This window comes from Raskinella chloraquaticus (SeqCode) (assembly GCF_021731865.1).
GTDB classification, from domain to species: Bacteria; Pseudomonadota; Alphaproteobacteria; order Rhizobiales; family UBA4765; genus Raskinella; species Raskinella chloraquaticus.
On sequence record NZ_JAKFWN010000004.1, the window covers coordinates 113,617 to 206,367 of the forward strand.

General features: G+C 61.6%; 94 protein-coding genes, 1 tRNA gene and 1 pseudogene (1 of these 96 only partly in view). 41 read left to right on the forward strand and 55 right to left on the reverse strand.

The genetic code is table 11. The annotated features are described in order from the left end of the window. From ACINK1_RS02155 to ACINK1_RS02165, 3 genes are all read right to left on the reverse strand, one after another. Nucleotides 1-819: the 5' portion of a hypothetical protein gene (locus ACINK1_RS02155; RefSeq protein WP_376801710.1), read on the reverse strand. Its footprint begins 291 nt before the window's first position; 819 of the gene's 1,110 nt are visible here — the first part of the coding sequence; it begins with the start codon at nt 817-819; its stop codon lies off the left edge, out of view. An 80-nt stretch (nt 820-899) separates the two neighbouring features. Further along, nucleotides 900-1,502, reverse strand: a complete 603-nt coding sequence (leuD, locus tag ACINK1_RS02160) for a 3-isopropylmalate dehydratase small subunit (protein ID WP_376801709.1) — start codon at nt 1,500-1,502, stop codon at nt 900-902. 153 nt (nt 1,503-1,655) lie between these two features. Beyond that, nucleotides 1,656-1,922 carry a hypothetical protein gene (locus tag ACINK1_RS02165; RefSeq protein WP_376801707.1) on the reverse strand — a complete coding sequence of 89 codons (267 nt, stop codon included), beginning with the start codon at nt 1,920-1,922 and terminating at the stop codon, nt 1,656-1,658. A gap of 181 nt (nt 1,923-2,103) precedes the next feature. Between ACINK1_RS02165 and ACINK1_RS02170 the strand changes: the two genes are divergently transcribed. After that, nucleotides 2,104-2,775: a hypothetical protein gene (locus tag ACINK1_RS02170; protein WP_395759962.1), complete on the forward strand. Its 672-nt coding sequence runs from the start codon at nt 2,104-2,106 to the stop codon at nt 2,773-2,775. Nucleotides 2,776-2,838: 63 nt separating this feature from the next. Here the strand turns inward: ACINK1_RS02170 and leuC are convergent, their stop codons facing one another. From leuC to ACINK1_RS02205, 7 genes are all read right to left on the reverse strand, one after another. Beyond that, nucleotides 2,839-4,245 (reverse strand): 3-isopropylmalate dehydratase large subunit, encoded by a 1,407-nt coding sequence (gene leuC / locus ACINK1_RS02175; RefSeq protein ID WP_376801705.1) that lies wholly within the window; start codon nt 4,243-4,245, stop codon nt 2,839-2,841. Between the two features lie 171 nt (nt 4,246-4,416). Further along, nucleotides 4,417-4,830: a 50S ribosomal protein L19 gene (gene rplS / locus ACINK1_RS02180; RefSeq protein WP_376801704.1), complete on the reverse strand. Its 414-nt coding sequence runs from the start codon at nt 4,828-4,830 to the stop codon at nt 4,417-4,419. Between the two features lie 78 nt (nt 4,831-4,908). Continuing rightward, nucleotides 4,909-5,637, reverse strand: a complete 729-nt coding sequence (trmD, locus tag ACINK1_RS02185) for a tRNA (guanosine(37)-N1)-methyltransferase TrmD (protein ID WP_376801703.1) — start codon at nt 5,635-5,637, stop codon at nt 4,909-4,911. A 6-nt stretch (nt 5,638-5,643) separates the two neighbouring features. Further along, nucleotides 5,644-6,177, reverse strand: coding sequence for a ribosome maturation factor RimM (gene rimM / locus ACINK1_RS02190; RefSeq protein ID WP_376801702.1), 534 nt, complete (start codon nt 6,175-6,177; stop codon nt 5,644-5,646). Next, nucleotides 6,174-6,548 (reverse strand): 30S ribosomal protein S16, encoded by a 375-nt coding sequence (gene rpsP, locus ACINK1_RS02195; RefSeq protein ID WP_376801701.1) that lies wholly within the window; start codon nt 6,546-6,548, stop codon nt 6,174-6,176. Before rpsP ends, rimM begins: the two co-directional genes overlap by 4 nt. 33 nt (nt 6,549-6,581) lie before the next feature. Beyond that, entirely contained in the window at nt 6,582-8,129 is a 1,548-nt protein-coding gene (gene ffh / locus ACINK1_RS02200) for a signal recognition particle protein (RefSeq protein WP_376801811.1), read from the reverse strand. Nucleotides 8,130-8,392: 263 nt separating this feature from the next. Beyond that, entirely contained in the window at nt 8,393-8,986 is a 594-nt protein-coding gene (locus ACINK1_RS02205; protein WP_376801700.1) for a septation protein A, read from the reverse strand. A gap of 76 nt (nt 8,987-9,062) precedes the next feature. Here ACINK1_RS02205 and ACINK1_RS02210 point away from each other — a divergent pair, with 76 nt between their 5' ends. Next, nucleotides 9,063-9,758, forward strand: a complete 696-nt coding sequence (locus ACINK1_RS02210; RefSeq protein ID WP_376801698.1) for a fumarylacetoacetate hydrolase family protein — start codon at nt 9,063-9,065, stop codon at nt 9,756-9,758. Here ACINK1_RS02210 and ftsY read toward each other — a convergent pair. Genes ftsY through dapF form a run of 3 tightly spaced genes read right to left on the reverse strand, consistent with a single transcriptional unit; the run spans nt 9,755 to nt 12,873 of the window. Continuing rightward, complete coding sequence (gene ftsY, locus ACINK1_RS02215) at nt 9,755-10,693, reverse strand: signal recognition particle-docking protein FtsY (RefSeq protein WP_376801697.1); 939 nt, start codon at nt 10,691-10,693, stop codon at nt 9,755-9,757. The genes ACINK1_RS02210 and ftsY overlap by 4 nt on opposite strands. After that, on the reverse strand, nt 10,687-11,928 hold the full coding sequence (gene mtaB, locus ACINK1_RS02220; protein WP_376801696.1) for a tRNA (N(6)-L-threonylcarbamoyladenosine(37)-C(2))-methylthiotransferase MtaB: 1,242 nt from the start codon (nt 11,926-11,928) through the stop codon (nt 10,687-10,689). Before mtaB ends, ftsY begins: the two co-directional genes overlap by 7 nt. Before the next feature lie 3 nt (nt 11,929-11,931). Beyond that, complete coding sequence (gene dapF / locus ACINK1_RS02225; RefSeq protein WP_376801695.1) at nt 11,932-12,873, reverse strand: diaminopimelate epimerase; 942 nt, start codon at nt 12,871-12,873, stop codon at nt 11,932-11,934. Nucleotides 12,874-12,906: 33 nt separating this feature from the next. Between dapF and ACINK1_RS02230 the strand changes: the two genes are divergently transcribed. From ACINK1_RS02230 to ACINK1_RS02255, 6 genes are all read left to right on the forward strand, one after another. Further along, nucleotides 12,907-13,503 (forward strand): GyrI-like domain-containing protein, encoded by a 597-nt coding sequence (locus tag ACINK1_RS02230; protein WP_376801693.1) that lies wholly within the window; start codon nt 12,907-12,909, stop codon nt 13,501-13,503. Between the two features lie 176 nt (nt 13,504-13,679). Further along, nucleotides 13,680-15,632 carry an acetate--CoA ligase gene (gene acs, locus ACINK1_RS02235; RefSeq protein WP_376801692.1) on the forward strand — a complete coding sequence of 651 codons (1,953 nt, stop codon included), beginning with the start codon at nt 13,680-13,682 and terminating at the stop codon, nt 15,630-15,632. 128 nt (nt 15,633-15,760) lie between these two features. Beyond that, on the forward strand, nt 15,761-16,255 hold the full coding sequence (locus tag ACINK1_RS02240) for a prolyl-tRNA synthetase associated domain-containing protein (protein WP_376801691.1): 495 nt from the start codon (nt 15,761-15,763) through the stop codon (nt 16,253-16,255). 108 nt (nt 16,256-16,363) lie between these two features. After that, nucleotides 16,364-17,266, forward strand: a complete 903-nt coding sequence (gene trxA / locus ACINK1_RS02245) for a thioredoxin (RefSeq protein ID WP_376801690.1) — start codon at nt 16,364-16,366, stop codon at nt 17,264-17,266. 16 nt (nt 17,267-17,282) lie between these two features. Beyond that, nucleotides 17,283-17,954, forward strand: coding sequence for an LON peptidase substrate-binding domain-containing protein (locus tag ACINK1_RS02250; protein ID WP_376801689.1), 672 nt, complete (start codon nt 17,283-17,285; stop codon nt 17,952-17,954). Nucleotides 17,955-17,980: 26 nt separating this feature from the next. Next, a complete protein-coding gene (locus tag ACINK1_RS02255) occupies nt 17,981-18,175 on the forward strand; it encodes a Trm112 family protein (protein ID WP_376801688.1) in 195 nt (64 codons plus the stop codon). Here ACINK1_RS02255 and ACINK1_RS02260 read toward each other — a convergent pair. After that, entirely contained in the window at nt 18,172-19,491 is a 1,320-nt protein-coding gene (locus tag ACINK1_RS02260; protein WP_376801687.1) for a ubiquinone biosynthesis hydroxylase, read from the reverse strand. The genes ACINK1_RS02255 and ACINK1_RS02260 overlap by 4 nt on opposite strands. Between ACINK1_RS02260 and tesB the strand changes: the two genes are divergently transcribed. The 7 genes from tesB to xth all read left to right on the forward strand — a co-directional run bounded on the left by tesB (nt 19,490) and on the right by xth (nt 28,010). Then, a complete protein-coding gene (gene tesB / locus ACINK1_RS02265) occupies nt 19,490-20,377 on the forward strand; it encodes an acyl-CoA thioesterase II (RefSeq protein WP_376801686.1) in 888 nt (295 codons plus the stop codon). The two genes, ACINK1_RS02260 and tesB, sit on opposite strands and share 2 nt — an antisense overlap. A gap of 236 nt (nt 20,378-20,613) precedes the next feature. Then, nucleotides 20,614-20,952, forward strand: coding sequence for a P-II family nitrogen regulator (locus tag ACINK1_RS02270; protein ID WP_376801685.1), 339 nt, complete (start codon nt 20,614-20,616; stop codon nt 20,950-20,952). 50 nt (nt 20,953-21,002) lie between these two features. Continuing rightward, nucleotides 21,003-22,478, forward strand: coding sequence for an ammonium transporter (locus ACINK1_RS02275; RefSeq protein WP_376801810.1), 1,476 nt, complete (start codon nt 21,003-21,005; stop codon nt 22,476-22,478). Between the two features lie 158 nt (nt 22,479-22,636). Beyond that, nucleotides 22,637-23,827: an aminotransferase class I/II-fold pyridoxal phosphate-dependent enzyme gene (locus ACINK1_RS02280; RefSeq protein WP_376801684.1), complete on the forward strand. Its 1,191-nt coding sequence runs from the start codon at nt 22,637-22,639 to the stop codon at nt 23,825-23,827. A 10-nt stretch (nt 23,828-23,837) separates the two neighbouring features. Then, the gene (locus tag ACINK1_RS02285; protein ID WP_376801683.1) at nt 23,838-26,300 is read left to right on the forward strand and encodes a DNA translocase FtsK; all 2,463 of its coding nucleotides are present in this window, start codon (nt 23,838-23,840) and stop codon (nt 26,298-26,300) included. Between the two features lie 113 nt (nt 26,301-26,413). Next, nucleotides 26,414-27,124, forward strand: a complete 711-nt coding sequence (locus ACINK1_RS02290) for an outer membrane lipoprotein carrier protein LolA (protein ID WP_376801682.1) — start codon at nt 26,414-26,416, stop codon at nt 27,122-27,124. 76 nt (nt 27,125-27,200) lie between these two features. Continuing rightward, the gene (gene xth, locus ACINK1_RS02295) at nt 27,201-28,010 is read left to right on the forward strand and encodes an exodeoxyribonuclease III (protein WP_376801681.1); all 810 of its coding nucleotides are present in this window, start codon (nt 27,201-27,203) and stop codon (nt 28,008-28,010) included. A 268-nt stretch (nt 28,011-28,278) separates the two neighbouring features. Here xth and ACINK1_RS02300 read toward each other — a convergent pair whose 3' ends face one another. Both ACINK1_RS02300 and ACINK1_RS02305 read right to left on the reverse strand, forming a co-directional pair. Further along, nucleotides 28,279-28,734, reverse strand: coding sequence for a cyclic nucleotide-binding domain-containing protein (locus tag ACINK1_RS02300; RefSeq protein ID WP_376801680.1), 456 nt, complete (start codon nt 28,732-28,734; stop codon nt 28,279-28,281). A 4-nt stretch (nt 28,735-28,738) separates the two neighbouring features. After that, on the reverse strand, nt 28,739-29,419 hold the full coding sequence (locus ACINK1_RS02305) for a response regulator transcription factor (protein WP_376801679.1): 681 nt from the start codon (nt 29,417-29,419) through the stop codon (nt 28,739-28,741). A gap of 133 nt (nt 29,420-29,552) precedes the next feature. On the opposite strand from ACINK1_RS02305, the gene ACINK1_RS02310 reads away from it, so the two are divergent. Then, entirely contained in the window at nt 29,553-30,146 is a 594-nt protein-coding gene (locus ACINK1_RS02310; protein ID WP_376802930.1) for a L,D-transpeptidase, read from the forward strand. Here ACINK1_RS02310 and ACINK1_RS02315 read toward each other — a convergent pair. Next, complete coding sequence (locus ACINK1_RS02315) at nt 30,133-30,816, reverse strand: YggS family pyridoxal phosphate-dependent enzyme (RefSeq protein ID WP_376801677.1); 684 nt, start codon at nt 30,814-30,816, stop codon at nt 30,133-30,135. The genes ACINK1_RS02310 and ACINK1_RS02315 overlap by 14 nt on opposite strands. Before the next feature lie 123 nt (nt 30,817-30,939). On the opposite strand from ACINK1_RS02315, the gene leuS reads away from it, so the two are divergent. From leuS to holA, 3 genes are read left to right on the forward strand one after another with little or no spacing between them, the layout of a single operon-like run. Then, a complete protein-coding gene (leuS, locus tag ACINK1_RS02320; RefSeq protein WP_376801676.1) occupies nt 30,940-33,555 on the forward strand; it encodes a leucine--tRNA ligase in 2,616 nt (871 codons plus the stop codon). Beyond that, complete coding sequence (locus ACINK1_RS02325) at nt 33,542-34,105, forward strand: hypothetical protein (protein ID WP_376803768.1); 564 nt, start codon at nt 33,542-33,544, stop codon at nt 34,103-34,105. Before leuS ends, ACINK1_RS02325 begins: the two co-directional genes overlap by 14 nt. Before the next feature lie 32 nt (nt 34,106-34,137). Further along, a complete protein-coding gene (gene holA, locus ACINK1_RS02330; RefSeq protein ID WP_376802931.1) occupies nt 34,138-35,139 on the forward strand; it encodes a DNA polymerase III subunit delta in 1,002 nt (333 codons plus the stop codon). A gap of 51 nt (nt 35,140-35,190) precedes the next feature. Here the strand turns inward: holA and ACINK1_RS02335 are convergent, their stop codons facing one another. The 5 genes from ACINK1_RS02335 to mnmE all read right to left on the reverse strand — a co-directional run bounded on the left by ACINK1_RS02335 (nt 35,191) and on the right by mnmE (nt 40,911). Next, nucleotides 35,191-36,084 (reverse strand): ParB/RepB/Spo0J family partition protein, encoded by an 894-nt coding sequence (locus ACINK1_RS02335; RefSeq protein ID WP_376801673.1) that lies wholly within the window; start codon nt 36,082-36,084, stop codon nt 35,191-35,193. Nucleotides 36,085-36,106: 22 nt separating this feature from the next. After that, a complete protein-coding gene (locus tag ACINK1_RS02340; RefSeq protein ID WP_376801672.1) occupies nt 36,107-36,907 on the reverse strand; it encodes a ParA family protein in 801 nt (266 codons plus the stop codon). Then, complete coding sequence (locus ACINK1_RS02345; RefSeq protein WP_376801671.1) at nt 36,904-37,566, reverse strand: 16S rRNA (guanine(527)-N(7))-methyltransferase RsmG; 663 nt, start codon at nt 37,564-37,566, stop codon at nt 36,904-36,906. Before ACINK1_RS02345 ends, ACINK1_RS02340 begins: the two co-directional genes overlap by 4 nt. A 1-nt stretch (nt 37,567) precedes the next feature. Next, nucleotides 37,568-39,481: a tRNA uridine-5-carboxymethylaminomethyl(34) synthesis enzyme MnmG gene (mnmG, locus tag ACINK1_RS02350; protein WP_376801670.1), complete on the reverse strand. Its 1,914-nt coding sequence runs from the start codon at nt 39,479-39,481 to the stop codon at nt 37,568-37,570. Nucleotides 39,482-39,609: 128 nt separating this feature from the next. Continuing rightward, nucleotides 39,610-40,911, reverse strand: coding sequence for a tRNA uridine-5-carboxymethylaminomethyl(34) synthesis GTPase MnmE (gene mnmE / locus ACINK1_RS02355; protein WP_376801669.1), 1,302 nt, complete (start codon nt 40,909-40,911; stop codon nt 39,610-39,612). Between the two features lie 47 nt (nt 40,912-40,958). Between mnmE and ACINK1_RS02360 the strand changes: the two are divergent. Then, nucleotides 40,959-41,450 (forward strand): annotated as a pseudogene (locus tag ACINK1_RS02360) (thioredoxin domain-containing protein); the annotation flags it as partial. 1,656 nt (nt 41,451-43,106) lie between these two features. Here ACINK1_RS02360 and rho read toward each other — a convergent pair. From rho to hemE, 3 genes are all read right to left on the reverse strand, one after another. Next, complete coding sequence (rho, locus tag ACINK1_RS02365; RefSeq protein WP_376801668.1) at nt 43,107-44,372, reverse strand: transcription termination factor Rho; 1,266 nt, start codon at nt 44,370-44,372, stop codon at nt 43,107-43,109. Between the two features lie 212 nt (nt 44,373-44,584). Next, complete coding sequence (gene hemJ / locus ACINK1_RS02370) at nt 44,585-45,013, reverse strand: protoporphyrinogen oxidase HemJ (protein WP_376801667.1); 429 nt, start codon at nt 45,011-45,013, stop codon at nt 44,585-44,587. 1 nt (nt 45,014) lies between these two features. Beyond that, nucleotides 45,015-46,046, reverse strand: a complete 1,032-nt coding sequence (gene hemE, locus ACINK1_RS02375) for a uroporphyrinogen decarboxylase (RefSeq protein ID WP_376801666.1) — start codon at nt 46,044-46,046, stop codon at nt 45,015-45,017. Between the two features lie 397 nt (nt 46,047-46,443). Between hemE and ACINK1_RS02380 the strand changes: the two genes are divergently transcribed. The 4 genes from ACINK1_RS02380 to dnaQ are packed head-to-tail and all read left to right on the forward strand — an operon-like array spanning nt 46,444 to nt 49,205. After that, entirely contained in the window at nt 46,444-47,298 is an 855-nt protein-coding gene (locus ACINK1_RS02380; protein WP_376801665.1) for a pyruvate, water dikinase regulatory protein, read from the forward strand. Further along, a complete protein-coding gene (locus tag ACINK1_RS02385; RefSeq protein ID WP_376801664.1) occupies nt 47,295-47,900 on the forward strand; it encodes a Maf family protein in 606 nt (201 codons plus the stop codon). Before ACINK1_RS02380 ends, ACINK1_RS02385 begins: the two co-directional genes overlap by 4 nt. 10 nt (nt 47,901-47,910) lie before the next feature. Next, nucleotides 47,911-48,498: a dephospho-CoA kinase gene (coaE, locus tag ACINK1_RS02390; RefSeq protein WP_376801663.1), complete on the forward strand. Its 588-nt coding sequence runs from the start codon at nt 47,911-47,913 to the stop codon at nt 48,496-48,498. Between the two features lie 23 nt (nt 48,499-48,521). Continuing rightward, on the forward strand, nt 48,522-49,205 hold the full coding sequence (gene dnaQ, locus ACINK1_RS02395) for a DNA polymerase III subunit epsilon (RefSeq protein WP_376801662.1): 684 nt from the start codon (nt 48,522-48,524) through the stop codon (nt 49,203-49,205). A gap of 6 nt (nt 49,206-49,211) precedes the next feature. Here dnaQ and secB read toward each other — a convergent pair whose 3' ends face one another. Further along, on the reverse strand, nt 49,212-49,700 hold the full coding sequence (secB, locus tag ACINK1_RS02400) for a protein-export chaperone SecB (RefSeq protein WP_376801661.1): 489 nt from the start codon (nt 49,698-49,700) through the stop codon (nt 49,212-49,214). Nucleotides 49,701-49,862: 162 nt separating this feature from the next. Continuing rightward, a complete protein-coding gene (locus ACINK1_RS02405; RefSeq protein WP_376801660.1) occupies nt 49,863-50,294 on the reverse strand; it encodes an FxsA family protein in 432 nt (143 codons plus the stop codon). 222 nt (nt 50,295-50,516) lie between these two features. Between ACINK1_RS02405 and ACINK1_RS02410 the strand changes: the two genes are divergently transcribed. After that, on the forward strand, nt 50,517-51,224 hold the full coding sequence (locus tag ACINK1_RS02410; protein ID WP_376801659.1) for a Tim44/TimA family putative adaptor protein: 708 nt from the start codon (nt 50,517-50,519) through the stop codon (nt 51,222-51,224). Nucleotides 51,225-51,263: 39 nt separating this feature from the next. Beyond that, nucleotides 51,264-51,815 carry a Smr/MutS family protein gene (locus tag ACINK1_RS02415; RefSeq protein WP_376801658.1) on the forward strand — a complete coding sequence of 184 codons (552 nt, stop codon included), beginning with the start codon at nt 51,264-51,266 and terminating at the stop codon, nt 51,813-51,815. 33 nt (nt 51,816-51,848) lie between these two features. Here ACINK1_RS02415 and hslU read toward each other — a convergent pair whose 3' ends face one another. Together hslU and hslV are read right to left on the reverse strand one after the other, a co-directional pair. Then, nucleotides 51,849-53,153 carry an ATP-dependent protease ATPase subunit HslU gene (gene hslU / locus ACINK1_RS02420; protein ID WP_376801657.1) on the reverse strand — a complete coding sequence of 435 codons (1,305 nt, stop codon included), beginning with the start codon at nt 53,151-53,153 and terminating at the stop codon, nt 51,849-51,851. Continuing rightward, complete coding sequence (hslV, locus tag ACINK1_RS02425) at nt 53,150-53,695, reverse strand: ATP-dependent protease subunit HslV (RefSeq protein WP_376801656.1); 546 nt, start codon at nt 53,693-53,695, stop codon at nt 53,150-53,152. Before hslV ends, hslU begins: the two co-directional genes overlap by 4 nt. 122 nt (nt 53,696-53,817) lie before the next feature. Between hslV and ACINK1_RS02430 the strand changes: the two genes are divergently transcribed. Together ACINK1_RS02430 and ACINK1_RS02435 are read left to right on the forward strand one after the other, a co-directional pair. Then, the gene (locus ACINK1_RS02430) at nt 53,818-54,405 is read left to right on the forward strand and encodes a L,D-transpeptidase (RefSeq protein ID WP_376801655.1); all 588 of its coding nucleotides are present in this window, start codon (nt 53,818-53,820) and stop codon (nt 54,403-54,405) included. A gap of 130 nt (nt 54,406-54,535) precedes the next feature. After that, nucleotides 54,536-55,759, forward strand: coding sequence for a Zn-dependent hydrolase (locus tag ACINK1_RS02435; RefSeq protein WP_376801654.1), 1,224 nt, complete (start codon nt 54,536-54,538; stop codon nt 55,757-55,759). Here ACINK1_RS02435 and ACINK1_RS02440 read toward each other — a convergent pair. From ACINK1_RS02440 to ACINK1_RS02455, 4 genes are all read right to left on the reverse strand, one after another. Next, nucleotides 55,756-56,106 carry a RidA family protein gene (locus ACINK1_RS02440; RefSeq protein ID WP_376801653.1) on the reverse strand — a complete coding sequence of 117 codons (351 nt, stop codon included), beginning with the start codon at nt 56,104-56,106 and terminating at the stop codon, nt 55,756-55,758. The two genes, ACINK1_RS02435 and ACINK1_RS02440, sit on opposite strands and share 4 nt — an antisense overlap. 25 nt (nt 56,107-56,131) lie before the next feature. Beyond that, a complete protein-coding gene (locus ACINK1_RS02445) occupies nt 56,132-56,863 on the reverse strand; it encodes a hypothetical protein (protein WP_376801652.1) in 732 nt (243 codons plus the stop codon). Between the two features lie 89 nt (nt 56,864-56,952). Continuing rightward, nucleotides 56,953-57,702, reverse strand: coding sequence for a hypothetical protein (locus tag ACINK1_RS02450; protein WP_376803272.1), 750 nt, complete (start codon nt 57,700-57,702; stop codon nt 56,953-56,955). A 52-nt stretch (nt 57,703-57,754) separates the two neighbouring features. Next, the gene (locus tag ACINK1_RS02455) at nt 57,755-58,447 is read right to left on the reverse strand and encodes an RluA family pseudouridine synthase (RefSeq protein ID WP_376801650.1); all 693 of its coding nucleotides are present in this window, start codon (nt 58,445-58,447) and stop codon (nt 57,755-57,757) included. A gap of 96 nt (nt 58,448-58,543) precedes the next feature. On the opposite strand from ACINK1_RS02455, the gene mtnA reads away from it, so the two are divergent. The 3 genes from mtnA to ACINK1_RS02470 all read left to right on the forward strand — a co-directional run bounded on the left by mtnA (nt 58,544) and on the right by ACINK1_RS02470 (nt 61,089). Beyond that, entirely contained in the window at nt 58,544-59,641 is a 1,098-nt protein-coding gene (gene mtnA / locus ACINK1_RS02460; RefSeq protein ID WP_376801649.1) for an S-methyl-5-thioribose-1-phosphate isomerase, read from the forward strand. Further along, nucleotides 59,638-60,405, forward strand: a complete 768-nt coding sequence (locus ACINK1_RS02465) for an alpha/beta fold hydrolase (protein WP_376801648.1) — start codon at nt 59,638-59,640, stop codon at nt 60,403-60,405. Before mtnA ends, ACINK1_RS02465 begins: the two co-directional genes overlap by 4 nt. Before the next feature lie 69 nt (nt 60,406-60,474). After that, nucleotides 60,475-61,089, forward strand: a complete 615-nt coding sequence (locus ACINK1_RS02470; protein ID WP_395759963.1) for a class II aldolase/adducin family protein — start codon at nt 60,475-60,477, stop codon at nt 61,087-61,089. A gap of 7 nt (nt 61,090-61,096) precedes the next feature. Here ACINK1_RS02470 and ACINK1_RS02475 read toward each other — a convergent pair whose 3' ends face one another. The 7 genes from ACINK1_RS02475 to rsmI all read right to left on the reverse strand — a co-directional run bounded on the left by ACINK1_RS02475 (nt 61,097) and on the right by rsmI (nt 69,764). Further along, nucleotides 61,097-62,314, reverse strand: a complete 1,218-nt coding sequence (locus tag ACINK1_RS02475) for an acyl-CoA dehydrogenase (RefSeq protein WP_376801646.1) — start codon at nt 62,312-62,314, stop codon at nt 61,097-61,099. Between the two features lie 93 nt (nt 62,315-62,407). Further along, nucleotides 62,408-63,226, reverse strand: coding sequence for a GNAT family N-acetyltransferase (locus tag ACINK1_RS02480; RefSeq protein WP_376801809.1), 819 nt, complete (start codon nt 63,224-63,226; stop codon nt 62,408-62,410). 360 nt (nt 63,227-63,586) lie between these two features. Next, nucleotides 63,587-65,824, reverse strand: a complete 2,238-nt coding sequence (locus ACINK1_RS02485) for an ATP-binding protein (RefSeq protein ID WP_376803767.1) — start codon at nt 65,822-65,824, stop codon at nt 63,587-63,589. Nucleotides 65,825-65,893: 69 nt separating this feature from the next. Continuing rightward, nucleotides 65,894-67,426, reverse strand: a complete 1,533-nt coding sequence (locus tag ACINK1_RS02490) for a YifB family Mg chelatase-like AAA ATPase (protein ID WP_376801644.1) — start codon at nt 67,424-67,426, stop codon at nt 65,894-65,896. Nucleotides 67,427-67,503: 77 nt separating this feature from the next. Then, nucleotides 67,504-68,442 carry a glutathione synthase gene (gshB, locus tag ACINK1_RS02495; protein WP_376801643.1) on the reverse strand — a complete coding sequence of 313 codons (939 nt, stop codon included), beginning with the start codon at nt 68,440-68,442 and terminating at the stop codon, nt 67,504-67,506. Between the two features lie 31 nt (nt 68,443-68,473). Next, the gene (locus tag ACINK1_RS02500; RefSeq protein WP_376801642.1) at nt 68,474-68,845 is read right to left on the reverse strand and encodes a YraN family protein; all 372 of its coding nucleotides are present in this window, start codon (nt 68,843-68,845) and stop codon (nt 68,474-68,476) included. After that, the gene (gene rsmI, locus ACINK1_RS02505) at nt 68,832-69,764 is read right to left on the reverse strand and encodes a 16S rRNA (cytidine(1402)-2'-O)-methyltransferase (RefSeq protein WP_376801641.1); all 933 of its coding nucleotides are present in this window, start codon (nt 69,762-69,764) and stop codon (nt 68,832-68,834) included. The genes ACINK1_RS02500 and rsmI overlap by 14 nt, the downstream gene beginning before the upstream one ends. Nucleotides 69,765-69,951: 187 nt before the next feature. Between rsmI and ACINK1_RS02510 the strand changes: the two genes are divergently transcribed. Continuing rightward, a complete protein-coding gene (locus ACINK1_RS02510; protein WP_376801640.1) occupies nt 69,952-71,193 on the forward strand; it encodes a penicillin-binding protein activator in 1,242 nt (413 codons plus the stop codon). Nucleotides 71,194-71,351: 158 nt separating this feature from the next. Here ACINK1_RS02510 and ACINK1_RS02515 read toward each other — a convergent pair whose 3' ends face one another. Further along, nucleotides 71,352-71,588, reverse strand: a complete 237-nt coding sequence (locus ACINK1_RS02515) for an Lrp/AsnC ligand binding domain-containing protein (protein ID WP_376801639.1) — start codon at nt 71,586-71,588, stop codon at nt 71,352-71,354. 114 nt (nt 71,589-71,702) lie between these two features. Continuing rightward, the gene (locus ACINK1_RS02520; RefSeq protein ID WP_376801638.1) at nt 71,703-72,530 is read right to left on the reverse strand and encodes an alpha/beta hydrolase; all 828 of its coding nucleotides are present in this window, start codon (nt 72,528-72,530) and stop codon (nt 71,703-71,705) included. 137 nt (nt 72,531-72,667) lie between these two features. Between ACINK1_RS02520 and ACINK1_RS02525 the strand changes: the two genes are divergently transcribed. Further along, on the forward strand, nt 72,668-73,255 hold the full coding sequence (locus ACINK1_RS02525) for a malonic semialdehyde reductase (RefSeq protein ID WP_376801637.1): 588 nt from the start codon (nt 72,668-72,670) through the stop codon (nt 73,253-73,255). Here the strand turns inward: ACINK1_RS02525 and ACINK1_RS02530 are convergent, their stop codons facing one another. The 4 genes from ACINK1_RS02530 to ACINK1_RS02545 all read right to left on the reverse strand — a co-directional run bounded on the left by ACINK1_RS02530 (nt 73,256) and on the right by ACINK1_RS02545 (nt 76,720). Continuing rightward, nucleotides 73,256-74,251 carry a Gfo/Idh/MocA family protein gene (locus ACINK1_RS02530; RefSeq protein WP_376801636.1) on the reverse strand — a complete coding sequence of 332 codons (996 nt, stop codon included), beginning with the start codon at nt 74,249-74,251 and terminating at the stop codon, nt 73,256-73,258. Between the two features lie 72 nt (nt 74,252-74,323). Then, nucleotides 74,324-75,205 carry a bifunctional helix-turn-helix domain-containing protein/methylated-DNA--[protein]-cysteine S-methyltransferase gene (locus ACINK1_RS02535; protein WP_376801808.1) on the reverse strand — a complete coding sequence of 294 codons (882 nt, stop codon included), beginning with the start codon at nt 75,203-75,205 and terminating at the stop codon, nt 74,324-74,326. An 80-nt stretch (nt 75,206-75,285) separates the two neighbouring features. Further along, nucleotides 75,286-76,167 carry an MBL fold metallo-hydrolase gene (locus ACINK1_RS02540; protein WP_376801635.1) on the reverse strand — a complete coding sequence of 294 codons (882 nt, stop codon included), beginning with the start codon at nt 76,165-76,167 and terminating at the stop codon, nt 75,286-75,288. Between the two features lie 16 nt (nt 76,168-76,183). Then, entirely contained in the window at nt 76,184-76,720 is a 537-nt protein-coding gene (locus tag ACINK1_RS02545; protein ID WP_376801634.1) for a DUF2244 domain-containing protein, read from the reverse strand. 22 nt (nt 76,721-76,742) lie between these two features. On the opposite strand from ACINK1_RS02545, the gene nth reads away from it, so the two are divergent. Continuing rightward, nucleotides 76,743-77,447 carry an endonuclease III gene (nth, locus tag ACINK1_RS02550; protein WP_376801633.1) on the forward strand — a complete coding sequence of 235 codons (705 nt, stop codon included), beginning with the start codon at nt 76,743-76,745 and terminating at the stop codon, nt 77,445-77,447. Here the strand turns inward: nth and ACINK1_RS02555 are convergent. Beyond that, nucleotides 77,437-78,027: a formyltransferase family protein gene (locus tag ACINK1_RS02555; RefSeq protein WP_376801632.1), complete on the reverse strand. Its 591-nt coding sequence runs from the start codon at nt 78,025-78,027 to the stop codon at nt 77,437-77,439. The genes nth and ACINK1_RS02555 overlap by 11 nt on opposite strands. Nucleotides 78,028-78,180: 153 nt before the next feature. Here ACINK1_RS02555 and grpE point away from each other — a divergent pair, with 153 nt between their 5' ends. Together grpE and mutS are read left to right on the forward strand one after the other, a co-directional pair. Next, nucleotides 78,181-78,774: a nucleotide exchange factor GrpE gene (grpE, locus tag ACINK1_RS02560; RefSeq protein ID WP_376801631.1), complete on the forward strand. Its 594-nt coding sequence runs from the start codon at nt 78,181-78,183 to the stop codon at nt 78,772-78,774. 14 nt (nt 78,775-78,788) lie between these two features. Continuing rightward, on the forward strand, nt 78,789-81,530 hold the full coding sequence (gene mutS, locus ACINK1_RS02565; RefSeq protein WP_376801630.1) for a DNA mismatch repair protein MutS: 2,742 nt from the start codon (nt 78,789-78,791) through the stop codon (nt 81,528-81,530). Between the two features lie 3 nt (nt 81,531-81,533). Here the strand turns inward: mutS and ACINK1_RS02570 are convergent, their stop codons facing one another. The 5 genes from ACINK1_RS02570 to hrcA are packed head-to-tail and all read right to left on the reverse strand — an operon-like array spanning nt 81,534 to nt 87,203. Further along, a complete protein-coding gene (locus ACINK1_RS02570) occupies nt 81,534-82,349 on the reverse strand; it encodes an ABC transporter permease (protein ID WP_376801629.1) in 816 nt (271 codons plus the stop codon). Next, on the reverse strand, nt 82,346-83,314 hold the full coding sequence (locus tag ACINK1_RS02575) for an ABC transporter permease (RefSeq protein ID WP_376801628.1): 969 nt from the start codon (nt 83,312-83,314) through the stop codon (nt 82,346-82,348). Before ACINK1_RS02575 ends, ACINK1_RS02570 begins: the two co-directional genes overlap by 4 nt. Beyond that, a complete protein-coding gene (locus ACINK1_RS02580) occupies nt 83,305-84,783 on the reverse strand; it encodes an ABC transporter substrate-binding protein (protein ID WP_376801627.1) in 1,479 nt (492 codons plus the stop codon). The genes ACINK1_RS02575 and ACINK1_RS02580 overlap by 10 nt, the downstream gene beginning before the upstream one ends. Before the next feature lie 24 nt (nt 84,784-84,807). Beyond that, nucleotides 84,808-86,124: an acetylornithine deacetylase/succinyl-diaminopimelate desuccinylase family protein gene (locus ACINK1_RS02585; protein WP_395759964.1), complete on the reverse strand. Its 1,317-nt coding sequence runs from the start codon at nt 86,122-86,124 to the stop codon at nt 84,808-84,810. Then, nucleotides 86,121-87,203: a heat-inducible transcriptional repressor HrcA gene (gene hrcA / locus ACINK1_RS02590; RefSeq protein ID WP_376801625.1), complete on the reverse strand. Its 1,083-nt coding sequence runs from the start codon at nt 87,201-87,203 to the stop codon at nt 86,121-86,123. The genes ACINK1_RS02585 and hrcA overlap by 4 nt, the downstream gene beginning before the upstream one ends. Nucleotides 87,204-87,343: 140 nt before the next feature. On the opposite strand from hrcA, the gene rph reads away from it, so the two are divergent. Genes rph through hemW form a run of 3 tightly spaced genes read left to right on the forward strand, consistent with a single transcriptional unit; the run spans nt 87,344 to nt 89,880 of the window. Then, nucleotides 87,344-88,057, forward strand: a complete 714-nt coding sequence (rph, locus tag ACINK1_RS02595; protein WP_376801624.1) for a ribonuclease PH — start codon at nt 87,344-87,346, stop codon at nt 88,055-88,057. After that, nucleotides 88,054-88,686, forward strand: a complete 633-nt coding sequence (rdgB, locus tag ACINK1_RS02600) for an RdgB/HAM1 family non-canonical purine NTP pyrophosphatase (protein ID WP_376801623.1) — start codon at nt 88,054-88,056, stop codon at nt 88,684-88,686. Before rph ends, rdgB begins: the two co-directional genes overlap by 4 nt. A gap of 33 nt (nt 88,687-88,719) precedes the next feature. Then, the gene (hemW, locus tag ACINK1_RS02605; protein WP_376801622.1) at nt 88,720-89,880 is read left to right on the forward strand and encodes a radical SAM family heme chaperone HemW; all 1,161 of its coding nucleotides are present in this window, start codon (nt 88,720-88,722) and stop codon (nt 89,878-89,880) included. Between the two features lie 34 nt (nt 89,881-89,914). On the opposite strand, the gene ACINK1_RS02610 is transcribed toward hemW, so the two are convergent. Then, nucleotides 89,915-90,604, reverse strand: coding sequence for a superoxide dismutase (locus ACINK1_RS02610; RefSeq protein ID WP_376801621.1), 690 nt, complete (start codon nt 90,602-90,604; stop codon nt 89,915-89,917). Between the two features lie 149 nt (nt 90,605-90,753). Here ACINK1_RS02610 and ACINK1_RS02615 point away from each other — a divergent pair, with 149 nt between their 5' ends. Next, complete coding sequence (locus ACINK1_RS02615; protein ID WP_376801620.1) at nt 90,754-91,281, forward strand: D-glycero-alpha-D-manno-heptose-1,7-bisphosphate 7-phosphatase; 528 nt, start codon at nt 90,754-90,756, stop codon at nt 91,279-91,281. Nucleotides 91,282-91,286: 5 nt separating this feature from the next. On the opposite strand, the gene msrA is transcribed toward ACINK1_RS02615, so the two are convergent. Together msrA and ACINK1_RS02625 are read right to left on the reverse strand one after the other, a co-directional pair. Next, nucleotides 91,287-91,943, reverse strand: a complete 657-nt coding sequence (msrA, locus tag ACINK1_RS02620; RefSeq protein ID WP_376801619.1) for a peptide-methionine (S)-S-oxide reductase MsrA — start codon at nt 91,941-91,943, stop codon at nt 91,287-91,289. Nucleotides 91,944-92,021: 78 nt separating this feature from the next. Continuing rightward, nucleotides 92,022-92,330, reverse strand: coding sequence for a hypothetical protein (locus ACINK1_RS02625; RefSeq protein WP_376801618.1), 309 nt, complete (start codon nt 92,328-92,330; stop codon nt 92,022-92,024). 214 nt (nt 92,331-92,544) lie between these two features. Between ACINK1_RS02625 and ACINK1_RS02630 the strand changes: the two genes are divergently transcribed. Further along, nucleotides 92,545-92,634: transfer RNA gene (locus ACINK1_RS02630), tRNA-Ser, on the forward strand. Nucleotides 92,635-92,751: the final 117 nt, after the last annotated feature.

Below are 92,751 nucleotides of genomic sequence, written 5' to 3' on the forward strand. Positions count from 1 at the left end.
GGATGGCGCCATGGGGGGTGCCACTGGGGGGGAAATTGCTGCGGGCATCACCGTCGGCTCCGGCGTGGGCGGCAATGTCGGCAAGGCAGCCGGGGCCGATTTCAACGGAGCAAGAGGTGCAATAGGCGGGCGCGGCGTCAAAGGCGGCATTCCCGCGCGGGGCACCGGGTTCATCGGCGGTATGCCGACAGGCTTCGGCTGGTAATCATCATCAGCTGCGGGGGCCGGCAGCGAAACGTCGGGAAACCGCGAATCACGCTCTTTCCGCGCTTCGGGCTGAGCCCGTGGCAGATCGTCATCGCCATGAGGAGCGGCAGGTCTCACGACCGCTGGCGGCGCAGCGGACGTCAGCGGCGGCGGGTCTGATCGTTTATGGTCGGCTACGACAGCGGACGCAGTCAGGAAATCCCCCGCATCATCAGCCGTCACCATATCCATCTCGGGCGATTTTGGCGGATTGCGCCCGTTGCGCACCTTGTCCATCGCCCGGCCGAAGACATTCCCGCGGGGGCGTGGCTGCGCTTCCTCCTCATTGCCTGGAAAGGTGATCTTGACGGGCGGGCGATCAGCTCCCGCATCAGCGCCTCGGGCGGCCAGAAGAAGACGTAATTGTTCGCCTTGCGTCTCCAATCTCTGGATCGCGCCAACGACCGCACTGAAACCGAAGAGAATGAGGCTGCAGATCAGGGACGGGATGAGAAGGAGCAGGCGCGCATAGAACGCTTCCTGCGCGCCCATATTTCCCGTGGGCGCCAGAAAGGCCAGGAGCAGACCGAGGGCCACAAGTGCGACCGCAGCAATGAGAAGTGATTTCGACATGGTTTATTATCAGACGACTGACCGGGTAGCCGTCCAGCCTTTTGTTAAAAAAGGGTTAACGTCGATCCGTCCTGATCGGCCTAGAGCCAGGGCTGGCTCATGCTGGTGCGTTCCTCGAAAGCGTCGATTGCCGGCTTTTTCTGCATCGTCAATCCGACCGAATCGAGGCCGTTGAGCAGCCGCCATTTGCGATAGCTGTCGATGTCGAAGGACACATGTGAGCCGTCGGGCAGGGCGATATGCTGATGTTCCAGATCAACCGTAAACGTCGCATTCGCACCATTTTCCGCGTCCTTCATGAGGCGGTCAACCACGTCTTTGGGCAACTGGATCGGCAATATGCCGTTTTCAAAACAATTGTTGTAGAAAATATCAGCGAAGCTCGGCGCGATCACGCAGCGGATACCAAAATCGAGCAAGGCCCACGGCGCATGTTCGCGCGACGAGCCACAGCCGAAATTCTCTCCCGCAATCAGGATGCTGGCCTTGCGATACCCCTGCCTGTTGAGGACGAAATCAGGGTTTTCCTTGCCCTCGCGATAACGCATCTCGGCAAAAAGAGCGCTCCCCAGTCCGGTGCGCTTGATCGTCTTCAGGTATTGCTTGGGGATGATCATATCGGTGTCGATGTTGATCAGCGGCAAGGGTGCGGCAACCCCGGTCAATTCCGTAAACTTCTGCAAGGCATTACCTCTTGTGCAAACAATCTTCCAAGCATCGTCAGAGCACGGCGTCAAACCTGCTTGCGAAGCTTGTTTTAGCCGATCATGAACGCCTTGTCTTCTGTCCATCGATTATGGTGTGATCCGGCGCATTCATGAACAACAACCGTGCGCTCAGCCGGCGAGCCGCAGATCGTGCAGCAACGACCAGATCAGCCAGATAACGAATCCCAGCGCCGCGATGCGGGCAACCCGCTTGCCCCACACTTCAATCCGGTCGTCCTGGTCAGCGTCAGCCGCGCCAAAATGATCGCGCGTCCGGTTGGCGGCGTCCGCAAGCGAACTGCCAAGGGGCGATACGCCCGGGCGCGCCAGTTGCGCGAGCGTGTCTTTCGCCTTTGCCTGTTGTTCATCTTGGAAATTTTTGTCCCGCTCGCTCATGCGGCAAATTAGCAAGAGAAACAGCCCGTGTCACCGCCAAGCGTGCGTCCAGCCGTCTCTAGTGCCGACACTAAGCTGACCCTCGTCGATAAGGTAAATAGAAAGTGAATAAAATTCGCGCCGGCGGTTCAGCCATGAAGCCTATGCTCTGATCGTTCCTATCCATGTCCGGGAGGGCAAAATGCGAAAAAAACTGTTCATTCTTGTGTCAACGCTCACAGCGGCGTTCATGGCGCTGGTGATGACCAATTCAACCCTGCAGGCGGCCGTGCTGTCGTCTGTGGCTGGTAAAAATGTTCTGACTGATCAGGCGCGCTCTGCGCTGCCGCTGGTTCAGGCCCGTGCTGGCGGGCGTGGCGGCGGCGGTGGGTTTCGCGGCGCAGGCGGCTTTCGGCCAGCCTTCGGCGGCGGCGGGTTTCGGGGAGGCGGCGGAGGTCGCCCGGCTTTTGTTGGCGGCCAAGGCTTTCGCAGTGGCGGGTTCCGGCCAGCCTTCGCCGGCGGCGGGTTTCGCGATGGGCGCAGCTTTCGCCCGGCCTTTGCAGGTGGTGGTTTGCGTGGCGGCGGGTTTCGACGTGGCGGATATTACTCGCGCTACGGATATGGAGGGGGTTATTATGGCGCTTACGCCTCCCCCTATTATTATTACCCCAACGGCTACAAGCGCCGTTACGTGGCTTACAGCGGCGTGTGCCGGCAACGCGTCGTGGTCCGCCGCGGCCACGGACCTCATCGTCGTTTAGTTGTGCGCTATCTGCGCGTGCCTTGCGCCAGCCAATGCCATATCGTGCGCAAGACGAGGTACAGCAATTATTACGGTGGTTACGTCACAAAGCGTGTGCGCGTCTGCCGCTGACGACGAGGCTGATCCAGCAGCGATTGAAGCCTGGCCGGTGCGGACCGGCCGGGTCTTCATGCATTACAGGCTGTTGCGTATATCGACAAAATGGCCGGCAATCGCCGCAGCCGCCGCCATCGCGGGCGACACTAGATGGGTGCGGCCCTTGAAGCCCTGCCGGCCTTCGAAATTGCGATTGGAGGTCGAGGCGCAGCGCTCTTCAGGCTTGAGCTGGTCCGGGTTCATGCCAAGACACATCGAACAGCCGGGCTCCCGCCAGTCGAAACCGGCAGCCTTGAAGATGACGTCGAGGCCTTCGGCCTCGGCCTGCGCCTTGACCAGCCCCGAGCCCGGAACGATCATGGCGGAGACATTGGCGTGGACCTTCTTGCCGCTCACCATGCCGGCAACCACACGCAGATCCTCGATCCGGCCATTGGTGCAGGAACCGATGAAGATGCGATCAAGGCGCACATCGCTGATGCGCGTGCCGGGCGTCAGACCCATATAGGCAAGCGCCCGCTTCTTGGCGGCGCGTCGATTTTCATCAGCGATGAGATCGGGATCGGGAATGGTGCCGGTGATGGCAACGACATCCTCGGGGCTGGTGCCCCACGAGACGATCGGCGGCAGCTTCGAGGCGTCAAGCGTGACTTCCTGATCGAAAAACGCGCCCGGATCGCTTTTCAGCGTTTTCCAGTAGGCCAGCGCCGTTTCCCACGCCATCCCTTTCGGCGTCATCGGGCGACCCATGATATAGGCAAACGTCTTGTCGTCGGGAGCGATGAGGCCGGCGCGGGCCCCCCCTTCAATCGACATGTTGCACACCGTCATGCGCCCTTCCATCGACAGGGCCTCAATCGCACTGCCGGCATATTCGATGACATGCCCGGTGCCACCAGCCGTGCCGATGGTGCCGATGATCGACAGCACGATGTCCTTGGCCGAAACCCCCGCCGGCAGCACGCCGTCGACGGTTACCCGCATGTTGCGGGCTTTTTTCTGGATCAGCGTCTGGGTCGCAAGCACGTGCTCGACTTCAGAGGTGCCGATACCATGCGCCAGCGCGCCGAAGGCCCCATGGGTCGAGGTGTGACTGTCGCCGCACACAATCGTTGTGCCGGGAAGCGTGAAGCCCTGCTCGGGACCAACCACGTGGACGATGCCTTGGCGAACGTCCACCTCGTTGAAATAGTCGACGCCGAATTCCTGCGCGTTCTTCGCCAGCGTCTCGACCTGGATGCGCGATTCCTCATCGTCAATACCGAGGCGCCGATCCGAGGTCGGCACGTTATGATCGACCACAGCCAGGGTCTTTTTTGGCGCGTGCACTTTGCGCCCTGACAGCCGCAATCCCTCAAACGCCTGCGGGCTTGTCACTTCATGAACGAGATGACGATCAATGTAGAGAAGGCAGGTGCCGTCCTCGGCACGGTCAACCACATGATCATCGAAAATCTTGTCGTAAAGGGTTTTCGGCGCGCTCATCCTGGTATCCTGTAGTTCTGGTATCCTGTCATTGCTCAAACGTCGTGACCGCAATCGGTTTTTGAGCCCGATGCCCCTTCCTTGACGTCTTGCGCCTGAATACGCAAGAGGCGCGAAGGACTGACCCTGCGCGCCTCATCGATTTGTTCGCTACGCCGGTAGAACAGCGTGTCAGCTGGCCTGCGGCGCCGCGACCTTGGCCGCTGCCGCCCGCTCCGTCGTCGGACGGTCCTGGCGCTCGGCAATACGGGCCTTCTTGCCGCGTAGCGCCCGCAGATAATAAAGCTTGGCGCGCCGCACCTTGCCGCGCCGTACCACCTTGATGGCATCGATCATCGGCGAATGGATCGGGAAAACGCGCTCAACCCCTTCGCCATACGAAATCTTGCGAACCGTGAAGTTCTCGTTGACGCCATGACCCGAGCGGGCGATCACCAGGCCCTCATAGGCCTGAAGACGCGAACGCTCGCCTTCGACAACCTTGACACTGACGCTGACCGTATCGCCGGGAGAGAATTCGGGAACCGCACGCTGCGCCGACAGACGCGCCACTTCCTGCTGTTCGAGCTTCTGGATGATATTCATTTAAAATGCTCCAGCCTTGCGGGCACGGCCGCCGGCGAGAAAAGGGGAGGCGCCGTATAACTTAAAAGAAAAGCGCTGTCACGGGGATTCGCGTGGTTTTTTTGTGCGGCCAGCCGGCGGCGGGTGGCTCGCCGCATAGCTCGCCCACAGATCGGGGCGACGCAGGGCCGTCTGTTTCTCCGCCTGTTCCTGCCGCCACGCCGCAATTCGCGCGTGATCGCCATCAAGCAATACCTGCGGCACCGCCTGACCCTCAAACAGGCGGGGACGGGTGAATTGCGGATATTCAAGGAGGCCGTTTTCGAAACTTTCGCTGACCGCCGATTCTGTCTTGCCCATGACACCCTCAAGCAGGCGCACGCAAGCATCCATGATCACGAGTGCTGCAAGCTCCCCGCCCGAGAGCACGTAGTCGCCGATGGATACTTCCTCAAGGTGGCGTGACGCGATGACCCGCTCATCCACCCCCTCGAAGCGCCCGCACAACAAGACGACACCCGGTCCAGCCGACAGGGAGCGCACGCGGCGCTGGTCAAGCGGCGCGCCGCGTGGCGAGAGCACGAGGCGCGGGCGCCCGTCAGGCGACAGGCTGTCGAGCGCGCGCGCCACGACGTCGGCCCGCAGGACCATACCCGGGCCACCACCGGCCGGCGTATCGTCAACGGCGCGATGACGCCCGTGACCAAAATCGCGCAAAGGCACGGTGTCGAGCGCCCAGCTGTCGCCAAGCGCCCGCCCCGCCAGCGACTGGCCGAGCGGGCCAGGAAACATCTCCGGATAAAGGGTGATCACGCTTGCCCGCCACATCACCCTTCAGCCCTCTTCCGTGCCTGTCTCAGCTGGCGGAATGATCACCACCCTGCCCGCCGCGAGATCAAGGCTCGGTACAACCGCTTTGGTGAAAGGATAGTAGGCCTGACCCACCTCGCCGCGGATTTCCAGAATGTCGCCGGCGCCGAAATCATGAACGGCAACGATCCGGCCGAGCGTCAGGCCGTCACTCGTCACCGCGCTCAGGCCGATGAGATCGGTATGGTAAAAGGTGTCCTCATCATCGGGTGCGGGCAGTGCGGAACGCAGGATTGATAATTCAAGACCGTTGAGCGCTTCTGCGCCGCTGCGATCCTCAATACCGGCAAAACGCACCACCGCCATGCCATCGCGCAGGACGCGGATGGTCTGCGGCGTAAGCGAACGCCCGCGACCGGCTGACAGCGGGCCATAGGCGCCAAGATCAGCCGGATCGCCGACAAAACTGCGCACCCTGACCTCGCCACGCACCCCATGCGCCTTGCCAATCACAGCAAGAACGAGGCGCTTTTCGTGTGGCGCTGCGGATATGCTCAAGCACCAGCCGGCGCGTCGGCAGGGGCTTCACCCGCCGCCGATTTTTTTGCCTTGGCTTCCGCGCGCTCCTTGGCCTTGGTCCCGGGAACGGCGCGTTCGGGATTGTTGCGAGCCTCACGCTTCATCAGACCGGCAGCATCAAGAAAGCGCAGCACGCGGTCGGTCGGCTGGGCGCCCTTGGCCAGCCATTCCTTGGCCTTCTCAGCGTCAAGGGATACGCGCTTGTCGGATTCTTTCGGCAACATCGGATCATAGGTGCCGACGCGGTCGATATAGCGGCCATCGCGCGGTGAGCGGCTGTCGGCAACGATGATGCGGTAGAAGGGACGCTTCTTGGTGCCGCCACGGGCGAGACGAATTTTGAGAGACATGATTACTCCTGTTAGGTGTTTATAGGGTCGGAATTATTTCTTCTTCGGTGGAACGGGAAAGCCGCCGAGACCGGGAAGGCCGGGCCGGGCGAAAGGTGAGTTGTTGAGCGTGGACCCGCCCAGACCCGGCATGCCGCCGGGCGGTGAAAATCCCTTCGGCAGGCCGGCCTTGGCCTGCTTCTCGAACGCCGCGATGTCCTCGGGGCTCGGCATGGGCGGCGCACCGCCGCCGCCAATGCCAAACAGGCCGCCAAGCGCGCCAGCCATGCCGCCGCGCCCCTGCTTGCCCATCTGCTTCATCATGTCGGCCATGCCGCGGTGCATCTTGAGCACCTTGTTGATGTCCTCAAGCGATGCGCCGGCGCCGCGCGCAATGCGTTTTTTTCGCGAGAAATTGAGGATCTTGTCAGGGCGGCGGCGCTCCTCCGGCGTCATCGATGAAATGACGGCGATCTGGCGCTTCAGCACCTTGTCATCAAGCTGGGCAGCCGACAGCTGGTTCTTCATCTTGGCCATACCCGGCAGCATGCCCAGCACACCCGACATGCCGCCAATCTTCATCATCTGATGTAATTGCTGGCCGAGGTCGTCGAGCGAGAATTCACCTTTCTGCATGCGCCGGGCCATCGCGGCGGCTTTTTCAGCGTCGATATTTTCAGCCGCTTTTTCGACGAGACCGACAATATCGCCCATGCCGAGAATGCGATTGGCCACGCGGGAGGGATGGAAATCCTCCAGCTCGTCGAGCTTTTCGCCGACACCCAGCAGCTTGATCGGCTTGCCGGTGACAGCCCGCATGGAGAGCGCGGCGCCACCGCGCCCATCGCCGTCAGCGCGCGTCAGAACGATACCCGTCAGGCTGACGCGGGCGCTGAAGGCGCGTGCCGTATTGACCGCGTCCTGACCGGTCAGGCTGTCGGCAACCAGCAGGATTTCGTGCGGGTTAGCCGCCCGGGCGACGTTTGCGGCCTCCACCATCATCTCTTCATCAAGCGTGGTGCGCCCGGCGGTATCGAGCATGACGACATCATAGCCGCCGAGACGCGCGGCGGTGAGGGCGCGCTCAGTGATTGCCACCGGCAACTGGCCGGCAATGACGGGCAAGGTATCGATGCCGATCTGCGCGCCCAGAATGCGCAACTGCTCCTGCGCTGCCGGGCGACGCACATCGAGGGACGCCATGAGAATCTTTTTCTTCTGGCGCTCGGCAAGCCGCTTGGCGATCTTCGCCGTGGTCGTGGTTTTGCCCGAACCCTGAAGGCCGACCATCATGATGGCGACCGGCGGGGTTGCTTCCAGATCGATCACCGCGCCCTCGCCGCCCAGCGTGGCGACCAGCTCGTCATGGACGATCTTGACCACCATCTGGCCCGGCGTCACCGAGCGCAGCACGTCCTGGCCGACGGCGCGTGCGCTTGCCCGGTCAATGAAGGCGCGCACCACGTCAAGCGCCACATCGGCCTCAAGCAGCGCGCGGCGTACCTCGCGCATCGCCTCGTTGACATCGTTTGTCGAGAGCGCGCCGCGCCCCTTCAAACGATCCAATATGCCCGTGAGCTTCTGTGACAGCCCATCGAACATGCGCGGCACCTCCCCAACGCGGCGCATGGCCGCACAACGACAAACGCGCCCGAGGGCGCACACGCGCTGTCGGGCGTTGACCTCCGGGAGCGCACTCCCGGTCGGCGGCTTCAAGCAGAGCCGGCGAAGAAGGCTGGCTTATAGTGCGCGAGACGCGGGGGTGTCAAATAGCCGATGGTGGCAGGCGGCCGGTTTGCCGCGTCCGTACCCGGCAGGGTGCTTCGGCACGTGGCGAAATGGACATGTTTCGCTGGTGTTTTCCTTTAGTCGGGTTTTTCATCTGGCACCGCGATACCCGTGCGCGAGATCAACGGCAATTGCCCCAGGGCAAATATAAAAGTGAGCGGCATCACACCCCATACTTTGAACGCTACCCAAATGTCAGTCGTGAAGGAACGCCAGACCACTTCATTGAGACCCGCCAGCACCAGAAAGAAGAACGCCCAGCGCCAGGTGAGCTGGCGCCAGCCCTGTTCGCTCAACGACAACACCCCGTCAAAAACAATCGGCAGCAGGTTGTGGCGCAGGGCAAGCCCGGCAAACAGCGCACCCGAAAAGAGCAGATTGACGATGGTGGGTTTTAGCTTGATGAAGCCGTCATCGTTGAAATAGAGCGTCAGCCCGCCGAAGATCATCACCATCGCGCCGGAAATAAGCGGCATGAGCGGCACGCGCCGCGCCATGATCCACATCGTCAGCATGGACACCGCCATCGCTGCCATGAAGGACAGCGTCGCGGTGAAAATCCCTGCTCGCTGATTGGCAAAAAAGAAAACGACCAGCGGCCCAAGCTCCAGCACAAGGCGCATGACAGGCGCCAGCGGCGGGCGCTGGGCGGCTGGGGGAAGATCACTCATGGTTTCTTTTCCTCTAGCCGCCGCATAGCCTGCATGGCACAAGCTGCCAACCAAAACTTTGGCAAAGAGGCGTTTCATGACGGCCACCCTGTTTGATATTCCCGCCATCACCATCCCTGTTGAGGGCCGGCCCGAACATTTTCCGGTGCGCCGTGTCTATTGCGTCGGGCGCAATTATGCCGCCCATGCCCGGGAATTCGGCAATGATGATCGCGAGCCGCCGTTTTTCTTCAACAAGGCCGCCGATTGTCTGCAATATTGCCCGCCCGGCGTCACGGTTGATCATCCCTATCCGCCGCTGACCGCCAATTACCACTTCGAGATCGAAATCGTCGCCTGCCTGTCCAAGGGCGGCAGGAATATCGCCGTCGAAGCAGCGCTTGATCATGTGTTTGGCTATGCAGTTGGGCTTGATATGACGCGGCGCGATCTCCAGCGCCAGATGGGCGACGCCAAGAAGCCATGGGAAATCGGCAAGAGCGCTGATCATTCCGGCCCGATCGGTCTCATCCATCCAGCAGCCAGGATCGGTCATCCGCTCAAGGGCTTTATCCGCATATCGGTTGACGGCGTGATCAGGCAGAATTCCGATCTCTCGGCGATGACATGGAATGTCGCCGAACAGATCGCCCATCTGTCGCGCTATTACGAGCTGTTCCCCGGCGATATCATCTTCGCCGGCACGCCCGAGGGTGTTGGCCCGGTGGTTGCTGGCAATGTCATGCTGGGCGAGGTCGAGGGCCTGTCGGCGATCAGCCTGAAAGTGGTTTAACCCTCAGCCTCGTCGAGGCCGACGAGGGCGCGGGCGAACGCCTGCGCCTCGAAGGGTTCGAGATCCTCGATCTGTTCGCCAACGCCGATGAAATGCACGGGCAGGGCAAAGCGGGCGGCAAGTGCCACCAGAATGCCGCCGCGCGCCGTCCCGTCAAGCTTGGTCATAACGAGACCCGTGACACCCGCGACCTTGGTGAATAGCTCCACCTGAGACAGAGCATTCTGCCCGGTGGTCGCATCAAGCGTCAGCAGCACGCTGTGCGGCACGAGGGGGTCGAGCTTTTTCAGCACACGGACGATCTTTTCCAGCTCCGCCATCAACCCCGACTTGTTCTGAAGCCGTCCAGCGGTGTCGATCAGCAATACATCGGCTGCCTGCGCACGCGCTTTCGTATAGGCTTCATGCGCCAGCGCTGCGGGATCGCCGCCCTGCGAAAGCGCGATCACTTCCGCGCCAGTGCGCTGCCCCCAGACCTTGAGCTGCTCGACGGCAGCCGCCCGGAACGTATCGCCAGCTGCGATCACCACATGCCGCTTCTGACTGCGCAGCTGGGCGGCAAGCTTGCCGATCGTCGTTGTCTTGCCTGTGCCGTTGACGCCAACCATCAGCACCACATGCGGTTTCAGTGCGGGGTCAATAAGCAGCGGTCTGGCAACCGGCTCGAGCCTCGCGGCGATCTCGCGTACCAGCAGGCGCTTGGCAGCAAGCGGCGTCACCTCGCCTTCAAGGCGCTCGCGCTTCAACGCAGCCGTGATCGCCGCCGCCGTCTCGACCCCCATATCGGCTTCGATCAGCACGTCTTCCAGATCATCAAGGGTAGCCGCATCGATGCGTCGTCCGCCGAAGATGCGCTGGATGCCGTCGGTTAGCCGGCTTGAACTTTTAGACAGCCCCTGTTTGAGGCGCTGCCACCAGGAGCGCGGCGTCAGCATGTGGCGATGCCCCGCAGCTGGATGCCGTCATGACCGGTGATGCGCATGGTGGTGAGCGTGCCGGGTCCGGCCATTGACGCAACCGGTAGACCGCCTCTTGTGCGCGCGATGCCGCCGCGCTCAGCCAGGACGTGTTGCTCACTGCCGACATGGCGCGCAAGACAAGCCCGCCACGCCGCATCACCAGCCGATCTGAGGCGGGCCGCCCGCTCCTTGATGATGCCAGCGCTCACCTGCGGCATGCGCGCTGCCGGCGTGCCCGGGCGCGGCGAATAGGCAAAGGCATGCACCCGGTCAAGTACACACTCATCGATCAGCGCCAGCGATTGAGCGAAATGCTCATCTGTTTCTGTAGGAAAGCCAGCAATGATGTCAGCCGAGATCACCAGCTCCGGCCGGCGGTGCTTCAGAGTTTGACACAGGGCGATGGCATCATTGCGCCCATGCCGCCGCCTCATGCGCTTCAGGATAAGATCAGCGCCTGATTGCAGCGACAGATGCAGACTTGGCATCAGGCGTTCTTCCGCGCCGAAAAGGGCGATCAGCTGCGCGTCAATATCGATGCAGTCGAGCGAGGACAGGCGCAGGCGCGGCAGATCGGGGCAAGCCGCAAGAATGTGGCGGACGAGATCACCCAGCCGCATGCTGCCGCCATGTTCGCCGTAGGACGCAAGGTCTATGCCCGTCAGGACCACCTCGCGCGCGCCTGCCGCGACGAAACGGCGAACCGCGGCAACGACCGTGTCCGGCGCCAGCGACTGCGAGGCGCCGCGCCCGAAAGGGATGACACAGAATGTGCAACGATGGTCGCAACCTGATTGCACCTGCACGAAGCCGCGCGTATGGCCGGCGATGCGCGACAGCACCGGCGCCTTCATCTGGTGAGCGCCAAATACATCGCTGACACTCACCCGCTGCGTTGCAGCCGGGCGGTAGGTATCAGCCACAAGCTTGTCGCGGTTGCCGATCACCCGCGCCACTTCCGGCATGGCGGCGAATGTCGCCGGCTCGATCTGCGCCGCGCAGCCGGTGACGATGATCGGGCGGTGCGGATCGGCGCGGAAGGCCCGGCGGATGGACTGGCGGGCCTGACGGACGGCCTCGCCCGTCACCGCGCACGAATTGACGATATAGGCGGCCCCGAGCCCGCTTGCCGCTGCCTGCTGCCTGATGATTTCCGATTCAGCGATATTGACGCGACATCCGAAGGTCGCGACCTCGATTGTGTCACTCATCCCTCAGGCCGCCGCGCCCTGGAGGTGCCGGGCGCTGATCTCGCCTTCGAATTCGAGCGCACTCGGCCCGCTCATCAGCACGTGACTGTCATCCGCCCGCCATTCGATGGAGAGAGTGCCGCCGGGCAGATGGACATCGCACACCCGGTCGAGAAGGCGCCGCCTGACACCCGCAACCACCACAGCGCAGGCAGCCGTGCCGCAGGCCTTCGTCAGCCCGGCGCCACGCTCCCACACCACGAGCTCCACCTGATCGTGCGCCACGACATGCGCCAGTGAAATATTCGCGCGCTCGGGAAAGAGCGGATGATGCTCGAGCATCGGCCCGACCTTGGCGAGATCAACGATATTCAGATCATCAACGAAGAAAATAACATGCGGATTGCCCATGTTGACCGCGCTCGGTGAATGAATGAGCGGCGCATCGATCGGCCCCACCTGCAATTCGATGGTGCGCGTGTCGTGAAACATCTCGGAGAGCGGGATGTCGTTCCACGCCAGGCGCGGCACACCCATATCAACGGTCACGATATCCCCGCCGCCTGCGCTGGCGGTGAGGAGCCCGGCCTTGGTCTCGATCGCCACCTGAGGCTTGCCGCTTGCCTGGATGACTATACGGGCGACGCAGCGTGTGGCATTCCCGCAGGCGGCAACCTGCGACCCGTCAGCATTGTAAATGCGCATGAAGACATCAGCGCCCGCGGGTGAGGGCTCAAGCACGATCAATTGATCGCAGCCGATGCCGGTTGTCCGATCAGCAATGGCGCGCGCTTCGTCCGACGTCACCGTTATCGGGTGCGCGCGTCCGTCGAAAATAACGAAATCATTGCCAAGCCCGTTCATTTTTCGGAACGGCCTACCGTTGAGCGTGCTCATCGCGCCCATATAGGCCGAAAGCGTTCCGGCTGGAAGGGCCGTCTCGACATGTTCCCGCCACGGGCGCATGTAGAGTGGCGGATCATCATCGGGATAACAGGCATGCGCGTTGTTGTAGCTCTCGGATGTTTACTGGCGGCAGGCGTAGCGCTTGCCCAATCGGGCGTTGAAACGGTCCCGGTCGCACCACCCGCCTCGTCGACCATCATCGAACGCGCGCAACCCCTGGGAAACTCGCCCAATGATCTTGAGGTTGACGAAGTCACGCTCGCCGCAGTGCCGGCATTGTCAACCAGGCTCACCGGCGACACACGGCGCCTGCAGGATCTCGTCGCCAAACGCCTGCGCGAGATGGCAAAGTCATTGAACGAGGCGGGCATCGCCCCCGCCGGCCCGGCAATGGCGGTGTTCGACCAGCTGGCAACCACCAGCTTCAGCGTCGAGATTATGGTCCCCCTCAGTGAACGCCCCGCCACTATTCCCCCGGGTCTTGGCCTGACAACCACGCCGTACGGGCAAGCGGTGCGCATCATCCATCACGGCGATTATGATGATATCGATGCCACCTATGACGAATTGTCATCCTTCATCGAGGATCGCGATATCGCCATCGAGGATGTGGTGATCGAGCGCTACATGGGCGAGATTTCCGTCGGTGGCGGAGCAGGCACCGTCGAAATCATCGCCATGAAGCGATAGACCTTGCTGTGACCCTGCGGCGAACGCAAACCACCGCAACAACACCCTACGGGTCCCGACCCTAGACGATGGTAGTAGGTTGTTGCTGCGCCAAACCGCCTTTATGCTAATTTCCAGACGCTAGCCGGATCGTCCAAAGTCGCCTGATAAAATGCGGTAATAGGGTGGGAACAATCATGTCCGAAAAAATCTACGCGGTCAGCAAGGAGTGGGCGCAGCGCGCTTTCATCGACAACAAGTCATATCTCGAGATGTATCGCCGCTCGGTCGATGACCCCAACGGCTTCTGGGGCGAGCATGGCAAGCGGCTTGACTGGATCAAGCCTTACACCAAGGTCCGCAACGCCGATTACAATAGCGCTGACGTCATGGTGAAATGGTTTGAGGATGGAACCCTCAACGTTGCCGCCAACTGTATTGATCGCCATCTCGACAAGCGCGGCGATCAGATTGCCATCATCTGGGAGGGTGACGACCCGAAAGATTCACAAACCATCACCTACCGTGAACTTTACGCTCATGTGAACAAATTCGCCAACGTCCTGCTGGCGCTGGGCGCGCGCAAGGGCGACCGCGTCACGCTTTACCTGCCGATGATCCCGGAAGCGGCCTACGCGATGCTTGCCTGCGCCCGGATCGGGGCGATTCATTCCGTCGTCTTTGGTGGCTTCTCACCCGACAGCCTCGCAAACCGCATCGATGATGCAAGCTCGAAGCTGGTCATCACCGCCGATGAGGGCTTGCGTGGCGGGCGCAAGGTGCCGCTGAAGATCAATTGCGACGAGGCGGTCGCCAAGTGCCCGAGCGTCGAGAAGGTGCTGGTCGTGCGGCGCACCGGCGGCAAGGTTGCGATGCAGGAGGGCCGCGACGTCTGGTATCATGAAGCCGTCCACAGTGTCGCTGATCACTGCCCGCCAGCGGCGATGAACGCCGAGGATCCGCTGTTTATCCTCTATACATCCGGCTCCACCGGCAAGCCCAAGGGCGCCCTGCATACATCAGCGGGCTATCTCGCCTACGCCTCCATGACCCATCAATATGTCTTCGACTATCAGCCAGGCGATATCTACTGGTGCACGGCCGATGTCGGCTGGGTCACAGGCCATTCCTACATCGTCTACGGACCGCTCGCCAACGGCGCCACCACCCTGATGTTCGAGGGCATTCCCAACTATCCCGACGGCTCGCGCTTCTGGCAGGTCATCGACAAATGGAAGGTCAATATCTTCTATACCGCGCCTACCGCCATCCGCGCCCTGATGGCGCTCGGCGAAGACCTGGTAAAGACGACGTCACGCACCTCGCTGCGGCTGTTGGGTTCGGTGGGCGAGCCGATCAATCCGGAAGCCTGGGAGTGGTATTATCGCGTGGTCGGCAACGAAAAATGTCCGATTGTCGACACCTGGTGGCAGACGGAAACCGGCGGAATTCTCATCACCCCGCTGCCCGGCGCAACCGCCCTGAAGCCAGGCTCGGCCACCCGCCCCTTCTTCGGCGTCGTGCCACAGATCGTTGACGCCGCCGGCGTCGTGCAGGAGGGCGCCTGCGAGGGCAATCTGGTGATTGCCGAAAGCTGGCCGGGCCAGATGCGCACGGTTTATGGTGATCACCAGCGCTTCATTGACACTTATTTCAAGACCTATCCCGGCAAGTATTTCACCGGCGATGGCTGCAGGCGCGATGCTGATGGCTATTACTGGATCACGGGCCGCGTTGATGACGTCATCAACGTCTCCGGCCACCGCATGGGCACAGCGGAAGTAGAATCGGCCCTCGTCGCGCACCCCAAAGTGGCGGAAGCCGCCGTCGTCGGCTATCCGCACAACATCAAGGGGCAGGGCATCTACGCTTATGTCATGCTGAATGCGGGCGAAACGCCAACCGAGGAGTTGCGCAAGGAGCTGATCGGCTGGGTGCGCAAGGAAATCGGCCCCATCGCCTCGCCCGACCTCATCCAGTTCGCCCCCGGCCTGCCCAAGACGCGCTCGGGCAAGATCATGCGCCGCATCCTGCGCAAGATCGCCGAGGACGAGTTCGGCAGCCTGGGTGATACCTCGACGCTGGCCGATCCTGCCGTCGTCGATGACCTCATCGCCAATCGTCAGAACCGGCAGCAAAAGGCTGGTTGATACAAAACCGCATGCAGGAAGGCGGGGAAGCGCCGTGCGCGATATCGTGCGGCGTTTTCCATCATTGATCGTGAAAACGACGCTCGCTGGCTGCACACCATGCGACAACCGCGAGGATGAGGACCAGGGTGAAATCTTTTACTCCTGAAGACCTTCTGGCCGAACTTGCCCGCCAGGGCATAAAGACCACCACCGTCACCCATCCCGCGCTCTTTACCGTGGAGGACAGTCAGCGCCTGCGCGGCAACATCCCCGGCGGTCATTGCAAGAATCTCTTTCTGAAAGACGAGAAGGGCGCGTTGTTTCTGCTCGTCGCCCTCGAAGACGCGGTCATCACACTGAACCAGCTTCACAAGCGCGTGGGCTGCAAGCGGCTGTCCTTCGGCAAGCCGGATTTGCTGATGGCGGTGCTGGGCGTCACGCCAGGGTCGGTATCGCCCTTTGCCCTCATCAATGATCATGAGCGCCGCGTCACGGTGCTGCTCGACGCTGCCATGCTTACTCACGAGCAGCTGAGCTATCACCCGTTGACCAACACCATGACGACGACGCTGGCACGCGTTGACCTGATGGTGTTTCTGAACGGGCTTGGCTACCAGCCACGCACCATTGATCTTGTGTGAAGAACGGGGCAAACGAAGAGGGACAGAGCGGCGGCGCCAGTGCCGCCTCCTTGATTTTTCTGCTGCCATTCCCATGTCAGCACCGACCAACGAAAGCAAACCGCTGCCATGTTGACGCCAAGCCAGCCAGCTACCCCTGCAAACGCCATCAAAGACACGACGACGAAAACGTTCGCCGCTGATGTGATTGAGGAATCGCGGGCGCAACCGGTCCTAGTCGATTTCTGGGCGCCATGGTGCGGGCCGTGCAAGCAGCTGACGCCGGTGCTGGAAAAAGTCATTGCTGCTGCGCAGGGTAAGGTCAAACTCGTCAAAATGAACATCGACGAGCACCCGGCCATTCCCGGCCAGATGGGCATCAAATCCATTCCCGCTGTCATTGCCTTCAAGGATGGCCGTCCGGTGGATGGGTTCATGGGGGCGCTGCCGGAAAGTCAGATCAAGCAGTTCATCGAACAGGTGACGGGCACCACCATCGGCCCCTCCGAGATTGAACACACGCTGGAGGCGGGCGACGCGCTTCTGGCCGATGGTGAGGCGGCGGCAGCTGTCGAAGCCTTCACCGAGGCGCTTGCCATCGACGACAAGAATGTGCGCGCGCTTGCCGGCCTGGCGCAGGCCTATCTGCTGGTCGGTGACGTCGACAAGGCAAAAGGCATGCTTGCAACCATTCCCGAACCCGACCTCGACAAGCCACCGGTTGCCGCCGTTCGTGCCGCCATCGATCTTGCCGAGAAAACGGCGTCGCTTGGTGATCTTGGTCCGCTGTTTGCGCGCATCGAGGCCAATCCGCTTGACCATCAGGCGCGCTTTGACCTGGCGCTTGGTCTGGCTGCCGCCGGCAGGCGCGAGGAGGCCGTCGACCATCTCATCGATCTGGTGCGTCGCGACAAGGAGTGGAACGAAGAGGCCGCCCGCAAACAGCTTGTGCAGTTCTTTGCCGCCTGGGGTTTTGACGCTGACGCAACGCTTTACGGCAGGCGCCGCCTGTCGGCCATTCTCTTTTCCTGACACAAGGGGAGAGCAAATGCCGATCAATATACTTGCGCAGACGATTGACGAGCTTCCTCCTGTCATCCCGGTATTTCCCTTGAGCGGCGTGCTGCTGTTACCGCGCGGCGATCTGCCTTTGAATATTTTCGAGCAGCGCTACATCGCCATGGTGGATGCCGTTCTCGCCGGTCATCGCACGATCGGGATGATCCAGCCGGCCCTCGACAGCGACCGGCACGACACCAATCCATCGCTCTGCGCGGTTGGCTGCATCGGCCGGCTCACGGCCTTTCAGGAATCGGGCGATGGCCGCTATCTTCTGTCACTGACCGGCATATGCCGATTTGACGTCGCCGAGGAACTGGCTGCGCTGACTCCCTATCGCCAATGCCGCGTCAGTTATGAGCGGTTTGCCGACGATCTGCAGCCGCGACTTGGCGAGGAAAGCGTCAATCGCAAGCTCCTGCTGAGTACCTTCTCGCACTATCTTGAGGCAAACAATCTGCAAGCGGACTGGGAGGGCATCGACCAGGCGCCGAATGAGGCGTTGGTGACGGCTCTGTCGATGATGGCGCCCTATGGTCCGCGCGAAAAACAGGCTCTGCTTGAGGCGGTGACACTTGCCAACCGCGCCGAAATGCTGGTGGCGATGACCGAGATGTCACTGGCCCGCCAGGCCGGTGAGGAAAACCAGAACCTGAACTGAACATCAGCGCCCGACGCTGCGAGAGGATGACTGACATGGCTGCACCGAAAACCGAGATCGATCCTCGTCTCCTTGAACTGCTGGTCTGTCCGCTCACCAAGGACACTCTGCGCTACAATCGCGAGGCGCAGGAGCTGGTCTCGCTGTCCGCCAAACTTGCCTATCCGATCCGCGATGGCATTCCCATCATGCTGCCGGAAGAAGCACGCAAGCTGGATTAGATCGGCTGCCCCTGGAGCAGTCGGGGCACGTCACCAACAAGCCCCGAGGCATTGCCGATAAACACCGATTTGAGCCGTGGCAAACGATCGACAATACCAAGCCCTAGATCGCGAAGACCACGAATGACGCCAATATCGTTTGAAAAAAGCCGGTTGAGCCCGTCGGTCGCAAAACCCATGGCGAGCGTGTCGAATCGCCGCCAGCGCTCGTAGCGCTCGAGGATGGCGAGATTGCCGAAATCCTCTCCCAGCCGAAAAGCCTCGACCATCACCTGGGTCAGCGCCGCAGCGTCCCGAAATCCGAGATTGAGCCCCTGACCGGCGATCGGATGGATGATGTGGGCCGCATCGCCAACCAGCGCCAGCCGGTCGGCAACGAAGCGCCGCGCCACCTTCATCGCCAGCGGATAGGAAAAGCGCTGAGCGCCCGCGCGCACCCGTCCCAGATGATGGCCAAAGCGTTGGAGAAGCGCCTCATGAAAACCGTCATCATCGAGCGCCATGAGACGCGTCGCCTCCCGGCTTTTTTCTGTCCACACCAGCGATGAGCGATGGCGCCCTTGTGCGTCGTCATTGAGTGGCAGAATGGCAAAAGGCCCGGCGGGGAGAAAATGCTCTTCCGCTCGCCCGTGATGCGGCTCGTCATGAAGAAGCGTGGTGACGATGGCGGATTGGTCGTAATCCCAGCCAACCATGCGAATGCCGGCGTCAGTCCTCAGGCGCGAGCGCGCGCCATCGCAGGCAAGCACCACATCCGCCGCCAGACGCTCACCATCATCAAGCCGGATATCAACGTGCGAGGGGTGGCGCTCCAGAGAGGCAATACTGCCTGATTGCTGCACCACATCGGTTGCCGCGAGCGCGGCCGTGAGCCGTGCGGCGAGAACGGCGTTTTCGACCATGTGGGCAAACGGCTCGCCCTCGCTCGCTTCGCCGGCAAAAGTAAGCAGGGTTGGCCGCACCCCGTCATCCAGCCGGCTGTCGGTGACGATCATGTCGGTGATTGCCTGCGTGTCGGCAGCCTCAGGCCAGGCACCAAGCTCACAGAGCATGCGCCGCGCGCCAGCCGCGATCGCCGACGCCCGGCCATCGGTGCGCGGCGGCTTGCCAAACCCCGGATCAACCAGCCGCACCCTGAAAATGCCACCGCTTGCCTGATGAAGCGCCAGCGCCAGCGACAGGCCGACCATGCCCGCGCCGGCGATCACCACATGCGGGCGCGCCGCACTGACATGCGCAGGCCCCGCTTGACGTCGGGCGCGGCGCGGTGTCGTGTCACCCTGTGGCCCCGAAATATCCTTTGTGGTTTTGTCCATGTCCTCCGCCGTCGAACAGCTTCTCACAATCCTTGACCTAGAGCGCCTCGAACGCAACCTCTTCCGCGGTTTGAGCCCGCAAGTGGGATGGCAGCGCGTCTTCGGGGGCCAGGTGATCGGGCAGGCACTGGTCGCCTGCTGCCGGACCTTTGACGAAACCCCGCGCCAACCCCATTCCATGCACGCCTATTTCATGCTGCCCGGCGATCCTTCGGCGCCGATCATCTATGAAGTCGATCGCTTGCGGGACGGCAAGAGTTTCTCCACACGCCGCGTGCTGGCAATCCAGCACGGGCAGGCCATTTTCGCCATGACCACCTCGTTTCATATCGAGGAAGAGGGCTTTGATCATCAGGCGGTGATGCCCAACGTGCCTCATCCCGAAGATCTGCCCAATGAAAGCGAAATCCGCGCCACCGTCATGCCCCTGATGCCGGACCCGGTGCGCACATATTTCGAACGCGAGCGCCCGATCGAACTGAAACCGGTCGAATTCAACCGTTATGCGGGTGTCAAAAACCCCGAAGGGCGTTTCAACGTGTGGATCCGCACCACCGGCAGGCTCCCTGACGATCCGCACATCCATCAATGCGTCCTCGCCTATGCCTCGGATATGACGCTGCTTGATGCGGCACTCATCCCGCATGGCAAGACCGTTTTTCAGAAGGACATCCAGCCAGCCTCGCTTGATCATGCCCTGTGGTTTCATCGTCCCTTCCGCGCCGATGATTGGCTTCTTTATGCCCAGGACAGCCCGTCGGCACATGGCGCGCGCGGTTTTTCCCGCGGCCTCATTTTCCGCAAGGACGGGACACTGGTGGCCTCGGTTGCCCAGGAGGGGCTTATCCGCCGGCGCGACAATGGTTTTCAGATGCGCAATGCCTAATTAGTGACCAACTGGCGAAGCGTTTACGGCACTGCCGGGGCAGTTATGCCTGTTTTGACGCCATTTCACGTCGTCTTGCCTGATCGCACATCGTTCTTGTTTAAAAACAGCAATTAAAAACAACAGCTTAGCTGAAGGCTGGTCTTTTGGCATGACCCTTGAATGACGGGTGCGGAGTTGTCTGCGTCAGGGCGCTGATTTCTGCCGCAGACCCGCATCGCATAGGGAGAAAAATGATGAAGATCATCATGGCCATTATCAAACCTTTCAAGCTCGACGAAGTCCGCGATGCTTTGACGGCGATCGGTGTGCAGGGTCTCACCGTCACCGAAGTCAAAGGCTACGGGCGGCAGAAGGGACACACCGAGATTTATCGCGGCGCCGAATATGCCGTGAGCTTCCTGCCCAAGCTCAAAATCGAGATTGCAGCGCCAAGCGCCCTCGTCGCCAAAGCCGTCGAGGCGATCTCGTCAGCCGCCAAGACCGGCCAGATCGGCGATGGCAAGATTTTTGTCTTCAATCTCGAACAGGCAGTCCGCATCCGCACCGGTGAAACCGACAGCGACGCCCTTTGATTCGACGCCTTTTGCTTCATGGAGTTTCCGAAATGACAAAGAGTAAATGGATGCTGACGGCCGGAATTCTCTTTCCAGCCCTGACTGTCGCGGGAGAGGCGTTCGCCCAGGCCGCCAAAATCGTCCCCAACAAGGGTGACACCGCCTGGCTGCTCCTGTGCAGCGCGCTCGTGCTGATGATGTCGATCCCCGGCCTTGCTCTCTTTTATGGCGGCCTCGTGCGCACCAAGAATGCGCTGTCGGTATTGACGCAGGTCATGACCATCGTGGCGCTCGTCGGTGTCATCTGGGTTGTCTATGGCTATTCGCTGGCCCTGGGCGATTCAAGCGGCAGCCTGTCAAATTACATTGGCGGGTTCGGCAAGCTGTTTCTGGCCGGAATCACGCCTGATTCGGTGGTGCCGACCTTCTCGAACGGCGTCGTGGTTCCCGAATACGCCTACATGGTCTTCCAGATGACGTTCGCCATGATCACCCCGGCTCTCATCGTCGGTGCCTTTGCCGAGCGCATCAAATTCTCGGCTGTTCTGGTGTTTATCGGCCTGTGGGTCACCTTCATCTATCTCCCCATCGCTCATTGGGCGTGGGCGACCGTGACACCTGACGACATCGCTGCGGCCGCCAAGGCAGTCGCCGAGGCTGCGGGTGCCGAGGCAAAGAAGGTCGCCGAGGCCAAGCTGGCGGAAATGACCGGCAGCATCGGCTGGCTCAATGGTGGCCTTGCGCCATGGATGGGTGGTGTTGGCGCCCTTGATTTCGCCGGCGGCACCGTCGTCCATATCAATGCCGGGATTGCTGGCCTTGTGGGTGCCATCGTCATCGGCAAGCGGGTTGGTTACGGCCGCGATGCGTTGTCGCCGCACTCGCTCACCATGACCATGATCGGCACGTCGCTGCTGTGGGTCGGCTGGTTTGGTTTCAACGCCGGTTCGAACCTCGAAGCAAACGGCGCCACCGCACTGGCCTTCGTCAACACCATGGTCGCGACCTGCGGCGCGGCGCTGAGCTGGGTGCTGGTTGAATGGGCCAGCAAAGGCAAACCCTCCCTGCTGGGCCTTGCCTCCGGCGCGGTCGCCGGTCTTGTCGCCGTGACACCGGCATCGGGATATGCTGGGCCGATGGGGTCCCTCTTCCTCGGCCTCATCGTCTCGCCGATCTGTCTCTTCTTCGTCTCAACGGTGAAGAACAAGTTTGGCTATGACGATGCGCTTGATGTCTTCGGCATCCATTGCGTCGGCGGCATCGTTGGCGCCCTTGCAACCGGCATTCTGGTCAATCCGTCACTGGGCGGCGTTGGCATCACCGATTATACCAACTACGCCAACGCCAATGCGGGGACTTACGCCTTCGGCGCCCAGATGACCGCGCAGTTTACCGCCGTCATCGCCACCCTCCTGTGGTCGGGTATCGGATCCTACATCCTCTTCAAGATTACCGATGTGCTGGTTGGCCTGCGGGTCAGCGAGGACAAGGAGCGCGAAGGTCTCGACATCGTCGAGCATGGCGAACGTTCCTACAATTACTGATCGTTTCTCCCGGCGGATATCAGCAGATATCCGAACTTCAAGGGCTGCGGTTGACCCTGCAGCCCTTTTTTTGTCGCCGCGACAAGGCGTGGTTAAAGCCCGCTTAACCCTGGCCGTCTAGGGTTGCAAGGCGTGTCAAACCAAGCCGCCCGTGAGTGATGATGTCTGCTGCCGACAGCCCAACCGCCATCCGCTCGCCCTTCGTTCGGCTGGCCGATCTTCTGGCAGGCATCCCTCCCGGCAAGCCTCCGCTTGTCTTGTCGGTCGGCGAGCCGCGCCATGCCGTTCCGGATTTTGTAGGCCCGGTCCTGGCGCGCCACACCGCTGATTTCAATCGCTATCCAGGCGTGCGCGGCAGCGATGGTTTTCGTCAGGCCGTCGCGGATTGGGCGGCCCGGCGCTATCCCGGCGTCACACTCGACCCCGAACGACAAATCATCGTGCTCAACGGCTCGCGCGAGGGTCTGTTCTCGGCAACGCTTGCTGCCGCCTGCTGGCCACGTCTCAAAGGCCGGGATCATATTCTGCTTCCCAATCCCTACTACCCTCCCTACGCAGCGTCAGCTCAGGCCGCACGCATGAAGATCGGCCTGATGGACGCATCCGAAGCAAGCGGCTTCCTGCCCGATCTCGCCGCGCTCGAGCCGGCGATTCTCGATCGCACCGCTGCACTCTTCATCTGCTCACCCGCCAATCCTCAGGGCGTGATTGCCAGCAGCGATTATCTTGCACAGGCGCTCGCGCTCGCCCGCCGGCACGGCTTTTTGCTGTTCGTCGACGAATGCTATTCTGAAATCTATAGTTCTCTCGCTCCTGCCGGCGGCCTTGAGGTTGCCGCGCGCTCCGGCTCCTTCAGCAATCTCGTGGTCTTTAATTCGCTGTCGAAGCGCTCAAACCTGGCTGGTCTGCGGCTGGGATTTTGCGCTGGTGACGCTGACTTCCTTGATCATCTGACCGAGTTTCGTGTCGTGACCTGTCCGCAGGTTCCCTTGCCCGTTCAGGCCGTCGGCGAGGTTGCCTATGGTGATGAACGTCATGTGGATGAAAACCGTGGCCTGTACCGCGCGAAATTCGCCCTTGCCGAGCGTCTGCTGGGCAACCGCTTTGGCGTAACGCAGCCTGAGGGCGGTTTTTTTGTCTGGCTGGACGTCAAACGGTTCGGGGATGACGAGACGATCGCGGCCAACCTGTGGCGCGAGGCCGGATTACGTGTGGTTCCCGGCAGCTATCTCGCCAGCCCGGCTGGCGATGGAACGAACCCCGGCGCGGGATATCTGCGACTAGCCCTTGTCGACCATTTTGCCAGCGTCGAAACGGCCCTCGGGCGCCTTGCCGACTGCCTGCCATAAAGGAAATCTCATGCGCTACAGTCGAACCGTTGATGGAATGAACCGCCGCTATTCCAATGGCGTTCTTGATGTTGCCGGACGCTGGGCAGCGGAAATCGGCGGGCTGTCCCTGCTCATCATCACGGCTGGCTGTTTCCTGGCTCTTGCAACCTGGACGGTCGATGACCGCAGCTTCACCCATGCCACCACCGCTCCCATTCGCAACGCGCTCGGTTTTCCCGGCGCCGCACTTGCCGATCTCCTCATCCAGATCCTTGGATTTGGCGTCATCGTCATGTTGATACCCGTTGCCTGCTGGGGGTGGCGTCTGCTGACAAAACGCGGGCTTGATCAGGAAAAGACCCGCGTTGCTGCGTGGATTGCCGGCATCGCGGCATCCGCCACCATGGTGTCATGTCTGCCCGTGCCCGCCAGCTGGCCTTTGCCAGGCGGACTTGGCGGTATCGTGGGGGATGCGTTGCGCAATGCCCTGGCTGCGCCTCTGGCACCCCGTCTTGGCATTGCTTTCGATGCCGGACTGGCCTCGATCATGGCGCTTGCCGCTGGTTTTTCGCTTTTGCACGCAAGTGCGGTCATTGCCCCGGCGATCGACGATGTGGAGGACATGGATGACGGCGACGACAGCCATAACACCGGCTTCAGCCCGCTCGGCCTGATGACCCATTGGTTCCTGTCGGCAAAGGCGTTTGTCGCCCGCCGCCTGGACCAACGCCAGTCGACATCGCAACGCAGCGAGATTGACACTGCCCCGCAGCACCGTCGCGAACCTGCCCTGTTTGGGGCAAGCGCGCCGCCTGACGCCATCGAAGTCGAAGGGCTTGATATCCAGGCGCCCTTTCCTGAATCGCCCGCAACGCGCGTTGCTGCCAACAAGCGGTCGCTGAAACCTGGCAGACGTGCCGCCAAGGAGGCGCAACCTGATCTGCTGGCGGGCAATGAGTATGAACTCCCTCCGCTGGCGTTGCTCGCCGAACCCAAGCGTCACATGGCGGCTGCCCCTTCGGAAGAATCGCTGGAAGGCAATGCCCGTATTCTCGAAGGCGTGCTCGACGATTTCGGCGTGCGCGGCGAAGTCATGCAGGTGCGGCCAGGCCCGGTCGTGACATTGTATGAATTGCAGCCGGCGCCCGGCATCAAATCATCGCGCGTGGTGGGCCTTGCCGACGATATTGCCCGCTCGATGAGCGCGATCTCCGCCCGTGTCGCAGTGATCCCCGGCCGTAACGCCATCGGCATCGAGCTGCCGAATGCGCGGCGTGAAACCGTTTATCTGCGCGAACTGATGGCCTCACGCGATTTCGAGGATAACAAATCGCGGCTGGCACTCTGCCTAGGCAAGACGATCGGCGGCGAGCCGGTCATCGTCGATCTTGCCAAGATGCCGCACCTGCTTATCGCCGGGACCACGGGATCAGGCAAATCAGTCGGCATCAACACGATGATCCTGTCGCTGCTCTACCGCTTGCGGCCCGATCAGTGCCGTCTCATCATGGTTGACCCGAAGATGCTGGAATTGTCCGTCTATGACGGCATTCCCCATCTGCTGGCGCCGGTCGTCACGGATCCTAAAAAAGCGGTTGTTGCGCTTAAATGGGCGGTACGCGAAATGGAAGAGCGCTACCGTAAAATGTCGAAGCTCGGCGTGCGCAACATCGACGGCTATAATGCCCGTGTCGAGGAAGCCCGGGTGTCGGGCGAAACCATCACCCGCACCGTCCAGACCGGCTTTGACGCCGATAACGGTCAACCGACATTCGAAGAGCAGACCTTCGACCTTGAGGCGCTGCCCTACATTGTCGTCGTCGTCGACGAAATGGCGGACCTCATGCTGGTGGCCGGCAAGGATATCGAAGGCGCGATCCAGCGCCTGGCGCAGATGGCGCGTGCGGCCGGCATTCACCTGATCATGGCAACCCAGCGTCCCTCGGTTGACGTCATCACCGGAACCATCAAGGCCAATTTCCCCACTCGCGTGTCCTTCCAGGTCACGTCGAAGATCGACAGCCGCACCATTCTGGGTGAACAGGGCGCCGAACAGCTGCTTGGGCAGGGTGACATGCTTTACATGGCCGGCGGCGGCCGCATCTCGCGTGTTCACGGACCTTTCGTATCCGATGGCGAGGTGGAAAGCATTGTCACCCACCTGAAATCACAAGGTCAGCCATCCTATCTTGATGCCGTCACCCGCGAGGATGAACTGGTGCAGGAGGAAGCCGACAGCGCTGTCTTCGACAAGGGCGCGTTTGGCGAAAGCGAGAGCGCCGATCCTTACGATCAGGCCATCGCCATCGTCCTGCGCGACGGCAAGGCGTCAACCTCCTACATTCAGCGACGCCTCCAGATCGGTTACAACCGCGCCGCCTCGCTGATGGAACGCATGGAAAAGGAAGGCATCGTCTCACCCGCCAATCACACTGGAAAGCGCGAGATTCTGATCGAGCGCCCGAAGAACACGCCGATGGATGACGAATAGCCTCATCTTCGCCACGAAACCGGCCTATCGGTAATCGCCCGTAACGACTTCAATTGGACCAATGAATGCCCTTTTCGCTTGACGGTTTTCGCTGTGGTGTTGTGCTTCTGGCTGTGACGATCATTGCCGGTGCGGCACATGCTCAGGCACCCGTCCCGCTCGTTCCCCAGGCACGGCCGCAGCAATCTCAGCCTCAGGCGAAGCCGCCGAGCACGCCGGAGCGAAAAACAAACGATGTTACCCTGCGCTCGACGCCCGTCGTCAGCAGCGCCCAGCCGCTCAGCCCCCAGCAGACCGCCACGCTGCAAAAGGTATCAACGGCGTTCAACGCCATGCACGACATGCAGGCAACCTTTACCCAGGTCGAGTTCGACGGCGCCCGCGCCACCGGGCGGTTCTTCCTGACAAAGCCCGGCCGGGTGCGTTTCCAGTATGACCGCCCGAGCCCGCTTGAAATCGTCGCTGATGGCAGTGATCTCGTGGTACGCGACCGTAAACTCAACACGCAGGATTTCTATCCGCTGAAACAGACGCCGCTGCGCTATCTTCTCAACGAGCGCATCGACCTGACGAAGGACGCCAAGGTGCTGGCGGTGTTGCAGGACAATGATCTCGTCACCGTCGTCATCGAGGATCGCAATGATTTTTCTCAAGGACAGCTGACATTGTTCTTTGACGCCCATTCCTATGAACTGCGCCAGTGGAGCGTGATTGACAGCAATGGCCGGGAAACCGCAGTCGCGATTCATAACGTCGCGCTCAATCGGCCGAATAACCCCGAACTCTTCAAGATTTATGTTCTACCAGGAATCGGCCCGCAATAACGATTTTTCTGACAATGCTTGCGCCTTTCGGGCAGATCGCGCATGGCTTGGTGATTGCGTCTGATCCTGAGGCACGATGGCTTTCTCTCTCGCCACCTGGAACATCAATTCCGTCCGCTTGCGCCTGCCTCTCGTTACCCGCTTCTTGCGGGAGCAGGCGCCCGATGTCCTGTGCCTGCAGGAAATCAAGTGCCAGAGCGACCAGTTTCCCGCCGCAGAGCTGCGTCAGCTTGGCTATGTCCATCAGGCGGTTTACGGCTTCAAGGGTTATCATGGGGTGGCGATTGTCTCGCGACACCCCTTTGCCGGAGAAGAGCGTCATGTGTTCTGCGGCAAGGAGGATGGCCGCTCCCTAACGGTGCGCTTCGATGAAGGTCCGCTGGCCGGCATCGATATCGCCAATTTCTACGTGCCCGCCGGTGGCGACATTCCCGATCCCGATCTCAACGAGCGGTTTGCCCACAAACTGGCCTTCCTCGATGAATTCGCCCGGTGGTCGCAGGCGCGCGCGCGCCGTGGCGTCTCGTCCATTCTTGTCGGCGATCTGAACGTCGCCCCCCTTGAACAGGATGTGTGGAGCCACAAGCAGCTTCTGGACGTGGTGTCGCACACACCCATCGAGGTGGAAAAATTCAACGCCATCCTTGAGGCCGGCGGCTGGCAGGATGTGATGCGGGCGATCATCCCGCCGCCTGAAAAACTGTACACCTGGTGGAGCTACCGCGCCCAGGACTGGCGCGCCTCGAATCGCGGACGCCGCCTTGATCATGTCTGGACGTCGCGTGATCTCAAGGACAGCTGGACCGGCATGAGCATCGAAACAGACACGCGCGACTGGGAGCGGCCTTCCGACCATGTCCCGGTGATTACGCGCTTTGCACGGTGAATTCTAGGGTCAGGACCCATTAATTTGGGCGAAACGGTGGGAGGGACATGGCGCGAGGTTGAGGAGCAAGCCCGCAGGAAGTCGTCTGACTTTCAAAGGCTTGCGACATAAAGATCGCGTCATTTCACCCCATCCGAAGGACATGGCACGAATGGCAAACTGGTTCGTCGTAGCCCTCAACCATACCAAAGGGTATGCTTTTCGGGCTTCTCCTGCCATTTTATCCATTCGTGCCATGCCGTTTTGCCTAAATTAATGGGTCCTGACCCTAATCTTCCAGACTTTGCCTGACCGTGTCGAGGTCACCTACAGTTGCCAGCAGGCGCTCGGCGAGTTTCTGGCGCAGATCAACGGCGCTGCGCGGAAATTCCTCAAGGATACGTCGATAGGCGCTGCGCGGCAGTCGCAACAGCGTGGTCGCGGTCTCGGCGCGAACGGTTGCGGCGTGCTGTGTGGGCGTGATGAGGGCGGATTCTCCCAGCAGGGCGCCGGCCTGCGCCGTCTCGCGGCGTTTCGTCTGTCCGGCGCGCACGCTGGTGATCGACACCTGCCCCTCGAGGATCAGATAGGCCGCATCCGCCGCCTCGCCCTGATCAAACAGGATATTGCCCGCCGATAAGTCCTTTCGCTCCGCCGCAAACGCCAGCATGCGCAAGGCCTCGCGTTCAAGAACGGCGAAGACCAGATGTTCGGACAAGAGTTGAAGCGGAATGTCGAGAGCCATCAGTTCACGGAACGAGCTTGTAGCCGCCGCCCTCCGTCACCAGGATTTCCGCCCGCGATGGATCAATCTCAATTTTCTGCCGCAGGCGATAGATATGCGTTTCAAGCGTATGCGTCGTCACCCCGGAATTATATCCCCACACTTCGGCAAGCAATGTATCGCGCGTCACCGGTTTGTCGCCCGCGCGGTAAAGATATTTGAGGATTGCTGTTTCCTTTTCGGTGAGCCTGACCTTGGAGCCCTTGGGATCGATCATGAGCTTGCCTGCCGGACGAAATGTATAACCGCGCACCTGAAAGACTGCATCCTCGCTTGCTTCATGCTGGCGCAACTGCGCCCGCAGGCGCGCCAGCAGAACGGCAAACCGGAACGGCTTGGTGATGTAGTCGTTGGCGCCCGAATCAAGGCCGAGGATCTGATCAGCGTCCGAAATATGCCCCGTCAGCATGATGACCGGCCCCTTGAAGCCATTCTTGCGCATCAATTTGCAAGCTTCACGACCATCCATGTCAGGCAGTCCGACATCAAGCACCACGAGACTGATGTCCCCGGCCTTCATGGCCTGCACAGCCTTCGCGGCGGTATCGGCGGTGGTGACGAGAAATTCCTCGTGCAATGCCAATTGCTCGGCAAGCGCATCACGCAGATCGTTGTCGTCGTCGACCAGGAGAATCCGTGTCTGCATTGCTGATCCCGTTGCTAGCCGGCTCCGTCGAATCACTGACGGTGGACGGATGCCTCAATTTACCTAAACTGCCGTTGCATGTCTTTCCCGGTCGATCCCTTAGCATAACCGGACAAACACAGCAGGAAAATAGATGCAGGGAAAGCATCTCTTGACGCGCAGCGCGCCCCACGCGGGAAAGCACGGGACAAAGCCATCGCGCTGTTTGTCACTCATTCATGTTGCGGTGTCTCCTGGCGGGCGCCATCGCGGGATGGTGATCGCCGGCGCCATTCGGGTGCCGTGCGCGCTCGGGCGCGGCGGCGCCCAGATCAAATGGCGCGAGGGCGACGGGCGAACGCCGCTTGGCCTTTTTTCCCTTAGGGCCATCCATTACCGCGCCGATCGCGTGCCCGTTCCACGCAGCCGCCTGCCAAAACGGGCCGTGCGCGCGGGCGATTGGTGGTGCGACCTGGTATCTGATCGCCGCTATAATCGTCTGGTGCGGGATCGCCCACCACCACCGGCCAGCGAGGAGCGATTGCGCCGGCGCGACAATCTATATGATATCATTGTCGAAATCGGCTTTAATGACCGCCCGGTGGTACGCGGCAAGGGCAGCGGTATCTTCTGGCATGTGGCGCGGCCGGCCTTCTCGCCAACCGCCGGCTGCATTGCCACCAGCCTCGCGGCCCTGCAGCGCGTCCTGCCCTTCATCGGGCCTCATACCCGGATCAGGATTGGCTGACGGGCGCACGTGAGCCAAAAAGCGCGCTGCCGACGCGTACATGGGTGGCTCCGCACCAGATCGCCTGCTCGTAATCGCCGCTCATGCCCATCGATCGCACCGCCAGGCCCGCCTCATCCGCCATGCGGGTCAACAGTGCGAAATGGGGCCCGGGAGGCTGGGTGGCCGGCGGGATGCACATGAGGCCGGAAATGCTCAGCCCATGAACATCGCGGCAGCGAGCCAGAAATGACGGCGCCTCATGCGGGGGAATGCCGGCCTTTTGCGGCTCTTCGCCTGTGTTCACCTGAACGTAGAGGGCCGGGCGCCGGGTCGTCCTGGCCATCTCTTTGGCGATCTCGCCGGCGAGCCGGTCTCGGTCCACCGTCTGGATGACGTCAAACAAAGCGAGCGCCTCGCGCACCTTGTTGGTCTGCAACGGGCCGATCAGATGAAGTTCGATGTCAGTGAACGCTGTGCGCAGCTGCGGCCATTTGCCAGCCGCCTCCTGCACGCGATTTTCGCCAAAAATACGCTGGCCGGCACGAAGAAACGGCTCGATGGCCGCCTCGTCAAAGGTTTTCGATACCGCAATGAGCCGCACAGAACCTGAAGGGCGGGTGCAGAAGCGCTCCGCTTCGGCAATCTTGGCCATGATCCGCCGCAGATTGTCAGCTGCGCTGTCACCCATTTTGATCCCTCCGTTGCGGCGTTTTCTGCCCGACACAACGCTCAGACGTTGATCTTGTTGCCTGCCTGCGCCAAGGTCCGCCACCCGACACGGCAGTTTTTACGAATCACGGACCAACCTCGTATGGCAAGCGAACGATATAATGCCAAGGATGTCGAACCGCGCTGGCAGAAGCTGTGGGCGGAGCGCGAGATTTTTAACACGCGCAACGATGATCCACGGCCGAAATTCTATGTGCTTGAGATGTTCCCCTACCCCTCCGGGCGCATCCATATGGGTCACGTGCGCAACTATACGATGGGCGATGTGCTGGCGCGCTACAAGCGGGCGCGCGGCTTTGCCGTTCTGCACCCCATGGGATGGGACGCCTTCGGGCTGCCAGCCGAAAACGCGGCCATGCAGAACAAGGTTCATCCCCGGGAATGGACGTATGCCAACATCGCCACCATGCGCGATCAGCTCAAATCCATGGGGCTGTCGCTGGACTGGTCGCGCGAACTCGCAACCTGCGATCCGAGCTATTACCGCCACCAGCAGAAAATGTTTCTTGATTTCTGGAAGGCCGGCCTCGTCGACCGCAAGCAGTCGAAGGTAAACTGGGATCCTGTCGATCAGACAGTGCTGGCCAATGAACAGGTGATTGACGGGCGCGGCTGGCGCTCCGGCGCCGAGGTTGAACTGCGCGATCTCACCCAGTGGTTCTTCAGGATTGCCGAGCAGTCGGATGTTCTGCTCGAAGCGCTGGATAGTCTGGAGCGCTGGCCGGAAAAAGTCCGCACCATGCAGCGCAACTGGATCGGCAAGTCGGAAGGCATGCTGGTGCGCTTCGCGCTCGAGCCGGCAGGCGCGCCAGCGGGCGAGGGCGAACTGACCTGCTTTTCAACCCGCATCGACACGCTGTTTGGCGCCAGCTTCATGGCGATCGCCCCCGACCATCCCCTGGCCGCCAAGCTTGCCAGGGATAATCCTGCTCTCGCCGCCTTCATTGACGAGTGCCGGCGCATCGGCACCTCTGAATCGGCGATTGAAACCGCTGAAAAACAAGGGTTTGACACCGGTCTGCGGGTCCAGCACGCCGTCGACCCAGGCATAAGCTTGCCCGTCTTCGTCGCCAATTTCGTCCTCATGGGCTATGGCACCGGCGCCATCTTCGGCTGCCCGGCGCATGACCAGCGCGACCTTGATTTCGCGCTGAAATACAATCTGCCGGTGAGGCCCGTCGTGCTGCCGCGGGGGACAGACGAGAAGGCCTTCGCCATAACCGACACGGCCTATACAGGCCCCGGCACGATGATCCATTCGCGCTTCCTTGACGGGCTCGACACGGAACCGGCCTGGGACATGATGGCAAGGCGTCTTGAATCAACAACTCTGGGTGGCGAGCCGCAAGGCACGCGGCAGACCAATTTCCGGCTGCGTGACTGGGGTATTTCCCGCCAGCGCTATTGGGGCTGCCCGATCCCCGTCATCCATTGCGACGTCTGCGGTCCTGTGGCGGTGCCTGACAGCGATCTGCCCGTTGTTTTGCCTGACGACATCACCTTTGATCGTCCCGGCAATCCGCTCGATCATCATCCAACCTGGAAACACGTTGCCTGTCCACGCTGCGCCGCGCCAGCACGCCGCGAAACCGACACGATGGATACCTTCGTCGATTCATCCTGGTATTTCGCCCGCTTCACCAATCCCTGGCTGACAAGCGCGCCAACGGATGCAGGCGATGTCCGGCGCTGGCTTCCGGTTGACCAGTATATCGGCGGGATCGAGCACGCGATCCTGCATTTGCTCTATTCCCGCTTCTTTGCCCGCGCCATGACCCAGACCGGCCACATGGATATTGCCGAGCCTTTCGCCGGCCTCTTTACCCAGGGCATGGTGGTCCACGAAACCTACCGGCGCAGCGATGGTGGCTGGGTCGAGCCGGCGCAGGTGCTGATCACTGGCGATGGCGACGGGCGGCGTGCTCATTTGCGCGGCACCAATGAGGCGGTCGAGATTGGCGCCATCGAGAAAATGTCGAAATCGCGCAAAAATGTCGTCGATCCCGACGATATCATCGCGACCTACGGCGCCGACACTGCCCGCTGGTTCATGCTCTCCGACAGCCCGCCGGAGCGCGACGTCATCTGGACCGAACAGGGCGTCGAGGGCGCCTGGCGCTTCGTGCAACGCATCTGGCGGCTGATTGGCGAGATATCGGCTCTCTCACCTGCGAGTGAAGAGGAAGGAAGCGAGGCGCTGGCACTGCGCAAGACGGTTCACCGTTCCATCGTCGCGGTCGAGAACCAGATCGAGCGACTGCGCTTCAACGTGGCGGTTGCCCAACTCTATGAATTGACCAATGCCATGACCGCTGCTCTGGCCTCAAATCGCCTCGACACACCGCCCGCCGGCCTGACTGCGGCGCTGCGTGAAGCCGGGGATGTTTTGGTGCGCCTGGTGGCCCCGATGATGCCGCATCTGGGCGAGGAGTGCTGGCGTCTGCTTGGCCATGATGACATCGTGGCGCTGGCCGCCTGGCCGCTTGCCGACCCGGCTTTGCTCGACGATGACACGGTGACGATACCCGTTCAGCTCAACGGCAAGAAACGGACGGAGTTGACGATTGGCAAAACTGCCGACCATAAAGAGATTGAAGCGGCCGCTCTCGCTCTGGATATTATCGTTCAGTCGCTCGAGGGGCGTCCGGTCCGACGTGTCGTGGTTGTGCCGCAAAGGATCGTCAATGTCGTTGTCTAAGTGCGCCGCCCTGTTGCGCCCTGCCGGCCTGGTGATGCTGTCGCTGGCTTTGGCAGGTTGCGGATTTCGCCCGCTTTATCTTGAAAATGGCGCCCCTGCTGCTGGCGCCCCACAACAAAAGGCCAGTATCGGGCGCGAACTGGCTGGTATTTCTGTTCAGCTCGGAGCGACACGCGAAAGTATTTTACTGCGCAATAATCTTATCTTCGCCTTTACAGGCGGCGGCGATGACAGCGCCAACCCGGTGCACCGGCTGGATTACACCATCATCAAGTCCGCCTCACCCTTTACCGTCGAGGCGGGGTCCGGGCGCCAATCGGCTGCCTTCGTCACGATCCAGGTCACCTACCAGCTGCTGCGTATCGGCAGTCTTGATCCGGTGTTCAGGGGACGGGCCATCGGTCGTGCCTCGTTCGATAAGCCCGCGCAGCGCTTTGCCGCCATCCGCGCCGAGCGCGATGCCGAGGACCGGGCGGTCGGCGACGTGTCCGAAGCCATCCGTAACGCCCTGGCGAGCTACTTCGTGCAAAAGAGCCAGTCCGGTTCGTGACCGCGCTGAAGGGAGCCGCAATTGCGACTTTCATGCGCCAGCCCGACCTCAAGCGCCGGGCCTTTCTAGTATACGGACCTGATTCGGGCCTTGTGAGCGAATATGTCGGCCGGCTGGTCGAGGCCTGCCTCAAAGGCCGCAACGACCCCTTCGCCCTCGTCAGGCTCGATGCCGATATCCTTGTCGCCGATCCTGGCCGCGTCAGTGATGAATTGGCAACCATCGGCATGTTCGGCGGCGAGCGTGTCGTCTGGTTGCGTGCGGCTAACATGCGGATTGACGGCAAGGCGCTGGTCGCCAGCCTGCAGCCGGCCATAGCGGCAATATCAGGTGGTTATCTGGTGGTCGAGGCAGGTGAATTAAGCGATAAATCGCCATTGAGGCGCCTTTTCGACACATCCCCTGACGCACTGGCCCTGCCCTGCTACGCTGACGGGCCGGCTGAAATCCTCCGGCTGATTGACGATGAAATGCAGGAGGCTGGGCTGAGCATCAGCCCAACTGCGCGCGATGGTCTGGCAGCACAACTCGGAGGTGACAGGATCGCCTCGCGACAGGAGGTGCGCAAGCTGGCCCTTTACTGTCACGGTCAATCGCTCGTCAGCGATGATGACGTGCTGGCAATCTGTGGCGATGTCTCGTCACTTGCGGTCGATGCCGTCATTGACGCCATGGGGTTGGGGGACCGTCACGGGACAGCCTCCGCCTATGCGCGCCTGATTGCCGAGGATATCGACACCAACGCCATCCTGTCGCAGGCATTACGCCATATGCTGCAACTTTATCTGGGTACCCTCGACGTGGAACGCGGACGCTCGGCGCGCGATGTCCGCGAGGCGCAACGACCGCCGATTTTCTTCAAACGGGCCAACGTGTTCGAGCGACAATTGCGGTTGTGGTCAAGCCCGCGAGCGGGCGAGGCGCATCGTATCCTGACGCAAGCGCTGCTGGATATCCGCCGGAATTTCGTAATGGCCGAGACAATTGGCGAGCGCGCGCTGCTACGCGTCGCCTCGATGGTGCGGCCTGCCTGAGGTTCGAGGTACGGCAAAGATGGATCGCCCGCAAACCGCCTCTCGGTCGGTTTATGACCCGGGCGACTGCAACCGACGACAGAGATGATCGAGCTGTTCGAGGGTCTTGTACGCAATCTCGAGCTTGCCGCCCTTGTCACCACGATGTGAAATGACAACGTCAAGACCGAGCGCCTCGCTCAGCGACTTTTCCAGCACCCGCGTATCCGCATCCTTGCTGTCAGCCGGTTTGCGCGGCCGGCGGGCGACATTGCCGCGCTCCTGCTGCGCCAGCTCTTCTGCCGCCCTGACCGAAAGCTGGAGGTCAGCCACTTTGACAGCGAGTTCCTCCGCGTTTGGCGAGGTCATCACCGCGCGCGCGTGACCGGCCGTGAGCTTGCCATCGCGCAGCAGGGTCTGGATTTTGTCCGACGTGGTGAGCAGCCGCAGCGTGTTGGCAACGTGAGAACGGCTCTTGCCGATCACTTTCGCCAGATCGTCCTGCGCATAGCTGAATTCGCTGATGAGTTGCTGGTAGCCATTCGCTTCTTCGATCGGGTCAAGATCGGCTCGCTGGACGTTCTCGATAATCGCGATCTCGAGCGCGTCGCGATCATTCGCTTCAATGACCACAATCGGCACATCATGCAGACCTGCACGCTGCGCCGCCCGCCACCGCCGCTCGCCGGCGATGATCTCGAAATGGTCGCGCTCCTTGGGGGAGGTGCGCACCAGGATGGGTTGAAGGACACCCTTTTCCTTCACCGATTGCGTCAATTCGCCAAGGTCATCCTCGGCAAAATGCCTGCGCGGATTGCGCCCCGACGCGTGGAGAAAGGCTGTCGGCACCTTGCGTTGGCCGCCGACAGGCGGGCGGATGCGCTGAACGAGCGCCGTATCATCGCCCGCATCGCCAATAAGCGCGGCCAGTCCGCGACCAAGACGCGGACGATGTTCCTCAGCCATATGACTACTCCGTAATTCCGGCTCAGGCCGCGTGAAGGGCGCGCTCGCGAGCGATGATTTCCGATGCCAGACGGAGATAGGCCTGGCTGCCATTGCATTTCAGATCGTAAAGCAACACCGGCTTGCCATGAGAGGGGGCTTCCGAGACACGAACATTGCGTGGAATAATGGTGTTGTAGACTTTCTCTCCCATATGGCGGCGCACATCCTCGACCACCTGCGCGGCAAGATTGTTGCGGGCGTCATACATGGTGAGCACCACCCCATGGATCGACAGATCGGGATTAAGCGTCGCCCGCACCTGCTCGACCGTTTTGAGCAGCTGCGACAGCCCTTCAAGCGCAAAGAATTCGCATTGGAGCGGCACAAGAATGGCGTGTGAGGCGGTCATCGCGTTGATGGTGAGGAGATTGAGCGAGGGCGGGCAGTCGATGAGCACATAGCTGTAGCTCTGGTCGGCTGCTGCAAAATCCTCAATCGCCCGACGCAGCCGGAAGGCACGGTCACGCTCGCTTGAAATCTGCAACTCGACACCGAGGAGGTCGAGCGTCGAGGGCGCAATCGCCAGATTGGGCACCAGCGTTTCAACCGCCGCCGCCGCCAGGCCAGCCTCGCCGATCATCACGTCAAACGTCGAGACCGTACGCTGGCGACGATCAATACCCAGACCGGTTGACGCATTCCCCTGCGGGTCCAGATCGATGATCAGCACACGCTCGCCAATCGCCGCCAGCGCTGTGCCGAGATTGATAGCCGTGGTGGTTTTGCCAACACCGCCTTTTTGATTGGCGATCGTCAACACACGCGGCGCAGTGAGGGTCATGGGTGGTCCTCCGACGAGCTACTCTTACGGTTGAGCTTGTCGATTCGCACGATAACAGAATTCGCGGCGGTCCGACTGGGAAAGCTCTGGTACCCGATATTCCAACATCTAGTGGCTGCCGTCAATTCAACATCTATATCTTGTCCCTTAGGGAAGAGTGCAACCGCCCCTTTATCCACAAATGGTTGCGCCAGACCGCACAGCTTTTCGAGATTGGTGAAGGCGCGGGCCGTCACCACGCCAACCTCCATCCCGTGCAGGACGGCAGCATCCTCAATCGCGACAGCATGAACGCGGGCAGGCGCACCGGTGAGGCGGATGATCTCACGCAGGAAAGCGACTTTGCGTTGATTGGGTTCGACGAGTTCAACAACGCCATCCGCCCCCTTTTCCATCATCGCAAGCGCAATGACGAGGCCGGGAAAACCCGCGCCAGCCCCCATGTCAATCCACCGGCGCGACAACGGCGCCAGATCGCTGAGCTGCCAGCAATCAGCAAAATGCCGGCGCCAGAGATCAGGCAATGTGGTCGCCGACACAAGGTTGTGGACGGCCTGCCAGCGACGCAACGTAGCGTCATAGAGGCGAAGGCGTTCAAGCGTCTGGCTCGACACGTCGACCCCCAGAGCCTGCTCACCACCGCAGCGCGGCGCTGTCATATCACACCGCCCGGCTGCTCTTGGCGTTCGCTTTGACACGGCCCTTGCGGGCATGAACCAGCAGAAGCCCCAGTGCAGCGGGTGTCATGCCATAGATACGCGACGCCTGGCCTAGCGTTGCCGGGCGGGCAGCAACCAGCCGGTCACGAATTTCGTTCGATAATCCCGATATGTCCGCATAATCCATATCGGCGGGCAGAAGGGCGTTCTCTTCACGCTGCAGCGCTTGGATTTCCAGATGCTGGCGCACTGCATAAACATGGTATGTCGCCTCGATCTCGAGCTGCTGGGCAATCGGCGGTGGCAGCGCCAATAAGGCGGGCCACACCTGCCCGAGGCGCGCCAGATCAATATCCGGATAGGACAGGATGTCCCAGGCGCTGCGCCGGATGCCGTCCAGATTGAGCGCAAGCCCTGCCTTTGTCGCCTCCGAGGGCGTAATGACCAGCGATTTGGCAAGATCCATCGCTGCCGCAAGCCCCTCCGCTTTGCGCGCGAAGGCGCGTCGCCGCTCGGGTCCGACACAGCCTGTGTCGATACCAAGCGGCGTCAGCCTTGTATCCGCATTATCAGCGCGCAGCGTGAGACGATACTCGGCCCGCGAGGTGAACATGCGATAAGGCTCGGTGACGCCACGTGTCACCAGATCATCGACCAGAACGCCGATATAGCTGCGCGCCCGCGCAAAGGTCACCGCTGCGCCCCCGCCGGCCAGCCGTGCCGCGTTGAGCCCCGCCACCAGGCCCTGCGCGGCTGCCTCCTCATAGCCGGTGGTGCCGTTGATCTGGCCGGCGAGAAAAAGTCCCGGCAGCCGCTTCAGTTCGAGCGTGGCGCCAAGCTCCCTTGGATCGACATAATCATATTCGATCGCGTAACCCGGCTGCACGATACGCGCACGCTGCAGACCGGGAATGGTACGGATGAACGCCTCCTGCACGTCAGCGGGCAGCGACGTTGAAATCCCGTTGGGATAAACGGTTGGATCGTCAAGCCCTTCCGGTTCGAGAAAAATCTGATGCCCGTCCCGCTCACCAAATCGGACGATCTTGTCTTCTATCGACGGACAATAGCGCGGACCCACACCCGATATTTGCCCTGAATACATCGCCGAGCGATGAAGATTGGCTTCAATCAGCCGATGGGTCTCGGCAGTGGTGCGGGTGATATGGCACAGGACCTGCGGGGAGGGCAGTTTTGTTGTCATAAATGAGAACGCCGCCGGCTCCTCGTCACCCGGCTGCGCATCAAGTCCGGCATAATCGATGGTGCGGCCATCGAGCCTCGCGGGCGTGCCGGTTTTGAGACGCCCCAGCCTGAGGCCCAGCCGCTGCAGCCTCTCGGCAAGCGCGAGGGAGGGCGCTTCGCCGACACGGCCGGCAGGTGTCGTAACCTCCCCTAGATGGATCATGCCGCGCAGAAAAGTGCCTGTCGTGAGGACAACGGCGTCCGCCCGCACAACGCGGCCGTCAGCCAGCACGACCCCGCGGCAGCATCCTTGATCGACGACCAGATCGGCGACCTCACCTTCGAGCATCGCCACGCCGCCTTGCTCACGCAGCGCCGTCTGCATGGCGGCGGCGTAGAGCCGGCGATCCGCCTGGGCGCGCGGCCCGCGCACTGCCGGCCCTTTGCGCCGATTGAGCATGCGGAACTGAATCCCTGCGTCATCGGCCACGCGCCCCATGAGGCCGTCAAGCGCATCGATTTCGCGCACAAGATGGCCTTTTCCCAGCCCGCCAATGGCCGGATTGCACGACATGGCGCCGATACGGTCGAGACGGTGGGTGATCAGCACGCTCGCGGCACCGAGGCGCGCTGCTGCAGCGACGGCCTCACAACCAGCATGCCCGCCGCCTACCACGATGACGTCGTAGCGTGTCTCCGGACCACCCGCGGGATGAAAATCACTGCTCATCGCCGGCTCTTAGCAGCGAAAGGGTCATGCTGGCCAGCGCTTCGTTACAACGGCGCTCTGGGCGCGATGATTTCCGTGTCCGAATCGATCGGAAATCGTGAGTCGTATCAATTGTTTCACGTGAAACATTATTTACCAACGCAGAAGCGTGCAAAGATCTCGCCAAGCACATCCTCGACATCGATCCGCCCCGTCACCCGCCCAATTGCCATCGCCGCCAGACGCAGATCCTCGGCGGTGAATTCCAATGGATAGCTGATATCGGCCGCCAAAACACGTTGCAGATGATCTGCTGCTTCGAGAAATGACACGCGATGCCGCTCTCTGATCATGACCGGCGCGCCGTCCGCATCACCAACAAGATCGCGCCCGAATCGCTGCAGATCCTGCAATAACCGATCAAGTCCGAAACCTGTGACCGTCGACAGGCCGCTTGCAGCCGGGTCGTCCCCCTGATGCAAATCCTGCTTGCTGCGAAACGACCAGACCGGCACACGTCCCTCGGCGCCCGCTGCGCCATCCTCGCTGAGCCACAGCACCAGATCCGCATGTCCCATGCGCGCGCGCGTCCGCCGCATACCTTCGACCTCAACAGGATCGGCGGAAGTTCGCAGTCCAGCCGTGTCGCTGATCTGGAACGCAACCCCGCCGAGATCAAGGTGCACATCGATCACATCACGCGTCGTCCCGGGCTGTTCTGTGACGATCGCCACCTCTTTTTGCGCAAACCAGTTCAGCAGGCTGGATTTGCCGGCATTGGGCGGCCCGGCGATGACAACTTGCACCCCGTCACGTAATATCTGCCCTCGCGCGATAGACTGCAGATGCACGGCAATGTCAGCGTTGAGTTTTTCGACGACATCCAGCATTGCGCCCCGCGTTTCAGCCGGAACGTCGCCTTCGTCGGAAAAATCGATCGCTGCCTCGATCAGCGCCTGCGCCCAGGTAATCCGCCGCGTCCAGTTCTCATACAAGGCGCGGTGGACACCGATTGCCGCACGCAACGCTGCCCGGCGCTGCTGTTCGGTCTGCGCGTCCAGCAGATCGGACAAGCCTTCGATCTCGGTCAGATCGAGGCGCCCATTGGCAAAAGCCCGTCGCGTGAATTCTCCCGCTTCCGCTGCCCGCGTGCCATCAATCACGGCCAAAGCGCCAAGCGTCGCGGCAATCACCGCACGCCCCCCATGGATGTGAAGTTCGGCGACATCCTCTCCGGTAAAGCTGGCCGGGCCAGGAAACCACAGCACCAGGCCCTGATCGATCAGTTCCTGGCTGACCGGATGACGAATACGCGTCAGAACGGCGCGGCGCGGTGCGGGCAACACGCCGCACAGCGCGCGGACCGCTGCGGCACTCGCACCTCCCGACAGACGAATGATGGCCACGCCGGCCTTCCCGACACCGGAGCTGAGCGCGTAGATAGTGTCCATCGACCGATTCCCTGCCCGCGAGTTCTGCTACTGTCGAGGAGCACCCTTTGAGCGAGATCCTGTTCAAGAACCGCCTTGCTGAAACGTCAAGCCCCTATCTGCTCCAGCACCGCGACAACCCCGTCCACTGGTTCCCCTGGGGCCGGGAAGCACTCGATATCGCGCAACAACTCGATCGACCGATCCTGCTCTCGATCGGTTATGCCGCCTGTCACTGGTGCCACGTGATGGCGCATGAAAGTTTCGAAAACGAATCCATTGCAGCGGCAATGAACGCATCTTTCATCAACATCAAGGTCGACCGTGAGGAACGTCCCGATATCGACCATCTCTACATGTCAGCCCTCCACGCTCTGGGGGAACAGGGCGGATGGCCGTTGACGATGTTCCTCAGTCCAACAGGCATGCCGTTCTGGGGCGGCACCTACTTCCCACCCACGGCTCGTTACGGCCGGCCGGGCTTCCCCGATGTCCTGCGGGAAGTCAGCAAAGCCTGGCAGGAGCGCCGTTTCGCCATCGAATCAACCGGCCATAAACTGGTCGATTCGCTGCGCGGTCATGCCGAGGCGGCGGCGCCCGGACTCGATCGCGGAGTGCTCGACCTCGCAGCGGCCCGATTGCTCGGTGTCATGGATACGGTAAAGGGCGGCACGCGCGGCGCACCGAAATTTCCCAACGCTCCTCTCCTTGAACTATTTGAACGCGCCTGGGAGCGCACAGGCGACAAGACCTATATCGACATCCTCGATCTGACGCTGACGAAACTCTGTCTGGGCGGCATTTACGACCATTTCGGCGGTGGTCTTTGTCGCTATTCCACTGACGATGACTGGCTTGTACCTCATTTCGAAAAAATGCTGTACGACAATGCGCAGCTGATCGATTTGCTGGCGAGCGCCTTTCTGCGCACCGGAAACGCGCTGTTCCGTCAACGAATCGATGAGACCGTGTCGTGGATGATCCGTGATCTCAAGGCACTCCGGCCGGCATTCGCCGCGAGCATCGACGCTGATTCCGGTGAAGGCGAAGGCGCCTTTTATGTCTGGACGCCGACGCAGGTTACGAATGCGGTTGGGTCGATCGCGCCAGACGTCAACCGGCGCTACGAGATTACAGAGGGTGGCAATTGGGAGGGGGTTTCCATCCCGCATCTGCTGCACCCTGGCGCAGATAAAATCGTAGGCGAAACAATACCCGATTCTATCTTCCAGGCGCTCCGCGTTTCACGTGAAACACGGCCCCACCCAGCCACCGACGATAAATTGCTCGCTGATTGGAATGCGTTATCGGTCATCGCTCTGGCCCGAGCTGGCGATATTTGCGAACGACCTGACTGGCTGGCACTGGCAACCGACATCCATGGTTTCATCTGCGAATCAATGCTGTCCCCGCATCACCGTTTTCACAGTTACCGCGAAGGGCGTGGTAGTTCACCAGCCATGGCGGGTGATTACGCCAGCATGGCGCTCGCCAGCCTCACCCTCCATCAGGTGACCGGTGAGAACCATCTGATTGCGCAGGCGGTTGAATTCCTGACTGTTCTTGATCGCGATTATCTGAGCGCGACCGACGGGCTCTATACGATCGCAGCAACCACCGCCGCCGATCTGCCGCTCCATCTGCCATCAACCATGGACGAAGCCATACCCAACCTGCACGGACAGGCCCTCGCGGCCATGGTTCGCCTGGCCCATCTCACCGGTGACCACTCCTGGCTGGAGCGTGCCGATTGCCTGTTTGACTGTCTGGCGGCGCCCACACAGCGTAATGTTTACGGCCACGCCAGTATCCTGAACGCGCTCGATCTGCGCCTGTGCATGGTTCAGATCATCATCATCGGCGCCCTCGATGATCCGGGGAGTGCGGCGCTGGCCCGCACCGCCCGCTTGTTCTATCCCCGTAAAACCATCCTGTTCACCCTTGCCGACACCTCAGCGCTGCCAACGTCACATCCAGCCCATGGCAAGACGACGATCAGCAATCAGCCGACAATCTATGTCTGCGTCGGTGAACGCTGTTCCCGGCCGATGAGCGATACAACTCAGCTCGCGGCGATCATCAGCGAAATGATGCGGCTGTGAATGGCACCAAACCTAGAGCATCATCCCGCCAGGTGGATACCGGCTGGCGGAAAAAGATGATACGAAAGCAATAATCTAGAGCAAAAATCCGTTCCAACTTGATCGGACTTTGCTCTAGGTATTCATCGTATCGAAGAATTCCGAGTTTGTTTTTGTCTGTCGCAATTTATCGACGAGGAATTCGATGGCATCCATCGTTCCCATGGGGTTGAGGATGCGGCGCAGCACATACATCTTCTTTAAAATATCCGGCGGGGTCAGCAATTCTTCCTTGCGCGTGCCGGAGCGCAGGATATCCATGGCCGGGAAGACCCGCTTGTCGGCGACTTTCCGGTCAAGGATGATTTCCGAATTGCCGGTTCCCTTGAACTCCTCGAAAATCACCTCATCCATGCGGCTGCCAGTATCGATCAGCGCCGTGGCGATAATCGTCAGCGATCCGCCTTGTTCAATATTGCGTGCAGCGCCAAAAAAGCGCTTCGGGCGTTGCAAAGCATTAGCATCGACACCACCGGTCAAGACTTTTCCCGATGACGGTACGACCGTATTGTAGGCGCGCCCGAGCCGCGTGATCGAATCAAGCAGGATGACAACGTCGCGCCCATGCTCGACCAGGCGCTTTGCCTTTTCAATCACCATCTCGGCCACCTGGACATGGCGCACCGCCGGTTCGTCGAACGTCGATGATACCACCTCGCCCTTGACCGAGCGCTGCATGTCGGTGACTTCTTCCGGCCGCTCATCGATCAGCAGAACAATGAGGAAGCACTCGGGATGATTGGTGGTGATCGCCTGCGCGACATTTTGCAGCAGCACGGTCTTGCCGGTGCGCGGCGGCGCAACGATCAATGCCCGCTGCCCTTTGCCGATGGGGGCAACAATATCGATCACGCGTGGTGACAGATCCTTGCGCGTCGGATCCTCGACTTCCATACGCAGCCGCTTGTCAGGATAAAGGGGCGTCAGATTGTCGAAATGAACCTTGTGCTTGGCCTTCTCCGGATCCTCGAAATTGATCGTGCCGACCTTGAGGAGGGCGAAATATCGCTCGCCATCCTTGGGGGAGCGGATCTGCCCTTCGACTGTATCACCACTCCGCAGCGAGAACCGACGGATCTGCGCGGGGGATACATAGATATCATCTGGTCCAGCCAGGTAGTTGGCTTCTGGCGAGCGTAAAAAGGCAAAACCGTCTTGCAGAACTTCAACAACACCTTCGCCAATAATCTCCACGTCTTTTTCGGCGTATTTCTTCAATATTGCAAAAAGCAACTCCTGCTTGCGCAAGGTCGATGCATTTTCAACACCGACACTTTCAGCCGTTTCAAGAATTTCTGTCGGCGTCTTGCGCTTCAGGTCTTTAAGCTTGATTTCTTGCATGATGATGCTCCACGGCGTCCAACACTGCCCGGACGACGGCTATCGATGGGCTGCTGACCACAGGAAGGGCGCTGCCTTTAGGACCGTTAATTGTGAGAATGTGAGCATTACGGACAACATGCCGCCACGCCGCACTGAAAGGAGGGACCTATGCCATAGCCATAACTGCCCGATGACGCAAGTCGGGCGTGCGCGGTTCCGGTCTCACCACATCAGCTGAACGGCTTGATGACGACAAGGATGACGATAGCGATCATCAGAACGGTGGGTACTTCGTTCATCAGCCGCCAGTAACCCTCGCTTCCGGGCCGCTCATCGGTCGCAAAACCCCGCTGAGCCTTCGCCAGATAGACATGCATCGCCGTCATGGCGATAACCAGCAGCAATTTGCCATGAAGCCATGGCGCTTTCCACCATTGCCCCTCAACCGCGAGCCAGATGCCAAAGACCCATGTTGAAACCATCGCCGGCGTCATGATCGCCTTTAACAGGCGCCGCTCCATCACTTTCAGCGTGTCCGACAATTCGCCGCCAGACACAGCTTTGCAATGGTAGACGAAAAGGCGCGGCAGATAGAGCATTCCGGCCATCCAGGCAATCACCGAGATGATATGAGCTGCTTTCAACCAGACATATGTCATCTTACGACGTCCTCACGCAATCAACGAGATAGGCCACATCCTCAATCCGCGCTTCGGGTGTGATCCCGTGACCGAGGTTGAACACGAAAGGCCGCCCGCGCATCGCCGGCAACAAGCGCTCGAGGCCTTCATCGATAGCCGCTCGCCCGGCAACAAGACGCAACGGGTCGAGATTGCCCTGAACCGGCAGTCCTATCGTCGACGACACCCATTGTGGATCAAGCCCCCAGTCAAAGCCTATCGCATCAACACCGGTTACCTCGGCGTAAAAAGGCAACATCGGTCCGGCACCCCGCGGAAAACCAATGATTTTCGCATCAGGCACCGTCTCCCGCACGCCTTTGACGATCCGCGCCGTGGGTCGAACAACAAATCGCTCGAACGCGCTTGCATCAAGGGCTCCGCTCCAGGTTTCGAAAATCTGCACCGTATCGGCGCCCGCTTTGAGTTGCGCGATCAGATGCTGAATTGATACCACACACAGCCGATCAATCAGGCGATCAAGGCGCTGAGGCGACGCATACGCCCAGTGTTTCGCAGCGATCTGCTCATCTTTGCCACGCCCGGCGATCATATAGGTCGCAACCGTCCACGGACCTCCGCAAAAGCCGATCAGAGCCTTTTCCGCGCCTAGGCGCGAGCGGATCGCGGCAACAGCCTCGTAGACCGCATCAAGCCGGTCGATGGCGCTCTCAACGACCAGCCGGTCTATGTCATCATCCCCCTGCAACGGATCAAGACGCGGCCCTTCCCCGGCCATAAACCGCACATCGCGACCCATCGCATGGGGAATAACAAGAATGTCGGAAAAGAGAATCGCTGCGTCAAAATCAAAGCGCCTGATCGGCTGCAATGTGACTTCGCAGGCAAGCTCAGGTGAAAAACACAGATCGAGAAACGAGCCCGCCTGTGCCCTCACAGCGCGATATTCCGGCAGATAGCGTCCTGCCTGGCGCATCAGCCACAAAGGGGGCGGCCATAGCGCATGTCCTGACAGCGTTTGCTGAAAGCGTCCGGCCTTCGTCGCGTTCATTTCACTGCCTTACATAAAGAAAAGAATCTTTTTGATGTGATTCTTAGGTTGTGGACAAGACTCGCAGCAATCCCGTCCGCCCGCTTTGCGCCTGCCATCCCACAGCCAGACACACCGCAATGCACAATCGCAAGCGAATTGATGTGATCAGAACGGATTCAAAACAAATTCTCAAACCATTGATTCTTCGCCAAGAATCGTTATCACACGGACAATCACTAACAAATCGTTAACACCAGCGTCCCCCTCCACACAAATCGCGTCTCCTGGGATAGTACACGGTCGCGCGGACTGGATATGTTGATGTTCTGGCATCGACTGGCATAACCTTGCTGGCAGAGCCGTTTTTATCCCCGCAATCGACACCGCTCAACAACCCTGTGGACAGCACGCCCTCATGCCTCAGACGGGACGCAGCTTCTTCCATCTCCACCTCGTCTCCGATGCAACAGGAGAGACGCTGATGGCTGTCGCGCGCGCTGCAGCTGCTCAATATACCGACACGCGCGCCGTCGAGCATGTTTATCCGCTCGTGCGCAGCGACAAGCAGATGGACCGCGTGCTCAGTGAAATCGAAGCGGCGCCGGGGATCGTGCTCTACACCATGATTGACAATGACCTGTCGCAACGGCTTCAGGAATTCTGCCGCCAGCAGGCCTGTCCGTGCGTGTCCGTTCTCGACCCGGTGCTTGACATTTTCCGCTCCTATCTCGGTATGACGTCAACGCCGCGCGCCGGCGCCCAGCACGTGCTCAATGCCGAATATTTTCGTCGCATCGACGCTCTGAATTTTACCATGCTGCACGATGACGGCCAGTTGGCCGAAGACCTCAACCAGGCCGATGTCGTGCTCTTAGGCATTTCGCGGACGTCAAAAACGCCAACCTCGATCTATCTTGCCAATCGCGGCGTCAAAACGGCCAATATACCCCTGGTTCCGGATATTCCCCCTCCCCATCAGCTGTTTTCCCTGACGCACCCCCTGGTCGTCGGGCTTGTCGCCTCGCCTGATCGTATTGTGCAGATCCGCCAGAACCGCCTGGAGGCACTGAGTGCCGACACCGCCCAGACGGCTTATGTCGACCGCCTCTCGGTCGGTCAGGAGATCGCCCAGTCACGGAAACTCTGCGCTGATAATGGCTGGCCGTTGCTCGATGTGACACGCCGCTCCATCGAGGAAACCGCCGCCGCCATCATCTCTCTGCTGCAGGCGCATCAACAGGCAAATACGGCCCCGGATTATACGAGATGAATCCTGTCCCACCCTTTATACTGGCGTCAAAAAGCGCTATTCGCGCCAAAATGCTGAGTGACGCGGGTCTTGCGATCGAGCTTGTGCCAAGCACGATCGATGAGAGAGCAGTCGAGGCACCGGCCATGGAGCGCGGCGCTTCGCCGGCCGCTATCGCCGCTCTCCTGGCGTGTGAAAAGGCGCTTGATGTCAGCCGGCACAAGCCCGGGCGCGTTATTATTGGCGCAGACCAGACATTGGCGCTCGGGCAGCGCCGCTTTTCAAAGCCGCTTGATCGCGCCTCGGCGCGCGAGCAACTCTGCACGCTGAGGGGCGCCACCCATACCCTCGCCTCCGCCGCAGCCCTGGCGCGGGATGGCGAGATACTCTGGCAGGGGGTCGATGACGTTCGTTTGACAATGCGTCATTTCTCTGACGCCTATCTCGACGCCTATCTCGACGCGATGGGCGCGCGTGTCACGACTACAGTTGGCGGCTATGAGCTGGAAGGCCTGGGCATTCAGCTCTTCAGCGCCATTGACGGCGATTATTTCACCATTCTCGGCTTGCCCTTGCTGATGTTGCTGGCGGCTCTGCGCGATAACCGGCTTTTGCCGACATGAGACAGTAGATATGATTGTGCTTGGTCTGACCGGCTCGATCGGCATGGGAAAATCAACAACGGCCGGCTTTTTCCGTGAGGCGGGAATCGCCGTTCATGATGCTGATCAGACCGTTCACGATCTCTATCACAATGAAGCCGTGCCGGTGATCGCCAGCGCTTTCCCCGAGACGATTGTCAATCAGCGTGTCGACCGGGATCGCCTGCGTCAGGCCGTCATCGGCAAGCCGGAAGCCCTCGCTACCCTCGAATCACTCATCCATCCCCTGGTTCACGACAGGGAGCGGATGTTTCTTGCCCGCCAAACGGCTGGCGGGGCGCCGCTCGCGGTTCTCGATATACCACTCCTCTTCGAAACGCGCGGCGATCGGCGCTGCCACGCCGTCCTCGTCGTCACCGCGCCGCCAGACATCCAGCGCCAGCGCGTCATGGCCCGCCGCGACATGACGAGCGCGAATTTCGAAGCGCTTCTGGCCAAACAGATGCCGGATGCGGAAAAACGACAACGTGCTCATTTCGTCATCGATACCAGCCGTGGCCTTGAAGCGGCGCGGCGGGGTGTTCATGATCTTGTTCGTCTGTTCTGCGGCCGTTCCTGACAAGCCGCGCGCCCGGAGCCGTCATGCGTGAAATCGTCCTTGACACTGAAACGACCGGGCTATCGCCCGCCCAGGGTGACCGCCTGGTGGAAATCGGCTGTGTTGAGCTCGTTAACCGCTTCGTCACCGGGCGCCATTACCACACCTACATCAATCCGCATCGCGACATGCCACCCGGCGCCTTCGCCGTCCACGGCCTGTCCGCAGAATTCCTGGCCGACAAGCCGAGCTTTAGTGCTGTGACGGCTGATTTTCTGGCCTTTATTGGTGACGACCCGCTGGTCATCCATAACGCCGATTTCGATATGGGTTTCATCAACGCCGAACTCGAGCGCGCCGGTTTGACCGCACTGCCGTCTGACCGGGCCGTCAACACCCTCATTCTCGCCCGCCGCAAACATCCAGGCGTCTCCAATCGTCTGGACGATCTGTGCCAGCGCTATGGCATCGACAATTCACGCCGCACCAAACATGGCGCGCTGCTCGACGCCGAGCTTCTGGCCGAGGTCTACATCGAGCTGATCGGTGGGCGCCAGACCAGTATGAGCCTTGACAGCGGGCCGGTACCCGACCGCGAGCTGTCATCAACCCGCCAACCCCGCCCGGCTGCCGCCATCCGTCTGCTGACACAAGAGGAGCTCGCCGCCCACGCCACTTTCATCGCGACGCTGGGTGAAAAAGCCCTGTGGAAGAAATACACCGATTGATGAGCCTCACGCCGTGCCGACAGCCGGACCCACGCCATCATCGCTCATGCGGCGCTGGTAAAGCGCCACAAAATCGATCGGATCGATGAGGAGCGGCGGAAAACCGCCATTGCGTGTCGCATCGGCGATGATCTGGCGTGCGAACGGAAACAGTAACCGTGGGCATTCGATCAGAATGACGGCACGCAACTCTTCATCGACCAGGCCGGCAATACGAAAAATTCCCGCATAGAGCACTTCGGCCAGAAACATGACGTCCTGTCCCAGCATCGCCTTCACTTCAATAGCAAGCTCCACCTCGAAATTCTGGGCTTCGATCTGCCGGGCGTTGACATTGACCTGGACGTTGATCTGCGGCCCCCCCTGAGGCGGCGCGGTTGCAAGGATTTTTGGCGAATTCGGGCTTTCGAAGGACAGATCTTTCACATATTGCGCCAGAACATTCAGGGTGGCCTGACCTGCCGGCGGCGCGCCTGCGCCATGTTGATCGCTCATGTACGGGACTTTCCTGCGCCTTCTCCAGGCTTTCCAATGACAGCTTCTGTGTGCTGCGCGCCAAACCAGGCCGCGAGCGGTACCATGGACTGACGCCCACGGCCAAATCTCTCACACAGCGCGGCCGTTGAGGCAACCAAGGTCAACAAATTTACCAGCTTTTCAGCGCTGCCACTTATTGTCCTCTGGCGCGGCGTCGATGTGGCGGTAGGCGGTGCGGTCAAGGTCGATGGTTTTGTCGCGTGGCGCGTCATGCGCCCTGCCGGCCACCCAGCCGCGCGCGCCACCCAGCAGCATGGTCAGCGCCACGACATCGCTCAAAAACCCCGGAATGATCAACAACAGGCCAGCCAGGACCGGGCGCGACAATCCGCCTATCCGATGATTGAAAGGCTGGTTCCCCTGCGATTGCCGGCGCAAGCTTGCCAGGAGTTCGCGGCTGGAATGGCGGATAAGCCTCACCCCTAAAAATGCTCCCAGCATGAGCAAGCCAATCGTCATCAGCCAGCCGAGAATGGATGCGACAAAGGCAATCGACATGAGCTCGGCTACCGGGCTCGCCAGCGCAAGAAACAGAACTACTCGACCCGACATCGCGCCTTCTCCATCATCCATCTGCGCTCAACATAGTGACCGGGATAGGGCGCTGCGCCCCCGGCGTGGAAGAAACCACCATGTTTTCGCAATTGTGATCGCTGCGGGATGGTTTATGCTCGCGCAGCATGGATTGCCGGCGTGCTGACCACTTGGCCGCACCGCCCCGGCACCCTACATTGAAGAGGGCGATCAGCCCGACCCATCGCGATGTGAGACATCATGGATCTCTATACACTTCTTTTTCTGGTGATTGCGGTTTTCCTTATATTCCGCCTGCGCAGCGTCTTTGGCCGGCGCACCGGCCATGAACGACCGCCGGTCGAGCGCCGTGTGCGGCCCGATCCCACGGCTGAACCGGCGAACAACAAAGTTGTACCGCTGCCAACCCGCGCGCTCCCCCGTCACATCGAGCCACCACCACGAACCGAGCCAGCGGACGTCGCGGATGTCGTTCACAAATTGCCAAACACCACGCCGGCCATCGACGCTGCGCTTAACCAGCTGATGCGCGCGGATACTCATTTCACACCGGCCGGATTTGTCACAGGCGCGCGCGCTGCCTATGAAATGATCGTCGCAGCCTTTGCCAGCGGTGATCGCCAGACATTGAAGCCGCTTTTGTCGAAGGACGTCTATGATGGCTTTGACGCGGCGATCAGCGAGCGTGAAAAGGCCGGCCATACGGTCGAATCGAGCTTTATCGGACTTGACGCAGCCGATATCACCGAGGCGGCACTACGCGGCTCCAACGCCCAGATCACCGTCCGTTTTGTTGCAAAGATGACCCAGGCAACGCGTGATAATACGGGTGCGGTGGTAAGCGGCGAGCCGACCAAAGTGGCCGAGATCACCGATATCTGGACCTTTGCCCGCGATATCGCCGTTCGTGATCCCAATTGGCGGCTGATTGCGACCGGGCCGGCCTGAGACAGAGCCGCAGCCTGGCACATCATCGGGGAGCAACCCATGCCATCGCGCCCCCCACGGCCGCCGCCGAAAGATCACGCGGTGTGGGATGTCTATACTGAACAGGTGACGCCGCTTCACCCGCGGGTGAAGCGGATGCGCCAGCCGACACCGCCTAAAGTCGCTCCGGCGCCGCTTGACGGCCCTCCCGCAACGGCGCCTCCACCGCTCCCTGTCGGCAAGCCCATCGCCGCACCGCTGCCAACCGAACTTGATCGTCTGACGCGCCGTCGCGTTCGGCGCGGCGATCAGGCGATCGATGAGCGCATCGACCTTCACGGCCTGACACAGGTGCTGGCCCATCGCCAGCTGCTGACCTTCCTGCAATCTGCCCAGGCGCGCGGCGCCCGCCTTGTGATGGTCATCACCGGCAAGGGTCGGAGCGATGGCGATGGAGAAGGTCGCGGAACCGGCGTCCTGCGCCGCGCCGTGCCGCTATGGCTCGAAGAACCGGCGTTCCGCGTCCTTGTCGTTGCGGTCTCGTCGGCGGCGCGCCTTCATGGCGGCGAGGGTGCGCTTTATCTGCGCCTGAGACGCCCACGCCAGGGCTGACGCCGGCCAATGCACCCTGTTGCAGCACCAGATTCACAGAATATAGCGTGACAGATCGGCGTTTCCGGCAAGCATCGACAATTCTTTTTCGACCAGCGCCTCATCGATGATGATCGTCTCCCCGGCGCGATCGGTGGCAGTGAAGGAAATCTCGTCCAGTACCCGCTCCAGCACTGTGTGCAGGCGGCGGGCGCCGATATTTTCGATCGTTGAATTGATCGACACGGCGATGCGGGCGAGCGCCGAGATGGCGCTGGCGTGAAAATCAAGCCGCACCCCTTCTGTTGCCAGCAAGGCTGTCGCCTGTTTGATGAGGCTTGCTTCCGTGTCCGTCAGGATGCGCTCGAAATCGGCTGCCGTGAGCGGTTTCAGCTCCACCCGGATCGGCAATCGTCCCTGCAATTCCGGGAGTAAATCCGATGGTTTGGCGACATGGAAGGCGCCCGAGGCGATGAACAGGATATGGTCGGTTTTGACCGAGCCGTATTTTGTCGCAACAATTGTACCCTCGATCAGGGGCAGCAGATCGCGCTGCACGCCCTCGCGCGATACGTCAGGGCCACTTCGCCCGTCACGCCCGCAAATCTTGTCGATCTCATCAAGAAAAACGATGCCATTATCCTCAACCGCTTTTAAGGCATCGCGAATGATATGGTCATTGTCGAGAAGCTTGTCGGCCTCCTCCTCCACCAGGATCGGTTGCGCCTCCTTCACGCTCAGGCGGCGCGATTTCGGCTTGTGGGTAAAGAGCTTCCCCAGCGTCTCCTGAAAATTGGCGATGCCGATCTGTCCGCCCATGCCGGGAAGATCAAACGCGCCGATGGCCGGTGCACTCCCCTGCACCTCGATTTCGATCTCTTTATCCGCCATGTCGCCATCGCGCAGCCGGCGGCGGAAACTTTCGCGCGTCGCTGTCGAGGCATTGGCGCCGACGAGGACATCCAGCACTCTTTCTTCGGCGTGAACGGCAGCCTTTGCCGCGACAAAACGGCGGCGCTCGTCGCGCGTGAGGCCGATCGCCACCTCGACGAGATCGCGGATGATCTGCTCGACATCACGCCCGACATAACCGACTTCGGTGAATTTGGTTGCTTCGATCTTGAGGAAGGGCGCACCCGCAAGCCGGGCCAGCCGGCGGGCGATTTCGGTCTTGCCTACTCCCGTCGGGCCGATCATCAGGATGTTTTTCGGCATCACCTCCTGTTTCAGCGCCCCCGTCAGCTGCTGGCGGCGCCAGCGATTGCGCAGCGCGATTGCCACCGCCCGCTTGGCGTCATTCTGGCCGACGATATATCGGTCGAGTTCCGAGACGATCTCGCGCGGTGAAAAGGCGGTCATGTGTCGAGGCTCTCCACCGTCAGCTGGCCATTGGTATAAACGCAGATGTCAGCGGCAATCGCCATGGCCTTGCGCGCCACCGCCTCCGCATCCTCCGGCCCGTCGAGAAGCGCAAGGGCTGCGGCAAGCGCGAAATTTCCGCCTGAACCGATGCCCATGGCGGCTTTGTCGGGCTCCAGCACGTCGCCATTGCCCGAGAGCACCAAAGTAACCTGGGCGTCGCCAACGAGCATCATCGCCTCCAGCCGGCGCAGATAGCGATCACTGCGCCAATCCTTGGCGAGTTCGACGCAAGCGCGTGTCAATTGGCCGGGATATTGCTCCAATTGCTTTTCCAGCCGCTCAAACAGGGTGAAGGCGTCCGCCGTCGCGCCGGCAAAGCCGCCGATCACCCCCCCACCGGCGAGCCGCCTGACCTTGCGCGCATTGTGCTTGATTACCGTCTGGCCGAGGCTCACCTGACCGTCCCCGGCAATCACCAGCCGCCCGCTCTTGCGCACTGCCAGGATGGTCGTTCCGTGAAAGCTGCTTGCGTCGGCCATATACTCGTTCCATTCTGTCGATTACTTTGGACATAGATTATTAATCATAATTGTCCACGGCTTGGAGTCGAATGTCACGGTATGTAAATGCCAATCCAGGTTGCGTGCTGAAGGGGATGGGTATGAATTTGGTCAAATTCGGGTTTCTCGTACTGGTTTTCTCCATTCTCGGGCCGCATTTTTCAAAAGCAGCCGTTGATGTCCGCGTTGATCTGACGAACCAGCGCATGACCGTGACGAGCGATGATGGGGTTGTCCACCAATGGGTGATTTCATCAGGCCGCAGCACGCACCGCACACCCACCGGCCGCTACCGTGCCCAATGGCTCGACCGCACCCACCGCTCGTCGCGCTATCAGAACGCGCCGATGCCTTATTCGGTGTTCTTTCGCGGCAATTACGCCATTCATGGCACCAATCAGGTCCGCGCCCTGGGCCAGCCGGCATCCCATGGCTGCATCAGGCTGCATACGGCCAATGCCGCCAAGCTCTTTGCCCTCGTGCAGAAGCATGGCTTGAGGCAGACCTCGATCACCATCAGCGGTGGTGTGAAAGGCAAGGTAAGCAATAACCGCCTGGCATCGGCGAAAACCGTGCCCGGAAAAGCAAAAGTAACAAGCGGCGCCCCCCATGACGCGCCGGCGCAGAAGGCGCCGGGCTATGGATTGCGTCTTGATGGGGCAGGCGCCGGGCCGCCCTATGCCGGCTAGAGCAAAATCCGATCAAGTTGGAACGGATTTTTGCTCTAGATTATTGCTTTCGCATCATCTTTTTCCGCCAGCCGGTATCCACCTGGCGGGATGATGCTCTAGGGTCACGGCTTCGTACAAGGATTGAACCATGCCGCAGATTGATGCCGCGCGCCTGCTGTCAGATTTACGCCAGCTGGCAAGTTTCGGAGCCTACAAGACGGGCGTCCATCGCCCCAGCCTGTCGCCGGAGGATATGGCAGCCAGGCGGTTTGTCATGCGCCGCTTTGAAGAGGCCGGTTTGGCGGCGCAGATCGATGGTATCGGTTCCGTCTTCGGCTGGAGCAAGGCTGCCGGCCCGCGCCTCCTCACCGGCTCGCATATCGAGAGCCAGAACCATGCGGGTTGGCTCGATGGCGCGCTGGGCGTCATCTATGGGCTCGAAGCAGCGCGCGCGCTGTCAGCCGATGCCGCCACCCGCCATATCGCCGTTGATGTCGCCGCCTGGTTTGACGAGGAGGGACATTTCGGCTCCTTCCCCGGCTCGCGCTCAGGCATTGGCATCCTGAGCGAGGATCATATCGCCGCCATGAGCAATCGCTATGACGGAACCCCGCTCAGCGAGAAACTCAAAGAAGTGGGATTGGGCGGCGTGGCGCGCATTGTCATCGATGGCAGCCGCTATCGCGGTTATTGCGAGGCCCATATCGAGCAGGGCGACAATCTGGAATCGACCGGTCAGCGTATCGGCATTGTCACCGCCATCGTCGGCAATTGGCAGTATCGCATCCTCTTCGATGGGGCCCAGAACCATGCCGGCACCACTCGCATGGCAATCCGTCGTGATGCCGGCGTCGCACTGACCGAACTGTGCCATGCGATCACGCAGGCCTTCCCCAGGATCGCCGGACCGCGCACGGTATGGACCACCGGGCGCATCACTCTTGATCCGGGCGCGCCCTCGATCATTCCCGGCAAGGCTGAAATGCTCTTCCAGATCCGCGATGCGGATGCGGGAATTCTCGACAGTCTCGACAAGGAACTGCGCCGGCTGATCACCACGGCTGACGCTGAGGGTCCCTGCCGGGTAACGCTTGAGGTCCTGTCTCAGTCAGTTCCGGCGCTGATGGATGACAAATTGCAGCTTGCGCTGGAGGCGGCAGCCGAAAAACGCGCCCCCGGCAAGCATATGCGCCTGCCTTCGGGGGCGGGTCATGACGCGCAATATCTTGCCCGCATCATGCCCTCTTCGATGCTGTTTGTGCCGTCAATCGGCGGCATCAGCCATCACTGGAGCGAAAACACCAGTGATGAGGACATCGTTCTCGGCTGCGAGGTTTATGTCGATGCGCTTGTCCGGATGGCGGCAGGTTAAACGGCGGCGCTGACCTGAATTTCAACCAGCATTGCCGGGTCGGCGAGCTTGGCTTCAACAGTGGCGCGCGTCGGCAGCGCTGCCTGATCGACCCATTCAAGCCATGCCTCATTGACGCCGGCGCGATGGCGGATATCGCTGACCCACAGCGATGCGGTCAGCAACCGGCCCTTCGAGGTACCGAAATGGCTGAGCACCTTGTCGATGGTCTTCAGGATCTGCGTTGCCTGGCCTCTGGCATCCGCTTTGAGGTCTTCAGCGACGATGCCGGCCGTCGTCACCACGCCATTATAGCGCACGCCCAGTGAAAAAATCTTGTTGCCTGCGTCGAGACGATCGATCGCCATGAGCTAACTCCCTGATGAATTGCAATTATTCGTCGCCGCGCACGAGCGCCCGCTTGAGGCAGTCGAGTTTTGAGAATTCACTGAAAATCTCGCCCAGCCATTTGCGGCAATAGCCACGCAGGACCAGCGAGTAATTCCCCTCGCGCCCTTCGGCGTTCTTGTTGGCGATGAAGCTGCGGAAGGGCACGGAATTGGTGTCGACCGTTTCGTAGACGAGCTCGTCAAGGCGCGGAATGCCAAGTTCGATCCCGCCGGCTTTGAGGAATTTCGCCCGGATATCGGAGCCGTGCCAGAACACGAAATCAGGGTCGGTTGCGTGCGATTTCACCACGATATGACGCTGGATCGGCAATTGCGCCATCGCATCCGCCACCTCGCCGAGCGCTTCATAATTGCCGCCGATGACATGGAAGAAGAAGAGCTGGAGCTTGCCTTCGCGCATCTGTTCGAGGATCGAGATGTCCTCGAACGTCTTCAGGACGGATGAAAAGGTTCCTGCCCGCAGATCAAGCACATGCGGGGCCGGCGAACTCGCGATCGAATCAAACAGCTCGATCTGGCTCTTCACCGTCGTAATGTCGATCAGCCGCGTCGTGGAGGGCGCAAAGCGTGCCAGCGATCCGCGCGGGAATTCCGTGTCGAAGGGTCGCGCCGGGCGCTTCATCTCGTCAAAATATTCAACCAGCAGGCGTGACACCGTCGTCTTGCCAACGCCGCCCTTGTCCCCGCCAACGATAAAAAGACGTCCGCCGCTCATCTTGCTGTTCCCCTGATTCGTCGCAGATTTTGCGCTCGATGCGCCTTTGCTGACCGCTTTCACTTTTTTCACCCGACCATCCCCTGCTCTTATTGAAACATCGGACCGCTGAGCCGGCCCAGATCCCTCGACAGGAGAAGCTGGGCAACCTGCGGCTGGAATACCTGAAACAGTTTCGCGAGCTGGGCCCGCGCGAACACGTCCTTGCCGCTGCCTCCTCCCTTTGCCAGAAACTCAGACAGCGGGAGGCGCTGCGACAGGTAATGCTGAATAGCCCCTTCATCCATACGGGGAAGGACAAACTCGGGTACGCGGCGTTCTGTCAATTCTGTGCGAATCGGGCTTGAACGCCAATCGCGCAGATGAGCAGGCGACGAATTGTTAACAACGAGAATTTCGCGCGCGTCAACCAGGCAATCAGGCCAGAAGCTGGCGCGGACATCGCGCAGGGGCTGGGAATAGACGCGCATCGACCAGGTCTCGACACCATTTTCGGCCAGATCGGCGATGATGCCGGTATAGTCACAGAAGTCGAGAAACGCACGATAATCCGACTGCGCGAGGTCCAGCAGCGTCCAGGCGTCAGGTGCGCGCATGATGGTATCGACAAAACGCACCTGCTCGGCGGTTTCGTGGATATTGACGGCGGCGAATCGTTGCTTGTTCTGGCTGCGCTGGGGAATTTCGCGGGCGGCCGAGGAAAAGACATACCAGTCGACGCCGCGATCCATGAGGAACGCGGTCAGGAGATGCGCAATGAGCGTACGGCCTTCGCCGCCACGTTCGCTGCGGATGATCACCAGATGCCCCATTCTGCCCGCCGCAGGATCGCGCGACAAGGTGGTTGTCGCGCGTCGTTCACGTCCCCAGGTCAATACCTTGCGATCTTGGTTAGCCTATCTCTCGTCCTGAGGCGAGGGCGATCAGCGCCTTCATGTGCGCGGGCACGGCCGCAACCGCACTGATCACCGGTTTTTTGGCATGGTAGGGGATCACCACCTGCCTCGCGTGGAGATGCATGTGCCGGTCAACACCGCGCGCGCGATCCCCGCCATAAACGCCGTCCCCGACGATCGGACAGCCAAGATGGGCAAGATGGACCCTCAGCTGATGCGTCCGCCCGGTCTGCGGCTGAAGCTCGACGAAGCTCACCCCGCCGCCGCGCCCCAGCACCGTCCACGCGGTTTGCGACGGTTGACCGGCTGCGTCGACCTTCATCCACCATGATCGCCGATCATGGCTGCGCCTGGACAGCGGCACGTCGATCACGCCCGAATCCTGCGGCGGCCCGCCGACGACGACAGCCCAGTAGGTCTTGCGCACCTCTCCCCCCGCAAAGAGTGCACCCAGCCGGGCGGTCGCCTGGCGGTGACGACCAAGAACCAGACAACCGGACGTATCCTTGTCGAGACGGTGCGCGAGAGCAGGGGCTGCCGGCAGACCAAAGCGCAAGCCGTCGAGGAATTGTTCAAGGTGGGCTCCGCCCTTCGGCCCGGCATGCACCGGCAATCCTGCCGGCTTGTCGATGATGAGCATCAACGCATCGCGGTAGAGAAGGCGGGCGGCAAGATCCTCAGGGCTCATGGCGGCGGTCTGCCGGCTTGCACCGCATCTGTCAAACGTTAGACACTTGCAGCCGCGCTGGTGTCATGGCAGGCCAGCAGCAGGAGAACGGCGATCATGCGTGTTGATGGCAGGCAATGGCGGACCATCTGGGTCGAAAATGAGGCGGGCGACGTCGGCGTCATCGATCAGACCCTGCTGCCCCATCGCTTCACCTGTCGGGTCGTCGGCGACGCGGCCGAGATGGCCGCCGCCATACGCGACATGGTGGTGCGCGGTGCGCCGCTCATCGGCGCGAGTGCTGCCTATGGCATGGCACTCGCCATGCGCTCGAACCCGGCGGATGACAATCTTGATGCGGCAGCGACCATGTTGGCAGCCGCCCGCCCGACGGCGGTCAATCTGCGCTGGGCGCTTGACCGCCTGGTTGGGCATCTGCGCCCGCTGCCAGCGCACCTGCGTCGGGCCGCTGCCTACAAGCACGCGGCCGCGATTGCCGACGAGGATGTGGCGATCAATCAGGCGATCGGTTGCCACGGCCTTGATCTTGTCCGTAAAGTCGCAGACGGCAAGGCGGGCAAACCGGTGAATATTCTGACCCATTGCAATGCCGGTTGGCTTGCGACCGTGGACTGGGGCACCGCCACCGCGCCCATCTACATGGCCCATGATATGGGCATTCCCGTCCATGTCTGGGTGGAGGAAACCCGGCCACGCAATCAGGGTGCGGCCCTCACCGCCTGGGAATTGTCGAAACATGGCGTGGCGATGAGCCTGATTGCCGACAATGCGGGTGGCCATATCATGCAGCATGGTGAGGTCGATATGGTCATCGTCGGCACTGACCGCACGACGGCAAACGGTGATGTCGCCAACAAGATCGGTACCTATTTGAAAGCACTCGCGGCTCGCGACAATGGCGTTCCCTTCTACGTGGCGCTCCCCTCGCCGACGATCGATTTTTCGCTCCACGACGGCATCGCCGATATTCCCATCGAGGAACGCAGCCCGCGCGAAGTGACGCATATCCAGGGTGCTACCGAGAGCGGCACCATTGTTGAGGTCAATCTCGCACCCGTCGGGATCACCGCCCGCAATTATGCCTTCGATGTGACGCCCGCCCGGCTGGTGACCGGCCTCATCACCGAGCGTGGTATAGCGCCAGCCAGCAGTGAGGGTCTCGCGGCTCTTTTTCCCGAACAGGTGACACCATGACCAGCTCGCTACTGCATGTCGTCGAGCAGGGCAACGGCACATCCACGCCGCTCATTCTGCTGCATGGCTTTGGCGGCGATGCCGGCAGCTGGCTCTCTGTCCAGACCGCCCTTGCCGGCACCCGGCGCGTGCTCGCGCTCGACCTGCCGGGCCACGGCAGGAGCCGTGCCCATCCGGCGAATGATTATGCCGGCATGGCGCAAGCCGTCCTTGCCACCCTCGATCATCTGGCGATCACCCGTTTCCACCTGGCTGCTCATTCCATGGGCGGGGCGGTGGCGAGCGTTCTGGCGCTGGCCCATCAAGAGCGTATCGCCTCGCTCACGCTGGTGTGTCCTGGTGGCTTCGGCGGGCTTGTGAACGAGCGGCTGATGCGCCGCTTTGCCAGCGCCACCACTGCCGATGAATTGCAGGAAGTTGTCAGCGCCTTTTTTGCCGCGTCCAGCCTTGTGCCACGCCATGTCGGGGCGCATCTGGCCATCGAGCGCGCTGATCCGGCCGTCAATGAGCGCCTTGGCGCACTCCTCACGGCTATGCTTGATGGCCCACACCAGGTACCGGCCGGCAAAGAACGGCTGGGAGAGCTCACCTGCCCGGTGCGGGTGATCTGGGGCGAACAGGACGAGGTGCAGAGCGCGCATACCATCGCCGGCCTGCCGCCGCTGGTTGGCGTTCACCGCTTTGCCGCTGCAGGGCACATGGTCCATGTCGAGGCGGCGCGTGAAATCGCGCAGATCCTGCGCTTCCAGCTGCGGGAGGAGTGATCATTGGCTGCCCGGACAACAAAGCCACAAGCAAAACGATCGGTTCATGGCGGCCTTCGTCGCGAATTGGTGGCAACTGCCCAACGCATGCATGCCGAAGGCCTGTCGCAGGGGACCAGCGGCAATGTATCGGTCCGCACGCCCGAAGGCTTTCTGATTACGCCCTCAGGTGTTCCCTATGATCGCATCACCCCGGCGATGATGGTGCCAGTCGACGTTGAGGGCGGCTGGCAGGGAGCTTGGAAGCCCTCGTCCGAATGGCGCATGCACGCAGATATCTACCGCTTCAAGCCGCAGGCTGGCGCCGTCGTTCACACCCATTCGCCCTATGCCACCGCCTTTTCCACCCTGCGTGAGGATATTCCGGCCTTCCACTACATGGTGGCGATGGCCGGCGGCACGACGCTGCGCTGCGCCAGCTACGCCACCTTCGGGTCGCAGGAATTGTCGGATGCGATGCTGGTGGCGCTTGATGAGCGCAAGGCCTGCCTTCTCGCCAATCATGGCATGATCTGCTTCGAGCACAATCTCGACCGGGCGCTGTGGCTCGCCGGCGAGGTGGAAATGCTCGCGCGCCAATATGGTCTGGCCCGTCAGGCCGGCACGCCTGTCATTCTGGGCGAGGATGAAATGGCCGACGTGCTGGAGCGTTTCAAGACCTATGGCAAGCAGGGGAAGGCCTGAGCGGCTTTTAAAAAAAAGCCTGAATGCCGGTGATGGCCCGCCCGAGGATGAGGGCGTGCACGTCATGCGTCCCCTCATAGGTGTTGACCGTCTCGAGGTTGGCGGCATGGCGCATCACGTGATAGTCGGCCTGAATGCCGTTGCCGCCATGCATGTCGCGGGCGATACGGGCGATATCGAGCGCCTTGCCGCAATTATTGCGCTTGACGATGGAGATCGCTTCCGGTGCGAGCTCGCCGGAATCATAGAGACGTCCGACGCGCAAGGAAGCCTGCAGGCCAAGACTGATCTCGGTCAGCATGTCGGCAAGCTTCTTTTGCACCAGCTGGGTTGCCGCCAGCGGCCGCCCGAACTGCTTGCGCTCGAGCGTGTACTGGCGGGCGCGATGGAAACAGTCCTCTGCCGCCCCCATCACCCCCCAGGAAATGCCATAGCGGGCGCGGTTGAGGCAGCCGAAGGGGCCTTTGAGGCCGGAGACGTTTGGCAGAAGGTTCTCCTCGGGCACGATCACGCCATCCATGACGATCTCGCCAGTGATCGAGGCGCGCAGCGACAGCTTGCCGCCGATCTTCGGCGCCGACAGGCCTTTCATGCCTTTTTCCAGGATGAAACCGCGGATCTGGTTATCATGCGCGGCTGATTTCGCCCAGACGATGAACACATCGGCGATGGGCGAATTGGAAATCCACATCTTGGCGCCGCTGAGGCGATAGCCGTCCGCGACTTTTTCCGCCCGCGTCGTCATGCCGCCCGGGTCCGAGCCGGCATCAGGCTCGGTGAGACCGAAACAGCCGACCCATTCGCCGCTGGCGAGCTTGGGGAGGTATTTACGCCGCTGGCTTTCATCGCCATACGCATAGATCGGATACATGACGAGCGAGGACTGGACGCTCATCATCGAGCGATAGCCTGAATCAACCCGCTCGACTTCGCGCGCCACGAGCCCATAGGCGACATAACCGGCATCCGCGCAGCCATAGGTTTCGGGAAACGTCACGCCAAGCAGGCCAAGCTCGCCCATCTCGCTGAAAATCGCCCGGTCGGTGGTTTCATTAAGATAGGCCTCGCTGATGCGTGGCATGAGCTTTGACTGCGCATAGCCGCGCGCGCTGTCGCGGATGAGGCGCTCATCTTCGCTCAGCTGCGCCTCAAGATGAAAGGCATCATCCCATTGAAACGACGCCGGAGCTGACGGGGTGGGGGCGATGCGTTGCGGCTTTGCCATTCTGTCCTCTCGCGGGTGACGGTGCCGGCAAGTTTAGAACCGGATGGCAGGCCACGCAAAGGCAAAGTTCAGCTTGCGCGCGCGCCAGCCCGTTCAGGCGGCGTGACGTTCCGCATCCGCCCCGAAATAGCCGATATAGCGCTCGGCAATGCGGCTCGTCGGCAGGATGACGAACACGTCGGTGGTGCCGAACTGATAATCGACCACCGCCCCGTCGCCGATCATGGCGCCGACGCGCAAATAGCCTTTGAGAAGCGGCGGCAGCGCGTGAAGGGCTGTTTTGGGGTTGATCGCCTCCGGTGCCAGCCGGTTCATTGCCACATAGCGGTTTGCCAGCGCCTTGACCCGCCATTCATCGGGTGCCTGCGCCTGCTGGCTGAGAAAGGAGAGCGGCAGGGCAAGCCGTGACGGGTCGGTCCCTTCAAGACTGGCGCAACCGAACATCGCGTCGATGCCATGGGCCCGGATATAGGTCCACACGCCGTGCCACAGCAATTCTATGGTGCGTTTGTTGCGGTAGGGCTTGAGGACGCAGGAGCGCCCGAGTTCCAGAAAGCGCAGCGTGCTGTGGCGCTCGAGAAGCGGCGCGATGTCAAATTCGCTCGCCGAGTAAAAACCGCCGATGAGATCGGCCATCTCCTGGCGCAGCAGACGATAGGTTGCCACCACTTTGGGTTTTGGGGCGCGGAAGGGTTTGTGCTCGAGCGCTGCATGGTCGACCACCAGAACGTGATCGCAGAAGGCGTCATAGACATCAGCATCGCGCCTCAGCATGGCAGCCGTTGGTGTCGGCACTGCCGACATTTCCTCGTAAAACACCTTGTAGCGCAGCCTTTGCGCGCGCTTGATGTCCTTCGGCTTGGTCGCGAGGCGGACTTCCAGCGAGCCGAGGCGGCCGAGCGTCGGCGCCATTGGCCGCTCGCTCTGGCGCAGCTTGGTAAAACCCGGAAGCAGCCCCGGAACCCAGGCAAGCGGGGTGTGCGGCATGCGGCGGCTGGCTTTGGCCGGCGCCGTCAGCGCGCGCATCAGCATGGCCGCCTCGCTTCGTGGCCACAGCTCTGACTTGAGGACGCTATCGACGGCGCCTGGCGTGATCATCTGCTGGAATTTCTGACTGAACGTCATGTGATCCACCGCTCGCCTGCACCAGCCCGCGCCCGATCCGGCGCAGGACTGCAATCTGCCCGGGCCGGATTTGGCCCGCCACACTGGCGTTGATCATTTTAACTTGACGTGATTATGACACTCACGTGGCGGTTTGGATCGTCGCGATCAGACGCGGCTGCGCTGCGCCAGGCGGCGCTTCAGCGGCTGGGTAGTCGCGGCCAGATGCAGCAGGATCGCCTCAAAGCGCTCGCGGTCGATCGGTTTGGCCATGTGCTCGCCCATGCCCGCCGCCAGGACCGCGTCGCGATCCTCGGCGAAAGCGTTGGCGGTGAGCGCAATGATCGGGCAGCGCGGCAGGCCTGCCTCCTCCTCCTCGGTGCGGATGATCCGGGCGGCGGCGGCCCCGTCAAGTTCCGGCATCTGCACATCCATCAGCACCAGATCGAAGCGTTTGTTGCCATCGCCGTGTGGACCGACGCGCCACGCCTCGACAGCCCCGCGTCCGTCGCTGACATGGACGACATGGTGACCGAGCTTTTCGATGAGGGCCTGCGCCAGCAAGGCGTTGATGGCGTTATCTTCGGCCAGCAGGATGGATAGAGGGGCGTGTTCATCAGGCGCGCGCGGCGTTTCGTCAAGCGGCATGCGCGGGTCGCTGGCTAGCGCGCTGTCGGGCAAAAGCTGGGCGATGAGCGATACCCGGCGGACCGGGCGCACCAGATAGGCATCGCATCCTTCGCTGCGTAGCGCAGCGATTTCACCGCGATCCGCGGGTGTAAGGAGCACAACGATGCGGGGGCGGGCGCTGCAGCCGGCGCTCGACGCGATTATTTCACGCAAAGCGCTTCGGCCAAGCCGGCGATCCGCCAAAACCACGTGCGGCCAGCCCTCGCGGAGTGCTGTCACCGCCTCTGCCGCGCTCCTTGCCAAACGCGCCTCTCCGCCGGCGCGTTGAATGTCTGCGGCTACCGTCCCTCCCTCGAAGACGCCCGCCGAGACGATGAGAACATGGCGGCCGGCGAGTGTGTCCGGCGGTTTGAGGATCGACGCTTCATCGAAGAGTGGCAGATCGACGGAGAAAATAGACCCCGCTCCGGGCTCGCTTTCGACCGCCACCCCACCGCCCATCGCCTCGACCAGGCGTTTGGTGATTGCCAGACCAAGACCGGTTCCGGCCGGACGTTTGAGATTGTGCTGATCCACCTGTTCAAATTCGTTGAAGATACGCGACAACGCGCTTGCCGGAATGCCAACGCCCGTATCCTCGACGCGCAGCGCCAGATTACCCCCGAACCGCCTGGCGCGGACCACGACGCCGCCCCTGTCGGTAAACTTGACCGCGTTCGACACGAGATTCATCAGGATCTGCCTGATGCGCGTCGCATCACCCCGCACCTCGCATGGAATGTCGGGGTCGATCGAGGCCACCATCTCGATCCCTTTGGCATGGGCGCGCGGCGCCATGAGTTCAACGACCTCCTCGATGAGCGCCGGCAGATCGACGGGAAGACGGCGCAATTCAAGGTGGCCGGCTTCGATCTTGGAGAAATCGAGCAGATCATCGATGAGCGCAAGCAGGCTTTCACCCGATGTCTTCACCGCCCGGGCATAGGTCGTCTGTTCCGGGCTCAGATGTGTATCGATGAGCAGTGCCGCCATGCCCAGAATACCGTTGAGGGGCGTGCGCATCTCATGGCTCATGGTTGCCAGAAATCGCGATTTTGAATGGCTGGCGCTTTCGGCCTTTTCGCGTGCTTCGCGCAAAGCGCGCTCGCTCACCTTGCGCTCGGTGATGTCGCGCCCGACACTTTGCCACGCCACCACCGCACCTGACCGGTCGCGCACGGGGATTTCCACAAGCGAAAACCAGCGCGGACCGGCGATGGTCATCAGGCAACAATCATTGCTGGCGTTGTTTTCCGTGTGGTCGGTGATGTCAAGGCGCTGGGGCTCGAAATGCGTCCCCAGCAGAGAGCCGCGCGGTTTGCCGAAGAGAAGGGAATAGGCATCGTTCACATAGCTGATGCGCCGATCAAGATCGCGACGGATGATCAGATCATCCTGGGCGTCGACCAGACCGCGATAGGATCGCTCGCTGGCCTGCAGGATGGCGATGCGCCGATCACGTTCCTCCACCAAGAGCTGAGCGGTCCGCGCGCTGTTGCGCACCTTCCTGAGGGCGATCATGAGCCGCCAGCCGATGGGAAGAAGGACGCAGGCAGCCGCGATCATGCCGATGGCGAGTGCAAAGACAATGGCAACCATCGGCTGCAGGCGCGCCATGAACACGGCAGCACCCGCCAGCGAACCCAGAGCCAGCGATAAATAAATCGCCGGCACAAGGACACGCGGCAGACCGCTCAATGCCCCCGACAGGCGAATTTCACGAAAAAGCCAACGCATTGCCACAACGCTCCACCCTGAAACTAGCGCCGAAACCTTGCTTTTCCGTTTGCAAAGCCGTGTCGTGCGTCAGGCGGCGTGGGAGTTGCGGTCAACCAGCAGGCGGTAGGAGAGCGCTTCGGCGATGTGCGGGCGCGTGACCGCGCCTTTTCCTTCAAGGTCAGCCAGCGTGCGCGCCACCCGCAAGACCCGCGTCAGACCGCGGGCTGACAGGCGCATTTTCTGTGCGGCTTCATTCAGGAGTGTCAGACCCGATCCTTCGGGTTTGACGGCGGCCTCGATCAGGCTGTGCGGGGCGCGTGCATTGACACCGATTTCTGCAATATTCATCCGCGCATAACGCTCGCCTTGCATGTCCCGCGCCGTCCTCACCCGCGCTGCCACGGCGGCCGAATTTTCGCTTGCCCCCGGTGTCAGCAGATCGCGCGCCGACACGGCCGGGACATCGACCATCAGGTCGACGCGGTCGAGGAAGGGCGCGCTGATCCGCCCCTGATAATCGTGAACGCAGGCCATGCCGCGCCGGCAGGTATGGCCGGGCTCGCCGTAGCGCCCGCAGCGGCACGGATTCATCGCCGCGATGAGCTGGAAGCGGGCAGGATAAGTGACACGGTAATTGGCTCGCGTCACCGAGACCTCGCCATTTTCCAGCGGCTGGCGCAGGGCATCAAGGACGCCGGGGACAAATTCCGGCAATTCATCGAGAAACAGCACACCGTGATGGGCAAGCGACACCTCGCCCGGGCGCGCTCTTAAGCCACCCCCCACCAGCGAGGCCATGCTGGCCGAGTGGTGCGGGCTGCGAAAAGGCCGGCGATCGGTCAGCGCCCCCTCTGCAAGTTCGCCGGCAATCGAATGCACCATCGACACGTCGAGCAGCTCGCGCGGGCCAAGCGGCGGCAGGATGGACGGCAGCCGCTGCGCCAGCATTGATTTTCCGGCCCCCGGCGGCCCGACCATCAGCAGATTGTGGCCACCGGCTGCCGCCACCTCAAGGGCGCGCCGCGCGCTTTCCTGCCCGCGCACATCCGCCAGATCGAAGCCATTGCCTTCATTTGGCGCCATGGCCGGCTTGGGGCGGGCAAGCAATTGCGTGCCGCGCAGATGGTTGATGAGGGCAATCAGATTGGGCGCCGCCAGGATTTCGACGTCATCGCCCGCCCATGCCGCTTCCGGGCCGCTTTTGGCCGGACAGATGAGGCGATGGCCCTGGGCACTGGCGGCGATCGCTGCCGGCAGCACGCCGGTCACCGGGCTGATCGCCCCGTCGAGCGCCAGCTCGCCCAGCACCGTCGCGCCGTCAATCGCATCGCTTGGCACGGCGCCAAGGGCTGCCATCAGCGCCAGCGCGATAGGCAGATCGTAATGGCTGCCTTCTTTGGGCAGGTCGGCTGGCGCCAGATTGATGGTGATGCGCCGCGCCGGCAGCGACAGGCCGGAGGCAATCAGCGCCGAGCGCACCCGCTCCCGGCTCTCCGCCACCGCCTTGTCGGGCAGGCCGACGATGTTGAAGGCGTTAAGCCCCGGCGCCACATGGACCTGAACGTCCACAGGCCGGGCTTCAATCCCGATAAAGGCAACTGTCGAAACGCGCGAAACCATGACACTTAAGCCCCGAATAAAAGCAGGCTAGCAGAGGGTTCATCAAAAGAAAAGAACGAAGTAAGAACGAATGCGTCTTACCGGTAAGCCTCTATCGCGTCCCACACTTTCGGTGCCAGATCCGGCCCGCCGATGCGCTTGATGGCGCGGATGCCCGTCGGCGCCGTGACGTTGATCTCGGTGAGATTGCCGGCAATGACGTCGATGCCAACCAGGATCAGTCCCATCTCCTTCAGCGACGGGCCGATGGTCTCGCAGATTTCCCGTTCGCGCTCCGTCAGATAGGTGGCGGTGGCGGCCCCCCCGCGCACCATGTTCGAGCGCAGATCGTTTTCAGCCGGCACCCGGTTGACGGCCCCGGCAAAGACGCCGTCGATGAGGATGATGCGCTTGTCGCCATCCTTCACCTCTTTGAGGAAGCGCTGCACCACCCAGGGCTCGCGGTAGGAGGTTGAAAAAATATCGTAGAGCGAGCCGAAATTGAGATCATCGCGGGTGATCCGCACCACCGCCGCCCCGCCATGGCCGTAAAGCGGCTTCATCACGATATCCCCGAATTCACGGCGGAAGGCCTCGATATCGCTTTTGTCGCGGGTGATGAGGGTTGGCGGCATCAATTGCGGGAATTGCGTGACGAAGATTTTTTCCGGCGCGTTGCGCACCTGGCGCGGATTGTTGACCACCAGCGTTTTCGGATGGACGCGCTCCAGAAGGTGGGTCGCGGTGATGTAGTGAAGATCAAAGGGCGGGTCCTGGCGCATCAGCACCACGTCGAACTCGTCCATGTCGCGCAACTGCGCCGGCCCGGCGGTGAAATGATCGCCTTCAATGTCGCGCACGCTGAGCGGCTGGACATGGGCAAACACCCGGCCATCGCGCATCGACAATTGGTCGGGCGTGTAGAAGGACAGTTCGTGGCCGCGCTGCTGCGCTTCGAGCAGCAGGGCAAATCCGCTATCCCCGGCAATCCGGATCCGCTCGATCGGGTCCATCTGCATGGCGACGTTCAAAGCCATCCGGCTCTCCTTGATTTATCGTCAGACCTGTTCACGATCCAAAGACCCCGGCATCGTGACGCGGGAAGCCAAGCGGCGTGACGGATACCACGTCAAAGCGCATCTCCTCTTGGGCGAAAGCAGCGTGGCGCGCAAGCCACCAGCCGGCGGCCCCGATGATGCGCTGCTGCTGGCGTGGCGTCACCGCGTCAAGGGCTGCCTCTCGCTGCCCTCGTTGTTTGACCTCGATGAAAGCGATAATGCCGCCCCGTTTGACAATGAGATCGATCTCTCCCAAGGGGGTCCGCGCCCGCTGGGCAAGCACGCGATACCCCTTGCAGACGAGCAGCGCCGTTGCTGCCCATTCCGCCAGCCGGCCGCGTCGTTCCGCCTTTTGACGGCGACGCGTCTCAGGGTTCGTCATGACGCCCGAGCGCCAGTGCGCGCGCATAAATCTCGCGCCGTGATATCCCGAAAGCACCGGCGATTTCCGCCGTGGCATCCTTGAGGCTGAGGCGTTTCAGCGCGGCTTTCAGCGCTTCCTCAACGTCTTCCGGTGATACTTTTTCAACGAGTGGCGGGCCGACGACAAGGACAATCTCGCCCTTGGGCTCGATCCCGGCAAAACGCTCCGCCAGCTCGGGAAGCGTTCCGCGTTCGACCGTTTCATGAAGCTTCGTCAGTTCGCGGCACATGGCGACCGGCCGCGCGCCAAGGCAGGTCGCCAGATCGGCCAGACTGTCAGCGAGCCGCGGGCCGGTTTCAAAGAAAACCAGCGAACTGGGCACGCGCGCCAGCTCATCAATCCGTCCGCGACGCGACGCGCCTTTGGCTGGCAGAAAGCCGGCAAAGAAAAAGCAATCCGTCGGCAGTCCCGCGACCATCAGCGCCGTGAGCGCGGCGGATGGTCCGGGTACGGGAATGAGCACGTGGCCGGCTGCGGCTGATTCGCGCACCAGGCGAAAGCCCGGATCGGACACCAGCGGTGTCCCGGCATCCGAAACCAGGGCGATGGCCGCGCCTTCCGCCAGTCGCGCCAGGATTTTCGGGCGCTGGGCGGCGGCGTTATGTTCGTGATAGGGCGTCATGGCAACGTCGATGCCGTAATGGGTGAGAAGCCGCCCGGTGACGCGTGTATCCTCGCAGGCAACGAGATCAACGCCTGCCAGCGTCTTCAACGCTCTGAGCGTGATGTCGTCGAGATGGCCGATCGGTGTTGCCACCACATGCAACCCCGGCGCCGTGCGCCCGACGATCAGACGCTGGCCGGCGACAAGGACACTGCGCTGGCTGACGGCAAGAGCGGATGGTTCGGCATCTGCCCACTGACGCTCTCTTGGCATTTGCGCGGACCTCCCCTAGATTGATCACCTCATCGTGACCGGGCCAGCCGCAGGCGCTGTGGCGGCTTTCCCTGAAGGCACATGCGTTACCGGCACATGTGCAGCATTGCCGCCGGAGTGATGTCATTCAAATGGTATTCTGTCCACGCGCTTGAGCAGATATGAGACGATCGTGAAGAAAACGAGCATGAAGCGCACGAAACCACCGGCATCCTCAGCTGAGCATCAAAGCGGTCAGATTGACCGGCGGGTGGCGCTTCTGGGTGTTTCTGCCGGAACCCTGACGCTTGCCGGCTGCCTGTCGGCTCCCAATCCGTTTTCCAGCGGTCAATCGGCGGCGCCGACACCGCCCCCGCCCATCGCCCAGCCGCCAGCCCAGACCATTGGCGAGGGCACCGTCCCAGGCGCCCTCATCCTGCCGTTGAGCGCCAGTGGCAATGCCGGGCGTGCCGCTCAATCGATGCGGGGCGCCGCCGAGCTGGCGATTGCCGAATTCCAGTCGCCGGATGTGAAGATTTATGTCTTCGATGATCAGGGAACCCCGCAGGGTGCCCAGGAAGCAGCGCAGCGGGCGATGCAGATCAACCCGCAATTCATTCTGGGCCCCCTCTTCGCGCCAGCCGTTCAGGCGGTGGCCCAGGTGGTGCGCCCGACAGGCGTCCCCGTCATCGCCTTTTCAACCGATGAAGCTGTCGCGACGCGCGGCGTCTATCTGTTGTCGTTTCTGCCCTCAACCGACGTTGCCCGCATCATCGGCTACGCTTCGTCGCAAGGGCGCAAGAACATCGCCGCCCTGTTGCCAGACGATGCCTATGGCTCGGTCGTTGACGGCGAACTGCGCACGCGAGCGACCGCGGCCGGTGCCCGTATCGTCGCCCTTGAGCGCTATCCGCTTGATCGGGCCAAGATGCAGGAGCCGATCCGTCGCCTCATTCCCGCGTTGAAGGATGCCGATGCGCTGTTCATCCCCGACGGAGCGGATGCGGTCGCGCTGGTGCTGGATTCGCTGCGCATCGCCCAGGCGCCGCTGGCCAATCTGAAATTGCTGGGCACGGGCCGCTGGGATGATCCGCGCCTGTTTCAGAATCCGCTCGCCAATGGCGGTTGGTTTGCTGCTCCTGACGGCGCCGGCTTTCAGCAATTCGGCACCCGCTACCGCAGCCGTTTCACCAGCGGCGGCGATCCCGCGCGCACCGCGTCGCTGGCCTATGATGCGACATTGCTGATGGCCGCCCTGTCGCGCCAGCCAGGTGATGGGCAGCGCTTCGGCGAGGCGGCATTGACCAACCCGAATGGTTTTGCCGGCATTGATGGTATTTTCCGCTTCAACGCCCGTGGCCTCAACGAGCGGGGCATCGCCGTGCTTGAAGTGCGGCGCGGCACATCGGTGGCGATCAGTCCGGCACCGCGCAGCTTTGCCGCTGGCTGAGGCCCGGTTTGGTCCCGTAGCCGGGCATCCGTCGTGCAGCGGCTGGGGTTGCGACCCTAGAGCATCATCCCGCCAGGTGGATACCGGCTGGCGGAAAAAGATGATGAGAAAGCAATAATCTAGAGCAAAAATCCGTTCCAACTTGATCGGATTTTGCTCTAGAACGCCTTGAAACAGATAATCGTCCGCGTGTCCTTGATGCCGGTAAAGCGCTGCACATGATCGGCGACGAACTGGCCGATATCGACGTCGACAGGAACATAGAATTTTACCAGAAGGTCGAAATCTCCGGCTGTCGAATAGATTTCCGAAGCAATTTCCGCGTCCGCGATCGCCGTCGCGACGTCGTAAGTGCGACCCAGTTCGCATTTGATCTGCATGAAAAACGGACGCATGGACAATCCTCCGGATGCCGGGATGGCAGATTATACGAGCGGTTTTGTGCCAGACCCTGGCGCAACGCAAGTACCGACCAGACCTGGCGCTGGCCGGCCCTGCAGCATCTCGCCCTAGATCACGGCGAGGCTGACGATGGCCTTGGTCATGTCGCTGTCCGGGTCTGACAGCGGGTCGACCACGGTAAAGTGATCGGCGCCTTCAAGCTCAACCCCGCGTATGGCGCTCCCCCGCTGGCCCCAATTGTCGACAAATACCCGTTGCTGGCGCAGGAATTCGGGCGATTCCTTCCCGCCGACCACACACACGACACGTTTTCCCCTTGGCGCTGGCATGAACAGGGGGGATACGGCTTCAGCCTCGCGCGCATCAAGGCCGAGCTTGGCGTTGATGCTGGTTGGAATGAGTGGCTCAAGGTCAAACACACCGGAGATCGGCACGGCTGCAGCCACGGGATCAAAGCCCAGATCGGGCGCGATAACCGTCCAGTCGCACGCAGCCATAACGGCTGCCAGATGGCCTCCCGCCGAATGCCCCGCCACCACCAGAGGCTGGCTGCTGCGCTTTGCAAGATGAGCAATAAGCATTTGTATTTCTTTGATAATACCAGCAATTGTGTTGTCCGGGCATAGTGTATAGCCGGCGATCGCCACATCGATTCCATGGCTGCCGGCGCCATGGGCTACCTGGCTGAAGGTGGATTTGCCGAGCGACTGCCAATAGCCGCCATGAATGAAGAGCAGCGTTGCGCCCGCGCTTCTCCCGGCCGCTGCCAGATAATCATAGCGCTGTCGCTCGCCGCTGCCATAGGCGATGTCGAGGGCCCACTCACTCTGCCGCTGTGACCGGATATGCGCCGCCTCGCGCACCCAGCGCGCGAATATCTGCGGATGCTCCGGCACCCGCGCCCGATTGTTATATTCGACTTCAAGATCGATCATGGCGCCATCTCAATTCATGACAGCAGAAGAACGCACCCTGCAGGCGCTGAGACGGCACAGTGAGTGAATTCAACAATTGCGTCCAGCATCATGACAAGGCATGGACATGATCGAGCCAGCGAGATGAAAGGCCTGCCATGTCCACCATTTCCGATTCGTCACTCGATCAGATCTTTCGGCAAGCGCGAACCCATAGCGCCTGGCTCGACAAGCCGGTCACCGACGTCCAGCTGCAGGCGCTCTACGACCTGTCAAAATGGGGCCCGACATCGGCCAATACCCAGCCCCAGCGCGTCCTTTTTCTACGCTCGAGCGAGGCCAAGGAACGCCTGAAACCGCATCTGGCACCAACCAATGTCGATAAATCCATGACGGCGTCCGTCGTCGCGATTATCGCTTATGATCTCGAATTCTATACCGAGATGGGCCGCATGTTTCCTCATAATCCTACCGCCCGCTCGTGGTTTGAAGGAACGCCTGCGGCTTTTCCGACCGCCTTTCGCAATGGTACCCTGCAGGGCGCCTATCTGATGCTGGCGGCCCGCGCGCTTGGGCTTGATTGTGGGCCGATGTCGGGTTTCGAGCATGAAGGGGTCGACCAGGAATTTTTCGCCGGTACGCAGTGGAAGTCAAACTTTCTGTGCAATATCGGTTACGGCGACAAGTCCAGGCTGTTTCCGCGCGGTCCGCGCCTGACTTTCAACGAGGCGTGCAAAATTCTCTGATCATCGCGCCGCGCCGTTAGCCTGCAGCGAAGCCTGGGCGCGTTCGATCACCGAAATGACCGCATGACTTTCCTTGCCGTCGGTGAGCGGGGTGGCGCCTGAGCGTGTGGCATTGAGAAAATGGCGGCATTCAGCCTTGAGAGGCTCGCTTTCAGCCACCATCACTGCCTGAGGTTGGCCCGGCGCCGGCTGCACCGCCGCGTCATCCCAGTCGAGGGCCGGCCGGTGTAGCGTCAGTTTCTCGCTCCACCCGCGCGTATCGTCAAAGACAATGACGCCCGCTTCGCCGGTCACGGTCAACCGGTGCTGCTTGACCGGCGACATCCACGACAGACGCACCTGAGCGCTGCGATGTCCCGAAAAGACCAGCCGAAGCGTCGCCATGTCGCTGACGCCTGTCCGCAGAAACGCGTCGCCATGGCAGATCACGGCGTCAGGCTCCGTCTTCATTACTGCCAGGATCATCGACAGATCATGGGGCGCCAGGCTCCAGATCACGTCTTCATCGATCAGGATTTTACCGAGATTGAGCCGCTCCGATACGATATGGCGGACCGGCCCGACTTCGCCCGCCTCTGTCATCGCCAGCAGCGTTTCGAAAGCCGAATGGTAGCGCAGGATATGCCCGCCCATCAGGGTGCGGCGCTGACGCTTGGCAAGATCATCGAGAATTCTGACCTCGGCCGATGACATCGCCAGAGGCTTTTCGACGTAAACATGCTTGCCCGCCTCAAGCCCCTGTCTGGCAAGCTCGAAATGGCTGGGGCCCGGCGTGACGACAGCCAGCGCCTCGATCTGCGGGTTGGCGAGCACATCGGCGAAATCCATCGCTGTGCCGCCATGGCGTTGCGACAATGAACGCGTCAGCTCGGGGCGATGGTCGACAAGGCCGGCAAGCACGCCCAATTCGGCGAAATTGCGCACCAGATTCTTGCCCCAGTAACCGCAACCGATCACCGCCACACGGGGCCAATGGTCTGGCGACATTTCCGCCATATAGTCCTCCCGACGCTCGATGGCGGCTGGTGTTTATCGGAAGGAAGCGGCTTTGAGAAGCTTTGAATGCTCTCAGGCGACCTGCCCTGCTTCCCAGCCGAGGATCGCCTGCTTGCGCGTCAGACCCCAATGATAGCCGCACAGCGATCCACCGCGCCCAAGGACGCGGTGACAGGGAACGACAAACGACACCGGATTGCGCCCCACCGCCGTGCCGACAGCGCGCGAGGCCGAGGGCTTGCCGATCGCCGAGGCAATATCGGAATACGAGATCGCACGCCCCAGCGGAATGCGCAGCAGCGTCTCCCACACCCGGATTTCAAAATCGCTGCCGATGAGATGAACGCGAAGCGGGATATCGCGGGACCATTGCGACGGGTTGAAGATGCGATTGGCGAAGGGCTGTGTCCCGGGATGATCTTCGACGAGCTTTGCCCGTGGCCAACGCCTGACCATGTCAGCATAGGCGCTTGCCTCCTCGCCCGCGTCGGCAAATGCCAGTCCTGCCAGTCCGCGCTGGGTCGTCATGATGAGCGCCCTGCCGAAGGGCGAGGCGTGCCAGCCCCAGCGGATGTCGACGCCCTCGCCTCGCGATTTGTACTCGCCTGGCGACATCGCAACATGATTGACGAAGAGATCGTGAAGCCGCCCCGGCCCTGACAATCCAACGTCGAGCGCGGCATCAAGAACACTTGCCGAGCCATCAAGCAGCGCCTTGGCATGATCAAGTGTCAGCGCCTGCAGGAAAGCTTTCGGCGACAGCCCGGCCCAGCGGCTGAAGAGCTTGTGAAAATGGGTAGGGGACAGGCCGGTTCGTGCCGCAATATCATCAAGTGTCGGCTGCTCGCGCCAGTTCTCCGTACAATAAGCAATGGCAGCCTTCACCCGCTCGTAATCGGCCAGGCGCTGGCGATCATCACTGAGTTGGTGGTCGGGACGGACATCAAGCGGCATGGGGCTGGCTCCTTCGATCATCATCCCAATCCTAGCCGCTGGTTTTGCTGGTCGACACCCGATTCTTGCGTTGTCTGATCCTAGTCGCAGATGAAGCGGAACGCACTTCCCTGCTGTTGCACACGCCCTATCGGATTGCCGGGAAAATGCGCTGTGCACAACAAGATGTCGTCATCGCAGCAGCGCGTGAAAATCGCCCGCCGCGTGCGCCCGGCCTCGGCTGAATCATAATCTGATATCATGCCGATCTCGGGATATTTGATCTGCAGCGGCGAATGCACCATGTCGCCTGTGATCAGCGCCTGCTCGCCGGAGCGCTCGCCGACCTCGACGGAAAAATGGTCGATGGTATGGCCGGGTGTCGGGATCATCCGCACGGCCTCGGTGATGGAATGCGTGCTGGTGACGATCTCGGCCCGCTTTGCTGCAACGATCGGCAGGACGCTGTCCTCCATCCACGGACAGCTTGCGGGATCGCTTTCGTGTTTTGCCGACCAGAAGTCGAGTTCACGGTCAGCGAAGAGATAGCGCGCTTTTGGAAAAGTCGGCACCCAGCGCCCGTTTTCCAGCCTGGTATTCCAGCCGACATGATCGCCGTGGAGATGGCTGCACAGCACGACATCGATATCCTCGACCGACAGACCGAGCGCGGCAAGATTAGCCGGCCAGGCATCGCTTGCCATCATGTGCCAGAGGGGGCGCGCCGGCCGCGCCTTGTGGTTGCCAACGCAGCTGTCGACGAGAATGATGAGGCCGTTGGCGCGCACCACATAGCTCTGGATGGTCAACACCACCTTGCCACTCGCCGGATCAAGATAGTCCGGCTCCAGCCAATGACGGTTCTCGGCGATCAGCTCGGGCGTCACCGCTGGAAAGAACTGCGCAAAGGGCATGAATGGCAAGCGGTCCTGCTCGATGATGCGCTCGATGGTGATCGACCCAAGGGACAGCGGTGTCGGCATCGCAGGCTCCAGGAGGCTAGAACTGTGATGCCGGCAGGGCGACGTCGCCCGTCCGCGCCCGTCTCAGCGCGGCATCAAGTGCATCGGCGAAATCGGCGCGCTCGGGTGGCGACAGGGCCGCGGCGATCCGCAGGCTGCGTCCGTGTGAGGTCAGGTCGAGCGCCACCACGCCTTCATCCACGATGACATGGCGCCTGAGCCGCGTCCAATAGGGGTTGAAGCGCATTTCCTGTGGCGTACCCGAAACAGGAACATCGCGGATGATGAGCTCGGACATGGTGAGCGATAATTCCTCACGCCGGCATGCCGCCCGTCGGCATAAAAAAAATGCCAGCGCGATTGCCGCGACATCAAGTCCGAGGAAGCCCACCACCGGCCAGGCGCCGAGAAGCAGAAAGGCGCCGCTGGTGATGGCGTTGAGCGCGCCGACTGATCCGATCACGAGCACCACCCCGCGCCGGCTGAGCGACAGGTGTGGCGTGATCACCGCCTGGAACAGAAACGCCTCCGGCTTGTCCGGCGCCGATGACAAGGAATGGGTGGCGAGGCTCATGGTCGGCGACTATAACCGCTCCATGAGCAAAGCGAAGCCAAAAGCGACCAGTCAGCCTGCCTCTGCGACAAAAAGCGCACGACGCCCGGGCGCGGACGCGATTGCGGCGATGTTCCGCCGCTGGCAGGAGCGCGAACCGCATCCCAAAAGCGAGCTCGAATCAGTCAATGCCTATACGTTGCTGGTGGCGGTCGTTCTCTCGGCGCAGGCGACGGATGCCGGCGTGAACAAGGCGACACGTGCCCTTTTCGCTTGCGCCGACAGTCCGCAAAAGATGGTGGCGCTCGGCGAGGACGCGGTGCGCGAGCATATCAAGACCATCGGCCTCTTCCGCAATAAGGCGAAGAATGTGATCGCCCTGTCGCAAGCCCTGATCGCTGATCATGGCGGCGAGGTGCCGCAGCAGCGCGAGGCGCTGGAAGCCCTGCCGGGGGTTGGCCGCAAGACCGCCAATGTCATTCTCAACTCAGCCTTTGGCCAGCCGACGATGGCCGTCGATACCCACATCTTCCGGCTCGCGAACCGGCTGGGGCTGGCGCCGGGCAAAACCCCGCTTGCCGTCGAGACCGGGCTTGAAAAAGTGATCCCGCGCGAATTCATGCTGCACGCCCATCACTGGCTCATTCTGCATGGGCGTTATGTGTGCAAGGCCCGCGCGCCTGAATGCGGCACCTGCATCATCGCTGATCTGTGTACCAGCCCCGAGAAACGCGTGGTCAGCCTTTGATAAGCGGCGCTTTGGTGGCGAATTGTTCGTCTTGCGGGTGCGCTGGAATCGTTCCGTGATCGAGCGCGTGGCGCACTACGCGGCGCATCAGCGCGATGCCCATCGGCGCCAGAGCCCGCTCCCACAACTCCCGTGCCGTCTCGCCTTTTTTGACAAAGCACCACTCCTGCATGGCCACCGGCCCGGCATCCATGCGCTCGGCCAGGTGATAAATCGAACCACCGGCAATCGCATCGCCCTCCTTCACCGTCCATTCCACCGCCGCCATGCCGCGATGGCGCGGCAGCAGCGAGGGATGATAGCCGATGCCGCCAAGCCGCGCCTTGGCCAGAGCGTCATTGGCTACGCGCGCATGAGAATGCGCCGTGATCAGAAGGTCGACACCGGCGGGGATCATGTCGGCTGGAAGCTTCAGCGGGTCGGCCTGGACCTCAAGCGGTATCGCCGCGCTTGAGGCCGCATCCTGCAAACGATCCGGCACTTGCGGCACGATCACCTTGGCGATCTCGACGGCTTCGGCCTGCAGCATCTTGAAAATTTCAAGGCCAAAATACCGTGATCCGATGAGCACAATTCTCATGAATTTTTCCTTATCCTCCCGCTCACTGCCAGAATTGGCGCGACGACGCCAGCCATAAGGCGACTTGATTTTCACGTCATCCAACGCGATATGCAGGTTACGCAAGGGCGTTGCCCTGTTTCCATTCTGCCAAGTGAGCCAAAGAGCACAGCCATGTCCGACGAAATACCTCCCGAATCCGTACAGCCGGGCCAATCTTTGAACGAGCCGGCGGCACCCAGCGAGGCGGAGCGTCTGGCCGGTGAGGTTGCTGATCTCAAGGACCGCCTGCTGCGCGCCCTTGCGGAGACCGAAAATCTGCGTCGGCGCAATGAGCGCGAGGTCAAGGATGCGGGGGTCTATGCCATCAGCAAATTCGCGCGCGACATGCTGGCCGTTGTTGACAATCTGCGCAGCGCGCTTGCCACCGCTCCGCCAGAGGCACGGGCCGAAGGCTCGCTTGCCGCCACCGTCCTCCACGGGATCGAATTGACCGAGCGCAGCCTCGTGCAGGCTCTGGAGCGCCATGGCGTGAAGGAGATCGTTGCCCTGGGCGCCAAGTTTGACCCCAATCTCCATCAGGCCATGGTCGAAATTCCGCACCCGACCGCACTGCCCGGGACCGTGGCTGAAGTCATGCAGCAGGGCTTTGTTATCGGCGAGCGGGTGCTGCGTCCAGCACTCGTCGGCGTCGCCAGGGCGATGCCAAAGCCGGTGGTCAGTGACGCTGGCCCTGTGGCGGGCAGCGGTATCGATAAAGTTGTGTGATCGCCAGATCACCTGTGACCCGGCACCCCGGCTCGGCTAATCTGCCGCCGATGCCAGCCTGCGAACCCAGCGACAGCGCCCCGCTCACCCCGGTGATGGCGCGCTACATCGAGTTGAAGACCGCCAATCCCGGTTTTCTTCTTTTCTATCGCATGGGGGATTTCTATGAGCTGTTTTTTGACGATGCGGTGATGGCAGCCGGTGCTCTGGGTATCGCCCTCACCAAGCGCGGCCAGTATCGTGGCCAGGATATACCCATGGCAGGCGTGCCGGCGCACGCTGCGGATGACTACCTCCATCGCCTCATCGACAAGGGCTACCGGGTTGCCATCTGCGAGCAGATGGAAGATCCGGCGGAGGCAAAAAAACGGGGCTCGAAAGCCATCGTCCATCGTGATGTGGTGCGCCTTGTCACCGCCGGTACTCTCACCGAAGACCGGCTGCTGGTCGCCAGCGAAGCAAATTATCTCCTCGCCCTGGCACGAACATTTGAAGGCGGCAGCCAGGCCCCGGCGCGGCTTGGCCTGGCGTGGATCGACATGTCGACGGGAGAATTCCGCGTCGGCATGTGTGAACTGAACGTGCTCCAGGGCGAAATCGCCCGCATCGCTCCGCGCGAGATCATCGCTCCGCCGGCGCTGATCGAGGATCTGACGTTACGTCGCCTGTTGAGCGAAAGCGGCGCGGTGGTTACGGCGTTGTCGAAGTCGATCGACGATACGACGCCGTCGGGCGAGCGCCTCGCGGCCTTTTTTGGCACGGCAGCCGCTGCTGATTTCGACAATCTGTCGCGCGCCGAAACGGCGGCGGCGGCCAATATCCTCGCTTATCTTGACGCAACGCAGCTTGGCGTTCGCCCGCGTCTCTCGCTGCCGCAGCGCGAGGGGCCGGGAACCTTTCTTGATATCGATGCCAGCGCGCGTGTTAATCTCGAATTGACGCGGACCCTGGCGGGTGAGCGTGCGGGCTCCCTGCTCTCGGCCATCGATTGCACCGTCACCGCCGCCGGCTCGCGCGAGCTGGCACGCCGCCTCTCGGCCCCGCTGACTGATCCGCAGATGATTATCGAGCGCCAGGAAGCGGTGGCGTATTTGTGCCGCGACCCGATCATTCGTGAACGCCTGCGCCAGGCATTGGCGCCGCTATCCGATCTGCTGCGGGCGCTGGGGCGCCTCGCGCTGGGGCGCGGCGGCCCACGCGATCTGGCAGCGCTGCGTGACGGGTTGACGAAGGCACGGGACATCGCGGCGCTCATTCACCACGCGACCCTGCCGTCGCTTCTGGCACAGTCGATCCGCGATCTTGGAGCGCCCTCGCCAGCGCTTGCCGAGAAACTGACCGCCATGTTGGCCGATGAGTTGCCCCTGTCGCGCCGCGATGGCGGCTTTGTGCGCGCGGCCTTCGATCCGGCGCTGGATGAGGAGCGGCGCCTGCGCGATGACGCGCGCGGGCTGATGCTGGGCCTGCAGGCGACCTATGCCGAGGCGACCGGCATCAGGAATTTGCGGATCAAGCACAATAATGTGTTGGGTTATTTCATCGAGATCAGCGCGGCTGCGGCCGATCGCATGTTTGCGCCGCCGCTCAACGCCGATTTCTTTCATCGCCAGACGCTGGCAAGCCAGGCCCGCTTCACCACCACCGCTTTGAGTGACCTGGAAAGCCGCATCGCGCGGGCAGCCGAGCGCGCGCTGGCGCTGGAACAGCAGGCATTCGAGGCGATGAGCGCCGAGATCGCCGGCGCCGACGATGCCATCCGCAAAGTGGCGATCGCTCTTGCCGCCCTTGATGTCGAGAGTGCCCTTGCCGAGCTTGCCGCCATCCACGGCTGGACCCGCCCCGTTGTCGATCACTCGCTGGCCTTCGCTATTCGCGGCGGACGCCATCCGGTGGTCGAGGCAGCGTTGAAAAAGACTTCAGGCGGCGCGTTCATCGCCAATGATTGCACCCTTGGGCCGGCAGATGAGGCGGGAGACGCCGGCGCCGTATGGCTCCTCACCGGCCCCAACATGGCGGGCAAATCGACGTTCCTGCGCCAGAACGCGCTTATCGCCATTCTTGCCCAGATGGGATCATTCGTGCCCGCCACCATGGCGCATATCGGTATCGTTGATCGCCTTTACAGCCGCGTCGGGGCCGCCGATGATCTGGCGCGCGGACGTTCTACCTTCATGGTCGAGATGGTGGAAACAGCAGTCATCCTCAATCAGGCAACCAATCGCTCGCTGGTCATCCTCGATGAAATCGGCCGCGGCACCGCCACCTTCGACGGTTTGTCGATTGCCTGGGCGACCATCGAGCACATTCATGAGGCTAATCGCTGCCGCACCCTGTTTGCGACCCATTTCCATGAGCTGACCGCCCTCGGCGCCCGCCTGGCGCGCCTCACGCCTGTCACCATGAAGGTCAAGGAATGGAAAGGTGATGTGGTCTTTCTCCACGAGGTCGGGCGCGGCACTGCCGATCGCTCCTATGGCATTCAGGTGGCGAAACTTGCCGGCCTGCCGGCAAGCGTCATCGCCCGTGCCCGGACCGTTTTGTCGAAGCTGGAGGAGGGCGAGCGGGCGCCGAAAGTCGAGACGCTGATCGACGATCTGCCCCTGTTCTCGGTCAGCCGGCAGGCGCCGGTTGAAGCGGCGCGCCATCAGCCGCTTCTTGAGGCGATGATTGGGCTTGATCCCGACGCCATGACGCCGCGCGAGGCCCATGAGGCCCTCTACCGGCTCATGGAATTGCTGCGCTCGGCGCAGGCGTAGTGCTCAGCGTTCCCTCGCAAGTCGCGCCGCCAGCCCTTCGCCAAGAAGATTGAAACCCATGACCGTCAGCGCGATCGCTACTCCCGGCAGAATGGCAAGCAGCGGCTGCGTACCGAGATATGTCTGCGCTTCATTCAGCATACGCCCCCACGAGGGATGAGGCGGTGGCGTACCAAGCCCGAGATAGCTCAGACCTGCCTCAGCCAGGAGCGCCAGCGCCAGCTGGGTTGAGGCCTGAACCGCCAGGCGCGGCAGCAGAAGCGGCAGGATGTGGCGCACCGCGATGCGCAGCCAGCTTGCACCCATGGCGCGTGCCGCCAGCACGAATTCGCGCTCGCGGAGCTGGGCGGCGCTGTCGCGGGTGAGGCGGATGAAGACCGGCATGGTGAAGATGGCGATCGCCATCGCCGCACTGGCAGCCCCCGGGCCAAGGATGAGCCCGGTCATGATCGCCAGCAGGACGACTGGAAAGGCGAAGACGAGATCGCTTGTCCGCGCGATCATCTGGTCGCCAATGCCGTCGGGCTGCATGGCTGCAATCAGCCCGAGGCCGCCCCCAACAACCAGCGACAGCCCGACCGCCCCCACCGACACCAGAAGAGCGTTGCGGGCGCCGATCATCAGGATCGCGGCGATATCGCGCCCCAGCTGGTCGGTACCCAGAAGATGCAGTGAGGAGGGGCCCTGAAGGCGCGAGGCGATCGCCAGCCGGTAAGGGTCACCCGGCGTCCAAACCAGCGAGACGAGTGCGGCAATAAGCATGACCGCCAGCACAGCGCTGCCGATTCCCAGCCGGATCTTTGTGGCGGAGTTTGTCACAAGCCTGACGCCCGGCGCAGGCGCGGATCGATGCTGGCCTGCACGATCCCGACGCCGCTGTGAACGATGAGGATCGTTGCCGCGAAGAGAAAAATGAGGGCGCGCAGCGTGATGATATCGTGCTGGGCGATGGCCTGTGCCATCAGCCGCCCGAGGCCGGGCAGGGCAAAGACGTTCTCGACAATGATCGAGCCGCCGAGCAGGAACGACAGTTGCAGGCCCATGAGCGCCAGCAGCGGCACCATCGCATTGGGCAGGGCATGGCGCACCAGAACGCCGGCGCGCGACAGGCCTTTGGCCTCGGCGGTGCGGATGTAAACTTCCGCGAGCGTCTCGTTGAGCAGCGCGAGCGCCAGCCGGGCGATGATGGCACCTTGGGGCAGGGCAAGCGCAATCGCCGGCAGGATCAGTGCCCTGAGTGCTCCCCAACCGGCCTCCCAGCCGGGAAAACCACCGGATGGAAGCATACCGAGCCCGACGGCGAATGTCAGAATAAGCAGCAGGCCCAGCCAGAAATTGGGAATGGCAAGACCGACCTCGCCAAACGCAGTCACCACCACGGAGAACCTTGGCTGCCAGGCCGCCAGCAGGGCAAGTCCAAGCCCCCATGACAGCGACAGCCCCATCGCCAGGCAGGCAAGCGGCACGCTGACGGCAAGGCGCTCGCCGATCAAACCCGCGACCGCCACCCGGTAGGTCGTGGAGATACCGAAATCACCACGGGCAAGCGCACCGATCCATGCCATGAAGCGCCATGGCGCCGGCTGGTCGAAGCCATGCTCGCTCCTGAGCGCGGCGAGCGCGTCAGGTGTCGCGTTGAGGCCGAGCACCACGGCGGCCGGATCGCCAGGCAGGACATCGATGGCCACAAAAATCACAACAGCAGCGGCAAGGAGGCTTGCCGCGAGCCCCGCAAGACGCACAAGCCCGCTGCGCAGACGCGCCGTGAGGCCGTCTATTTCCACGACAGCTCGGCCAGCGGATTGGCTGGCAGGGGCCAGTTGGTCCACATGCCGGTGAGTGAGCCCTTGGTCACGGTGACCTTGGGCAGCAGAAACAGGAAGACGTTGACCGCATCATCCGCCAGCCGCTTCTGCGCCCGCCCATAGGCGGCATTGCGCGCCTCGTCGCTGGTGGCGGTTTCAGCATCGTTCAATGCCGCGTTGAAGGCCAGCGAACGATACTGGAAATAATAGTCAGGGCGCGCATAGATGTTGATGTCGAGCGGCTCGGTATGGGCAATCAGCGTCAGATCGTAATCCTTGCCGCGAAAGACCCGTTCCAGCCATTGCGGAAATTCCAGCGGCTCGATGGTGATCTTGACGCCGATCTGCTGCAGCATGGCGGCGATGATCTCGCCTGAGCGCCTTGCATAGGCCGGCGGCGGGAGTTTCAATGTCGCCGAAAACCCGTTGGGAAACCCGGCCTCCGCCAGCATCGCCTTCGCCTTCTCCGGATCATAGGCGTTGGTGGCGGTCAAATCGACATAGGCCGGATGGCTGGGCGAGAAATGGCTGCCGATGGGAATGCCAAGGCCCGACATGGCGCCCTCGATCACCTGCTGGCGATCAATCGCCATGGCGATGGCGCGGCGCACGCGGACATCGTCGAAAGGCGCCTTGCCATTGTTCATCGCCAGGATCGTCTTGCCTTCGGTGTAGCCGGTCGTGACCGCCAGACGAGGATCGCGCTTGAGGGCGGGAATGGCCTCAGGCGCGGCAAGATTGCTCAGCGCGTCGCAATCTCCCGCCTTGATGGCGGCAACCTGAACGGCTGGATCGGAGATGAAGCGGAAAATGGCTTTGGCGAATGTTGGTTTCGCGCCCCACCACCTGTCGTTAACGACCAGTTCCACCCGCTCGCCGCGAACCCAGCGGGAGAATTTGTAAGGACCTGTGCCGATCGGGACGGTGGCGTTTTCCGCCGCGCTTCCCTTGGCCACCATCACCGCATCACCCCAGGCGAGCCCGTAAAGAAAATTGGCGGTTGGCCGCGACAGGACAATACGGGCGGAGAGAGGATCGGGCGTATCAACGCGCAAGATGGGATCAAATATCCATTTTTGCGCATTGCGGCTTTCCGGCCGCTTGGCCCGCTCGACCGAATAGGCAACGTTGAACGATGTAAAGGGCGTGCCGTCATGGAAACTCGCGCCCGACCTCAATTTGAAGTCATAGACCAGCCCATCGGCTGATACCTTCCAGCTCTCAGCCAGACCAGGCTGGAGCCTGCCGTCACGATCAATCGCCACCAGGGTTTCGAAGATGTTGCCGTAGGTCAGCTCGCGGATCGCCTGGGCTGGTCCGCGTGTCGGGTCAAGCAATGGCGGCTCAAGTGGCATGCACAGCGTCACCTGCTCGGGCACCTGCGCGGCAAGCGGGGTGGAAAAAGCAGAGGCCAGCATGATGATCCGCAGGCCGTTATGAACACGCATGGCTGTCTCCCGGCTCTTTCGCCCTTACTCGCCCGCTGCCCCCAGCAGCGTCAAGCAGCTTGCCGCCATCACCTTGGCGCTGCCGACCATATCATCAATGCCGACCCATTCATCGGGCTGATGCGCCAGATCGAGATAACCCGGACCATAGGCGACACAGCCCTTGACCGCGCCGAAGCGCGTGACGTGCTTCTGGTCATAGGTTCCAGGCGACGCTATATGGCGCGGTGCCCTGTCAAACACCTCATGGATGAAATGACCAAGCGTCGTCACAACCGCCGCCCCGGGATCGGTCATGGTTGGTGGAAAATGCATGATGTCGCGCAGCTCATAGCCAAGGCCGGGTGTTTCATCGCAGGTTTCATCAAGTAGGGCGATAATTTCAGCCCTCACCTCGCCGAGGTCTTCCTCGATCAGATAGCGCCGGTCGAGCACAAGCCGGCACGAATCAGCCACCACCGGCGCAGGATTGGCGCCGTGCGGTTCGCCCTGTCCGCCATGGATGGAATTGAAGTTAAGCGTGGCCGCGCGCGCCCCCGGCGGCTCGCACGGCATGGCGGTCAGGCGATGGGCGAGGCGCGGATAAAGCTTGTCTTCGACGCGGCCGAGAAACTGCCCCATGCCGCGAATGGCGCTGAGGCCGAGAAACGGCATCGAACCATGGCCGATGCGCCCGCGCATGTCGATTTCAGCCCACCACACGCCGCGATGACCCAGGCACACGCAGTCCGGGTTGAGCGGCTCGGGGATAATCACATGGTCAACGCGATCGGCGGCGAAATAGCCGTTGCGCGCCAGATAACCGACGCCGCCATACCCTCCCGTTTCCTCGTCGACAGTTGCCGAAATCTCTATGGCGCCGCTGTAGGCGATATTTTCAGCGATGATCGCCTCGATCGCCACCATTGCTGCGGCAAGGCCGCCTTTCATGTCACAGGCGCCGCGCCCGTAGACGCGCCCGTCCTTGACCGCGCCGGCAAACGGATCAACCGTCCAGCCATAGCCTGCCTCGACGACGTCGATATGGCCGTTGAAATGAACCGTCGGCCCGGGTGTGGCGCCTTCACGACGGGCCAGCAGATTGAGCCGCGGATAGGCGTCGCTGTCGCCGGGCGTGCCATGAGCGCGGATGTAATCAAGCGAAAAACCGAGTTTTTTCAGCCGCGCGCCGATAAAATGCAGGCAGGGCTCATAGGCGTCCCCGGGCGGATTGATGGTTGGGAAGCGGATAAGCGCCTGCGTCAGTGCCACGAGGTCGGATCGCAAGCCCTCGATGCGCGCAAACAGCCGCTCATGCCGCGTTTTGTCCATCGACCGCTGCGCCGTGGCCCCCTCGCTCATGTCAGCAAACGGCTGACCATGCGTGCCGTGTAATCCACCATGGGCACGATACGCGCGTAATTGAGCCGGGTTGGTCCGATGACGCCGATGACACCGACGATGTTGCGCTTGCTGTCGCGAAAGGGAGCGGTGACCAGCGAGGAGCCCGACAGGGAGAATAATTTGTTCTCTGAACCGATGAAAATGCGCACCCCGTCCGCCTGTTCGGTGGCGCTCAGCAATTGGACGATGTCCTTCTTGCGCTCAAGATCCTCAAACAGCAGGCGCACGCGCTCCAGCTCTTCGACCGCCTTGAGATTTTCAAGCAGATTGGCATGACCATGAACGATGAGAAGCGGCGCCTGCCCTTCCTGCGGTTCGGTCAGGCTGGCAAGGCCGGCCTCCACCACCTTCTTCGTCAGCTCATCGACTTCACGCTGCCGTAATTCCTGGAGCGATTCGAGATCATGGCGTACTTCATCGAGGCTTCGGCCGCGAATATGGGCATTGAGCCAGTTGGTGGCCTCGATCAACGCCGAGGCGGGCAATCCCGTCGGTATCGCCACCACGCGGTTTTCAACCGACCCATCATCGCTCACCAGCACCACCAGCGCCTTATCGGCTTCCAGACGGACGAATTCGACGTGACGGAACCGCGGGTTGGTCTTCGACGTCACCACCAGGCCGGCGCCACGCGTGAGGCCCGACAGCATCGAGGTCGCATCCGACAGAACGCCTTCCAGATTCTTGCTCGCCCCGGAGGTCTTGACCTGTGTCTCGATGCGCTCGCGCTCCTCGGGCCCAAGCTCGCCAAATTGCAGGATGCCATCAACGAATAACCGCAAGCCGAGATCGGTGGGCAGACGCCCTGCCGATGTATGCGGCGCATAGATGAGGCCGAGCGCCTCAAGATCCGACATGACGTTGCGCACCGATGCTGCCGACAAGGTGATCGCCAGGCTACGCGAAATATTGCGCGAGCCCACCGGATCACCCGTCGCCAGATAATCCTCCACCACACGGCGGAAGATTTCCCGCGCCCGCTCATCAAGGCGCGAAAGTTCAGCTATTGGTGGTGGCTTAACGATATCGGACGCCATGTCTGCCTGTCTGGCCTTCCCGTCGATGAAGGTATGGAGCGAGACCAAGTGTGGGCTCTTCCGCCATGAGTATCAAGCCGCGCTTGTTGTTGGTTGATGTCCAGTCTACACCGCAGCGATCATCACTGAAAGGATACGCCATGCGCCCGTCAAAACGCGCCCGCGATGAAATGCGCCTGGTCAGCCTGACGCGCGGCGTCGTTAAATATGCTGAAGGCTCGTGCCTTACCAAATTTGGTGACACGCATGTGCTGGTGACGGCCTCGCTGGAAGAGCGCGTTCCAGGCTGGCTCAAGGGGCGTGGCGGCGGCTGGGTCACGGCCGAGTATGGCATGCTGCCGCGGGCAACGGCGGAACGCAACCGGCGCGAGGCGGCGCAGGGCAAACAGGGTGGACGCACCCTTGAAATCCAGCGCCTCGTTGGCCGCGCCCTGCGCACCGTGGTTGACCTCCAGGCGCTGGGCGAGCGCCAGATTCTCATTGACTGCGACGTTCTGCAGGCTGATGGCGGCACCCGGACAGCGGCGATCACCGGGGCCTATGTGGCGCTGCGCGAATGCTTTGACTGGATGAAGGCGCGCAAGATGCTGCAGGCTGATCCCCTGCGCGATCAGGTGGCGGCGGTGTCCTGCGGCATTGTTGCTGGCGCGGCGGTGCTTGACCTTGATTATGCGGAGGATTCAACCGCTCATACCGACGCCAATTTCGTGTTGACGGGCAGCGGTGGCATCATCGAAGTTCAAGGCACGGCCGAGCGCGAGCCCTTCAGCGAAGCCGAGCTGATGGAACTTCTGCGTCTTGCCCGCCATGGCTGCACCGACCTCTTGCGTCTCCAGCGCGAGGCGTTTGCGTGAGCCGGCGCCTGATATCTGGCGATACGCTGATCATTGCGACGCATAATGCCGGCAAACTTGCCGAGATGGCGGAATTGCTTGCCCCTTTTGGCATCCTCACCCGTTCAGCCGGCGCCCTGCAATTGCCGGTGCCGGCAGAAACCGGCCATACCTTTGCCGAGAATGCCGGCATCAAGGCGCATGCGGCGGCCTCGGTTGCCGGCCTGCCGGCGCTTGCCGATGATTCGGGGCTGTGTGTCGAGGCGCTCGACGGCGCACCCGGTCTCTTTTCAGCCGATTGGGCGGGCCCCGACAAGAATTTCGCGACGGCCATTGCCCGGGTCGAATATGAGTTGCACCGGCGCAACGCGCGTAATCTGCGCGCCCATTTCGTCTCCGCGCTGGTTCTCGCCTGGCCGGATGGCAGCGAGGCATTGTTCGAGGGCCGTGTTCACGGAACGCTGGTCTTTCCGCCGCGCGGCGCGCTTGGTTTTGGCTATGATCCGATATTCCAGCCTGATGAGGACAACCGCACCTTTGCTGAAATGACCTCGCTCGAGAAGCACGGGCTGGAGGTGGCCCTGTCGCACCGCGCGCGCGCCTTCCGGCTTTTGGCCGCTGCCTGTCTCCACCAGCCCGAGGCAGTTTGAATTAGGCGGCGAAGCAGTTTAGGGCTTGACGCCATGAGCGCTGCTGATCCTGGCTTCGGTGTGTACGTCCATTGGCCGTTTTGCGCTGCCAAATGCCCTTATTGCGATTTCAACAGCCATGTCCGTCATCGCGCCATCGACCAGCCACGCTATGCACGAGCCTTGGCAAGCGATATCGCCGCCATGGCAGCCCTTGCGCCCGGCAGGGTCGTCACCTCGATCTTCCTGGGTGGCGGCACCCCATCGCTGATGGAGCCGGCAACGGTTGGCGCCATCCTTGAGGCTGTCGCTGCCCATTGGGCGGTTGATGGAAATGCCGAGATCACGCTTGAGGCCAATCCCTCATCGGTCGAGGCGGAGCGTTTTCGCGGCTATCGCGCGGCTGGCGTCAATCGCCTCTCACTTGGCGTGCAATCACTGGATGACAAAGCCCTGCAACGTCTTGGGCGCCTTCACAATGCGGCGCAGGCCATTGCAGCACTTGAGACCGCGCAGAGCGTTTTCAATCGCGTATCGTGTGATCTGATCTACGCCCGGCCCGAACAGACGGTGAGTGAATGGCGGGGCGAGCTGGCGCGCGCGCTGAAAATCGCAGGCGAGCATATTTCGCTCTATCAGCTCACCATTGAACCCGAGACGCCGTTTGCCGATCTCCATGAGCGCGGTCAGATCAAAATCCCGCTCGGTGAAGAGGCCCGCGCCTTTTATCAGGCAACGCAGGAGCTGACCGAAACCGCGGGCCTGCCAGCCTATGAAATTTCAAATCACGCCCGGCCCGGCGCCGAATCACGGCACAATCTGCTGTACTGGCGTTATGGGGATTATGCCGGCATCGGCCCCGGCGCCCATGCCCGCCTGCCGCTGGCAGGCACAGAAGAACGCGCCGTCTACGTCGGCGAGCGCCAGCCGGAAACCTGGCTCAACAAGGTCGAAACAGCCGGGCAGGGCTTCAGCGAATATGAGCGCCTCGATGGCGAGGCGCAGGCCGATGAAATGCTGCTGATGGGCCTCAGGCTGCGCGAGGGCATCGACCCGGCCCGCTACGAGCGCCTGGGCGGGCGCCCGCTCGACCCCGCCCGCATTGCCGGGCTGGTGGGACAAGGTCTGCTGCAGCGCGCCGATGACGGCAGGTTGATGGCAAGCGAGGACGGATTCATCGTCCTCGATGCCCTCATCGCCGATCTCGCTGTGTAGCGCACATGGCGATGTCGTTTAAACGCAATCTGCCCTAGGCCTTGAAGCGCGCGGCCACGACATCCCAGTTGACGAGCGTGTCCAGGACGGCCTTCACATGATCGGCGCGCCGGTTCTGGAAATCGAGGTAATAGGCGTGTTCCCACACATCGATGCCAAGAAGAGGTGTCATGCCGCGTCCGACCGGATTATTGCCGCCCGGCGTCGTGGTGATCGCCAGTTTGCCATCGCCATTTTGCACCAGCCACGCCCATCCTGAACCGAAGACGGTATTGCCGGCGGCGATCAGCGCTTCCTTCGTCTTGGCTAGGCCTTCGAGATCGCTGTCAATTTTTGCTGCCAGCGCGCCGGCGGGTGCCCTGGCGCCGCCCGGCTTGAACTGGTCCCAGTACAGTTCGTGATTGTAGCATTGGCCTGCCTGGTTGAGGATCGCCTGGTCGGCTGGAATGGTCGACGCCTTCTTCACCACATCGATGAGCGACATGTCGTTATAGTCCTTGCCCTGGGCAAGGCGATTGAGGTTGGCGTAATAGGCGGCGTGATGCTTGCCGTAATGAAGCTGCACCGTCTGCTGCCCGATCGCAGGGCTGAGCGCCGTGTCACTATAGGGCAGCGGTGGCTGGATGAATTTAGGCGTGCCCTGTGCCCGCACGAGACGCGGCATTGCAAGAGTGGCGGCGCTGGCCGCAAAAACGGCCAGCATGGCGCGGCGATGAATGGTCATTGGAACGTCCCCCGGGAAAAAACTTATGTTTGGTGGCCGACTGGTGTCGATTTGGCGCCAGGTCGCGCAAACCCTATTGCGCGACGGGCAAGCCTAGCCGATCTATTGATCCAGTGGAACGACGCAGGTGCAGGCATGGGTGAGGCACGATGAAGCAAGGGGCAGGCGGCAAGGGTGCCTTCCTTGATCGCGACGGCGTCCTCAATGTCGATCACGGCTATGTCAGCCGGACGGAGGATTTCGTCTGGGTTGAAGGCGCGGTGGCGGCCCTTCGCCGGCTCAAACAGGCAGGCTATGTCGTCATCGTCGTCACCAACCAGTCAGGGATTGGCCGGGGCTATTACAGCGAGGCGGATATGAACGCGCTGCACGCATTCATGAACGCCGAGCTCGCGCGTGCCGGCGCCAGGATTGATGCCTTTTATCATTGCCCGTTTCATCCCGAGGCCGAGATCGCCGCCTGGCGCGCCGCCGATCACCCCGACCGCAAGCCCAATCCCGGCATGATCCTGCGCGGGTTGGCTGATTTTTCACTCGATCCGCGGAAATGCTTCCTCATCGGCGATCGCGAGAGCGATATCGAGGCAGCGCAGCGCGCCGGGATTGCCGCCTGCCAGTTCACAGGCGGCAATCTCGATGATGTCGTCGCAACGATCCTGTCAGATCAGCCTTCCTGAAGGCGTCAGGCCGCCGCACCGGTGCCGATCGGGCAGGAAACGCCGGTGCCGCCGAGGCCGCAATAACCCTGCGGATTCTTGGCGAGATATTGCTGATGATATTCTTCGGCGAAATAGAATGTCGGCGCCGCGCCGAGTTCGGTGGTGATCGGACCATAACGCTTGGCCGCAAGAGCCGCCTCGAAAGCCCGCTTGCTGCTCTCGACAGCCTCGCGTTGCGCCGGCGTCGTCCAGTAGAGCGCCGAGCGATACTGCGTCCCCATATCATTGCCCTGACGCATGCCCTGTGTCGGGTCATGATTTTCCCAGAAGCATTTCAGCAGGGCCTCGAAGCTGATTTTTGACGGGTCATAGACCACCAGGACGGCCTCCGTATGCCCCGTCTGCCCCGAACACGCTTCGTGATAGGTGGGGTTCGGCGTCGAGCCGCCCGCATAGCCAACAGCGGTGACATAGACGCCCTCGCCAAGCTGCCAGAATTTGCGCTCGGCCCCCCAGAAGCAGCCCATGCCGAAAATCACCGTCTCGCACCCCTCGGGATAAGGCCCTTTCAGCGGGTGACCGTTGACAAAATGACGCTCGGCGGTGGCCAGAGCCGCCGCACGCCCGGGCAGAGCTTCGGAAGCGGTGGGAATCGACACTTTTTTGCGCAGGCTGAACATCGAACTCTCCAAAGTTTGCGACAGAAGGGGTATCGGAACGGATAATGATCGGACAACGCGGCGCCGGCTGCAACCGGCCTATTCGAGAACATCGCGGCGCGGGCGCCCGATCCGCAGGAAAAGAAAGGCAAAAATCGCCAGGATCATGACGGTGGGCATCCTCAGGATTGTCGTCATGGCGGGGTTCCACAGCAGAGGATGGACATTTTTTTCCATCACCACCTGGAGCGCTGTCAAGGAACCGGCATGGATCTGGAACCAGGTTTTGGCAAGCGACGTCCACACCAGCGCGCTTGCCGCAATCGTGCGCGTCCCGTCGATGACCAAAGCGACAATTGCCGCCGCCAGCAGCCAGAAACCGATAAAGCGAGACGTTCCGGCGATCATGTGGCGGCGTCTGATGTTCCGGTCAGTGTCAGGACAAGGCCAAGCGCCCGGCGGGTAAACCCCAATTCACCATGGGGGCGGCTCACGCGCAAGCCACGATCGGGTGAGCCAGCCCGGCGACACCGGTGAGCGGCACCGCGCCTTGCATTAATCTTCGGTCTCTCGGATCGCCGTTTGATTTTTCCGCGCCACCGGCCTAACAACGCCAGCTTGCGGAGAGGTGGCCGAGTGGTTGAAGGCGCACGCCTGGAAAGTGTGTGTACGGGAAACCGTACCGCGGGTTCGAATCCCGCTCTCTCCGCCATTATCCTATCGCAAACTCCAAAACCTGTGCCTCCGCGCTCGAAATTCCTTTTGTGTTCAAAGGGGTTTGCGGGACGGAACCGAACCTTGGAGACCGACCGGGCGGTGGCCTCCAGTC

Coding starts and splice junctions, on each gene's coding strand:
- ACINK1_RS02440 (WP_376801653.1), bottom strand. CDS start 56,106: ATGGCGATCGATCGTCTCGACGCAGGCAACAAGATTTTTTCACTGGGC.
- ACINK1_RS02585 (WP_395759964.1), bottom strand. CDS start 86,124: ATGAGCGAGGGGGCCACGGCGCAGCGGTCGATGGACAAAACGCGGCAT.
- hemJ (WP_376801667.1), bottom strand. CDS start 45,013: ATGACATATGTCTGGTTGAAAGCAGCTCATATCATCTCGGTGATTGCC.
- ACINK1_RS02415 (WP_376801658.1), top strand. CDS start 51,264: ATGCCATCGCGCCCCCCACGGCCGCCGCCGAAAGATCACGCGGTGTGG.
- ACINK1_RS02555 (WP_376801632.1), bottom strand. CDS start 78,027: ATGAGAATTGTGCTCATCGGATCACGGTATTTTGGCCTTGAAATTTTC.
- xth (WP_376801681.1), top strand. CDS start 27,201: ATGGCTTTCTCTCTCGCCACCTGGAACATCAATTCCGTCCGCTTGCGC.
- ACINK1_RS02335 (WP_376801673.1), bottom strand. CDS start 36,084: ATGGCTGAGGAACATCGTCCGCGTCTTGGTCGCGGACTGGCCGCGCTT.
- ACINK1_RS02535 (WP_376801808.1), bottom strand. CDS start 75,205: ATGCCGCTTGATGTCCGTCCCGACCACCAACTCAGTGATGATCGCCAG.
- secB (WP_376801661.1), bottom strand. CDS start 49,700: ATGAGCGATCAACATGGCGCAGGCGCGCCGCCGGCAGGTCAGGCCACC.
- rho (WP_376801668.1), bottom strand. CDS start 44,372: ATGCAAGAAATCAAGCTTAAAGACCTGAAGCGCAAGACGCCGACAGAA.
- ACINK1_RS02310 (WP_376802930.1), top strand. CDS start 29,553: ATGCAGGGAAAGCATCTCTTGACGCGCAGCGCGCCCCACGCGGGAAAG.
- msrA (WP_376801619.1), bottom strand. CDS start 91,943: ATGTTCAGCCTGCGCAAAAAAGTGTCGATTCCCACCGCTTCCGAAGCT.
- gshB (WP_376801643.1), bottom strand. CDS start 68,442: ATGGCTTTGAACGTCGCCATGCAGATGGACCCGATCGAGCGGATCCGG.
- leuC (WP_376801705.1), bottom strand. CDS start 4,245: ATGAGCGCGCCGAAAACCCTTTACGACAAGATTTTCGATGATCATGTG.
- coaE (WP_376801663.1), top strand. CDS start 47,911: ATGATTGTGCTTGGTCTGACCGGCTCGATCGGCATGGGAAAATCAACA.
- ACINK1_RS02515 (WP_376801639.1), bottom strand. CDS start 71,588: ATGCGTCCGTTTTTCATGCAGATCAAATGCGAACTGGGTCGCACTTAC.
- ACINK1_RS02230 (WP_376801693.1), top strand. CDS start 12,907: ATGCGCGTTGTTGTAGCTCTCGGATGTTTACTGGCGGCAGGCGTAGCG.
- ACINK1_RS02430 (WP_376801655.1), top strand. CDS start 53,818: ATGAATTTGGTCAAATTCGGGTTTCTCGTACTGGTTTTCTCCATTCTC.
- leuS (WP_376801676.1), top strand. CDS start 30,940: ATGGCAAGCGAACGATATAATGCCAAGGATGTCGAACCGCGCTGGCAG.
- ACINK1_RS02255 (WP_376801688.1), top strand. CDS start 17,981: ATGACTGACATGGCTGCACCGAAAACCGAGATCGATCCTCGTCTCCTT.
- hemE (WP_376801666.1), bottom strand. CDS start 46,046: ATGAACGCGACGAAGGCCGGACGCTTTCAGCAAACGCTGTCAGGACAT.
- ACINK1_RS02540 (WP_376801635.1), bottom strand. CDS start 76,167: ATGCCGACACCGCTGTCCCTTGGGTCGATCACCATCGAGCGCATCATC.
- ACINK1_RS02285 (WP_376801683.1), top strand. CDS start 23,838: ATGCGCTACAGTCGAACCGTTGATGGAATGAACCGCCGCTATTCCAAT.
- holA (WP_376802931.1), top strand. CDS start 34,138: ATGCGCCAGCCCGACCTCAAGCGCCGGGCCTTTCTAGTATACGGACCT.
- ACINK1_RS02615 (WP_376801620.1), top strand. CDS start 90,754: ATGAAGCAAGGGGCAGGCGGCAAGGGTGCCTTCCTTGATCGCGACGGC.
- ACINK1_RS02315 (WP_376801677.1), bottom strand. CDS start 30,816: ATGGGTGACAGCGCAGCTGACAATCTGCGGCGGATCATGGCCAAGATT.
- ACINK1_RS02275 (WP_376801810.1), top strand. CDS start 21,003: ATGCTGACGGCCGGAATTCTCTTTCCAGCCCTGACTGTCGCGGGAGAG.
- hslV (WP_376801656.1), bottom strand. CDS start 53,695: ATGGCCGACGCAAGCAGCTTTCACGGAACGACCATCCTGGCAGTGCGC.
- rpsP (WP_376801701.1), bottom strand. CDS start 6,548: ATGTCTCTCAAAATTCGTCTCGCCCGTGGCGGCACCAAGAAGCGTCCC.
- ACINK1_RS02270 (WP_376801685.1), top strand. CDS start 20,614: ATGAAGATCATCATGGCCATTATCAAACCTTTCAAGCTCGACGAAGTC.
- ACINK1_RS02385 (WP_376801664.1), top strand. CDS start 47,295: ATGAATCCTGTCCCACCCTTTATACTGGCGTCAAAAAGCGCTATTCGC.
- ACINK1_RS02610 (WP_376801621.1), bottom strand. CDS start 90,604: ATGACCATTCATCGCCGCGCCATGCTGGCCGTTTTTGCGGCCAGCGCC.
- ACINK1_RS02580 (WP_376801627.1), bottom strand. CDS start 84,783: ATGCGTGTTCATAACGGCCTGCGGATCATCATGCTGGCCTCTGCTTTT.
- tesB (WP_376801686.1), top strand. CDS start 19,490: ATGTCCTCCGCCGTCGAACAGCTTCTCACAATCCTTGACCTAGAGCGC.
- ACINK1_RS02340 (WP_376801672.1), bottom strand. CDS start 36,907: ATGACCCTCACTGCGCCGCGTGTGTTGACGATCGCCAATCAAAAAGGC.
- ACINK1_RS02500 (WP_376801642.1), bottom strand. CDS start 68,845: ATGACGAACCCTGAGACGCGTCGCCGTCAAAAGGCGGAACGACGCGGC.
- ACINK1_RS02510 (WP_376801640.1), top strand. CDS start 69,952: ATGAAGCGCACGAAACCACCGGCATCCTCAGCTGAGCATCAAAGCGGT.
- ACINK1_RS02455 (WP_376801650.1), bottom strand. CDS start 58,447: ATGAGCCCTGAGGATCTTGCCGCCCGCCTTCTCTACCGCGATGCGTTG.
- rsmI (WP_376801641.1), bottom strand. CDS start 69,764: ATGCCAAGAGAGCGTCAGTGGGCAGATGCCGAACCATCCGCTCTTGCC.
- hslU (WP_376801657.1), bottom strand. CDS start 53,153: ATGACCGCCTTTTCACCGCGCGAGATCGTCTCGGAACTCGACCGATAT.
- ACINK1_RS02305 (WP_376801679.1), bottom strand. CDS start 29,419: ATGCAGACACGGATTCTCCTGGTCGACGACGACAACGATCTGCGTGAT.
- mtaB (WP_376801696.1), bottom strand. CDS start 11,928: ATGAGTGACACAATCGAGGTCGCGACCTTCGGATGTCGCGTCAATATC.
- rplS (WP_376801704.1), bottom strand. CDS start 4,830: ATGAATATCATCCAGAAGCTCGAACAGCAGGAAGTGGCGCGTCTGTCG.
- ACINK1_RS02250 (WP_376801689.1), top strand. CDS start 17,283: ATGCCGATCAATATACTTGCGCAGACGATTGACGAGCTTCCTCCTGTC.
- ACINK1_RS02485 (WP_376803767.1), bottom strand. CDS start 65,824: ATGCGTTGGCTTTTTCGTGAAATTCGCCTGTCGGGGGCATTGAGCGGT.
- grpE (WP_376801631.1), top strand. CDS start 78,181: ATGTCCGACGAAATACCTCCCGAATCCGTACAGCCGGGCCAATCTTTG.
- acs (WP_376801692.1), top strand. CDS start 13,680: ATGTCCGAAAAAATCTACGCGGTCAGCAAGGAGTGGGCGCAGCGCGCT.
- ACINK1_RS02445 (WP_376801652.1), bottom strand. CDS start 56,863: ATGAGCGGCGGACGTCTTTTTATCGTTGGCGGGGACAAGGGCGGCGTT.
- ACINK1_RS02480 (WP_376801809.1), bottom strand. CDS start 63,226: ATGGCGCCGACGCTCGGCCGCCTCGGCTCGCTGGAAGTCCGCCTCGCG.
- ACINK1_RS02300 (WP_376801680.1), bottom strand. CDS start 28,734: ATGGCTCTCGACATTCCGCTTCAACTCTTGTCCGAACATCTGGTCTTC.
- ACINK1_RS02520 (WP_376801638.1), bottom strand. CDS start 72,530: ATGATCGATCTTGAAGTCGAATATAACAATCGGGCGCGGGTGCCGGAG.
- ACINK1_RS02280 (WP_376801684.1), top strand. CDS start 22,637: ATGATGTCTGCTGCCGACAGCCCAACCGCCATCCGCTCGCCCTTCGTT.
- nth (WP_376801633.1), top strand. CDS start 76,743: ATGAGCAAAGCGAAGCCAAAAGCGACCAGTCAGCCTGCCTCTGCGACA.
- ACINK1_RS02625 (WP_376801618.1), bottom strand. CDS start 92,330: ATGATCGCCGGAACGTCTCGCTTTATCGGTTTCTGGCTGCTGGCGGCG.
- dnaQ (WP_376801662.1), top strand. CDS start 48,522: ATGCGTGAAATCGTCCTTGACACTGAAACGACCGGGCTATCGCCCGCC.
- ftsY (WP_376801697.1), bottom strand. CDS start 10,693: ATGCTGACGCCGCGCTCCTGGTGGCAGCGCCTCAAACAGGGGCTGTCT.
- ACINK1_RS02525 (WP_376801637.1), top strand. CDS start 72,668: ATGTCCACCATTTCCGATTCGTCACTCGATCAGATCTTTCGGCAAGCG.
- ACINK1_RS02260 (WP_376801687.1), bottom strand. CDS start 19,491: ATGGACAAAACCACAAAGGATATTTCGGGGCCACAGGGTGACACGACA.
- ACINK1_RS02475 (WP_376801646.1), bottom strand. CDS start 62,314: ATGGCAAAGCCGCAACGCATCGCCCCCACCCCGTCAGCTCCGGCGTCG.
- hemW (WP_376801622.1), top strand. CDS start 88,720: ATGAGCGCTGCTGATCCTGGCTTCGGTGTGTACGTCCATTGGCCGTTT.
- ACINK1_RS02165 (WP_376801707.1), bottom strand. CDS start 1,922: ATGAGCGAGCGGGACAAAAATTTCCAAGATGAACAACAGGCAAAGGCG.
- ACINK1_RS02490 (WP_376801644.1), bottom strand. CDS start 67,426: ATGGTTTCGCGCGTTTCGACAGTTGCCTTTATCGGGATTGAAGCCCGG.
- ACINK1_RS02205 (WP_376801700.1), bottom strand. CDS start 8,986: ATGAGTGATCTTCCCCCAGCCGCCCAGCGCCCGCCGCTGGCGCCTGTC.
- ACINK1_RS02435 (WP_376801654.1), top strand. CDS start 54,536: ATGCCGCAGATTGATGCCGCGCGCCTGCTGTCAGATTTACGCCAGCTG.
- trmD (WP_376801703.1), bottom strand. CDS start 5,637: ATGTGGCGGGCAAGCGTGATCACCCTTTATCCGGAGATGTTTCCTGGC.
- ACINK1_RS02345 (WP_376801671.1), bottom strand. CDS start 37,566: ATGACAGCGCCGCGCTGCGGTGGTGAGCAGGCTCTGGGGGTCGACGTG.
- ACINK1_RS02210 (WP_376801698.1), top strand. CDS start 9,063: ATGACGGCCACCCTGTTTGATATTCCCGCCATCACCATCCCTGTTGAG.
- ACINK1_RS02170 (WP_395759962.1), top strand. CDS start 2,104: ATGCGAAAAAAACTGTTCATTCTTGTGTCAACGCTCACAGCGGCGTTC.
- ACINK1_RS02545 (WP_376801634.1), bottom strand. CDS start 76,720: ATGAGCCTCGCCACCCATTCCTTGTCATCGGCGCCGGACAAGCCGGAG.
- hrcA (WP_376801625.1), bottom strand. CDS start 87,203: ATGGCGTCCGATATCGTTAAGCCACCACCAATAGCTGAACTTTCGCGC.
- ACINK1_RS02410 (WP_376801659.1), top strand. CDS start 50,517: ATGGATCTCTATACACTTCTTTTTCTGGTGATTGCGGTTTTCCTTATA.
- ACINK1_RS02465 (WP_376801648.1), top strand. CDS start 59,638: ATGACCAGCTCGCTACTGCATGTCGTCGAGCAGGGCAACGGCACATCC.
- rph (WP_376801624.1), top strand. CDS start 87,344: ATGCGCCCGTCAAAACGCGCCCGCGATGAAATGCGCCTGGTCAGCCTG.
- mnmG (WP_376801670.1), bottom strand. CDS start 39,481: ATGAGCAGTGATTTTCATCCCGCGGGTGGTCCGGAGACACGCTACGAC.
- ACINK1_RS02325 (WP_376803768.1), top strand. CDS start 33,542: ATGTCGTTGTCTAAGTGCGCCGCCCTGTTGCGCCCTGCCGGCCTGGTG.
- dapF (WP_376801695.1), bottom strand. CDS start 12,873: ATGCGCCCGTGGCGGGAACATGTCGAGACGGCCCTTCCAGCCGGAACG.
- trxA (WP_376801690.1), top strand. CDS start 16,364: ATGTTGACGCCAAGCCAGCCAGCTACCCCTGCAAACGCCATCAAAGAC.
- ACINK1_RS02530 (WP_376801636.1), bottom strand. CDS start 74,251: ATGGCGGAAATGTCGCCAGACCATTGGCCCCGTGTGGCGGTGATCGGT.
- ffh (WP_376801811.1), bottom strand. CDS start 8,129: ATGTTCGATGGGCTGTCACAGAAGCTCACGGGCATATTGGATCGTTTG.
- ACINK1_RS02380 (WP_376801665.1), top strand. CDS start 46,444: ATGCCTCAGACGGGACGCAGCTTCTTCCATCTCCACCTCGTCTCCGAT.
- mnmE (WP_376801669.1), bottom strand. CDS start 40,911: ATGGACACTATCTACGCGCTCAGCTCCGGTGTCGGGAAGGCCGGCGTG.
- mtnA (WP_376801649.1), top strand. CDS start 58,544: ATGCGTGTTGATGGCAGGCAATGGCGGACCATCTGGGTCGAAAATGAG.
- ACINK1_RS02405 (WP_376801660.1), bottom strand. CDS start 50,294: ATGTCGGGTCGAGTAGTTCTGTTTCTTGCGCTGGCGAGCCCGGTAGCC.